General features: G+C 35.7%; 116 protein-coding genes and 1 other annotated feature (1 of these 117 running past the window's edge). Of the genes, 26 read left to right on the top strand and 90 right to left on the bottom strand.

Features of this window, described 5'->3' with window-relative positions; translation table 11 throughout:
* A partial coding sequence (locus AZF04_RS20835) for an IS3 family transposase (protein ID WP_153017308.1) occupies nucleotides 1–114 on the top strand: 114 nt, incomplete at its 5' end.
* A gap of 257 nt (nucleotides 115–371) precedes the next feature.
* Here the strand turns inward: AZF04_RS20835 and AZF04_RS19135 are convergent.
* From AZF04_RS19135 to AZF04_RS19175, 9 genes are all read right to left on the bottom strand, one after another.
* Entirely contained in the window at nucleotides 372–1,304 is a 933-nt protein-coding gene (locus AZF04_RS19135) for an SPL family radical SAM protein (protein ID WP_412459229.1), read from the bottom strand.
* 179 nt (nucleotides 1,305–1,483) lie between these two features.
* The gene (gene clpP / locus AZF04_RS19140; RefSeq protein WP_061950160.1) at nucleotides 1,484–2,074 is read right to left on the bottom strand and encodes an ATP-dependent Clp endopeptidase proteolytic subunit ClpP; all 591 of its coding nucleotides are present in this window, start codon (nucleotides 2,072–2,074) and stop codon (nucleotides 1,484–1,486) included.
* 18 nt (nucleotides 2,075–2,092) lie between these two features.
* Nucleotides 2,093–2,827, bottom strand: a complete 735-nt coding sequence (locus AZF04_RS19145; RefSeq protein ID WP_061950161.1) for an RNA polymerase sigma factor — start codon at nucleotides 2,825–2,827, stop codon at nucleotides 2,093–2,095.
* 116 nt (nucleotides 2,828–2,943) lie between these two features.
* Entirely contained in the window at nucleotides 2,944–3,204 is a 261-nt protein-coding gene (locus AZF04_RS19150; protein WP_061950162.1) for a metal-sensitive transcriptional regulator, read from the bottom strand.
* A gap of 131 nt (nucleotides 3,205–3,335) precedes the next feature.
* The gene (locus tag AZF04_RS19155) at nucleotides 3,336–4,670 is read right to left on the bottom strand and encodes a M48 family metallopeptidase (RefSeq protein ID WP_061950163.1); all 1,335 of its coding nucleotides are present in this window, start codon (nucleotides 4,668–4,670) and stop codon (nucleotides 3,336–3,338) included.
* A 442-nt stretch (nucleotides 4,671–5,112) separates the two neighbouring features.
* Nucleotides 5,113–5,850 carry a twin-arginine translocase subunit TatC gene (gene tatC, locus AZF04_RS19160; protein ID WP_061950282.1) on the bottom strand — a complete coding sequence of 246 codons (738 nt, stop codon included), beginning with the start codon at nucleotides 5,848–5,850 and terminating at the stop codon, nucleotides 5,113–5,115.
* A gap of 42 nt (nucleotides 5,851–5,892) precedes the next feature.
* Nucleotides 5,893–6,093, bottom strand: a complete 201-nt coding sequence (tatA, locus tag AZF04_RS19165; RefSeq protein WP_061950164.1) for a twin-arginine translocase TatA/TatE family subunit — start codon at nucleotides 6,091–6,093, stop codon at nucleotides 5,893–5,895.
* A 19-nt stretch (nucleotides 6,094–6,112) separates the two neighbouring features.
* A complete protein-coding gene (locus tag AZF04_RS19170; RefSeq protein ID WP_061950165.1) occupies nucleotides 6,113–7,828 on the bottom strand; it encodes a GMC family oxidoreductase in 1,716 nt (571 codons plus the stop codon).
* 19 nt (nucleotides 7,829–7,847) lie between these two features.
* Complete coding sequence (locus tag AZF04_RS19175) at nucleotides 7,848–8,621, bottom strand: gluconate 2-dehydrogenase subunit 3 family protein (protein WP_061950166.1); 774 nt, start codon at nucleotides 8,619–8,621, stop codon at nucleotides 7,848–7,850.
* A gap of 209 nt (nucleotides 8,622–8,830) precedes the next feature.
* Here AZF04_RS19175 and AZF04_RS19180 point away from each other — a divergent pair, with 209 nt between their 5' ends.
* Nucleotides 8,831–10,201: a hypothetical protein gene (locus AZF04_RS19180; protein ID WP_061950167.1), complete on the top strand. Its 1,371-nt coding sequence runs from the start codon at nucleotides 8,831–8,833 to the stop codon at nucleotides 10,199–10,201.
* 73 nt (nucleotides 10,202–10,274) lie between these two features.
* Here AZF04_RS19180 and AZF04_RS19185 read toward each other — a convergent pair whose 3' ends face one another.
* The 3 genes from AZF04_RS19185 to htpX all read right to left on the bottom strand — a co-directional run bounded on the left by AZF04_RS19185 (nucleotide 10,275) and on the right by htpX (nucleotide 13,590).
* Entirely contained in the window at nucleotides 10,275–10,634 is a 360-nt protein-coding gene (locus tag AZF04_RS19185) for a Na-translocating system protein MpsC family protein (RefSeq protein ID WP_061950283.1), read from the bottom strand.
* A gap of 52 nt (nucleotides 10,635–10,686) precedes the next feature.
* On the bottom strand, nucleotides 10,687–11,946 hold the full coding sequence (locus tag AZF04_RS19190) for an L-lactate MFS transporter (protein WP_061950168.1): 1,260 nt from the start codon (nucleotides 11,944–11,946) through the stop codon (nucleotides 10,687–10,689).
* A 738-nt stretch (nucleotides 11,947–12,684) separates the two neighbouring features.
* Nucleotides 12,685–13,590 (bottom strand): protease HtpX, encoded by a 906-nt coding sequence (gene htpX, locus AZF04_RS19195; RefSeq protein ID WP_061950169.1) that lies wholly within the window; start codon nucleotides 13,588–13,590, stop codon nucleotides 12,685–12,687.
* A 166-nt stretch (nucleotides 13,591–13,756) separates the two neighbouring features.
* Here htpX and AZF04_RS19200 point away from each other — a divergent pair, with 166 nt between their 5' ends.
* Nucleotides 13,757–14,629 (top strand): putative RNA methyltransferase, encoded by an 873-nt coding sequence (locus AZF04_RS19200; RefSeq protein ID WP_061950170.1) that lies wholly within the window; start codon nucleotides 13,757–13,759, stop codon nucleotides 14,627–14,629.
* Nucleotides 14,630–14,763: 134 nt separating this feature from the next.
* Nucleotides 14,764–15,228, top strand: coding sequence for a hypothetical protein (locus AZF04_RS19205; protein WP_061950171.1), 465 nt, complete (start codon nucleotides 14,764–14,766; stop codon nucleotides 15,226–15,228).
* 18 nt (nucleotides 15,229–15,246) lie between these two features.
* Here the strand turns inward: AZF04_RS19205 and AZF04_RS19210 are convergent, their stop codons facing one another.
* The 3 genes from AZF04_RS19210 to AZF04_RS19220 form a co-directional block, all read right to left on the bottom strand.
* A complete protein-coding gene (locus tag AZF04_RS19210) occupies nucleotides 15,247–15,789 on the bottom strand; it encodes a GrpB family protein (protein WP_061950172.1) in 543 nt (180 codons plus the stop codon).
* Between the two features lie 33 nt (nucleotides 15,790–15,822).
* The gene (locus AZF04_RS19215; protein WP_061950173.1) at nucleotides 15,823–16,716 is read right to left on the bottom strand and encodes a helix-turn-helix domain-containing protein; all 894 of its coding nucleotides are present in this window, start codon (nucleotides 16,714–16,716) and stop codon (nucleotides 15,823–15,825) included.
* Nucleotides 16,717–16,881: 165 nt separating this feature from the next.
* The gene (locus AZF04_RS19220) at nucleotides 16,882–17,367 is read right to left on the bottom strand and encodes a GNAT family N-acetyltransferase (RefSeq protein ID WP_268753436.1); all 486 of its coding nucleotides are present in this window, start codon (nucleotides 17,365–17,367) and stop codon (nucleotides 16,882–16,884) included.
* 533 nt (nucleotides 17,368–17,900) lie between these two features.
* Between AZF04_RS19220 and AZF04_RS19225 the strand changes: the two genes are divergently transcribed.
* Genes AZF04_RS19225 through AZF04_RS19235 form a run of 3 tightly spaced genes read left to right on the top strand, consistent with a single transcriptional unit; the run spans nucleotide 17,901 to nucleotide 19,031 of the window.
* Complete coding sequence (locus AZF04_RS19225) at nucleotides 17,901–18,266, top strand: hypothetical protein (protein ID WP_061950175.1); 366 nt, start codon at nucleotides 17,901–17,903, stop codon at nucleotides 18,264–18,266.
* Nucleotides 18,267–18,288: 22 nt separating this feature from the next.
* Nucleotides 18,289–18,786, top strand: coding sequence for an RNA polymerase sigma factor (locus tag AZF04_RS19230; RefSeq protein WP_061950284.1), 498 nt, complete (start codon nucleotides 18,289–18,291; stop codon nucleotides 18,784–18,786).
* Nucleotides 18,786–19,031: a hypothetical protein gene (locus AZF04_RS19235; RefSeq protein ID WP_061950176.1), complete on the top strand. Its 246-nt coding sequence runs from the start codon at nucleotides 18,786–18,788 to the stop codon at nucleotides 19,029–19,031. The genes AZF04_RS19230 and AZF04_RS19235 overlap by 1 nt, the downstream gene beginning before the upstream one ends.
* Here AZF04_RS19235 and AZF04_RS19240 read toward each other — a convergent pair.
* The 5 genes from AZF04_RS19240 to AZF04_RS19260 form a co-directional block, all read right to left on the bottom strand.
* Nucleotides 19,028–19,357, bottom strand: coding sequence for a hypothetical protein (locus AZF04_RS19240; RefSeq protein WP_153017309.1), 330 nt, complete (start codon nucleotides 19,355–19,357; stop codon nucleotides 19,028–19,030). The two genes, AZF04_RS19235 and AZF04_RS19240, sit on opposite strands and share 4 nt — an antisense overlap.
* Before the next feature lie 425 nt (nucleotides 19,358–19,782).
* Nucleotides 19,783–20,325, bottom strand: a complete 543-nt coding sequence (locus AZF04_RS19245; protein ID WP_061950178.1) for an NADPH-dependent FMN reductase — start codon at nucleotides 20,323–20,325, stop codon at nucleotides 19,783–19,785.
* A 782-nt stretch (nucleotides 20,326–21,107) separates the two neighbouring features.
* Nucleotides 21,108–22,775 carry an ABC1 kinase family protein gene (locus AZF04_RS19250; protein WP_061950179.1) on the bottom strand — a complete coding sequence of 556 codons (1,668 nt, stop codon included), beginning with the start codon at nucleotides 22,773–22,775 and terminating at the stop codon, nucleotides 21,108–21,110.
* 56 nt (nucleotides 22,776–22,831) lie between these two features.
* A complete protein-coding gene (locus AZF04_RS19255) occupies nucleotides 22,832–23,161 on the bottom strand; it encodes a phasin family protein (RefSeq protein WP_061950285.1) in 330 nt (109 codons plus the stop codon).
* Nucleotides 23,162–23,317: 156 nt separating this feature from the next.
* Entirely contained in the window at nucleotides 23,318–24,073 is a 756-nt protein-coding gene (locus AZF04_RS19260; protein ID WP_061950180.1) for a MerR family transcriptional regulator, read from the bottom strand.
* A gap of 148 nt (nucleotides 24,074–24,221) precedes the next feature.
* Between AZF04_RS19260 and AZF04_RS19265 the strand changes: the two genes are divergently transcribed.
* The 3 genes from AZF04_RS19265 (at nucleotide 24,222) to ileS (ending at nucleotide 30,229) form a co-directional block, all read left to right on the top strand.
* Nucleotides 24,222–25,205: a sodium:calcium antiporter gene (locus tag AZF04_RS19265; protein WP_061950181.1), complete on the top strand. Its 984-nt coding sequence runs from the start codon at nucleotides 24,222–24,224 to the stop codon at nucleotides 25,203–25,205.
* 143 nt (nucleotides 25,206–25,348) lie between these two features.
* Nucleotides 25,349–26,344, top strand: a complete 996-nt coding sequence (locus AZF04_RS19270; RefSeq protein ID WP_061950182.1) for a Gfo/Idh/MocA family protein — start codon at nucleotides 25,349–25,351, stop codon at nucleotides 26,342–26,344.
* An 813-nt stretch (nucleotides 26,345–27,157) separates the two neighbouring features.
* Entirely contained in the window at nucleotides 27,158–30,229 is a 3,072-nt protein-coding gene (gene ileS, locus AZF04_RS19275; RefSeq protein WP_061950183.1) for an isoleucine--tRNA ligase, read from the top strand.
* Between the two features lie 89 nt (nucleotides 30,230–30,318).
* Here the strand turns inward: ileS and AZF04_RS19280 are convergent, their stop codons facing one another.
* From AZF04_RS19280 to AZF04_RS19295, 4 genes are read right to left on the bottom strand one after another with little or no spacing between them, the layout of a single operon-like run.
* Nucleotides 30,319–31,752, bottom strand: coding sequence for a four-carbon acid sugar kinase family protein (locus AZF04_RS19280; RefSeq protein WP_061950184.1), 1,434 nt, complete (start codon nucleotides 31,750–31,752; stop codon nucleotides 30,319–30,321).
* Nucleotides 31,753–31,757: 5 nt separating this feature from the next.
* Complete coding sequence (gene garR / locus AZF04_RS19285) at nucleotides 31,758–32,654, bottom strand: 2-hydroxy-3-oxopropionate reductase (protein WP_061950185.1); 897 nt, start codon at nucleotides 32,652–32,654, stop codon at nucleotides 31,758–31,760.
* Nucleotides 32,655–32,688: 34 nt separating this feature from the next.
* Nucleotides 32,689–34,056, bottom strand: a complete 1,368-nt coding sequence (locus AZF04_RS19290) for a GntP family permease (RefSeq protein WP_061950186.1) — start codon at nucleotides 34,054–34,056, stop codon at nucleotides 32,689–32,691.
* Nucleotides 34,057–34,087: 31 nt separating this feature from the next.
* Nucleotides 34,088–34,933, bottom strand: coding sequence for a MurR/RpiR family transcriptional regulator (locus AZF04_RS19295; protein ID WP_061950187.1), 846 nt, complete (start codon nucleotides 34,931–34,933; stop codon nucleotides 34,088–34,090).
* A 150-nt stretch (nucleotides 34,934–35,083) separates the two neighbouring features.
* Between AZF04_RS19295 and AZF04_RS19300 the strand changes: the two genes are divergently transcribed.
* Together AZF04_RS19300 and AZF04_RS21855 are read left to right on the top strand one after the other, a co-directional pair.
* On the top strand, nucleotides 35,084–35,923 hold the full coding sequence (locus AZF04_RS19300; RefSeq protein WP_061950188.1) for a class II fructose-bisphosphate aldolase: 840 nt from the start codon (nucleotides 35,084–35,086) through the stop codon (nucleotides 35,921–35,923).
* Between the two features lie 274 nt (nucleotides 35,924–36,197).
* The gene (locus AZF04_RS21855) at nucleotides 36,198–36,329 is read left to right on the top strand and encodes a hypothetical protein (RefSeq protein ID WP_268753437.1); all 132 of its coding nucleotides are present in this window, start codon (nucleotides 36,198–36,200) and stop codon (nucleotides 36,327–36,329) included.
* Nucleotides 36,330–36,404: 75 nt separating this feature from the next.
* Here the strand turns inward: AZF04_RS21855 and AZF04_RS19305 are convergent, their stop codons facing one another.
* The 27 genes from AZF04_RS19305 to AZF04_RS21325 all read right to left on the bottom strand — a co-directional run bounded on the left by AZF04_RS19305 (nucleotide 36,405) and on the right by AZF04_RS21325 (nucleotide 62,808).
* Nucleotides 36,405–36,941 carry a membrane lipoprotein lipid attachment site-containing protein gene (locus AZF04_RS19305; RefSeq protein WP_061950189.1) on the bottom strand — a complete coding sequence of 179 codons (537 nt, stop codon included), beginning with the start codon at nucleotides 36,939–36,941 and terminating at the stop codon, nucleotides 36,405–36,407.
* A gap of 201 nt (nucleotides 36,942–37,142) precedes the next feature.
* Complete coding sequence (locus AZF04_RS19310) at nucleotides 37,143–37,562, bottom strand: DUF5082 family protein (RefSeq protein WP_061950190.1); 420 nt, start codon at nucleotides 37,560–37,562, stop codon at nucleotides 37,143–37,145.
* Nucleotides 37,563–38,311: 749 nt separating this feature from the next.
* Entirely contained in the window at nucleotides 38,312–38,800 is a 489-nt protein-coding gene (locus tag AZF04_RS19315; protein ID WP_061950191.1) for a hypothetical protein, read from the bottom strand.
* 155 nt (nucleotides 38,801–38,955) lie between these two features.
* Nucleotides 38,956–39,585, bottom strand: a complete 630-nt coding sequence (locus tag AZF04_RS19320; protein ID WP_061950192.1) for a hypothetical protein — start codon at nucleotides 39,583–39,585, stop codon at nucleotides 38,956–38,958.
* 20 nt (nucleotides 39,586–39,605) lie between these two features.
* Nucleotides 39,606–40,052, bottom strand: a complete 447-nt coding sequence (locus tag AZF04_RS19325) for a hypothetical protein (RefSeq protein WP_061950193.1) — start codon at nucleotides 40,050–40,052, stop codon at nucleotides 39,606–39,608.
* A 16-nt stretch (nucleotides 40,053–40,068) separates the two neighbouring features.
* Nucleotides 40,069–40,527: a hypothetical protein gene (locus tag AZF04_RS19330; RefSeq protein WP_061950194.1), complete on the bottom strand. Its 459-nt coding sequence runs from the start codon at nucleotides 40,525–40,527 to the stop codon at nucleotides 40,069–40,071.
* Between the two features lie 24 nt (nucleotides 40,528–40,551).
* Nucleotides 40,552–40,971, bottom strand: a complete 420-nt coding sequence (locus AZF04_RS19335) for a DUF5082 family protein (protein WP_061950195.1) — start codon at nucleotides 40,969–40,971, stop codon at nucleotides 40,552–40,554.
* Between the two features lie 25 nt (nucleotides 40,972–40,996).
* On the bottom strand, nucleotides 40,997–42,415 hold the full coding sequence (locus AZF04_RS19340) for a T7SS effector LXG polymorphic toxin (RefSeq protein WP_061950196.1): 1,419 nt from the start codon (nucleotides 42,413–42,415) through the stop codon (nucleotides 40,997–40,999).
* Between the two features lie 4 nt (nucleotides 42,416–42,419).
* Nucleotides 42,420–42,731, bottom strand: coding sequence for a hypothetical protein (locus AZF04_RS19345; protein ID WP_061950197.1), 312 nt, complete (start codon nucleotides 42,729–42,731; stop codon nucleotides 42,420–42,422).
* Nucleotides 42,721–43,848, bottom strand: coding sequence for a hypothetical protein (locus tag AZF04_RS19350; protein ID WP_061950198.1), 1,128 nt, complete (start codon nucleotides 43,846–43,848; stop codon nucleotides 42,721–42,723). The genes AZF04_RS19345 and AZF04_RS19350 overlap by 11 nt, the downstream gene beginning before the upstream one ends.
* Nucleotides 43,835–48,343 carry a type VII secretion protein EssC gene (gene essC, locus AZF04_RS19355; RefSeq protein WP_061950199.1) on the bottom strand — a complete coding sequence of 1,503 codons (4,509 nt, stop codon included), beginning with the start codon at nucleotides 48,341–48,343 and terminating at the stop codon, nucleotides 43,835–43,837. Before essC ends, AZF04_RS19350 begins: the two co-directional genes overlap by 14 nt.
* Before the next feature lie 42 nt (nucleotides 48,344–48,385).
* Nucleotides 48,386–49,705, bottom strand: a complete 1,320-nt coding sequence (essB, locus tag AZF04_RS19360) for a type VII secretion protein EssB (RefSeq protein WP_061950200.1) — start codon at nucleotides 49,703–49,705, stop codon at nucleotides 48,386–48,388.
* A gap of 45 nt (nucleotides 49,706–49,750) precedes the next feature.
* Nucleotides 49,751–50,005, bottom strand: coding sequence for an EsaB/YukD family protein (locus tag AZF04_RS19365; RefSeq protein WP_061950201.1), 255 nt, complete (start codon nucleotides 50,003–50,005; stop codon nucleotides 49,751–49,753).
* A 10-nt stretch (nucleotides 50,006–50,015) separates the two neighbouring features.
* On the bottom strand, nucleotides 50,016–50,522 hold the full coding sequence (gene essA / locus AZF04_RS19370; protein WP_061950202.1) for a type VII secretion protein EssA: 507 nt from the start codon (nucleotides 50,520–50,522) through the stop codon (nucleotides 50,016–50,018).
* A complete protein-coding gene (gene esaA, locus AZF04_RS19375) occupies nucleotides 50,497–54,042 on the bottom strand; it encodes a type VII secretion protein EsaA (RefSeq protein ID WP_061950203.1) in 3,546 nt (1,181 codons plus the stop codon). The genes essA and esaA overlap by 26 nt, the downstream gene beginning before the upstream one ends.
* A gap of 190 nt (nucleotides 54,043–54,232) precedes the next feature.
* Nucleotides 54,233–54,526 (bottom strand): WXG100 family type VII secretion target, encoded by a 294-nt coding sequence (locus tag AZF04_RS19380; RefSeq protein WP_045483517.1) that lies wholly within the window; start codon nucleotides 54,524–54,526, stop codon nucleotides 54,233–54,235.
* Nucleotides 54,527–54,946: 420 nt separating this feature from the next.
* Nucleotides 54,947–55,324, bottom strand: a complete 378-nt coding sequence (locus tag AZF04_RS19385) for a hypothetical protein (protein WP_061950204.1) — start codon at nucleotides 55,322–55,324, stop codon at nucleotides 54,947–54,949.
* A gap of 393 nt (nucleotides 55,325–55,717) precedes the next feature.
* Nucleotides 55,718–56,515, bottom strand: a complete 798-nt coding sequence (locus tag AZF04_RS19390; protein ID WP_061950205.1) for an alpha/beta hydrolase — start codon at nucleotides 56,513–56,515, stop codon at nucleotides 55,718–55,720.
* A gap of 186 nt (nucleotides 56,516–56,701) precedes the next feature.
* Entirely contained in the window at nucleotides 56,702–57,307 is a 606-nt protein-coding gene (locus tag AZF04_RS19395) for a TetR/AcrR family transcriptional regulator (RefSeq protein ID WP_061950206.1), read from the bottom strand.
* 69 nt (nucleotides 57,308–57,376) lie between these two features.
* Nucleotides 57,377–57,520 (bottom strand): hypothetical protein, encoded by a 144-nt coding sequence (locus tag AZF04_RS21320; RefSeq protein ID WP_156479535.1) that lies wholly within the window; start codon nucleotides 57,518–57,520, stop codon nucleotides 57,377–57,379.
* Nucleotides 57,521–57,985: 465 nt separating this feature from the next.
* Nucleotides 57,986–58,531: a T6SS immunity protein Tdi1 domain-containing protein gene (locus tag AZF04_RS19400; RefSeq protein ID WP_061950207.1), complete on the bottom strand. Its 546-nt coding sequence runs from the start codon at nucleotides 58,529–58,531 to the stop codon at nucleotides 57,986–57,988.
* A gap of 19 nt (nucleotides 58,532–58,550) precedes the next feature.
* A complete protein-coding gene (locus AZF04_RS21700) occupies nucleotides 58,551–60,401 on the bottom strand; it encodes a polymorphic toxin type 15 domain-containing protein (RefSeq protein ID WP_235600038.1) in 1,851 nt (616 codons plus the stop codon).
* Nucleotides 60,402–60,731: a hypothetical protein gene (locus tag AZF04_RS19410; RefSeq protein WP_045483549.1), complete on the bottom strand. Its 330-nt coding sequence runs from the start codon at nucleotides 60,729–60,731 to the stop codon at nucleotides 60,402–60,404.
* A complete protein-coding gene (locus AZF04_RS19415) occupies nucleotides 60,728–61,435 on the bottom strand; it encodes a DUF5081 family protein (RefSeq protein ID WP_061950208.1) in 708 nt (235 codons plus the stop codon). The genes AZF04_RS19410 and AZF04_RS19415 overlap by 4 nt, the downstream gene beginning before the upstream one ends.
* A complete protein-coding gene (locus AZF04_RS19420) occupies nucleotides 61,429–61,734 on the bottom strand; it encodes a WXG100 family type VII secretion target (RefSeq protein ID WP_061950209.1) in 306 nt (101 codons plus the stop codon). The genes AZF04_RS19415 and AZF04_RS19420 overlap by 7 nt, the downstream gene beginning before the upstream one ends.
* Nucleotides 61,735–61,749: 15 nt before the next feature.
* Entirely contained in the window at nucleotides 61,750–62,100 is a 351-nt protein-coding gene (locus AZF04_RS19425) for a hypothetical protein (protein ID WP_061950210.1), read from the bottom strand.
* A 342-nt stretch (nucleotides 62,101–62,442) separates the two neighbouring features.
* Nucleotides 62,443–62,808, bottom strand: a complete 366-nt coding sequence (locus AZF04_RS21325) for a hypothetical protein (RefSeq protein WP_061950211.1) — start codon at nucleotides 62,806–62,808, stop codon at nucleotides 62,443–62,445.
* Nucleotides 62,809–62,991: 183 nt separating this feature from the next.
* Between AZF04_RS21325 and AZF04_RS19435 the strand changes: the two genes are divergently transcribed.
* Nucleotides 62,992–64,236 carry a CNNM domain-containing protein gene (locus AZF04_RS19435; protein WP_327020403.1) on the top strand — a complete coding sequence of 415 codons (1,245 nt, stop codon included), beginning with the start codon at nucleotides 62,992–62,994 and terminating at the stop codon, nucleotides 64,234–64,236.
* Nucleotides 64,237–64,289: 53 nt separating this feature from the next.
* Here AZF04_RS19435 and AZF04_RS21330 read toward each other — a convergent pair whose 3' ends face one another.
* Together AZF04_RS21330 and AZF04_RS19440 are read right to left on the bottom strand one after the other, a co-directional pair.
* Nucleotides 64,290–64,454, bottom strand: coding sequence for a hypothetical protein (locus AZF04_RS21330; RefSeq protein ID WP_156479537.1), 165 nt, complete (start codon nucleotides 64,452–64,454; stop codon nucleotides 64,290–64,292).
* Between the two features lie 116 nt (nucleotides 64,455–64,570).
* Nucleotides 64,571–68,623: an endo-1,4-beta-xylanase gene (locus tag AZF04_RS19440; protein WP_061950212.1), complete on the bottom strand. Its 4,053-nt coding sequence runs from the start codon at nucleotides 68,621–68,623 to the stop codon at nucleotides 64,571–64,573.
* Nucleotides 68,624–68,903: 280 nt separating this feature from the next.
* Here AZF04_RS19440 and speG point away from each other — a divergent pair, with 280 nt between their 5' ends.
* Nucleotides 68,904–69,431, top strand: coding sequence for a spermidine N1-acetyltransferase (gene speG, locus AZF04_RS19445; protein ID WP_061950213.1), 528 nt, complete (start codon nucleotides 68,904–68,906; stop codon nucleotides 69,429–69,431).
* A gap of 552 nt (nucleotides 69,432–69,983) precedes the next feature.
* On the opposite strand, the gene AZF04_RS19455 is transcribed toward speG, so the two are convergent.
* The gene (locus AZF04_RS19455; RefSeq protein WP_061950215.1) at nucleotides 69,984–70,280 is read right to left on the bottom strand and encodes a YfzA family protein; all 297 of its coding nucleotides are present in this window, start codon (nucleotides 70,278–70,280) and stop codon (nucleotides 69,984–69,986) included.
* A 92-nt stretch (nucleotides 70,281–70,372) separates the two neighbouring features.
* Between AZF04_RS19455 and AZF04_RS19460 the strand changes: the two genes are divergently transcribed.
* Together AZF04_RS19460 and AZF04_RS19465 are read left to right on the top strand one after the other, a co-directional pair.
* Nucleotides 70,373–70,753 (top strand): hypothetical protein, encoded by a 381-nt coding sequence (locus AZF04_RS19460; RefSeq protein WP_061950216.1) that lies wholly within the window; start codon nucleotides 70,373–70,375, stop codon nucleotides 70,751–70,753.
* Between the two features lie 123 nt (nucleotides 70,754–70,876).
* Nucleotides 70,877–71,815, top strand: a complete 939-nt coding sequence (locus tag AZF04_RS19465) for a ring-cleaving dioxygenase (protein WP_061950217.1) — start codon at nucleotides 70,877–70,879, stop codon at nucleotides 71,813–71,815.
* A gap of 193 nt (nucleotides 71,816–72,008) precedes the next feature.
* Here AZF04_RS19465 and AZF04_RS19470 read toward each other — a convergent pair whose 3' ends face one another.
* From AZF04_RS19470 to AZF04_RS19495, 6 genes are all read right to left on the bottom strand, one after another.
* Nucleotides 72,009–72,620, bottom strand: a complete 612-nt coding sequence (locus tag AZF04_RS19470) for a DUF998 domain-containing protein (RefSeq protein ID WP_061950218.1) — start codon at nucleotides 72,618–72,620, stop codon at nucleotides 72,009–72,011.
* 514 nt (nucleotides 72,621–73,134) lie between these two features.
* Nucleotides 73,135–73,758, bottom strand: a complete 624-nt coding sequence (locus AZF04_RS19475; protein ID WP_061950219.1) for an NUDIX hydrolase — start codon at nucleotides 73,756–73,758, stop codon at nucleotides 73,135–73,137.
* 466 nt (nucleotides 73,759–74,224) lie between these two features.
* Nucleotides 74,225–75,133 carry an NAD(P)/FAD-dependent oxidoreductase gene (locus AZF04_RS19480; RefSeq protein ID WP_061950220.1) on the bottom strand — a complete coding sequence of 303 codons (909 nt, stop codon included), beginning with the start codon at nucleotides 75,131–75,133 and terminating at the stop codon, nucleotides 74,225–74,227.
* 125 nt (nucleotides 75,134–75,258) lie between these two features.
* Nucleotides 75,259–75,681 (bottom strand): RrF2 family transcriptional regulator, encoded by a 423-nt coding sequence (locus tag AZF04_RS19485; RefSeq protein ID WP_061950221.1) that lies wholly within the window; start codon nucleotides 75,679–75,681, stop codon nucleotides 75,259–75,261.
* Between the two features lie 211 nt (nucleotides 75,682–75,892).
* A complete protein-coding gene (locus tag AZF04_RS19490) occupies nucleotides 75,893–76,288 on the bottom strand; it encodes a RidA family protein (RefSeq protein WP_061950222.1) in 396 nt (131 codons plus the stop codon).
* A 354-nt stretch (nucleotides 76,289–76,642) separates the two neighbouring features.
* Nucleotides 76,643–77,014 (bottom strand): iron chaperone, encoded by a 372-nt coding sequence (locus tag AZF04_RS19495; protein WP_061950223.1) that lies wholly within the window; start codon nucleotides 77,012–77,014, stop codon nucleotides 76,643–76,645.
* A gap of 266 nt (nucleotides 77,015–77,280) precedes the next feature.
* Nucleotides 77,281–77,530: a binding site (T-box leader), on the top strand.
* Between the two features lie 48 nt (nucleotides 77,531–77,578).
* Here AZF04_RS19495 and AZF04_RS19500 point away from each other — a divergent pair.
* Nucleotides 77,579–78,574: a tryptophan--tRNA ligase gene (locus AZF04_RS19500; RefSeq protein ID WP_061950224.1), complete on the top strand. Its 996-nt coding sequence runs from the start codon at nucleotides 77,579–77,581 to the stop codon at nucleotides 78,572–78,574.
* Nucleotides 78,575–78,622: 48 nt separating this feature from the next.
* On the opposite strand, the gene AZF04_RS19505 is transcribed toward AZF04_RS19500, so the two are convergent.
* The 7 genes from AZF04_RS19505 to AZF04_RS19535 all read right to left on the bottom strand — a co-directional run bounded on the left by AZF04_RS19505 (nucleotide 78,623) and on the right by AZF04_RS19535 (nucleotide 85,148).
* A complete protein-coding gene (locus tag AZF04_RS19505) occupies nucleotides 78,623–79,111 on the bottom strand; it encodes a DinB family protein (protein ID WP_061950225.1) in 489 nt (162 codons plus the stop codon).
* 584 nt (nucleotides 79,112–79,695) lie between these two features.
* Nucleotides 79,696–80,640, bottom strand: a complete 945-nt coding sequence (locus AZF04_RS19510; RefSeq protein ID WP_061950226.1) for a helix-turn-helix transcriptional regulator — start codon at nucleotides 80,638–80,640, stop codon at nucleotides 79,696–79,698.
* An 88-nt stretch (nucleotides 80,641–80,728) separates the two neighbouring features.
* Nucleotides 80,729–81,553, bottom strand: coding sequence for a GNAT family N-acetyltransferase (locus AZF04_RS19515; RefSeq protein ID WP_061950227.1), 825 nt, complete (start codon nucleotides 81,551–81,553; stop codon nucleotides 80,729–80,731).
* A 16-nt stretch (nucleotides 81,554–81,569) separates the two neighbouring features.
* Nucleotides 81,570–81,800, bottom strand: coding sequence for a hypothetical protein (locus AZF04_RS19520; protein WP_061950228.1), 231 nt, complete (start codon nucleotides 81,798–81,800; stop codon nucleotides 81,570–81,572).
* 195 nt (nucleotides 81,801–81,995) lie between these two features.
* The gene (locus AZF04_RS19525) at nucleotides 81,996–83,858 is read right to left on the bottom strand and encodes a serine hydrolase domain-containing protein (RefSeq protein WP_061950229.1); all 1,863 of its coding nucleotides are present in this window, start codon (nucleotides 83,856–83,858) and stop codon (nucleotides 81,996–81,998) included.
* Nucleotides 83,859–83,898: 40 nt separating this feature from the next.
* On the bottom strand, nucleotides 83,899–84,081 hold the full coding sequence (locus AZF04_RS19530) for a hypothetical protein (protein WP_061950230.1): 183 nt from the start codon (nucleotides 84,079–84,081) through the stop codon (nucleotides 83,899–83,901).
* Nucleotides 84,082–84,101: 20 nt separating this feature from the next.
* Complete coding sequence (locus tag AZF04_RS19535) at nucleotides 84,102–85,148, bottom strand: DUF1835 domain-containing protein (RefSeq protein ID WP_061950231.1); 1,047 nt, start codon at nucleotides 85,146–85,148, stop codon at nucleotides 84,102–84,104.
* A gap of 397 nt (nucleotides 85,149–85,545) precedes the next feature.
* On the opposite strand from AZF04_RS19535, the gene AZF04_RS19540 reads away from it, so the two are divergent.
* From AZF04_RS19540 to cydS, 3 genes are read left to right on the top strand one after another with little or no spacing between them, the layout of a single operon-like run.
* The gene (locus AZF04_RS19540) at nucleotides 85,546–86,886 is read left to right on the top strand and encodes a cytochrome ubiquinol oxidase subunit I (protein WP_061950232.1); all 1,341 of its coding nucleotides are present in this window, start codon (nucleotides 85,546–85,548) and stop codon (nucleotides 86,884–86,886) included.
* Nucleotides 86,883–87,899, top strand: a complete 1,017-nt coding sequence (locus AZF04_RS19545; RefSeq protein WP_045483617.1) for a cytochrome d ubiquinol oxidase subunit II — start codon at nucleotides 86,883–86,885, stop codon at nucleotides 87,897–87,899. Before AZF04_RS19540 ends, AZF04_RS19545 begins: the two co-directional genes overlap by 4 nt.
* A gap of 6 nt (nucleotides 87,900–87,905) precedes the next feature.
* The gene (gene cydS, locus AZF04_RS22135) at nucleotides 87,906–88,004 is read left to right on the top strand and encodes a cytochrome bd oxidase small subunit CydS (protein WP_412459232.1); all 99 of its coding nucleotides are present in this window, start codon (nucleotides 87,906–87,908) and stop codon (nucleotides 88,002–88,004) included.
* A gap of 73 nt (nucleotides 88,005–88,077) precedes the next feature.
* On the opposite strand, the gene cydC is transcribed toward cydS, so the two are convergent.
* The 14 genes from cydC to AZF04_RS19610 all read right to left on the bottom strand — a co-directional run bounded on the left by cydC (nucleotide 88,078) and on the right by AZF04_RS19610 (nucleotide 98,894).
* On the bottom strand, nucleotides 88,078–89,796 hold the full coding sequence (gene cydC / locus AZF04_RS19550; RefSeq protein WP_061950233.1) for a thiol reductant ABC exporter subunit CydC: 1,719 nt from the start codon (nucleotides 89,794–89,796) through the stop codon (nucleotides 88,078–88,080).
* Nucleotides 89,783–91,516: a thiol reductant ABC exporter subunit CydD gene (gene cydD, locus AZF04_RS19555; protein WP_061950234.1), complete on the bottom strand. Its 1,734-nt coding sequence runs from the start codon at nucleotides 91,514–91,516 to the stop codon at nucleotides 89,783–89,785. Before cydD ends, cydC begins: the two co-directional genes overlap by 14 nt.
* Before the next feature lie 357 nt (nucleotides 91,517–91,873).
* On the bottom strand, nucleotides 91,874–92,023 hold the full coding sequence (locus tag AZF04_RS21335) for a hypothetical protein (protein ID WP_156479548.1): 150 nt from the start codon (nucleotides 92,021–92,023) through the stop codon (nucleotides 91,874–91,876).
* 209 nt (nucleotides 92,024–92,232) lie between these two features.
* A complete protein-coding gene (locus AZF04_RS19560) occupies nucleotides 92,233–92,730 on the bottom strand; it encodes a L,D-transpeptidase family protein (protein WP_061950235.1) in 498 nt (165 codons plus the stop codon).
* Between the two features lie 163 nt (nucleotides 92,731–92,893).
* Complete coding sequence (locus tag AZF04_RS19565; RefSeq protein WP_061950236.1) at nucleotides 92,894–93,244, bottom strand: DUF2200 domain-containing protein; 351 nt, start codon at nucleotides 93,242–93,244, stop codon at nucleotides 92,894–92,896.
* A gap of 108 nt (nucleotides 93,245–93,352) precedes the next feature.
* Nucleotides 93,353–94,150, bottom strand: a complete 798-nt coding sequence (locus AZF04_RS19570) for a pentapeptide repeat-containing protein (RefSeq protein ID WP_061950237.1) — start codon at nucleotides 94,148–94,150, stop codon at nucleotides 93,353–93,355.
* A 20-nt stretch (nucleotides 94,151–94,170) separates the two neighbouring features.
* The gene (locus tag AZF04_RS19575; RefSeq protein WP_061950238.1) at nucleotides 94,171–94,713 is read right to left on the bottom strand and encodes an HAD-IIIA family hydrolase; all 543 of its coding nucleotides are present in this window, start codon (nucleotides 94,711–94,713) and stop codon (nucleotides 94,171–94,173) included.
* 30 nt (nucleotides 94,714–94,743) lie between these two features.
* Complete coding sequence (gene aac(6') / locus AZF04_RS19580; RefSeq protein ID WP_061950239.1) at nucleotides 94,744–95,178, bottom strand: aminoglycoside 6'-N-acetyltransferase; 435 nt, start codon at nucleotides 95,176–95,178, stop codon at nucleotides 94,744–94,746.
* Between the two features lie 35 nt (nucleotides 95,179–95,213).
* Complete coding sequence (locus AZF04_RS19585) at nucleotides 95,214–95,783, bottom strand: DUF6434 domain-containing protein (protein WP_061950240.1); 570 nt, start codon at nucleotides 95,781–95,783, stop codon at nucleotides 95,214–95,216.
* A 181-nt stretch (nucleotides 95,784–95,964) separates the two neighbouring features.
* Entirely contained in the window at nucleotides 95,965–96,414 is a 450-nt protein-coding gene (locus AZF04_RS19590; protein ID WP_061950241.1) for a GNAT family N-acetyltransferase, read from the bottom strand.
* A gap of 160 nt (nucleotides 96,415–96,574) precedes the next feature.
* Nucleotides 96,575–96,802 (bottom strand): hypothetical protein, encoded by a 228-nt coding sequence (locus AZF04_RS19595; protein ID WP_061950242.1) that lies wholly within the window; start codon nucleotides 96,800–96,802, stop codon nucleotides 96,575–96,577.
* 879 nt (nucleotides 96,803–97,681) lie between these two features.
* The gene (locus tag AZF04_RS19600; protein WP_061950243.1) at nucleotides 97,682–98,080 is read right to left on the bottom strand and encodes a hypothetical protein; all 399 of its coding nucleotides are present in this window, start codon (nucleotides 98,078–98,080) and stop codon (nucleotides 97,682–97,684) included.
* Nucleotides 98,081–98,287 carry a helix-turn-helix transcriptional regulator gene (locus AZF04_RS19605; RefSeq protein ID WP_061950244.1) on the bottom strand — a complete coding sequence of 69 codons (207 nt, stop codon included), beginning with the start codon at nucleotides 98,285–98,287 and terminating at the stop codon, nucleotides 98,081–98,083.
* 130 nt (nucleotides 98,288–98,417) lie between these two features.
* Nucleotides 98,418–98,894: a DinB family protein gene (locus tag AZF04_RS19610; protein WP_061950245.1), complete on the bottom strand. Its 477-nt coding sequence runs from the start codon at nucleotides 98,892–98,894 to the stop codon at nucleotides 98,418–98,420.
* Nucleotides 98,895–99,003: 109 nt separating this feature from the next.
* Between AZF04_RS19610 and AZF04_RS19615 the strand changes: the two genes are divergently transcribed.
* A complete protein-coding gene (locus AZF04_RS19615) occupies nucleotides 99,004–99,702 on the top strand; it encodes an ArsR/SmtB family transcription factor (RefSeq protein ID WP_061950288.1) in 699 nt (232 codons plus the stop codon).
* Between the two features lie 27 nt (nucleotides 99,703–99,729).
* Here AZF04_RS19615 and AZF04_RS19620 read toward each other — a convergent pair whose 3' ends face one another.
* From AZF04_RS19620 to AZF04_RS19650, 6 genes are all read right to left on the bottom strand, one after another.
* On the bottom strand, nucleotides 99,730–100,236 hold the full coding sequence (locus tag AZF04_RS19620) for a GNAT family N-acetyltransferase (protein WP_061950246.1): 507 nt from the start codon (nucleotides 100,234–100,236) through the stop codon (nucleotides 99,730–99,732).
* Nucleotides 100,237–100,260: 24 nt separating this feature from the next.
* Complete coding sequence (locus tag AZF04_RS19625; protein ID WP_061950247.1) at nucleotides 100,261–101,235, bottom strand: HD domain-containing protein; 975 nt, start codon at nucleotides 101,233–101,235, stop codon at nucleotides 100,261–100,263.
* A 264-nt stretch (nucleotides 101,236–101,499) separates the two neighbouring features.
* Nucleotides 101,500–103,197 carry a methyl-accepting chemotaxis protein gene (locus AZF04_RS19630; protein ID WP_061950248.1) on the bottom strand — a complete coding sequence of 566 codons (1,698 nt, stop codon included), beginning with the start codon at nucleotides 103,195–103,197 and terminating at the stop codon, nucleotides 101,500–101,502.
* A 517-nt stretch (nucleotides 103,198–103,714) separates the two neighbouring features.
* Complete coding sequence (locus AZF04_RS19640) at nucleotides 103,715–106,054, bottom strand: alpha-L-arabinofuranosidase C-terminal domain-containing protein (protein WP_061950250.1); 2,340 nt, start codon at nucleotides 106,052–106,054, stop codon at nucleotides 103,715–103,717.
* Nucleotides 106,055–106,077: 23 nt separating this feature from the next.
* Nucleotides 106,078–106,965 carry a family 43 glycosylhydrolase gene (locus tag AZF04_RS19645; RefSeq protein WP_061950251.1) on the bottom strand — a complete coding sequence of 296 codons (888 nt, stop codon included), beginning with the start codon at nucleotides 106,963–106,965 and terminating at the stop codon, nucleotides 106,078–106,080.
* Between the two features lie 11 nt (nucleotides 106,966–106,976).
* On the bottom strand, nucleotides 106,977–107,885 hold the full coding sequence (locus AZF04_RS19650; protein ID WP_061950252.1) for a glycoside hydrolase family 43 protein: 909 nt from the start codon (nucleotides 107,883–107,885) through the stop codon (nucleotides 106,977–106,979).
* A gap of 512 nt (nucleotides 107,886–108,397) precedes the next feature.
* Between AZF04_RS19650 and AZF04_RS19655 the strand changes: the two genes are divergently transcribed.
* Entirely contained in the window at nucleotides 108,398–109,336 is a 939-nt protein-coding gene (locus AZF04_RS19655) for a phosphotransferase enzyme family protein (protein WP_061950253.1), read from the top strand.
* A 248-nt stretch (nucleotides 109,337–109,584) separates the two neighbouring features.
* Here AZF04_RS19655 and AZF04_RS19660 read toward each other — a convergent pair whose 3' ends face one another.
* Together AZF04_RS19660 and AZF04_RS19665 are read right to left on the bottom strand one after the other, a co-directional pair.
* The gene (locus AZF04_RS19660) at nucleotides 109,585–111,093 is read right to left on the bottom strand and encodes an extracellular solute-binding protein (RefSeq protein WP_061950254.1); all 1,509 of its coding nucleotides are present in this window, start codon (nucleotides 111,091–111,093) and stop codon (nucleotides 109,585–109,587) included.
* A 320-nt stretch (nucleotides 111,094–111,413) separates the two neighbouring features.
* On the bottom strand, nucleotides 111,414–112,127 hold the full coding sequence (locus tag AZF04_RS19665) for an IucA/IucC family C-terminal-domain containing protein (protein WP_061950255.1): 714 nt from the start codon (nucleotides 112,125–112,127) through the stop codon (nucleotides 111,414–111,416).
* A 339-nt stretch (nucleotides 112,128–112,466) separates the two neighbouring features.
* On the opposite strand from AZF04_RS19665, the gene AZF04_RS19670 reads away from it, so the two are divergent.
* The 4 genes from AZF04_RS19670 to AZF04_RS20850 all read left to right on the top strand — a co-directional run bounded on the left by AZF04_RS19670 (nucleotide 112,467) and on the right by AZF04_RS20850 (nucleotide 114,567).
* Complete coding sequence (locus tag AZF04_RS19670; protein WP_061950256.1) at nucleotides 112,467–112,901, top strand: Rrf2 family transcriptional regulator; 435 nt, start codon at nucleotides 112,467–112,469, stop codon at nucleotides 112,899–112,901.
* Nucleotides 112,902–113,420 carry a ribonuclease FAU-1 family protein gene (locus AZF04_RS19675; protein WP_061950257.1) on the top strand — a complete coding sequence of 173 codons (519 nt, stop codon included), beginning with the start codon at nucleotides 112,902–112,904 and terminating at the stop codon, nucleotides 113,418–113,420. It abuts the gene before it with no gap.
* A 55-nt stretch (nucleotides 113,421–113,475) separates the two neighbouring features.
* The gene (locus AZF04_RS19680; protein WP_061950258.1) at nucleotides 113,476–113,655 is read left to right on the top strand and encodes a hypothetical protein; all 180 of its coding nucleotides are present in this window, start codon (nucleotides 113,476–113,478) and stop codon (nucleotides 113,653–113,655) included.
* Between the two features lie 96 nt (nucleotides 113,656–113,751).
* Nucleotides 113,752–114,567: a helix-turn-helix transcriptional regulator gene (locus AZF04_RS20850; protein WP_061950259.1), complete on the top strand. Its 816-nt coding sequence runs from the start codon at nucleotides 113,752–113,754 to the stop codon at nucleotides 114,565–114,567.
* Here the strand turns inward: AZF04_RS20850 and AZF04_RS19690 are convergent.
* Nucleotides 114,522–115,343 carry the 3' portion of an MFS transporter gene (locus AZF04_RS19690; protein WP_061950260.1) on the bottom strand. 399 nt of this gene lie beyond the right edge of the window, so only the last 822 of its 1,221 coding nucleotides appear in the window; its start codon lies off the right edge, out of view — the gene reads right to left on this strand; it ends in the stop codon at nucleotides 114,522–114,524. The genes AZF04_RS20850 and AZF04_RS19690 overlap by 46 nt on opposite strands.

Raw genomic sequence — 115,343 nt, forward strand, 5'->3', positions numbered from 1 at the left:
TTTAAACAGGAACTAAAAGAATACATGGATTACTATAATAACCAACGTATTAAGACCAAACTAAAAGGCAAGAGTCCTATACAGTACCGAACTCTTGCCCAACAGTTTTCTTAAACATAAGCTGTCTAACTTTTGGGGTTCACTTCAGTCCGGTGGGGTGGCGCCGAACTAACTTTTTTTTAAAAAGTGGATTTCGGCATGGCCACTATTTCCCACTGGAGTCTCCGTGCCTTGTGTTCGCTAGCTTACGTCTTTCCTTTCATCTCCACTTTTCAAAAAAACCTCCATTATCAACAGTAAGGAGGGTTCATGGTTCGTTCTGATGTTTGTATCCATTACACAACAATTCAATTTTCGCAATAGGATTTTCTTTAAAAGCAACTTCTGTCACAGCCTACATTAAAAACCTTCTTTACTAATATAAATGCATCGGGAGAATAAGCGGTTCTCATTTTCTCATAAACCTGCAAATGAACATGATTTCCATACCATAACTCTCTCTCTTTCTCTTCATATAGCTCGCTTATTTTTAACCTTTCCGTTCTCTTTCCACCACTTCCATCTCCACTGAAAAAATCATCTAGTACAATACGATTCACTAGCTGAGATAAACGAAAAGGGAATTGTTCGCTAAATGGGAGAATCGGGGCAACCGCAACCTGAACAGGAATACCATTTTCCCTTAGCTGTTCAACAGCTTTCATTCTTGCCTGAATAGGCGGAGATTGGGGCATAAACCTTTTTCGTACCGAATCTAAATCTGTTTCAATAGACATACTGACCCTAACTTTATCCTTCAACGTTACTAAAAAATCGATATCCCTTACCACTAATGGACTTCTAGTTTGCAGTAATAGAAAGTCTGGAGGCTGTTTCGCCATTACCTCTAATAGACTTCTTGTTATGTTCTCTTTATACTCTAAAGGCTGATAAGGGTCCGTACTTGATGACATAAAAATAGTAATACTTTGGTCTTTATCTCTAAGCTTAAGGAGCTCTTTTTCTAATAGATTAGCCGCAGTTACTTTTTTGTCTACCCATCTTCCCCATTCTTCACCTCTAAACAAGCCTACAGGACTTTGCCTGACATAACAGAACGAGCATGCAAATTGACAGCCAATATAAGGATTTAAAGTATGCGAATAACGAGACAAAAATCCAGAAGCCGGTGTTAGTATTTTCTTTGGAAAGCTTTCATTTATATTAACGAATTCTTTCATTTCATCACCTTCTTTTTCCCCATCGTATAATGAATCCCTAGTGATAACAACATTTCGCAAACAAGAGGCTGAAACAATAAGCATGAATGAAGAGCTCCACACATGTTAGGTGTACGGCTGTTCGTTCTCCCAAAACACTCCTCTTTCATAAAGAGTTCAACAGAACCCTCCTTCTTTCCAAAAGAAGGAGGGTTCATTATTCGTTATATGAGATAATTTGAAAACAGGCTTTCTTCAATTACAAATTATCTATTCCTCGCAAATTATGCCGATTTATTTTGAATAATGGAATCAACAATCCCATAATCTAACGCTTCATCTGCACTCAAAAAGAAATCGCGATCACTATCTTTTATAATTCTTTCGTAATTTTGACCTGTCCGTTCCGCTATAATATGATTTATTTTCATCTTGTTTCGTAATATTCGCTTAGCCGAAATTTCAATATCTGTCGCCTGACCCTGAGCTCCACCACTCGGTTGATGTATCATGACCTCTGAGTTAGGAAGAGCAAATCGTTTCCCTTTTTGCCCAGCTATCAAAAGGAGCGCTCCCATAGATGCAGCAAGCCCTGTACAAATAGTCTGGACATTAGGTTTTATGAACTGCATCGTATCAAAAATCGCCATTCCTGCAGTGACCGACCCACCTGGGCTATTGATATATAAAGAAATATCTTTCTCTTCATCATCAGCTGCTAAAAAAAGAAGCTGGGCTACGATACTATTACCTACTTGGTCATCTATTTCTGAGCCTAAAAAGATAATTCGATCCTTTAATAATCTCGAGTATATGTCATACCCTCTTTCACCCATCTTCGTCTGTTCAATTACATGAGGAATAAAGTGACTCATATCCAACTCTCCATTTCTCTAAGCTATTTTTAAAAATTTGAAGTGAGACTCCTCTTTTAACTGACACTCATTACGGTTTATTCTAAGTTTGCTCAGTTGCTTCGCACGAACTAAAGGTAAATAATCTTCTTCTGCCGCTAGCATGATAAGCGATTCGATATCTTGGTTTCGCATAAGCTCTATAAATGTACTTACTCTTAAAGCTTGATTACCATCTAACTTGTCATCGTTATTAAAGCGATGCTTTTTAAGTCTCTCACGAGCGCGATATAATGCAGACTTTATGGCTCCTTCAGTCGTTTTTAAATATGAGGCTATTTCAGTACTTTTAAACTGATAAACGTCTATTAATAAAATAAGTAATTGTTGTCGACTCGTAAGATGGCTGACCAAAACAGTCAGTGCTACTTCAAGCTCACTGAAATACTCTTTCTCTTCCTGCTTCAACAAATCTTGGTCTATTGGAACAGTTGAGATTTTTGAATTTTTCCTCCACCTATCAACCCACATGCTATTGGCAATTTTCTTCAAGTAAGAAGTATTAATAGCTTTGGTTGAATCTAGAATAATCCCAGCCTTAAGAAAGGTTTCCTGTGCTAATTCCTCCGCTTCCCACTTCTCACCTACTAAATGCAAGCAATAATGATAAATTTGTGGATAATAAGCTCTGTATGTTTCTTCAAAGCCCATTAGGAAACTCTTTCTTCTCCTTTCTTTTGATTGGTTGGTGCCCTTGATGGAAAGTATTTGCATAGTAACCCTCCTTATAAGCTTTCATGTATATAAACGAATTATATGGTCTCAAAGATACGGTTCAAAAAAAAATAACTGCGGTAATCACACACACAGTTTCGTTTTTACTATTCTCACTAGCGACTTTTAACAAGGAGTTGAATCGCTTCCTCAATCAAATCTTCTTGTTTTGTGGTTGAATCCGTATGCTCTAGTAAGCTATTTTCTAAATTTTTCGCTACAATATAGGCTTTAGCTACATCAAGTGCAGAAGAAGCTGCTGTTAATTGAGTGATCACTGCTTTACAGCTTTTTTCATCCTCCATCATTCTCAATACTCCTCTTAATTGTCCTTCTACTCTCTTCAGCCTATTCATCATCTCTTTAGAATACTCCATTCAACCACACCACCTAATTGTTTTATTAAAGTGTACTACAAAAAAAAGCAGTCATAAAAGCTTAATGGCTTTGCAAAACATGAAAAAGCTAGAGAACAAGAATGTACTCGTATCTCTAGCCTAATATTTATTTATTGCCCATTTTGTAAGGCTTCATATAGTTCCTCTTCTGTTTCTACTTCCATCCAACTAAACGCGCTATCTCCATCCAAATCAGTTAGTGATGGATCAGCACCATATTCTAATAATAGTAAAGACGTATCATACTCATAAAAATAGACGGCTAATACTAGTGGGCTCGTTTCATAATCATTAACTATGTTAGGGTTCGCTCCTGCCTCTAATAAAATCTCCGTTATTTCATAATTGTACACAGAATGATGAAGGGCTGTATATCCATCTTCATCTTGCTCATTTACATCAACGCCAGCTTCAATTAATTGATTTACTTCATCTATATCAAGGTCATTTACGGCTATCATTAACTCTGACATGCCATCGTTAGTTAAGTTCCAACTATTGTAGTCATCCTCTAGTCCAAAATCTAATCCCCAATCCATGCCAACGTCGTCTTCATACCAATCCAAAAGTAACCTCTCATAAAAGGCACCTCCGAATTGTAGACTTCCGAAGAACAGGAGATACGTAACAATCATGCTTAGTACAATTATTAGCACGCCGCCAAACACTTTACCAGGTCTTTCTTTATAGATTGGTTGCTCTAATTCCCCCATAAATACGTTCACAGATTGGATGCGCTTTGGCAGATTAGGGTGTGAGGAGAAAATTTCACTAAGCCAAACGGCCCCGTGAGATTCGCTCGAAATTTGCTCCATATAGGCTCTTTCATTGACATCTTGATACACTTTTTTTCCAACACTTAATATCGTCAAGGCCCGTTTTGCTGCAATACCATTATTCGTAAAATAGGCTGCCTCTCGATCGCATGTATACTCACACGAGCGACTGTAAGCTTGACTTAGAAAAGGAAAAATTTTAGCTGGTGTAATCAAAACGTTTTTCCAAACATGGCGACGCTTCACATGAGACAGCTCATGGGCAATGATGAAATCCAACTCTTCTTTTCCTTGTTCACTTTTAAGGTCAAACACCTCAGAATAAAGAACGACCATATTACGACCCCAAAATCTTGTAGCAAAGGCATTTAAGGCTCCCTCTGACTCTATTACAAAAATATCTGGAACTTTCTCTAGCTTCATTTTAGTTGCTATTTCAACTACACGTTCATATACTTCAGGAAATTGCCCTTCCGTCACTCTGACACCATTTCCACGAATGGATCCAAGCATCATTACATTCATAATAAACACAACTGCAAAAATAAGGACAAGGATTCCGATACCTACAATCGATAAAGCGGCTAAAATATAAATAATAATACTAACTATTAGAGACAATACGAAGTAAACCGTCTCTCTCGATGATGCAATATTCTCTTGTTTCAATACGTTCTTCCTCCACAAATTTAATAAACTCTATAACGTTTAAATTATATGAGAAAGTGAACACATATAAAAGAAAAAAATACAAAATTTAACGTTTATTATAAGAAAGAACTAATTTCTTTATTTAAAATTTGCAAAAGATAGATAAAAGTTGAAAAAGAAAAGTACCTCTTCCGACTAAAATAGGGCAACTACTTTTAAGCTTAATATGGTATGTAATGAATTTATACACAATAAAAAACAGGCCCTTCCTTCTTTTGAAAAATTCTCTTTGAGAATACTTATTCTAGCGGACAGAAGACAAGAAGACTTCTGTCTGATTATGTGCCGAAACTATTTTAATTTGCCGATTCATTCATTTTTTCCTTAAACCAGAAAAAGGTGCTGTCTCCTTATCAGACAGCACCTTTTAAGTAGGTTCCGTTGTTGACCATTCATTCACTTACTCCCATTCAACTTTGAGCAATTCCTTTTGTTTTTTCTTGTACATTACTTTTGATAATAATACACCGAGCTCATATAGCATCATGAGAGGAATTAATACTATGATTTGGGATATAAAGTCTGGTGGTGTGATCATCGCCGATATTACAGCCATAAGAATGTATCCATATTTCCTTATCTCTTTTAATTTTGAAGGGGTTACGAATCCAATGGCCGTTAAAAACATTAATAATAAGGGAACTTCAAATAAAAATCCTAATGGTATGGTCGTCATCATGAGAAAAGAAAAATACTCTTTTGCTGTAATCATGACATCAAAATTTTGTACACCTAAGCTCATCAAAAAGTGATAAACAGTCGGGAATATAACAAAAATGCCAAATGTTAAACCAAGAATGAAGCTCAAAAATATACTTGGAATAAAGGTTAAAGCCATCTTCCCTTCCTGCTCGGTTAAGGCAGGCCTTGCAAATTTCCAAACTTGATAACCAATAAAGGGAGCTGAAAGACCTAAGCTAAGACTTCCAGCAATACCTGTATAAAATCGAATAACATCTAATGGCCCGAGCATGACAAGCTTATGTTCATTTGTTAATAATGGAATGACTTTATTTATATACAATAAAACTCCTATAAAACAAACGACAAAAAAGACGACGGAGTAAATAACTGATTTGCGAAGATCGGTTAAGTGTTCTACTAACGTTTGTTCGGATGAAAGCTGTTCACTCTGCATGTTCTCATTCCTTTTTTGATTCATGCCTCATAAGAAATTTTTTTATTTCTTGCCCTCTTCTGAACTTTTCTCTTTTTCGGAAGCTGTCTCATCAGACATGATATTATTAGCTGACTTTTTGAACTCTGATAACGTTTGTCCAAAAGCGGCCCCTATTTCAGGCAACTTTTTTGGACCAAAAATGATTAAAGTAATCACTAATATTATAATCAATCCCGGAATTCCAATATTGGGTATACCCATATTTAACCCTCCTTTTGAATTAAACTAGACTGCCACCATCTTTTAAGTATCTTAGCATTCCTTCTACCGCTCTATAAGCTAAGGCTCCTACCGTCCCTGTTGGATTATATCCACTATTATGAGGAAAGGATGATGCACCTACGACAAACACATTATCATGGTCCCACATTTGTGAGTAATTATTAACAGCAGATGTATTTGGGTCATCGCCCATAATGACACCGCCTGTATTATGAGTTGTCTGATATGGAACAATATCATAATTTTCTAAATTACTTCTCTCACTTACTTCTGTAGCACCCATTTCGAGAAGGATTTCTTCTATTTTTTCTCCTATATAGCTGTGAAGATTCCGGTCTTGGTCTGAAAAATTATAAGTCATTCTTAGAAGTGGATATCCGTAAGCATCCTTATAGGTCGGATCTAAATCTAAATAATTACTCTTTACAGGCATAGAAGCTCCCTGAGCAACACAGCTGATAGACTTTGTATAATACTTAATCGACTGTGCTTTAAATTCACTTCCCCAGGTCGGGGTTCCTGGTGGGACATTATTCGATGCGATAGGTCTTGCACCTGTTTGTGTAATCGCAATGTTTCCACCATGAATGAAATCTAAATCTACATGATCAAAATTATCGCCATTAAAATCATCAATACATGCTCCTAAAGCTCCAGCTCCCATAAAAATATTAAATTGATCTTCTTCAAAAAACCCTGTTACACCTGGTAAAATTTGATAGCAGTAATTTTTCCCAATTACCCCTTCACCTGTAGATGGGTTATAAGGTTTACCTAAATTAGAATTTAATAATAAGCGAGTATTGGTCATAACATAGCCGGTTACGACAACTATATCAGCTGGTTGGATAAATTCCTCTTGAGTTTTTGTGTCAATAAACCTTACCCCTACCGCTTTACCATCTTCCTGGAGAATTTCTACCACATTTGCAAAGTTGCGTAATTCGAAATTCCCTGTTTCTTTCGCAAACGGAATAACCGCTACAGTCGGATCTCCCTTTGCTCCATATTCGCAGCCAAACCTTTCACAGAATCCGCAATATTGACAGGCAGCTAATGTAGCTCCGTATTGATTCTCGTATGTTTGGCTCATATTAGCTGATGGAACATGATAGGGGTTATATCCTAATTGATCGGTCGCATCCTTAAACTTTAACGTAATAGGTGTATCCTTCATTGGTGGATTCGGATATTCCTGAGAACGAGGTCCTCCTAAGGGATTTTCTTCACCACTAATTCCAGAGGCTTTTTCAAACTCATAAAAATACGGTTCTAATTCTTCGTATGTGATTCCCCAATCCTGAATAGATAAGCCTAGCTCATCTACTTTTTCCTGACCGTACTTTTCAATCGTTTTCGAACGAATTTCGAAATCATATGGTAAAAATCGAAAGGTCTGTCCATTCCAATGAACTCCTGCACCACCTGATCCCTCTCCTAGAAGAAAGGAACCCATTTGTCTCATTGGAAGTGCTCGTTCATCATCGTCATGGCGAAATGTAACCGTTTCCTTTGATAAATCTTGCATTAGTTCATATCGAATCCCATATCTTAACTCGTCGTGAACAACATAGTAATCCTTTAAACTACGACCCTTTCCTCTTTCTAAACCAATAACCTCAATGCCCTCTTTTGCCAATTCTGCCGCAATAATAGAGCCAGTCCATCCCATTCCAACAATAATTGCATCCTTTTTTGGTAATGTCGTTGCCATATTTGTAGCCTCCTAATCTTTAATGATGGTCGGTATAAGAACGTAAACTTGATGGTTCTATCTCGATAAATTCCTCTGACTCAATTTGACCTAAATAACTCATCTGATGGCCAGGGAAGCTTTTCATTTTCCAGCCCTCCATGTTCTTATTACCACCATAGGCTGGATCTGCATAAACTCCTTCTAAAGTCGCTGATCTTAATAATCGAAAGAATACATTCGATGTGACTCCATGCATCTCTATTTCACCACTAGCTAATTGAGTAAGTATTTCATTCTGCTGCTCTTCCTCTAATTCAACAAAAGCGGTATCAAATAGACTCATACTAGTCCTTTCGATAGCTGAAATACCCTCATCGAATACTTCATGCCTTTTTAAAGCCGTTTGATACCCTTGATACTGCGTGCCCGGAAAAAATGGACCTTGCATGTACTCTCTTGCATTATGTCCCCAGGATCCTGCTAGCTGATGGTCGATAAAAAAGGGTACACCTAAACTGATAGCCCCGGGTCCATTATCATCCTCTGGAAAAATTCTTTCACAGGCGGCTTCTAAAATGGCAAACCGTTCTAGATTAGAAAAGTAGAGTGGAGCTTGTTGAAAGTCTATCGATTCTCCCATTTGTTCTCCGCCTGTTTCTGGAGAAACAAGCTCTCCACCATTTCTCGTATTGGAGCCAATTAAGCCTCCTACAATTCCCCCTCCTACAAGACCCCCTGCAACTAAACCAGAGTTTCTTATAAAACGACGCCTAGACATTGTTTTTTGTTTATCTTGCTCTGTCAAAATCATTCACATCCTTGTAATAGTTTCAAAATTAAAAAGTGTTATCCTCAATTTCCCCTCAAATGGCAATTTTATGTAGATAAAAAGTTAACTTTATTTTCCATTTCGAATTCAATAGCTTTCAGAAACAAGAATGGCTTGATTCGAACTACACTCCCCTACCTTTAAGAATCAGGCCATTTATGTTATATTTACAAAAAAGGAGGTCTTTTTATATGAAGAAGGCTGGTTGGATACTACAGGTAAAGAAGGACGAGATATCGTTACAAGAAAAAGAAATATTTCTTTATCAACAAAGTAAAGTGGTCACTGCTGTGGGATCTGATCAAAATAAATATTTATTATTCTTTTATAAAAATCGTTTTCTAAACATCATACCCTCGACCTCAGCAAAGAAGAGTACCTTTCTTTACGAAATAAAAAAGCACGGAAAACGAGTTCCCGCCCTTTATCCACTATTAACAAAATGGCTGCCTGCTCATACAAAAATCAAATCTCTTCCCGCTCAGCCCTTTATCCAGAAAATAAAAGACCATTATTCGCTAGAAGAAGCTATTTTAGTTATAAGCCAATTAGACTGTTGGTTAGATGCATCCTTATTAAAACAACTCATACATGACACGTTTCTTCAATTACGTAGAGGCGGGAAATTACAGGCTGCTTATCGGTTAGGCATGCTACTAGATGCTAGATCCTTTCAAAAGGATTGGGTCCATTCACTCATCAGTCAACCTGATTATAAGAATGCTGCCCAGATTTACCAAAAACCCCTTGAAAGCCTGTACAACGATGATCCCATTTTTGTAGAGCAAAAAAGTTACCTCTTACTTTCAAAATACGATTCTCTTCTTTTTAAATTATATGAAGAACAGCATCGTACGAATGATTCCATTCTTTTACACACCATTCTTTTTTTAGAAAATCCAACAAACCCTAAAGATTTACTTCAAGCTTTAACCAAACACTTAAACAAGATGGAAATCGTCATGATTTTATTAACGATTAAAAAAAGAATACCGACTTCCTCCACCCTTCATTCTGAGCTTCTTCGTTACTTGTTACAGCTAGGAGAAGAAAAGCAAGCTCTCAAGCTTTACTTCGCTAGTCAATTGGAATTAGATCTCATAGAAAAAGAAAAACTGCTCGCTATTCTTGAAGAAACGGATCATCCAAAATATGACTTATTATTAGTTGAGCCAGATAAGCTATCATATTTGATATCGGGGTCACCACGTAAATTCCAAGCTATCGTTGAGAAATATTTACCATCCTATTTAAATAAATATAGCTTAGAGGATATCCATGATTGGCTTGGGAAGCTTTCTATAAAAGAGCCTTTACCAATAAAAAATAACATTGCTAAAATGATTGAGTGGTCAGATAATCCAGAGAAGCAATTAGATTTAGGTCACCTATCTTATCAATTGAAGCTCTACGATAAAGCGGTAGAGTGCTTTAGCTGGGAAGTAGAATTGAACCCTGAAAATAAGGAGCCTTTAAGTTGGTTAATGAAGTCCTATCAGCATTTAGGAAAAAAAGAAGAGGCTAAGTGGTGTAATAAATTATTATTAGAACAACGAAGTTAAAAAGTTTTTTTCTTACAACCTAAAAAAGGCTGTCCATTCAAGTCACTATATGACCTGAGCGACAGCCTCATTTTTAGGATGAAAACTTCTTCTCAATATCCTCATCAAATACAAAAATCGACATTCCAAAATCTCTTTCAATATCAATATCTACAAATAAATGTAAAAACCTGCACTGCAATAGTCTCTCCATCTCTAAAGGAGGATTTTTTCGATACATTCCCTTAACCATTTCTGTCCTAGCAGCCCTTAGCATTTGTTTCCCCTCATCAGCTGTCGCAATAAATTTCTCAACAGGTGAAAGGTTTCCCTCCATTTCACATATCGCCCAATTCTTTGTAAAGGTCGTCTTAATTTGACTTGGCCCTTTTCCCATATGCTTTTTTCGATGAGATTTTACTAAGTTACTAAATTCAGCTTCATACCTTTTTATCATTTTTAGATTCGCTCCCCTCAACCTTTGAAAGCGAATCAACATTCTCTGCTTAGCTAGCTAATTTTTCTTTCACTTTGACCGCTTCCTTTATACTCTTTATATCTATTCTTATCATAAGAGAAACGATTAAAGCAACTACAAACAGTCCACCAAAAATGTACAAAGTCCCTGCATAGCTATTAGTTGCTTCTTTCACCCATGAAGCAATACTTGGTCCAACAAGACCAGCAGCGGCCCACGCAGTTAATATATATCCATGAATAGCACCGAGCTGCTTCGTTCCAAAGATATCACCAATATATGCTGGCACGGATGAAAAACCGCCACCATAACAGGTCATAATTAAAAATAATACCAACTGAAAAACAAGGACAGAACTAATATTGGGTAATAAGAAGAAGGCAACCATTTGAATAACAAAAAAAGTAGAGTATACAAGCGGTCTTCCTAAATAATCTGAAATCGTTGCCCAGCCAATACGTCCAAGACCATTAAAAACACCCATGAGTCCTACCATTGTTGCAGCCACCGCAACGGATACCCCTAAAAGCTCTTGTGCCATCGGAGAAGCAATAGAGAGAATGGCAATTCCACAAGTGATATTAATAAAGAGCATTGACCATAGAAACCAAAATCGTTTCGTCTTAATTGCTTGATTAGCGGTTAATTGAGCCAAATCAGCTTTCACAGAACGTTTTCCTTCTTGAAAGCCTTCCATATAACCGACAGGTGGTTTTTCTAAGTATAATGAAGAGGTAATCATAATGCAGAAGTAAGCTCCTCCTAATATAAAGAAGGTAGATGGTATTCCGACTGCATCAATCATAAAAGCGATAACAGGACTAGCGACCATAGAAGCGAACCCAAATCCCATAATGGCTAAACCAGTCGCTAGACCTCTACGATCTGGAAACCATTTGACTAAAGTTGAAACAGGTGTGATATAACCAACCCCTAATCCAATTCCACCTAGCACCCCATAGCATACATACAATAACCAAAGTGATTCAATAGAAGTGGCAAAGCCTGCTCCTAGCATTCCGATCCCAAAAAAACTGGCAGCTACCAACCCTGATATTCTAGGTCCATATTTTTCAACAAAATGACCCATAAAAGCGGCCGATAACCCTAGAAAAAGAATGGCAATACTAAAGGTGAGCGAAACAGCACTCAATTCCCATCCATAAGTTTCTATTAAAGGATTTGTATACACACTCCAAGCATAAACAGAACCGATTGAAATATGAATTCCAACAGCGGATAAAGCAATAAGCCAACGATTTTTAAGCTTTTTCTCTCTTATATCCATCTCCAAACTCCTCCTTTTTTATTGAGATCAATCATATAAAAAAATCGCCACACTTTATTAAAACGAATAGGCAAAATAATGCACATACGCTCTAATGAAGCACGACGATTAGATTAAGCAGGATACGCTACTTAACGACCAATTTTTATCGTAATTTTTTATTAGATTAAGTCTAAACAGGTTCGCTATCTAAATCTTAATCTTATGTTTCCTTACTTACATTTTAAGCTTTAAAAAAAGTGGTTTCAATGGCTTTCACCCTATGTTCATGTAAAAGACATCTATCACTCCCTCATAATAAAACACTTACAATTCTTGCCTCAATGTACGCTTAAAAAGTTCCTCTACTAATGAATTCATGATATTTTTATGTCTTTTTATATGGATTGTTCTCAATTTTGTGCTTTTTTTATGCAAAAAAGACTGAGAGGAAATGCAAGCGGAGAAATCTAAAAGATTTAGGTTTCTTGCTTCCCTAACAAACCCCGCTAGAGTCCATCTTGCACAAAGAATCTATCCGTTCAACAGAAAGAGTCAGGGACAATACCCCATGAATGAATGATTCCACCATTTTAGGTCCCCGCCTGTTCACTTCCACAAGCACACTTTTCCATTTAATCATTCAAAAAAACCCTCCATTTTTCACAGTAAGGAGGGTTTATGGTTCGTTCTTGATGTTTGCATCCATTACACATCATTTCAAATATTGCTATATGAGATGATATAAAAACAGGTACTTTACATTTGCTCTAAACGGGAAATTCTATCATCAATATCTGGGTGTGTGGAGAAAAGACTTCCTCGTTTCTTACTACTAATTTTCATCGTTTGAACAGCAGAGTCATCACTGCGGTCATTTTTCATGGAAGCTCGTTCTATATGTACCTTTAATGAACGAAGGGCGTGAGCCATTTTATCTCTACCAGCTAAATCGGCACCGCCACGGTCTGCATGAAACTCTCTATGTCGAGAGTATGCATTGACGACAAGGCTTCCTAAAATGGATAATAAAATATCAAAGATAATTAAGGTAGCAAAATGAACAATAAAACGATATTGATCAGGTACCGCTCTTGAAGCAACGGTTGCAATAATTCTGGATATAAACACGACAAATGTGTTAATAACCCCTTGCAGTAGCGTCATTGTTACCATATCACCATTTGCGATATGAGCCACTTCATGAGCAATAACACCCTCTACAGCATCATTATCCATTTCGTTTATTAAGCCCGCAGAAACAGCTACTAATGAGCGTTTTTTAGTTGGGCCTGTCGCAAAAGCATTCACTTCTGGCGAATGATAAATCCCCACTTCAGGCATATGCGTTAAACCAGCAGCTCGAGATAAGCGGTGAACCTTTTCGACAATATCACGTTCTATAGCAGATAATGATTCATCAGGATTTAAGATTTTTACCTTCATCATTTTCTTTGCTACCCATCTAGACATAGCAAGGGAAATAAAGGCACCTGTAAAACCTACAAGAATAGAAAATATACCGATGGCTAAAAAGTTAATACCTTGTTCAGTTGAAAAACTTAAGTCCAAAGGTGTTAAAGTAGTAATAGCCGTCCAAACGACTAAAATCGTAACCATCACGGCAACGTTTGTCACTAAAAACATTAAAATACGCTTTCCCATACAAATCCTCCTGTGATAATAATAATTATTATTTTAACACGAAATATCTATTAGGAAGTATCCAATTTACAAAAACATAATTTCACATGAAGTACATTCGCCTATTCTAGTAAGTCTCTCTATGATAAACTTCAAATACAGAATTTGTTTCATAAGAGGTGGTCTCATGACAAAAAGCAAAAAAATACGCAGTGCTGAAGCTGTTAAAAAAATACAATCGATGTTCTCTTGTCCTTATTGTTCTACTTCAATGACTGTAGTAAATCTACAAAGTTTAGTGTGCCAAAATCGCCATACCTTTGATTTTGCCAAACAAGGATACCTTAATTTACTTCGAGCAAGTCCAAACAACCAATATAATCAAAAGTTATTTCTAGCGCGCAAAGAAATGATTATAGAAGGGCAATTGTTTGCGGAATTGCATAAAAAAATTTCTGAAATCATTACTAACTATTTTCAAAGAGAAAACCATATAACGATGCTTGATCTTGGATGTGGTGAAGGCTCTCATCTAGAAATGATCGCCAAGCAAATGATTCAAAATGTAACGGGTATAGGTATGGACATTTCAAAGGAAGGAATTTTACAGGCTTCCAAAAGCTATGATGATTATACTTGGATTGTGGGGGACCTTACTCACTCACCGTTTTCTAATCATAACTTAGATGTTGTTTTAAATATTCTGTCACCATCCAATTATCTAGAATTTTCAAGGTTGCTAAAGTCAGAAGGGCTTCTTATAAAGGTCATACCACGAAACCTCTATTTAATAGAATTGAGACAATTTTTTTATAACGATGAGGACACAAATACCTATGATAACCAAAAAACAACCAAACGATTTTCTGAGCATTTTAATCATTACGAAACGTTCACGATTACATATGAAAAAGAATTAAAACCTGAATCTTTTTCAAATTTAGTTGAAATGACACCACTGACCTGGTCTGTATCAGAAACAAAAATAGCACAATTTCTTCAGGATCCTCCCCCAAAGATAACGGTCGATTTTGATGTGTTAGTTGGCTATAATCATTAACACTGATCTTATACGATCCATTTTTTTGCTGATTTAGCCACTTCTCTTTTCCTCTTTCCTTAGAGAAAAAGGTAGAGCAGTACCTATCAAAGCATAGAACGAGTTCTTTATCATAAAAAGGAGATTTAAATAAAATGAAAACAATGAGCAGTGGACCTTGGATCATTGAGGTTAACCTTGAAAAAAACAAAGAATGGTATGATGAAAATCCTACTATTAGCTGTACTTGTGATTATTGTGCTAATTATAAATTAGCTTGTGATACATTTCCTTCCTCTGTAAAGAATTTTTTTAATACGCTAGGGATTGACCCTCAAAAGGAAGGAGAAGTTTCGCATTATGTTGAAAACGAGGATGGAACTCATCTTTACAGTGTGTTCTATCATTTTTATGGGGCGATCATAAAAGGACCCAAAAAGGAAGGAACTTACCACAAACTCCCGCATTCATCATTTGGGAAGAATGAAAGTATTGACATTGGACTTCATACCGACTTAGAATTAGTCCCTTCATCTATGACTGAACCGGTTATTCAATTAGAAATTGCAGAAATATTGATTCCTTGGCTGTTAAAAAAAGAAGAGGATGTAAACTCCTAGGAGCTACTTCCTCTTTTTTTATAACACATGTTTTAAGCTTTTAGTATTTTTCTTCGACCATAAATGTGCTTGTTCAGCAATGCTCTTTACCATTTGTTGTTTTTTACTTTGATAGTCATCATGACTGTGAGGGTACCGTTTTAGTAAACTCCATTTCAGTTGTCCATATTCCTTTGCCACATCTGCATGTTCAAGTAGATAATGCTTAAAATTCAGATGAGTGACAATTTGTGGGTGACCCTCTTCGAAAATATGAACATGATGGGTTCGATTATTTCCACCCTTTTCGAAGTATCTCCTTCCTTTAATACCGTTCTCTCCTTTCGTTTCATATCCTAAATCATTCATCTCACTATGATGATTTGCAACACATTCAATTTTTGAAACAATTATTAATATGTCAATAATCGGCTTAGCGCAACCAACCGTTGCAATCGATGTACTACCAATATGATGAATGTCTATACAATCTTCTTTAAATATATCTTTCAGTTTTACTTCTTCTAATAAGAATAGAACCTTCCATTCTTCACTCCACGGCTGAATATTTGTTTTTCTCATCTCAACCTTCCTTTCAAGCACATTCTCATCTACTTAAAGTGTATCTGATTCAAAAGTTAAGTTGACTGGTTCTTCATTCATATCAGTTGTATAATCCATATTGGTCGTGGGAACGGTTAAGTCTACTTCCTCAAATTTAAGATTATCGATCCAAATATGGCCCCGACCTGCTAACAATGCCCCAAAAGAAATAGAGCTGCTTTCCGCGGATACATCTAAAATGATTTCATAATAATTCCAATCCGTATCTTCTGTTACAGAACGATTATTCATATTATCAAATTGAAGTACATCTCCAAATCGGCTATCAACCCTCATCCAAAAAGCCGCTGAGCCTTCTAAATCCTTGGTTTTTAAAAAGCCTGATAGCTTTACTCTTTTATTTAAAAATCGCTCTGCTTTAAATTGTTGCATAAGCGTTCCAAATTCATCTGCTGTATGCGACTCTTCCTTTTTTGATTTTAAATAACCTGAACTTCTGCCTTTATGAAAGGTTTGATGATCGATTCCAATTTCATATAAATTTGTGTTGGTTCCACTTAAAATCCACCCTTTTAAATCTTCAGACTTCATTTTTACGTCCTCCTTATGATAGACAATTTTTGAAATAATTTTTCTATACTTTCCTGGGGGAAGGTGATACATCCTTTGGAAAGCCCTCGTAAAAGCTTCCTGTGATTCAAAACCATAATAAAATGCGATATCTATTATTTTTTCTTCTGAAAATAATAGCATTTTGGCTGCATTGGTTAATCTTCTACTTCGAATATAGTCCATTATGCTTTCGCCGATTATACCCTGAAAAATACGATGAAAATGATATTTTGAGTATCCAACATGTTTTGCGATTATATCTACCGTCAATTCTTTTTCTAAATTGCCTTCTATAAATGTAATACTCTCATTTATAGCTTTTTCGTATTTCATACTCTCACTCTCCCCCTCAAAACCATCATACTAAAATGCCTTTGTCTATTTTTGATTTACTTTGCTTTTTTATAAAGAATCATTTCCAAACAAAAAAACCAACAACACTATGCTACAAGTGCTTGGTTTTTGAATGGTTTATCCAATATATATTCAGGGTGTTGATTACATCCTCGATGATCTTCTTTCTAATAAAATGGTATCTCGCCATTTGCCATCTAGCTGAGCAATTTTCTCTCTTCTCCCGACAACACGAAACCCATTGGAGCGATGAATATGTAAGCTTGCTTTATTTTCAGGAAAAATATTTGCTTGCAGAGTCCAGATTCCGTTCTTTTCACTTTCTTTCACTAAATGCTCTAATAATTTTTTCCCTAATCCTTTTCCACCATGCTTTAAAGCCACATAAATGCTTACTTCTGCTACACCTTTATAGACCTCTCGATTAGATACGGGACTAAGAGCCGCCCAGCCTAGAACCTCCAAATCATGAACAATCATAAAACGGCAAAACGTCAGATGACTTTTATTCCATTCTTCCCATATCGGTGCTTTAAGTTGGAAGGATGCATTTCTTGTTTGTAAGCCTTCTTCATAAATAGCGTGAATATCGTTCCAATTCTCCTCATCAAACCTATCAATTCTTAACACATCCACCCCTCCATCCACTTTTATAGATAATTAAATATTCAAAATATAACATAGAAAGTGTCAATTCTCAATGAAGATTTTTATTTATCTAATTGAATCAATTTCATCATTCCTATCTTATAATGAAAACCTAGCGATTAGGTGTTTGATTTTCACTATAGGTAGTTGCTTTCCCAAGGGCTTGTTTTCAGCTAACTCCGACTACGCAGAGCTTCGTCAGAGTGGATCTTTAAACGGCGCTGATCCTTTGGGAGTCACTACCTACCGTTACAATCAAGTACATTTTTATAATGAATGTTTGGTTTTATTCACTTAAACCCATTCATCATTTTTATCTTTTAATGAAAACCGAACGATTAGGTTTTTGAAATTCACTTTAGGTAGATGCTTTCCCAAGGGTTTGTCGTCAGCTAACTCCGCTCCGACTACGAAGTACATCGTCACATACGTAATCATTTATTTAAATTTTTATGAACCTTTTGCTTCTGTTATTTGTATAGTTAGTAAAAAGTAAAAGAAAAGGGGATGTTTTAATGGGTTTCGGATGGATTTTATCTTTAATAGTCGTTTTTATATGGATTGTGGTTATCTTATTAATTGCCATTCCAATGGATCGTAAATATATCGTAAGAACTAATGGGAAAATTGATTATAAAAAAACTACGATCTTTTTACGTTGGAATGTTTTTGATACATTAACTCTTGTTTTGGCTATCTATACGATTATTTGTGTTCAAACACTAAATTTACTAGTTTCTTTTGGCCAGAACGCAGAAAATTCATTTGTTCAGTTCTTTACCAATCAATCACAAGCCTTTGTTATTGTCACCATTGCATACTTGTTCTTTAGGCTTACTAATACATTAAAATCTGTTCAAGCAAGATGGGAACACGAGTAAAATGAAAAGTAATGAAGAGTATATGCTAGATTATATTAACGGAAATAAAGATGCTCTAGAAAAGTTATATGAACAATTGCAAAAGCCACTTTACAGCTTTTTATTTCGTTATACGCGTGATGAGCAACTGAGTATGGATATTGTTCAAGATACATTTGAACAGCTTCAGAAGAAGAAAAACTATTTTGATTCAACTAAAGGTCGGGTACAATCCTATTTATTTCAGATAGCTTATCGCTTAATGCTTAACAAATTAAATAGACGTAAAAAATGGCAATCCATTTTACCCTACCTTACTCCAATGACACCATTATTTACTAATGATGATCAGATGACCATACAGGAAGCTTTACTAAAATTACCAGAAAAACAAAGAGCTGTCATTATCCTTGCTTATTATCATGATTTAAATCAAGAAGACATCTCTTCTATTCTTTCTATCCCAAAAGGAACTGTGAAATCACGCCTTCACACCGCAATATTACGTTTAAAAGAACTACTTAAGGAGGATTACTTATAATGAAGGATTTTATCAATCAAGAGCCAAAAATAAAGAAGAGGTTAGATGAAGATACATTTGAAATCCCAGATTTTTATATGAAGTCGAATGTTCCCAAAACCAATCAACTTTTACAACTTCTCGCTTCACCAACAAAAAATCCTCTTGAGTTGTTTGTTCGGCCTTCAAGAAGCTTTGTAACCGTTCAATTAATACCTGTTTTAATAGGTTTTATAATGACATTAGCTCCTTTCATTTGGATTTAAAACATCAATCCAAACGCCAAAACGACTACCACAAATAGAATTGTAAGAAGATTGATTGTAACAAGAGCGATACTAATAACAGCCACTTTCACATTTCTCATCTCTTTAAAGCTAAGCAAGCTTAAAAGAAAGGAAGGAATAGCAGCAGATAAAATGATGTAGAGTGGATGAAAAGACATTATTTGCTCTGTCCATCCTCGCATATTTCTATCAAAACTGACTGCATATAAGAATAGAAGAACAAGTGCTGTTATTATAACTGAAAATATAGTAATTTTTATTTGTTTCATATGAATCAGATCATTTATAGACTTAGACATTCTCACATCTTCCCCCTAAAAATAATGCGACAACAAAATGATTATCATACTATATTCTCATTCTTTTGCTTTAATCCTCTTTATTCAAAAAAAGCTCTACAAAAAAGTTTTTGTAGAGCTTTCACTATTCTATTCTAGTTGAATCAATTTCATCATTCATATCTTATAATGAAAACCTACTGATTAGGTTTTTGATTTCCACTTTAGGTAGATGCTTTCCCAAGGCTTGTCTTCAGCTAACTCCGACTACGCAGGGCTTCGTCAGAGTGGATCTTCAAACTGCGCTCATCCTTTGGGAGTCACTACCTATCGTTTCAATCAAAGAGTTAATAAACAAAGATTCAGATTCAATACATTTTTATAATAATTTTTCGGTTTTATTCACTTATAGAGCCATTATGAAAAATTCACCCAGTTAAATAAATGTTTAATTAATTGTGTTTTTCTACCCATTTTTTAAATAATGGTATGACTTTATCTAGGTATGCAAGCGTAGCCTCATCATTTATGTAGCCTTCTTCATCAACCTTCGACTGTATCCCAGCAATTTGAACATCATGGCCTTGGAATACAGGAGATAGGACACCCTTAGCAAATAAAATATCTCTTAAATGCAATTGTGCTCTTGCCGTTCCTAGCTGACTAGGAGAGACACCCATCATCCATGATGGTTTCCCTATCATTACGCGATCAACTCTTGATAACCAATCAATCGCATTTCCTAGAACACCTGGAATCGTTCCATTGTATTCTGGAGTAACCCAAATAACTGCCTTCGCTTCTTTTACCTGCTTCTTAAAATGATCGACCTCTTTTATCTGATCGTTTTCCTGGTCTGGATTATAGAAAGGAAGCTTTTTTATATCCAATATGTCTATTTCCAACTCTTTCTGATAACGGTCTTGTAGTAGCTTAGCAAGCTTTAAGTTATATGACTCTTGACGTATACTTCCAACAATAACAGCTATTTTCAAACCTCATCAACTCCATTCTATTTTAACCATTATTTTACCACTATTACGACGATTAAAGTACTAATCCATACGTTAAAAGTATTCTAATTTCCTCATAAATCAAATGTGGACCCTATGAGGCGATTTAATTTCTAATTCTCTTAAAAATCTTGTATATTACTAGAATCCCTAAAGTTATCAAAGAAATTCCAAATAAAAAGGCAACAATTAGTCCGCCAAAGAACAAGAAACTTTCTATATAACTGAATTCCTCCTCAAAAACATATGATTTTATATTTAATACAGGTGAATCTATTTCATCATTCCTATCTTTTAAAGAAAACGGAACGATTAGGATTTGATTTTCACTTTAGGTAGATGCTTTCCCAAGGCTTGTCTTCAGCTAACTCCGACTACGCAGGGCTTCGTCAAAGTGGATCTTCAGACTGCGCTGCTCCTTTGGGAGTCACTACCTACCGTTTCAATCAAAGAGTGAATTCACAAACATGTGTCTTTTAATGAAAACCTAATGATTAGGTTTTTGATTTTCACTTTAGGTAGATGCTTTCCCAAGGCTTGTCTTCAGCTAACTCCGACTACGCAGGGCTTCGTCAGAGTGGATCTTCAAACGGCTCTCATATAAAATTCTCATTTCCCTCTCCCTTTAGAACTGCATAAATAACCCATAAAACGAGAACTTAATTTATATCAAATTTTTCATTCGTATTTTTTAGAAATAGCTAAGCCTCTTATTAATAGGTTTTTAATAAAAAAGCACCTCCGTGAGCAAAACGGAAATGCTTTTAAAATCTCCCTGACTTTATAATTGAATAGAGTAACCAGATAAACATAAAAACAGCTATGATAAAGCCAATTTCTATAGCTGGCACATCCCATAGGAGCGATTCTTGATTAATAATCGCCGAGCCAATAATTAAACCAACCATAATAATACTAAAGGCTAATAACACGATACTAAAAGATAATCGGTTACTAATTTGATCAAGCTTTCTTAGAAAAATATCTACTCTTGGTACATCAACCTCAATAGGTATCTTCCCTTTATTTAAAATTTTACCTAACTCCCTCATTTGCTTAGGAGCATCAACAAAGATGTCCCAAAAATCAGTGATTTGCTCAATGGCTCCTTTGGCAAGCTGATCAGGACGATATTTATCAAATACAAGCTTACGTCCAAACGGCTCTGCTATATTCATAATACTAACCTCCGGATCTAATTTCTCAACTAGACCTTCCATTGTTAGTAAGGATTTTCCTACCAAAGTTAAATCTGACGGAATATGTATAGAATGATGCTGAGCTATTGAGAATAAGTCATTAACCGCTTCACCTAAACTAATATGACTTAAAGGAACATCGAGATATTTATCCTTTAGTAATTCAATATCCGCTTTTAATAATTCCATATCAACATTTTCTGGCACTGCCCCCATTCGAATAATCGCACGAACGACTCCATCGCTATTCTGTCGCATCATAGCAATAATTAACGAAGCAAAATTAGATTTCATTTGCGAAGATAGCTTCCCAACCATACCAAAATCCATGTATACAATTTTATCATCGTTTGTTACAGCTACATTGCCGGGGTGGGGGTCTCCATGAAAAAAGCCTGCTACTAACATTTGATGAAGCATGCTTTCAATAATTCTTTCAGCCAGCTTTTCTGTGTCAAAGCCTTTTTGTTTTAGATGCTTCACTTCATTCATTTTAATCCCATCCACATATTCCATCGTTAATACCTTTTTTGTGGAATAATCCCAAATCACATTAGGAATTTGAATAGTTTGATCGTTTTTGAATTGCTTCGCTATTCTTTCGGCGTTTCTTCCTTCTTTGTAATAATCTAATTCAGCTAATAGCGCCTTTGAAAACTCATCCAATACATCACTCATATGGTAGGTAGCTGCCCATTGTAAGCGTGCTTCGGCTAAGCGAGCTAGCTCTTGTAATATTTCCAAATCCGTTCTCATATCTTGTTCAATATTGGGCCTTTGAATTTTAACCGCTACTCTTTCACCTGTTTTTAATCTTGCTCTATGGACTTGCCCAATAGAGGCTGAACCGAGTGGAATCTCATCAAAGTCATCGAAGATTTCCGAAATCTCATGTACACCAAGCTCTTTCGCTATAATTTCTTTCACTTCTGAAAAAGAGAACGGAGAAACATGATCCTGTAATTTTTCTAATTCAGAAATAATCTCCTGTGAGAACAAATCAGGTCTAGTACTGGAAATTTGTCCTAGTTTAATAAAAGTTGGACCTAAATCTTCTAAAAATAGACGAATTCTTTCCCCTGTTGTTTTAGTGTGTATATCTTTAGGATTTTTTGTAAATAGTCGTTTAGGCAAAGAGATGATTTCGTGAAGACCCAGTTCCTTGATAAAGTATCCAAATCCATTTCGAGAGAAGGCTACAGCAATTTCTCGATAACGATGGAAATGTCGCATTCTCTTTTGAAATATAAAAAGCCCTCCTCTCTTAATGAACTTAGGTAAGTGTATTTCTACTCTATTTCTTTTTTCGCTCTGTCTTCTTTTAAAGCTTTTAATTCATATTCAAGAACTGTTATTCGTTGCTCCAATTTTTTGTAATCATCCATACTTACTAAGTTGAAATCCTGCATCATCTTTCTGACTCTTTCTGCAATCATATCATCTACTTTTTCTTGTCTTTCAGTCCCTTTTTCGATCATTTCATTTATAAATTGCTTCGATTCTTGTCGAGTCATTTCACCCTTTTTTACTAATTCATCTACCATCTTCTCCGCTTGCTCTTTACTAGCTGCAGCTAAGCCGAATCCTAGAGCCATTCCTTTTTTTATTGCTTCTTTCAAGATCATCATCTCTCCTTTCTTCTTTAATGAATTCTTCTTTTTACTATCATGAGGTTTTCCGATTTTACTAGCTATATACTTCATACATACCCTTAATGACCTTTATTCATTCCCTCTTTTTTATAATCCTTTTATAAAATTCATTCTGAAAAATCTTTATGCGTACTGTTTTATAGCTTCGGATAAAAATCCAACAACTTCATTCCCTGCGCGTTCATTGTAATACTTGGTAAAGCGCTGATCGCTTACATAGAGATCGGCTAATCCTTTATGAGCATCTGATGAATAATCTGACCATGTATACATTAGCCACTTCTTATGATACTCAAAAACATTTTTTGCCTCAGTTGATTCGATGTCTTTAGATTCTGCTAATTTTTCTAATTCTAAAAATAGCTTGCTCTCTAATTCTTGCATTTCTTTAAAGTCTTGCTTACTTAGTTTCATCCATTTTTGATTGGATGCCTCTACCTCTTTTTTTCCATATTGGTCCCGAATTTCTTTACCAAAATTTTCTTCATTCTCTGCTATCTTTTTTCTTTTAAATGCTTCAAATTTCTCTTCTATACTCATATGAATCTCTCCTTTATTCGATTTCAATGTTCTTTCTACCGTATCAATTAAATCATCTAGCTGTTTCCTTTTACTTTGTAATTGTTTATAGTGCATATGAAGAGCAGCCTCTATATCAAACTTTGGAGAAGAAATAATTCCTTTTATATCTTCTAACTTCATTTCTAATTCCCGATAAAATAAAATTTGTTGTAGCTTTGCTAACTCTCCTTCTCTATATATTCGATAACCAGATGAATTGACTCGAGCAGGCTTTAGTAAGCCAATCTCATCATAGTAGCGAAGCGTCCTTTTACTTATTCCTGATATTTTTGCAACTTGATTAATACTATATTCCATCCTTTTACCTCCTCTTGATTTCATCTTAAAGGGTCACGTTACGTTAAGGTCAATCATTTTATTTTTATTACTTCCATTAGTCAAACATTAAATACGCTCTACAAGGTTACACTACTGTTATTCCTAAATGAGGAGGGATTTTTCACTTATGGTTTTTGTTCTTTTTATCATCTCTGTCATTATTACCGTATATACGGCAACTAAAATTAGTCAATATGCAGATGCAATTAGTCGCTTATCCGGCTTTGGAACTTTGTTAATTGGTACGTTTCTTTTAGCAAGTGCCACCTCCCTACCAGAGGTCACTACAAGTGTTACGGCCGTTTTCCTAGACAACCCAGATATGGCTGTAGGAAATGTAATGGGTAGTAATTTATTTAATTTAGCTGTACTTGCTTGTTTTGATATGATTTATAGACGTAGGAGAATGTTAACGAACGTCCATAAGCAGCAGCGATACACCGCTTTATTTGGTATTATTATGACCCTCATCATCTCAATTGCACTATTTTATACCATTGAGATTCCATTTATTAAAGTTGGAATAGAATCTGTATTGCTTATTCTTCTATATTTATTAAGTATTTGGGTCATTAAAAAAGCGACTAACATAGGAAAGAAGAAAGTAGATGAAGAGATAAAGGAAACAAGTAAAAAAGAAGAAAAATATACTCTAAAAGGAGCTATAATTGGTTTTATTATATGCGCCTTTGTCATTTTATTAGCAGGTGTGCTTTTAACCTATGCAGGAGACCAAATTGCCATTATAACTGGTATAGGTTCTAGCTTTGTAGGAAGCTTTCTTATTGCCACAAGCACTTCTCTTCCCGAGGTCGTGACTGTCTATACAGCTATAAAATTAAACAATAATAATCTGGCAGCCGCTTCAATTCTTGGCAGTAATCTTTTCAATCTCCTCATTTTGTGTTTATGTGATTTCTTATATCCTGGTTCGATCCTGCAAGCGGCATCGACGGTACATATTACAAGCTCATTATTCCTTTTATTAAGTAGCATCTTAGTTGGATTCGGTGTTTATGCCGTAAATCGTAAACGTTTCTATACATGGCCTTCTTTAATAGTCGTCATCGTTTATGCTTTGGCTATGATTTTATTATACTTAAACGGCTAAGCTTATAATCAGCAGTACCTCCATTTATTGAATTAGTTGGGAATGTAAACACCAAAAGTTTATGATTTATTTAAAGGGAATTTTGAAATCATAGCGAATAACTCAAATAGGTCAATATTCTTTAAATGGAGGAGATGTTTAGGATGACAGAAAAAATCAAATGGGGAATTCTCAGTACTGGTTCTATCGCTAATCAATTTACTGAAGATTTACCCTTTACTTCGAATGGAATCGCTTACGCAGTGGGTTCTAGAACGATTGAAAGTGCAAAGGAATTTGCTAAGAAGCACTCGATAGAAAGAGCCTATGGTAGTTATGATGAATTAGTTAATGATCCTGAAATAGACGCTATTTATGTAGGTACACCCCATCCATATCATAAGGAGAACGTTTTGACCTGCCTACGAGCTGGCAAAGCTGTTTTATGTGAGAAGCCTTTTACTATCAATGCAAATGAATTAGAAGAGCTCATTACTTATGCAAGAGAACATAAATTATTTCTAATGGAAGCAATGTGGACTAGATTTTTGCCTCCTATTCAGCAAGTTCGTGAGTGGATTAAAAATGGCGATATTGGTGAAGTCAGCATGGTAACAGCGAACTTTGGATTTCATATTAATTGGGACCCACAAAATCGACTATTAAACCTTGAATTAGGTGGAGGAGCATTATTAGACACCGGAATTTATCCGATCTCTTTTGCCAGTATGATTCTTGGGTCAGAGCCTGAGAGCATTCATAGCACAGCTAGGATTGGAGAAACAGGTGTTGATGAACAATTCTCTGTTCTTTTATCCTATCCTTCAGGAAAAAGCGCTACATTAAATGGAGCAGTCCAATTGAATTTAAATAACGAAGCCTATATTTATGGATCCAAAGGCTATATTCATGTTCCGAACTTCTTATTTGCTAGAGAGTCTTCTCTACATGTTACTGGTGAAGATGTCGTAAAATTTGAGGATCAACGTGAGTGCAGAGGCTATGCTTTTGAAGCCGAAGAAGTTGGTCGTAACCTCCTCTCAGGAAAATTAGAGAGCGATATTATTAGTTTAGATGAATCGTTAGCTATTATGAAAATATTAGACTCTCTCCGTTCTCAATGGGGATTAAGCTATCCTTCTGAAAAACAATTAACTTAGTAGAAATTAATTCATTTTATTTTAAATAAATGGAACGAGGATGAGACAATACTCATGAACGAATGTTGCCTCACATGTTAAGTGTCCGGCTGTTCGCTTCCCAAAGAAACTTCGCGTCCGGTGGAGTGCTACCGAATGAACTTTTTTTAAAAGTGGATTTCGGTATGGCCACTTATTCCCACTGGAGTCTCCGTGCCTTTTGTCCGTTAGCTTACGCCTTTCATAAGGAACCTAAAAAACCCTCCTTGTTTCCCAGTAAGGAGGGTTCATGGTTCGTGCTTAATGCTTGCATCCATTAAACATCATTTCCATTTTCTCTCATTTGGTGATTTTAAAACAGGTTTTGTACCGGCCTCTTTTTGACTTTATCCACAAGAGAATTATTAATGGCTATTAAAAGCTCAGAGATGAATGAATTATTTTCATAGAAGATAACTTGTCTTTCCTACAACCCAACCTTATTTGACATTACTACGCTAACTCTTTATACTTGTAATAATTTTAATAATAAATTTGATGACGAGAACGAGTACGATTACATTCTTTTCTACAGAGAGTTGACAGGTTCGCTGAAAGTCAACGTTAAGAAATTTTCTGAAAATCCTCTCCGAGAAGTAAAGCCCAAGTTTTGGTAAGCTTTGCCGGTTTCCTACCGATATGAAGGACGCGTATGTTGGTACGTAGTGATGATGACAAGCATGTAAACCACTACTTCTGTATGGTTTTTTCTAATGTCTACTATTGAGTGATAACCCCTCGATCCTGCGACCTGGATGGAGGGGTTTTAATTTTGTAAAGAAGGTGATGACGATAATGAGTGAAACCGCACATGTTCGTGAGCAACGCGTACGCAAGCGTTGGGAATCGAACAACACATTCAAACAATCTATTGAAAAAAGAGAAGGAAAACAAACCTACGTATTCTATGAAGGACCACCTACTGCAAATGGCTTGCCACATGCTGGCCATGCGTTAGGACGTACAATGAAGGACTTTGTTGCTCGCTATAAAACAATGTCTGGATATCAGGTACTTCGTAAAGCTGGTTGGGATACCCATGGTTTACCAGTTGAATTAGAAGTCCAGAAGCAGCTTAACCTAAAAGGAAAAGATGATATAAAGGCTTATGGCATTGAAGCGTTTATCGAAAAATGCAAAGAAAGCGTCTTTACGTATGAGCGTGAATGGCGTCACTTTACGGAAGCCCTTGGTTATTGGGTTGATATGGATGACCCTTACGTTACGTTGCAAAACCCATATATTGAATCCGTTTGGAACATTCTTTCGACCATTCATCGTAAGGATATGCTTTACAAAGGCCACCGCGTTGTTCCGTATTGTCCAAACTGTGAAACATCCTTGAGCTCACACGAAGTTGCCCAAGGGTATAAAGATGTAACAGATTTATCAGCTACGGCAAAGTTTTTAATGGAAGGTACGGAAAATGAATACCTGCTTGGTTGGACAACAACCCCTTGGACTTTACCATCAAACGTTGCTATTGCTGTTAATCCAGATATGACTTATGTAAAAGTAGAAAAAGACGAGGAAGTGTATGTTGTTGCGGAAGCACTAGCGGAGAAATTACTTGGTGAGTCTCCTAAAATTGTTGCTAAGCTAAAAGGCTCTGAGCTTGTTGGTTCAAAATACGACCCTCCATTTGATTATCTCCATTTAAATAGAGGACATGAAGTCATTGGTGCTTCATTCGTTACAGATTCAAGTGGTACAGGTCTTGTTCACATGGCTCCAGCTCACGGTGATGATGATTATCAAGCCATTCGTGAAAGTGGCCTTGATTTTGTAAATGTCGTAGATTCAAAAGGCCGTTATACAGAAGAAATCGGTCCACTTGCTGGTCGCTTCGTAAAAGATTGCGATGTTGATATTGTTAAGATGCTTGCCCACAATGGCCGCTTATTTTCAAAAGAGCGTTACGAGCATAGCTATCCACATTGCTGGCGCTGTGACAGCCCACTTCTTTATTACGCAATGGAAGGCTGGTTCATTGAAACAACGAAAGTGAAATACCAGTTAATTGCCAATAACCAAGAAGTCGATTGGCACCCAAGTCATATGCGCGAAGGTCGATTTGGTAAGTTTCTTGAAAATGTTGTGGACTGGAACATTGGTCGAAACCGATTCTGGGGAACACCATTAAATGTATGGGAATGTGACTCTTGTGACAAACAAGAATCACCTGCTTCAATCGCCGAATTACGTGAGCGTGCCGATCAAGAATTAGGAGAAGACATTGAGCTTCATAAGCCGTTTGTTGATGGAATTACCTTTACCTGTGAATGTGGTGGTAAGATGCATCGTACAAGTGAAGTGATTGATGTTTGGTTTGATAGTGGGTCGATGCCGTTTGCTCAATACCACTACCCATTTGAAAATAAAGAACTTATGAACAAACAATTCCCAGCAGATGTTGTCATTGAAGGGGTCGACCAAACGCGCGGCTGGTTCTACAGCTTACTTGCCGTTTCTACTTTGTTCACTGGAAAAGCACCTTATAAGCGTGTTCTTTCTCTTGGCCATATCTTAGATGAAAACGGTCAGAAAATGTCTAAGAGTAAAGGAAATGCTCTTAACCCCGTTGAGCTCATTGAAGAGTTTGGCGCAGATAGCTTACGCTGGGCATTACTTGCTGATAGTGCCCCTTGGAACAACAAACGTTTTTCCAAAAAGACGGTTAGCCAAACAAAGTCAAAAGTGATAGATACCCTTGCAAATGTGCATTCTTTCTATAAAATGTACGCTGAAATTGATCGGTTCAATCCAAAAACGGTTGAGAATGGCACAGCAACAAAGCTAGATGAATGGATTCTTTCCCGCTTAAACACAGTGATTGCCGAGGTGACAAAAAGCTTAGATGCCTATGATGTTACTAAGGGGGCTAGAACTATTGCATCGTTCTTAGATGAAATTAGTAACTGGTACATCCGTCGTTCCCGTGCACGCTTCTGGGCAAATGGAATGGATGCTGACAAACGCGCTGCCTATCATACGCTCTATGAGGTGCTCACGAAAACAACGCAATTAATGGCTCCATTCGCGCCATTTTTATCAGACGAAGTCTATACTGATTTAGCAGGAAACAGCGTTCATCTAAGCGACTATCCGACAGCTAATACTTCACTTGTGAATGCAGAACTTGAGCACGAAATGGATGCGGTTCGCCAAGTGGTGGAATTGACTCGTTCCATTCGTAACCAAACAAGCTTGAAAACGAAGCAACCTCTTGCACAATTAGCTGTCGTACCATTAAAGCAGTCAGCTAATCTTGAAGCGTACAGAGCAATTATTGCAGAAGAAACAAACGTCAAAACGATTTTGCTTGATGCCAATCAACATCAATACGTATCACAGCAAGTGAAATTAAATTTCCCTGTAGCTGGACCAAAACTCGGGAAATCTGTTGGTCTCGTTCAAAAAATGATCACTCAATTTGGCGACACGCAAACTCAGCAATTTCTTGATGCAGGGAAAATGATACTAAATCTTGAAAATGATCAAATCGTTGAATTAGAAAAAGAAGATATCATACTTGAGAATAATCCACTCCCAGGCTTTGAATTTGCTGAAGGCGATGACTACCTAGTTGTTCTGGACACAAATGTTACGACCGAGCTTAAAGAAGAAGGTTTTGTTCGTGAATTCATTCGTGCCGTTCAAGTTTATCGAAAAGAGCTCGACCTCCCAGTTGAAAAACGTGTACATTTAACCATAAATGCTACAGAGCATGTTCAAGATATTCTAACTCGCTTTGAAAGCTTTATGAAAAATCATGTTCTAATTGACAGCCTTTCATTTGCAAAAACAGATGAAATGAAATACTTCAATGTTGAAGGAGAAGGCGTTTATTTAAATATTCATATGTAATATGAAGCTAAAAAAAGGTTACAAAACAAAAATCTCCGCCATCCCATTATTGGATTGACGGAGTTTTTTTAAAGCTAGAAAGCCTCGTGTTATTTTCCTTCTAGCACTTCTATTACTTCTTTTAATGTTTCTTTTGATCCAACATTTCCTGGAAAAATGACATATGGACCATAAGGAAATTTGCTTTCTGGACCTGTTTTCCAAACTGGGATCCCTGGTTTAACCTGACCAGCCACTTCAGCTCTTTTAACAGATAGCCCTTCAGTACCGATACTACTCGAAGTTATACCACCTTTAGCAACAATATAGCTAGGCTGAACCTTCAAATCATGGACGATGCTCGTTACCGCATCCGAAATTTTGACGGACAGCTTAAGCTCCTCTTCCTTCATATTATCACCTAAGTCTAATCGTTCACGACGCGTATAGTAGACCACTGATTGACCCGATTGAATCGCTTTTTCACAGGCTAATCGTACACGCTCCGTTTCTTTTTTAAATTCTTCATCATCTTTTACTAAATGAACATCGAATTCAATAGCTTCCACTAAGCCACTTTCTAATAATGCTTCTAATTGCTCCGTCGTTTTCTTAACGTGAGACCCTACTGCAATAAGACCACCATTTTCTTCATCTTCAGATATAACCATATCTTCTCGAGTTAAAAGAGGCTTATCTGAAATGCCTCCGAGTACTTTCGTTAAAGATGCAGCACTTCGACAAATAAAATGCTTACCCTCTTTCATTGCTTGTAAGAAAGCTATTGCAAAGACCTCAACATCTTCATATCCAAAGGCGTTGACCACAATTTTTTGAAAATCCTTAGCCGCTACTAATTGGTCTTTGATTTTAGCAATACGTTGATTTCTTAAATCATCTAAGGTTATATAAATCGTATTTTCTTTTTTATAACGACTTTCCGTTTTCTCTTCAATCCATTCACCAAGATGGGAAGCATTGAACCCAAAAGTACGGTCCTTTGCAAATTCTGTTTCTCCTGCTGGAATGAGGGTTTCTCCATCTTGAACATAATGAATATTGTTAATAGTTAATCTTCCACCTTCTTTAAAGAAAGGAATAATAACCTCTCCATCAAAAGTGACATTAGATTCTGATTCAATGGTATTCTTAATTGTTTCAGTTTCCAACGGATAATGTCCTCTTAACGTAGAGTCACCTCTACTAATCATTACGTAAGGAATTCCCTCTTCTACTGATACCTCTTGAACTCTATTGGCAATTTGTTGATGGCACTTCTCCGTTTCGTCTTTTGTGAACCCTCTGGAATTTGTTAGTATGAAAAAGATTCGATTATTCTCACGAAACCCTGCTTCAATTGAGCTTTTTTCCCAGTTAGTATACACAGAAACTCCATGAACCGTCTGAATTCCTGTTGGGTCATCATCTAGAACGACAATCTTATATGGCGAATGGGCTAATTCCTCTTCTAAAGATGCAGTGATCGTTGCTCTATCCACTTCTAGAATCGTATTCTTGACCTTTTGCATATTGAGCGTCTTCATTAGATTTATCCCTCTCTCCCAACTTTTACCTTAGCTAAATTCTCATAATGTAAAACAATACCTGCATGGTCTAAAGCTGCTTTTCCGTCTGCTTTTAAAGAATGGAAAGTTTCTAATAATTGACTAGATAACGGTAATGGTACATCTAGCTCATGAGCTGTGTTCATAACATTAGTTAAATCTTTTAAATTAATATCAATACGGCCACCCGCTTTAAAATTACGGTCTAGCATCATTGGTAATTTAGCATCCATTACCGTACTTCCTGCTAGTCCTCCACGAATAGCTTGATACATTTTTTCAACATCAATTCCAGCTTTTGTCGCAAGAGTTACCGCTTCAGATACAGCTGCTATGTTAAGATTAACAATGATTTGATTAGCTAACTTTGCAGTCGTACCACATCCTGAATCTCCAACTAAAACAATATCGGTACCCATTGCTTCTAGTACTGGTTTTGTTTCATTGAAGATAGATTCTTCTCCACCAACCATAATTGCTAGGGTTCCATCGATTGCTTTCGGTTCTCCTCCACTTACAGGAGCATCAAGGAAATGAACACCCTTTAACGAAGCTTCCTGTGCCATTGATTTAGAATCAACTGGTGATACTGAGCTCATATCAATGATGATAAGACCTTCTTTTGCTCCCTCCATGACTCCGTTTACTCCAAAAACAGCTGCACGCACATGCTCTCCTTTTGGAAGCATGGTGATAATCACATCGCTATTTTCTGCTACCTCTTTAGCCGACGCAGCTGGCTTTGCTCCTTCTTTTGTAATGACTTCGACGGCCTCTTTATTTAAGTCAAAGCCTGTTACAGTAAATTGATTCTTAATAAGGTTCTTTGCCATTGGCAAACCCATTATTCCTAGTCCTATAAATCCTACCTTTTTTTTCATTAATCTCTCCACCTTTTTATTTATCTAAAAAATATTATAGACCTGGTAAAAATGCTGACATAGTACTTAAAATATAGACCACAGCTAATGCCGTTAAACCAGCAATGAATCCACCTATACTCCAAACACGTAGTGTCTCCGAGACTGATAAGCGACCAAATTTAGAGACAACCCAGAAGCCTGAATCATTTGGTAGTGATAATCCAATTCCTCCCGCACAAATAGCTAGACCTAATAAAACTGGAGATACTCCCAAATCAGCAGCCATTGGTCCAAAAATAGTTGCGGTTGTTACAAGTGCTACTGTTGCACTACCTAATGAAGCTCGCAGAATTTGCGCAAATACAAATCCTAATAATAACGCTGGCATATTCAACCCTTGCATTAGGCTAATTAACAAATCACCAATGCCTGTTTCTTGAACTACCTTACCAAATGCTCCACCAGCCCCTGTAATTAATAAAATCATTCCAGAAGCTTCAAAAGCTTGCTTTATAACCGTTGAACTATCTTCTTTAATGTAAGGTTTAAGAATGAAAATAGCAGCGATAACACTAATAAGCAAAGCAATATTTTTATCACCAATTATCGCAAAAATAGTTGGAATAATTGATTCCTGATTATCTCTGAATACTACATTGTTCATGACCGTATTTGATAAAATAAGGACAATTGGTAAGGCAAGAGTCGCATAAGCAAGCCAAGTAGGAATTTCTCTTTTGTTTTCCGTATCTTTTGCTTCTTCTATTTCTTCTTTTGCATCGTCTAAACGGTTGCCATTAGGAATTCTCTTTCCAATAAAAGTTCCATATAAAACTCCACCAACTAATGTAGCAAATATAGCTACAAATAACCCATATAGGAAAAACACACCAATATCTACCATCATCTGATCCGCTACTACAAGTGGTCCTGGAGTAGGAATAATTAAACTATGCGAAACAATAAGTCCGATAGCCAAAATGGTAACAAAGGTAGCTAAAGAAATTTTTGTTTTTAGTGACAAACTAAACACTAGTTTATTCAATATGATAAAGGCAGCATCAAAAAATACCGGAATAGCTACAGTTGTTGATGTTGCCGCTAATGCATAGGGTGATTTTTGGACACCAAAAGCTCTTAACATAGAGCTTGCAATTTTTTCTATTGCCCCAGAAGCTGCTAAGAATTGACCAAAGATAATACCTAATCCAATCAATATCCCTACACCTGTAAGGGTTCCCCCAAAACCATCCGCTATGACTCCCGGAATATTACGGGCAGGAATTTCAGATACTAACCCAATTCCTATAGCTGTAAGTAATAAGGCGATAAATGCATCCCATTTAAATTTAATAATGAGAATAAAAAGAACAATAAGAGCCAGTATAAAACCAACAATTAACCAATTTCCTGTTAGCATAAGCTAATCACCTCTTTGATGTTTATCTAAACTATTTTTTCATGCGAGTTACCGCTAATCGAGAGCGGTTAATATTATTTTTTCCTGTACTTCCTGATTTACTAGCAACACGCGTATATAGCGTATCCATAATGGCTAATTGAATTAATCGAGAAACCATAGCATCGGCCTGTCGTTTTGTTTCGTGAGCTTGCGTTACAATTAGACAATCTGCTACCTGTGCAAGTGTAGCTTTTTGACTAGACGTAATGACAATGACAAAAGCTCCATTATTTTTAGCCATTTCACAAACATTAATCGTATCTATCGTCTCACCAGAGTGAGAGATACCAATCACTACATCATGGTCATTCATATGACTTGCATAAATAGCCTGATAATGGGGATCCTTCACAGATAGGGTCATTCCCCCTAGTCGCATAAATTTATGAGCCCCATCTTCAGCAACTGTTCCAGATAAACCTTGCCCAAAAAAATAAAGTCTTTTTGATTTTATTATTTGCTCGATAGCCAACTCTATACTTTCAATGTTCATTTGCTCTTTCGTTAATGAAACTGCTTGGTAAAATTGCTCACCAAACTTATGAAAGACAGCATCTGCTTTATCATCAGAAACGATGTCTATCGCTTCAGGAGAAGGCGGTTTCATTTCGGCTAGCTCCTGTGCTAAAGCGACTTTTAATTCCTGATAACTGTTATAGCCAAGCTTCTTATATAAGCGAACAACACTCGGCTCACTTACCTCACTTAGAATCGCAAGTTCATTCATTGATAGAAGAAATGGCTTATCGTGTTCCTGTAATTGTGAAATGATTTTATGCTCGGTCATTGTAAGCGATTTCTTTTTGTTCATAATTCGCTCTTGAAAACTATGCATGTTGGGTACCCTCCATTCACTGTAGTAATATTACTACAAAAATAACACGTGTACAAGATGTTTTTTCTCGATTCAACTTGATTATCGTCGTATTCAGTAATATTATTGTTCTGTATTGTAATTTTACTACAGAAATAAAGGAGTTTTGTAATGTATACTACAACGAAAGCTTTACTTGATTTTGCCCAAACTCAAAACAGCGCTATCGCTGCTTTTAATTGCTATAATGCTGAAACTACACAGGCTGCTATAAATGCGGCTCAAGAAACAGAACAACCAGTTATTATCGCCTATGGTGAAAGATACCAGGAATACATGAATCTTGAAGCCTTTGCAGCATTTACACAAGCTTTAGCGAAACAAAAGTCTGTAAATATTAGCCTTCACCTAGATCATAGCTATGAATTCGAAACCATTAAACGAGCAATTGATGCAGGTTTTTCTTCTGTTATGTACGATGGTTCTACACACTCTCTCGAAGATAATGTTCGTCATACTAAGGAAATTGTCGATTATGCCCATAAACATGGAGTTTTTGTAGAGGCTGAAATTGGTTCTATGAAAAAAGGTGCTTTTTCAGACGAAGAAGAAGGAGATGGTCGCCTAACGGATCCGGATGAAGCAGCTCTCTTTGTTAAAGAAACAGGAGTAGACTTTCTAGCAGCTTCTATTGGAACTGTACATGGTATGTATGAAGGAGAACCAGAAATTCGACTTGATTTATTAGAGGAGATTAAAGAAAAATGTAGCGTCCCTCTTGTGTTACACGGCGGTTCCGGTACACCGGAAAATCAGGTTCTTCAGGCTATCGATCGGGGAATTCGAAAAATTAACGTTAATACCGAAATCTCTTTAACAGCAGCAGGTGCCATCGCCTATCAATTAAATAAAAATGCCAATAGCCACCTAAGTACGATTATGGAGTATGCTCAATCGACTATGACTGAGCACATGAAGGAAATCATTACACTTTATAAAAACAGTAAATAAAACGGAAAAGAGCCATTTCAGAAGGCACTTCAGCCTATCGACAAAGAGTTTCGCAACAGCGAAATCGTCGATAGGCTTTTTTATATTTAACCATTCTTATGAGAAGCTCTTCTAGCTCGATTTCCCAATGCAGCACACGCTCTCCAAAAGGAGGTTGAACTAACCCTTCACTCAGGTATATTTCAACCTGTCTTTTCCTCCAGCAGAAATCGCCACTCAGCATATTACTTTTACTCTAAAAATAGACCTTTATTGAATAAAAAGGGGAGCTTAAATGAACGAAAAGGAGAGAAGGGAGAGCCTATCCGACCGTAAGGGGCTGCCATCAATGAATAACGAACGGCAAAAGAGAAAGCTCTATTCGACTGTAATCGGCCGCTCAAAGCAAAATACATTAAACAGGTAAAAACGCCTTTGAGAGTAACTTTTCTCAAAAGCGTTTTCCTATTGTTTGAAGTCCTTTTTTTAAAGACTAGTTTGTTTATGGAGTTTCATAATCGAAGTTATCTAATTCCATCACAACGTTCTCATCAGTTAGTGTATTAAATATAGCCTGCTGCTCTTCATTTAATGGTAACAAAACTGGAACAGCGGAGTGGTCTTCAATTACTCCTATAATCTGCTCTTCTATATGAACGAGTTCATTATCCATAATCATGTCACCATCCGTACTTCCGAGCGTTAAATTTAAAGATATATCTTTTAACGGTTGACCGGTCTGATTAATCGCTAGCATTAAAAGCTGAACATTACCTTCTTCAAAGGTTATCAAATCAACTACCTGCAAACCAAAATCATTAGGATAGCCCCAATCAGGATTTTCCTTTAACAACCGTTCAATTTCTTGGTAGGTTTCATTATTTTCTACCGTGACGCCAGAATCCTTATCCACTTGGGTTACTTGTAATTGTAGCTCTTTCTCTTCTTGCTCTTCTGTATTATTTCCCTCAAAGCCCACTGAAAAACTACAAGCACTCAGCATAAACACTGCCGTTAAAATCACAATCCATTTTTTCATTCCATTCACTCCAACACTTTTATTTATGTACTGATATTAATTGATATCTTGAGTCATTCTCGTTTGACTTTATCAAAGTAATATCATTACACAGAAAAGCGGAATGGGAATACCATTCCACTTTTTATACACTCTTCAGTTAATTTCACTACTAGCAGGCACGAGTTATATTCTTTTAAATAGGGAAAAATTGTTTAACATTCAATTTAATAAGTTAGTAATTTTCGTTGATAACCAATTAATGCTCGCTTTAATGTTCCCTATTAAGCCTTCGGTGCTATAAATTTCATTTTGTAATCTCATTCTTTCATTATTCAGTTCATCGAGATTATCATCAACCTTATTGACGTATTCCCTAAGGCTACTCATATAAATATTTGAACTCATATTGATACGTGACTGGATAAATAAAGTCCCTTTCCAATCATCATATGTTTCATTAGACACCTGTCTAAAATGATTTCGGTGTTCCTGAACGTCTCTTTTAAATTGGGCAAAATCCTCAATAATGATATCTAATTTTGCAATTTTATTATTTAATACCGCCACTTCATTCGTGCAAGCCCTTAGCTCCTGCTGCTTACTACTTCGGTCGGATCTTAGTGATTGCAATTCAGACAATTTACATTCACCTCATTATAAGCAATTTCTTTAATAACTTTACCTTCAATCAATAAAAGCAAAACAACTTTAATCTCAAACATGACGTTTGCTAAATTTTACTAGCTTTACTTGTTTATACCCTCTTTAGTCATTATTTAAGCTAACATTATTTCAATAATCCGTTAATAGGTCTTTTCTCCGCGTTCTAGACGTTCTACAAACTTAACGACATCATTTAGGACATTAGTTTGATTTAACCTTCTCCATAAAAAGGACTAAATGTACTGAATTAAAGGAAAGTCTTCATAAAATGATTAAATCTGTAGAAATAAACGCTTTGACTACTTATAGAGAGAAATAAATTCACTTCATCAGACCTACAACTATCCGTTTAGTAAATGAATCCAAATCATTCATATCTTATAATGAAAACAGAACGATTAGGTTTTTGATTTCCACTTTAGGTAGATGCTTTCCCAAGGGCTTGTTTTCAGCTAACTCTGACTACGCCGAGCTTCGTCAGAGTGGATCTTCACACTGCGCTCATCCTTTGGGAGTCACTACCTACCGTTACAATCATCGAGTGGATTCACAAAATTCCAAAACATATTTTATAAGTAACGTTCGGTTTTATTCACTTATAGAGCAATGATGAAATTCACTCAATTGAAAAAAATTACTACACTTTTTCCTTCTAAAGCTCATTAATTTATATATATTTTGGTAAGGAGTAAAAATAGTATACTCTTTATTTCTAATTTCTCCTTTTAAATATACTTAGACTTATTACTTTTTTGAAAAACGGGTGCTTCACGAAACATATAGCGAAAATGCATGATTACGACTACTAAGCTAGCTAAAAATAAAATATCGCCTACTATCATAAAAAAAAGATTACTTACGAAAGACGGTAATACATTCGCATTGATAGTGATAAAATTTTGCCAGTACTCAAATTGAGTTAGCTGAAAAATCATAAATGCAGCCCCTAGCATATATAATAAAATCAATCCAACTATATAAATAATCTTAGAATGATTGATAGCATCAAAATCAACCATTGTATCGATTAATATACTTTTATAACCTTTGGACTTCATTTTTCTACCGTACACAATAACACCGTTAAATATATTCGGTAAGATAACCATTAGTAAAATAAAGATGGATAAAAATCCGAGTGGGAAGTTATAAAGATTAACACCATTTCCGATGATGCTAATAATAATGATTGGAATTACATACTTTGCCTTCATTTAGTAACCCCTTTTAAAAATGGATTGAAAACTATTCTAGAGCACCATGTAAATATGGCTTTGATCATGAGCAAAAGAACCCATGTTCCTACACAGATTCTCGGATTTTTGTATCCAGATATACTCAATAGAATACTTTAGAGATGAACCCTTCATTAGTCAGCAGATTCATAATTGAAATTGTCAAATTGCATAACAACATTTTCTTGACTAAGGGTATTTAATAAATCTATCTGTTCTTGTGATGTTATAGGTAAAGCTACTGGAATCGCAGTATTATTTGGAATTGCTCCTATCATTTCTTCATCTAATAAGACTTCAAAGTTATCCCAAACCATATCTCCTTCCGTATTACCTAAACTATAAGAGAACGACACATTTTTAATGGATTCGCCTAATCGATTAAATCCCAAAAATATCATTTGTTGGTTACCCTCAGGATCCTGAATCATGGTCATAGATGTCATCGAAAAATCATTTTCAGTTCCAGCATCTGGGTTTTGCTCAACAAAATCATTTAGCTCTTGAAAGAGTTCATTATTTTCTGTCGTAACCCCTGCCTCTTCGTCAGCTTGAGATAATTTTAATTCAATTGGTTCTTTTCCATTATCGGTCGTATTATCAGCTTCATTATTTGTATCTTCTTCTGTTCCATTATTCGTTTCTTCTACTTCATTATTAATATCTTCGGGTTCTTCCTCGTTTCCATCATCAACATCGACTGAAAAGTTACATGCTGATAGAAACAGTAAACTTAACAGCATAAAAATGATAATCTTTTTCATGGTAAATCTCTCCTTACTTTTTATCTCTTCTCTATTAAGAATTTATACAGTATTTGATCTAAGGATCCTCTCTGTACTTTACCCTCTGCAAATTGATTTACTTTATAAAATCCAACTAGCCCTATAAAAAAGGTAAGAGGAATCATAAATAAAATACAGCAGTAACGACTTAGATCGATAAGTTTTTGTAATTTGGAATCTTTAATTTCCAAATGTTTAATTTCACGAAGAAATGATAAACAAAAAAACCAATTTATGAGATAGAAAATAAGAATGATAGAAAAGCCTATACTAAGACCAATCATTAAATTCCGATTGGCCTCCTCACTGGTACTGGAAAGAAAAACAGCACCTAAAATCGAACCTAAGCCCGCTATAAAAAAAACAATTGGTATAATAACACTTAAACGAAAGCTCTTTCTAGTTGAAGTTTTCAAAAGTGACATTGCTTGATCGTCATCAGACATTTTATACCCACCTTTACTAATTGTTATCTACTTTAATTATTTGGATATCTTCAATTTTACCTAATAATTCGGTTGTTTGATAAACCCTTTTTTCTGATTCTAATCCTTGTGTCGGAACCTTCACATGGACAATAAAACCTTCATTATGATGAAGCTCACCTAAAAATTCAGGTGGAAATTTAAAATCCATTTTTGGAAAAGTGACTTCACTATTTTCCCTCAAAGATATTTGCATACTCCCCTGTAAAGCAGTAATGGTAGAATGAGAGTTATTAACAAAAACGCCTACTAGCATCATTGTTTTATCTATTGGCTCATATAGGCCTCTTAAGACCACATAATTAATAGAATGGTCTTTTAAAGGTAGGTTGTTTTGATCAAAGTATAATTGCACATCTTCTATTTCTTTTAAAACCTCTTCATTTTCAATTTGCTGTTCATGTGCTTTAGCTGGTTTAATTTTTATTTTTTCCATCTCTAACACCACCTTATAGTTAGGTTAATTTAGTAAATTACTTATTTTTGTTGATAACCAATTCATTCCTGATTTAATCGTGCCCATTAAACCTTCCGTACTGTATATTTGATTCTGTAATCTCATTCTTTCATTATTTAATTCGTCTAAATTATCGTCCACTTTATTAATATAATCTCTTAACGTTGTAAACTCTAGATTAGCCCTCATGTTTTGTTGAGACATATTAAATAACCTTCCTTGCCATTGATCATAATTTTCATTCGCAAGTTGCCTAAATTTGTTACGATGATCCTGCATATCACTTTTAAATTGGGCAAAATCTTGAATAATAACATCTAGTTGAGCTATTTTTCCGTTTAAAACAGCAATTTCATTCGTACAAGCATTAAGCTCTTGTTGCTTACTATTATAATCATTTCTTAAAGATTGTAACTCTGACATAATAGATTCACCTCAGTCCTTCGTATTAAAAAGGCCACTTCAAGGATATGGATGGGACTTGAAGGTCTATTTTAACACCTGCAATTAGTGCAACATCAATTTTATATCTATCTGAATTCAATTGAAAATAATCATTCTCATAGGCGGTAGTACTTGAAAATTCCACTTCTGCTCCCGCTTGTTTTCCAACACTCACACTGCCGTCTAACCCTAGCAGCGAGCGCTTCTCTTTCGTACCATCATTAGTATTCTCGTAAGAGCCTTTAGGATCACTTAGGCCAAACAAACTAAAGCCGCCGCTTGCCTCTGCTTTCCATAAAACTCCCTTTGCACCGACTTGCAGTTTATAGTCGCCATTTTCATCAGGTGGCTTAACCACAAAATTAGCATTACCTGATAGAAATTCTGCATTCCCAGCAACATTTCCGTTAAAATTTTCTGTACCTATAATGACATTTCCGTCTATCTTTGCCACATTTCCATGCGCATTTAAATCAACACCATCTTTACCAATTTCAGAATGAGCGCCAACTTGAAGAACACTTCCAGATGCACTAGCTACTGCATACTCTGTCGCTTGCGCATAGCCATTTAGTTCAAAAACAGAAGCACTTCCTTCGTGTCTTGTATTTCCATCTTTTACAACGGTTGAACTTTCATAATTCAAAAAGGCATGGTCGTAGGATCCGAAATATTCTCCATTTATCCCTCCTACCCACTGGTCTTCATAAAAGCTATTTTTACTTGTATCTACAGAGAATGGATCATCCTCTAGCTTCGCTGCAAAAGCTCCTGTATTTTCGTCGGAATACCATTTTTCATTCGTTATTTTACCTATTTTATCATAAGCTAGGCCACCCTCGCCTCTATAAACCGTTTGTAAATCTTTTAATTGTTGTTCTAAGGATTCAACACGGCTTTCTACGTTTCTCAAGTCATTCTTTGCCCGAGTATCAGCTGCTTCTAAATCATCTTTATGGCCTTTTATCTCATCTTCCGAATCTCGATAGGCGGATGTAACAGCAAAATTAGGGAGTGACGTGGTAGCAATAAATTCTGATGCACGGCTCATTAAAAAGGCTGAACGTCCCTGCAACTCATAGAAATCTCCTTTTGATTGCTCTATCTTCTCGACTACACGGTCTAAGGTCGTGGAATCAACAATTCCAGATCCCATACTTTCGTACTCTAAAAAAGTAGATTCCATTTTTTCAATCGCTTGTTGAATTTCTTCAGCAACATTAATCATTTTTTGTGTGAGGTTTAAATGAACAATATTAACATATTCTCTAAAGGAATCACCCGTTTTTCCTCTTAAGCTATTCGTATTCGCTAGTACAGTAGATGATTTAAATTGCTCGTAGGTTGCTTCCGAGATCGCTTCCTTATATTCAGACACTTTACTTTTTAATTCCCTAATTTCTTCATTAACCAAGCGCTGCATATCTCTAAAATGCCCCCCCGCTTCCACTTCCAAATCCAGTGTTATTTGCAATCGTAGAATCTGCATTTACCCACTCTTCTTTTAATCGCTTCATTTCTTGATAGTCTTTTGTAGATAGCTGTACATATTCATCTACACATTGTTTATATTGTTCAATAATAGATTCCAACGTATCCATTGAGCTAAGTAAGGTTTTTTTCTTAATTGCTGCCACATCAATGACATTTCCTGATTCTATTGCTGAGGTAGTGCTCTGAAAAGCGTCCGCCTCTTTATCATAATTCATTGGATCAATAAATATTTCTTTAGACGACATACCTATTCTCCTCCTTATAATAATTTAAATACCCTTCTCTAATTTTATAATCTCTTTCTTTTAGGAATGATAGAATTTGATGATGCTCAAGGGTGGTCATTACTTGCATCCAATCAAAAATATCCACCTTATTCATGTAGAAGGTTCCAGCCATTAAAACAAATTCCTTTTGGTTATTAACGATTAAATGCTGTAGCTTCTTGTTTATTTTTACTTTTGCTTTTTCAACCGATTCCTCTGTTATACATGAATACACATCATGTTTATACTCTTTTATAGGGCTCTTAAAGTAATTTAGAGATACATCCATTGGGTCCACATTTACTTCGTGACTACCTTCAAATAAAATCTCCCCAATCATTGATAGTACAGCGTGTTCAGCTGTTAAATCAGTTTCTGTTGGTGACCTCTCAAATTTAATACTTCCCATTTGATAGTTACCTTTAGAAGCTTTATTTAAGACAACATCCTTCTGAAAAGCCCACTGCACTTGCTCAAATAGTTTGCCAATATCTTTATTTTCATGAGTAGGAATCGTCAGCTGCTCAAGAACTTCTCTTTCCCCATCACCGTGAACAAACAAAAACATACTATTAGGAAAACATAAAGTTTCTCGCATTAAACGTACTTTCTCTTCATCTACTTCTAGCAAGTCGTTAGAAAACTCCTTAAAGTTGAAGTTTTTGTTAGCATCTGTAAATTCCAACATCTTCATCCGGCCACGAAACTCTAAATGCTTGTAATTTTCTTTAAACCGAGTAATAGTCATTTCTTTTTCAGTCATTAATTTGTTTACATCGATATCAGATGTAAGAATTTCGTCTATCACATTCTGTATCTCTTCCTTGTACTTACTAGAATCTGTTTCCCAAAAAAAACTAGAAGTATTTGTTGTCACATCACAATCAATTTGAAAATCGTATTTTGTTTTAACCTGTGATTTTATATAGTTAAAAAACACCTTAACAGCCGCGGAGCCGATTATGACCTCTTTCTCTCCGACTGAAAGTCTATTCGATGAAAAGCCAGCATCAACCGATATTGAAACAAAAACTTTATCTTTAATCGTTGATTCATTTAAACATACTAGCAAATCATTCACATTAAACACGTTCATAAACTTCGCCTCCTTTTTTGGCTGTTTTAATTTTGGTTTGCATGTTGTTGACAATATAATAGGCTTCAAATTGTTCAAGGTTTTTCTCAGATAAGACACGGTTGGAAACACTGTATAAATTTTGATTTTTCAGCTCTGTAAACAATATCGTCGAACCTGAGTCTCTTAAGAATTTAGATAAGTCGTCATATCCTTCAAAGGATGCGATCGCACCTGCAAAAACAACGCCAATTTTATATTCCTTTGCTTGTCGTAGAATGGTTATAAAATCCTCTTCTACTGTTCGACTCAATGTGTTCTTAAGGATTGAATAATCAGTAATCAGAATCACTACAGAGTTCATTTGCGCAAATAAATTTTGGATGTCATCATTTGATGCATTATTTTTTCTCAATTCACTAACAGCGGCTTTTCTACTAGTAAACCAAGAATTAATGTTGTCAAAGATTTGTTCAAAGTAGTCCTTACCAACTCCATAATTGCAATTAGCACTTGAATAATGAGAATAGTTATATTGTTCATTATCAATGAGGATTACCTCAGTATCAGCTTGCGCTATATAGGAATCGATTAGATTTTCAATGGTATCTTTCATTTTCATTTCGTTGTCAGCTATTACTTTTAATGGTGCTTCTTTTTGTAGATTAATAGCGACAGGTTGCACATCTACCATCTCTACTGCAATGGATACTTCTTTTCTAGAGACAATTTCTTGAGTTTTTTCCCATTCCATAAACGTATTAAAATCAAGTACTTCAGGTACCATTGGAATAGGCTCTGGTTTTTTACCCTTCCAGTTATCATCCATTTCCTTAGCTAGATTTCTAATAGAATCAATAATTTCTAGTGATTCCTCACCTTTTTCAGGTAAAATTGTTTGGAACAAGGCCGGATCTTCTAGCTTAATTAACCCTCTTCCTGGAATCTCTTCCGCCTCTATATCCGTTTTTCCAATGATAGAGCGAGCTTCTGATGCTTCAATTAAATACAATGGTATTTGTGTTTTAATATTAGATAACAAAGGCATTCTCATTGAATTCTGTCTTCCTGAGCTGATGACTAGATGTAATCCTACACTAGCCCCTTCTCTAGCAACTTGAGTAATCACTCTCTCAAATTCCTCGACATAATCCATATCACGAACGGATTCATAGTTATCAATGACAATACATATATTAGGTACAGTCTTTCCACTTGCTCTTTCATACATCGAAATATTCGCCACGCCAAAGGAGCTTAGCAGTTGCTTTCTTTCTTTCATATTGCTAGAAAGTAGTCTTACAAATTTCTCAACCTTTTCTGTTTCATCCACTAAAATCGTATCCGCTACATGGGGGACATCTTTTAATGGCAACAAACCATTAGTACCAAAATCTAATAAAAATACATGTAAATGCTCTGGGTTATGCTTTTTGGCTAAACCTAATACAACCGTTTGAAGGAATGTTGATTTTCCATATCCAGGACTAGAGTATACGGCCATATGTCCATCCTTACTTAAATCAACCGTTAAAGGTGTTTGTGATTGCATTTCAGGCTGATCGACCAAACCAATCGTTGCTCTTAAAGGCTTTTTAGGCTCCTGCCATGCATCAAGATAATCAATATCCTCAATATCAGTTGGACAAATTTTTTCAGGAAGCGGTGGTAGCCAAGGTCTTTCTAGCGGTTCTATTTGATGTTCCACTGTATAAGTAGCAATGTGGTCTATGACTGCATCAAGCTCAGTTGGCACCTTTTCGACCTGTTCTTTATGGTCCAGTCCACTTAAGTCTTGTGTTAGAATTTCATATTGTCCTAAATCGTTAATTGCATAAATGGTTGTATCTACATAATCTTGAACTTCTCTGTCAGGTATATAATCCGCTCCACTCCAAGCACTTTGAAACAATTCATATATTTCATTATTACCTACCTGCAAATAGGCTCGACCAGGCAACGTTATTTCAGCAGCATCCGGTGTTTTTAAAATTTCATTAGAATCACTTGAATTCTGAACTTTTAAAGCTAGCTTGAATTTCGAGTTTGACCAAATTTGGTCATCCACTACTCCACTTGGCTTCTGTGTTGCTAAAATTAAATGGATTCCTAATGATCGTCCTATTCGAGCTGTTGATACAAGCTCCTTCATAAAGTCAGGCTGTTCCGCTTTTAATTCAGCAAATTCATCTGAAATGAGGAAAAGGTGAGGCATTGGTTTACTTACCTTTCCTTGCTTAAAGAGCTTTTGATATTGATTAATATGGTTGACATCATATTCACCAAACAGCCTTTGTCGCTTCTGTAATTCAGCCTTGATAGAAGCAAGTGCTCTCATCGATTGAGCTTTATCTAAGTTCGTTATGGTTCCTAACAAATGTGGCATATTCTTAAATAAGTTTGCCATTCCTCCACCCTTGTAATCGATTAACAAGAAAGCAACCTCATACGGGTGAAAATTAACAGCTAAAGATAAAATATATGACTGAATAATTTCCGATTTACCAGAACCTGTCGTACCTGCAACAAGACCATGCGGTCCATGTGCTTTCTCATGTAGATTTAATTGTACTAAATCTTCCTTCCCTCTTAATCCTAATGGGACTGCTAAGCTTTTATAAGTCTCGTTCACATTCCAACGCCTTGATACTTCTAAATCCTCTACTCTTTCCACTCCATATAGCTCTAAAAAAGTAACTTTTTCTGGAATAGAGTTTTTTAGGTTTTGGAGGTGGTTAATAGGTGACAAAGCACGAGAGACAAGCTCTTTATCAAAGTCTTTTGGAAAATGGTCTGGTTTAAACGATTTATTAACTAGCTCACTATCCTCTAAAATAATCTTTCCTTCTTTCGCATCACGAATGTCTATAACCGTTCGTACATGCTCAGGCAACGCTCTTAGTACATCTTGAACAAAAATAAGCGAGACACCATATTCACTTGGATCCTCATTAAAGAATTCCATAATGGTATGGTCTAAAATAAGCTTCTCATCTGTAATCAATACAACAAAATGAGGGGTAAAGTATAACTTTTCCTTACTCTGTCCCTTTTCATCAACTGCTTGTTTTCGTTCTTTCATAATTTGATATAGCGAATATAATACTTGATCTCTTGAGCGTTCGTGATAAACAAAACCACGCACATTGACATCACGCATACTAGCATGAGGTAGCCATCTCATCCAATCCCACTGATTTTTCTCTTCCTCGGGGAAAATCGTAATGAATTGAAGGTCATGATAGCTATGGAATAAAGATAGCTGCATAACTAACAGCTGTAGCTGCTCCAAAACTAGGCTTCTATGACCGATATAACCAACTGGCCCCATATTTAATGAAGTGACAACTGGAACATTTGATACTTTTTTATATTTTTCTAATAGCTCCCTAGCCATATCTATCAGTTCATCTTTTTCTTGACTAAACTCCTCGTCTCGGAAATCGATTTTAAAGCTTGTATCTACTTCCCCTATACCGGCGCGGAAATTTAAGAAATCATGATGATACATTGTTTTTTCATAAATTCTTTCTTGAACATTCACAGCCATATCCTTAACCTGTATAACATCAGGATAGTGGTACTGTAATGAATGCCGTTGCTCCTCTGTCACAAGAAAAAGCTCTTTTTTCTTCCGCTGTAAATATTCCTTATAGGTGACATCTCTTTCCTTCATATCAGCTTTGTACTTTTTTACGCTTTTCACATAAGAAGTTACCGAAAATATAATGGTTGAGATCGTTACAGCAAGCATCGCGATAATAAATATCCCTCTTGGCTGTACTAAGGAAATCACTACCATTGCTGCAATCATAACTAATGGCGGTACTATCGTTCTTGCTAGCTGCTCACTCGGCTTACCTGGTTTATTGGATGGCTTTGCAATCGTTCGATCCTCTTCTGGCTCTCTATAAATAATGCGAGGAGAACGATGATAATCTGGATATTCTCCATCGTATTTTTTCTCGACATAGACCATCTCAACTAATTTCGATTGAACGTTTTTTAAGGTGACAATCTCAATCCAGCCTTCACCGAGAGTCATCAAAACTCCATCAACAAACAACTGATCTCCTATTTTCAGATCGGCTTTTTCATCGATTAGCAAACTATTGTGAAACACATTTCCAGCTTCAACTTGCAGTTGGAAATGATTATCATCGATTTGAGCTATAACTAAGTCTGCGTTCCAGCCTTTAATAGCTATATCATTAAAAGCCTCAGGACCAAGACTTACAGTAGAGTATCTCGTCAAATCTAATATTCTAGTTGAGTCCGTATTCAACAAATAAATGTTCATTTCATCATTAGAAATTTGTAAGGAAAAGGATTCGACAATTTCTTCTTTTTCATAGAAAAGGGAGCTTCCATCCCAGTTCATCGTTAGCTCTCTGTCTAATTCTAAAAAAGTCAAAGAGTTAGACCATGTATTTCCAATTGTAATTAAACGCTCTAGAGATAAATGGCATTTATGTATTTGATTTTTATAATGAATGATTAGTAATTTCATAGCCATCTACACGATCCTCTCTTATCCAATCTATAGGTTGAACGGGATTTAATCATCCTCTTCATTTGCATTTTCATCATCTTCTGGTTCTGATTGCTGGTCTTGGTTCTCATTACTAGCTGGGTCATCTTCTGGAGCTGCCTCTGAATCATTCATTACATCAATCGATTCTGTATCCTCGATTGGTTGATTAAGCTGACCTTCCTCATTCGGCTCTAGCTCATAATCTTCTATATACCGATTTAATTCTGTCTGCAGTTGATTCAATTCTTCATCTCGCTCTGAACCAGTCATGTTAGGATTATTTCTTACTTGTTCTATTTTTTTGATAAGACCATATATAATCAACTGAGGATCATCTAAATACTTAGCCGTTTCTAACGACTCCTCGAATTCCCCTCTACCGTTATAAATCCAATATAGAAGATAGTGTCGATCACTTCTTAAGCTAATATTATTTAAGATCGATGCTCTTTCTTGCTCAGATAAACTTTCAACATTAATATAGGAATGAGCTAGGATATACCTTGAATGATTGGGGAATTTTCCAGGATCCTCTCCGCTCAAAGTAGAAATGACCTCTCCGTAATCAGAAGCTAAATAAGCCCCATGAGCATCAAGTAACTTATTTTGAAAAGGATGATTTAATAGGCCATAGTACATTAAAGGAGCAGCCAGAAGAACTGAGAGTACAATCATTGATATGGAAAGAGTTTTATACAGTCGAAATTTCTTAATTGGAACGAGCATAGTGGTTTCATTCGATTTCTTTTGTTCTTTTTCATAGCTATTTATTAAGAAACCTTTTAATTCAGCAAGAGTCGTAAATTGACTAACAGATTTCTCAAATTCCGTTTCCCAATTATTCTCTAGCGAGCCGTGATAGAGCTCATCAAAGCTAAATTTCTTTGAAAAAAGAGCAATAATATAACATTTATATTGCTTTAAAAACACTTCCTCATCCATTTCAATAGGGGGCACTAAATTACGAATACCTCGATGTACAACATTTGGAAGTAAATTATCATCAAAAACAAGGTTATCAGGATGAATAAAAAACGTAACTCTACTCGAAAGATAAGATTCTAGTTTACCCATGTTACTTAATAGCCTAAGCTTCTCGTTGCGCTCTAACTTCACAATTTTTTCCCATGTTTTTTTACCTTTAACATCATATGAGAATAAAAAAGCATCTTCGTCTTCTTTAATACTCATTGGGACAAATAAATCAGAAGGGTTTATCGAGATATCTAACTGCCTTATATCTCTTACACTCGTTTGTGACTTAGGCATTTTTAATTCCCAATAATCATCATCCATTGCATACTTATAAGTAAGATTGTCAAATTCTATCGTTTTATCGTTCATCTCTAATTGCTCCTTCATCACTTAAACAGCTATTATCTGTTACATTTATAAAACGACGAGAACATCTCCATCTGTTACGGGGTAATCTTTTAGATGGTCATCATCAGTTATTAATAAATTCTTGGTTACAACCTTAATTGAGCATTTCGAGTTGCTATTCTCAATATTTAGCGTATCAGTTACATTTAATATTAATTGCTTAACCGTTAGTTGAGTAGGAATTCTAAGGTCATAAACCTTTCCACCTTCTACTCTTTGGCTAAAATCAATGGTTACATTAATATGAGTATTGTTTACCATCTTTTAACTCCTAATCTAGCATTCTTCTCATCATTAAATAAAGACCAGCGCCTAAAAAACAAGCTACTGCTGATAATGCTATTAAAATAACATTACTCGACATCGAGCCTCCCTCTTCTTCTTCTTGGGAGCTTCTAGATGCAACTGCCGTATATTCTTCTGAAAATAGAGATTCTCTTACCTGTTGGATAGCTAAATTATGCTCTGGCTTTTCTTCAGTAAATAAGGACTGCTGCAATTTAAGTAATTGATCTTCATTTTCTTCCATTTTACGGTCAATTTGTTGCTCTGTTTCTTCCTTAAACAAAGAAGGAAAACGTCTTTCTAACTCTGTTTGTATATATTCCGTTCCTTTATCTCTATCTCTGTTTACTCGGTCGATTTGCCATTGGAGACTACCTCGTTGATTAGACTCATCATTTTCATTACTATCCTCTGCTGATACTGCCATTGGCAGCATCAGCAAAATGATAGTGATTCCAAGCATTAATTTAACTGGCTTCAGCTCGGTTTTCATTACCTAAATCTTCCTCTCTCTTTGAACGAATCAGAACAAAAAGGTTCGTAAAAACTCCTATTACAATTAATACAATGAGTATTAAACTAGCAGCAAATAAACTAGCTGTTCCTTGTACCATATCCGAAAGCAACGATTCTACATACTGTAGAGGTGAGAAACGCTCAATAGCAGAAAGTCCTCTTACACCTACACCTAATGCATCTGTAAAGAATAAGTACATACTCAGTACAACTAATAGAATAAACATACCTATCATCTTCATTTGTCTTAGTAAATAAGTAGAAAGAAGTAGCATGCTTGTAACAAGTAAAACCATCACCATCGTTAATTGCAGCATATTCAAATCACTAATTGGTAAGTAATAGCTTGATACGATTCCTATAACTATACCTTCAAGAATACCTATTCCAGCCGTAATGAGAGTTATAGGTGTATTTCGACCCACTATCGATTTTTCAGCTGCAAACTGGTCGGCACTTAACCTTTTTTGATGAATGGTTGAAATCACATAAGCCGTAAACAGTACAACTATCGAACAAATTAGGACTAAGAAATATGGAGTAAAGGCATTACTAGATGTAATCGTTCCTTGATTACTCGTTCTGACAGGATTAGAAAGAAAATCATATAAATTTTCATTCTGTCTGTCACCAATCCGACTATTATCAAACACATTAGCAAAATTATCGGCAAAAGCTTGATCTTCAAACAACTTGTTTGTTAAATCAATCGACAATGTTTCAGCTTCAGTAACAATGCTTTCACCACTCTGTTGAATACTGTCAGCTTGCTCATCGATCGTTTCAAATGTTTGATAAACTGTTTCAGCCGAATTGAGATTACTTTGCGCCTGATCAGCTAATGATTGACTAGACATCATTAATGGTTGGAACTCACTTCCTAAATTCAGCATAGCTGCTTGTTCCTCGTCCGCGCTTGCTTGAATATCACCCTGTGCTTCTAACAGCTGAACCGTTTCTTCTCTCCACCTTGCTACATCCTCTAAGGTTTGATTTAAGCTCTCATTTAGTACAGAGGCTTGTTGAGAAGTAGCGGCAATTTTTTCTGCCAGCTGATCCATTCCATCATTTGCTTGAACAATTTGCTGACGATATTGGTCAATTTGTTGTTCAAAGGCTGTTAACGGTCTTGCAATTTCCTCCGTTATGCTTGCCACGATTTGATTCGTAATATAATCGGTTAATAATCCAGAAATTTCTTTAACATTAAAAAGGTTATATAAAGAATCTTCTCTTTGCTCACCTATTTGTTTTAATGTTCTCTCTTCCAAAAACCCTAGTAATCTATGATGGCTCATGTTTAAACCAAAATAGCTTTCATACGAGGAAAGAAGCTGTTGATAGGAGCTAATCGTATTAGCCACTGTATTAATTAATGTTCTTGTCGTATTATCTAAGTTTTCAATAGGAGAAAGAATTTCATGAGATATCTGATTATTAATGACGACAACTCGCTCTGGTTCTGGCTCTTCTTCCTCTTCCTCCTGTTCGTCTTCCTCTTCTTCTCTTGGAGGTAATTCGGAGTTGTTATCATCTGAGTCACCTTCTCCATTTCCAGGCTTACCTGGACTTGGATTCTGACCATTTTCACCTTCTGAACCATTTTCGCCATCTTCATTAGGATCAGAACCATTCTCATCTTCATCGACAACATCTTCTACAGGGTTACCATTCTCTGGTTCAGTGCCATTATCGGCTTCATTTTCATTTTCTGGCTCTTGATTATCTTCTGGATCTTCTGATTGTTCAGCAGTCGTATTGGATACTAATAGTGGTGTAACTCCTTGATATGCATATTCATCAGGCTCATCGACATTTGTCAAATCTTCCTGCTTTAAGTTCCAACCCCATTTGATAGGCTTATATATATCATCAAGCTCTTGATCGTTCTTTAATCTCAATGTGACATTAACGGTCATTTTTCCTTTTTCATTCGTTGGCAGTAAAATTTCATTATTGCGTAAATAAGTAAACGTATAATTACCTTCATCATGGCCCGGTAATTGAATACCTAAATAACGAAGTTCATATTTATCAGGAATATTTAAAGTGAAAATCTGACCGTCTTTTTCATTTTTCGGTAATCTGACTGTATCACTAACGCTCAATCCATTACCTCTTAAATGATTAACTAAACGATTGATTTCTTCTCCAAGCACAGGGTCGCCATTTTCAGGACGAATATACTCAAACTCACTGTTATACTTTTCTGTTACCGCAATAACATTCAGGATTTCTCTCACTGTTCTTTCAGGGAGACCATAGCCTGTGAAATCATCAGGATTTAAAGAAGGGAGCTGTTTAATTTGTTCATTAATTCTTCCTCTTACCGTTTGATCTGGATTTTCAAACAAAGAATTAATACTTAATTGCTCATCATTTTCAAATGCATCCTCCAAAATAGCCGTTAGTCTATTACGAATATTACCACTTAAGCTATCAGGCTCTTCTGGATTTAATATATTTTGTACTCTACTTTGCATTTGCTCTACCTGCTGCAAAGACGAGCGTAAGTGATTTCTTAAATCAACCGCATGACTTACAATATTTCGTTCTTGATTAGCGGTGCTTAAAAAAGCTACACTGTTTCTTTGATTATTAGCTTGCATCCCTTGGAACTGTTCATTTATTTGACTGTTAGCCGTTTGTAAATTTTGCAGCTGGCGCTCAACGTCACCCGAGACCAGCCCTTGATAAAATTGATTAAATGAATCTTGAAATGAATAAATATTTGTATTATTGCTTTCTTTCAGTTGTGATGCGTCTTCTAAGCTAGATAAATAGTTTTGGTCAAGCTCTGTGTTTTCAACTAGCTGATTTTCGTAGGATTCCATCAATTCTTCGAATCCACCAAAGCTATCTTTTGATAATTGAGTATTGTCCTTTATATAACCAAATTGATCTGTATAGCCTGCTAATGGCTGATAAATGCTTTCATTGTATGTATTCGTGTATACAGATTGTTGAGCTATAATTTCAGAGATATTATCTTGAGCATCCTGTAAATTACCAATGACACTCGCAAAGTATACGTCAATAATTCGACGATTAAAGTCATTTAGAATATTACTAGCTGTTTTCTCAGCCTCTTCTTTCACTCTGACATTCTCAGAAGCATTTATTTTATATTCAAGTATTACTTGTTCAGGATTTTCAGAATCAATAGATAAAGCTTTATCTGAAAAATCATTAGGAATGACAACCATCATATCGTATGTATTGTTCTGGATTCCGCTTTCTGCGACTCCACGACTTACTACATACCAATCATGATTATTATTACGATTTATACTTTGTACAAAGGCTTCACCAAAAGCCAACGGAGTGCCGTTAAACTCAGCTCCTTGATCCTCATTAACTAGAGCTACAGACATCGTTTGTACTTCAGCTGGCTCTGCAGTATCCGTCTCTTGATTTAAAGCAAGATAAGATAAACCAGATGCTAGCGCAATAATTAACACTAAGAAAACTAACCATCTTTTATCAAATGTTTTCATTTTTCCTTCAACCCCTGCTAATTCAATCTTAAAATAACATTTATGAGCAAAGCTATAACCAATACCGAAATGATGGTAATACTTACAGTCATTAAGCGAGCTACATAACATTTGTCATGTAGCTCAACTTCGACATTCATTCACGATTACTAACTAGTTTAGATAACGTGGCTATGTCTATACCTTTTACTTATCTTAAACCAAAATTACGCGATAACGCTTCATCTTGTTGAGCAACCGCTTCTGCTGTTTTCGTTAACTGGTTCTCAATTTCGAGCATTAGTTGTGAGAAATCTCTAACCTTAGGCTCTAATTCTCTGAACTGGTCGTCAAAGCGTTCAAAAGCGCGACCTTCCCACTCGCCTCTTAGTTCATTTTGAAGATTTGTTAAATCTCTAAGAATTTGGTCAATTTGCTGAGAGCTTTGACCATATCTTTTTGCTTTCGATTGCAGTTGTTCAGGGGTCATTCTAATTTGTGACATGAAATCATCTCCTCAAAAATATAATTTTAGACACCTTTTAGCAGGAATTTGATTGAATCAATTGTTCCTTCATCTACAAATGCTAAGGGAACAGGTAAAAAAATGTCAACGTACAATGGAATATTTTCCAATAATTGATAATTAAGCCCTAAATATTGAGATAATTTCCATCAAAAAACGTTGTTAGTCGGGAAAATCAAACAGGGTTGTTCGGTTCTTTTTACCTAGATACTATTAATCAACCAGAAACCTATCAAAATGATATCCATTCCATTCGTTTAAAACTTTTTGCTTTACATTATTTAGTAAATTTTGTGAAGCTGTTAATTTGATACCCTATTAAAAACCAAATAAAACCAAAATTTTGTATTTTTTTCTGTCTTTTTTTGAAAATATTTTAACTTTCCGAAAAATTGCTTTCTAGCCTTGAGATTCTTGGACTATTGAAAACCATCCCTTACCACCAAAAACTATCGTACAGACTATTAGCGCTAACGCTAAAACTAATAGAATGGGTTGACTCGTAAAACTGCCTGCAAATAGGAAAATAAACGAAACAAAGAATAATAAAATAGCCATCATATTTGTTTTTACTTCAATCGTCTGACCATCCGTTACACTTTTTTCTGGACTGCCAAAAAACCATTGATTTACTTTAACCTTCATTTCCTTACTTTTAGCATCTACTTGGTAAACTTCGTTATTTTTTAATTTAGTCACAAGCTGCCCATCTACTTTTAAATCTATTTTTGAGCCCATCCCAATCATGCCTGTTCTTCTTTTTATTGTAACCGCCATAAATCCTCCCTCATTTCATCTTTTTTATTTATTATTATTTCCTCATTCAACCGTTAAGCATTTCGTCTCTTGTTATAATTTTACAAACACATAGTGTTTACTCTAAAAATAATTGAAAATTATGTCAAACCTTTATACGTATATTTCTATAAATTGAATAGGAAGTCCTAAGGGGATGGAGCGAAAATTTCAATATAAAGTACAGTGTTCCTATATTATAATTAGTAAAATCGAACCTTTTTTTCCGTCTTAAGAATCAGCATCCTTTACGCTTTTAAATATAGATTCTATAATAAGACAAAAAAAGAGCCTTTTGAACAAAACCAATGTTCATAGACTCTTTTCCTTCTATTAAAGTTTTTCAAGGTCTTCATTTACAAAATTCATGACAATTTACGAATTCTCCAATACAGGTGTCATTGCCCACTGCAATCCTTTTTCTATATATTCATTCCAAAAATCCCAATTGTGATCACCTTTCGTTTCATGATAGGTGACATCTATATTTTTATTTTTTAGATACTCATAGAACATATGATTCACATCTAGTAAAAAATCTTCTGTACCGCAGGCGATAAATAATTGTGGAATGACACATTCGTTATTCATTAAATGCTCAACAATTGCTTCAGGGTCTTTATCACTTCCTAACAGCTGAGTGAGATCTCCAAACACCCTTCTATAATAGCCATACTTCGCTATTCCATTATCAAAATCCTTATCGATGTTATGTATTTTGTATGTGATTAAAGCAGAGGACAGTGCTATGATCCGTCCAAAGGTATCATGATATTTTAGTCCATTACGAATCGCACCATACCCTCCCATTGACAATCCCCCAATGAAGGTATCCTCTCTATTCGAAGATAAAGGAAACAGCTGCCGCGTATAATTCACAAGCTCTTTCCCTACATATTGCGCATACATGACTTCCATTTCTTCATCATCTAAATAAAAGTGGTTTTCACCCGCCGGCATAAATACCGCTATATTGTATTTATAGGCTAATTCCCTAATTCTACTATTACTAAGCCAATCAGTATAACCACCATGGTAACCATGAAGTAGGTAAAGAGATTTAAGTGGTAGGGTATTCGTTTTACCATCCGCTGGTTCCAGTGGAATAATCGCTTGGAAGGGAACCTCTCTATTCATCGCTTTCGAAAAAAAGTTTACAGTAATTAAAGCCATATCGATCACCTCGTAAATCATTCTAATAGATTTTTATTAAATAAATGAATTGGGTGAAGCATCATAACAAGAACAAGCTGTAAATACTATCTTAATAAAGATTCGTCATTATTATCACTTAACCTGCTTTTCATTCAAAATAAAAAGACCATAAACGATTATCATGATCTTCCAAAACGCAACTATTCACTTATGCAATCCTTTTTTTAATAAAACCATTTCTTTTGAAAATTCCTTTATTGCTTTTTCAATCGAAAGATCGAGCGAATACTTTTCAATGACACTCCTAATTAATACAGAGCCTAAAATTTTGATAATATATTTATATTCATCTTCATTTTCCATATTTAAATTTCGTTTGTTTATCATCTGATTCAGTTCATTCATCTGTTTATCGGTATCATACCAATGGAAACTACGTTCGAATTCATGCTCAATTCGATGATCCATATTTAAAAATATATTTTTCATAAAATGAAGATTTTGGTCCTGTTCAGTGATTAAATACTCAAACAAATCTGATATGGTTTTAAAAATATCTCCTTCATTCTTTTGAATGAGTTCTACCATCCGTTCTCTATTTTCTTGTATTTTTATATTGAGAAGATAAAAAAAAGCATCACTCTTATCCTCAAAATATTGGTAAAAGCTTCCTCTCGGAATTTGAGCAGCATTTACAATATTTGAAATAGAGGCTTTTGCTAAAGGCACTCTAGAAAATTCCTCTTTAGCAGCATGAATTAATTTATCTTGTTTATCATCTGGTAAGTTAAAAAACGTAACTTTAGGCAAATAGGTTCTCTCCTTAAATAGCTACCTTCGAATTCCAAATCTTCAATACCTAATAATCAAAGTTATTCTTTATCTTCTTATAGTATGTAACAATTTGACAGCGCTCTCATACGAAACTTGGTTCTCGATTAAATATAGTGGTTTTTTACAAATCGATGCATCTACTCCTTGTGCTTGAAGAAGCTTAACGATCTCACTTATTTGCTTTACCAAAATCAGACCACTCCTTTTCATGACACTCTGTCATCTTATATTCTTATAATAAATGACACAATGTCATCAGTCAATTGTTGTGACAACATGTCATAAATTTTACATATTATTTCTAAATCGCTTTAAATCTCTCAATCTAAGTTTATGTAAATAACCAAGCATTCAACTTTTCTATGACATTATTCTGTCACCCTACTTTTATAGTAACCATTTAAAAGAAGATTGAAACTCCTTATTTCTAAATCTTTATGAACATTTCTATGCGTTCTCCCCATAATCCTTCCTTAATCTTACAATTCTTATTGGAAAGTTTTTTCTTAGCTCTTATGAAAAAGCACCTATAGTCTATAAGACAATAGATGCTTAATTATCAATAAAGTTGTCAACTTTCCAAAATCAAAAACACCTGTTGCCTAATGAGACAATCAAGTGCTTATAGTTAATGTTGTAACATACTCCCTAATATTACTGAACTGGTCCCATAAATTCAGTAATAATAAGAATATGTTCCTTCAGTTTGACTTTTTTTAGATTCTCTACTTTTTCTGCTCCACCTAAACCTAATAGAGGGGTGTATCCAAAACACTCGTCATAGTTAGGGGCACTGTATTTACTAATCGCTTCTGGATAAGGCTGCCACATTAATTCATCGTTCATAAAGTCATTATCTTTTAAGTCATCAAAAAAGAATTCAAAACCGGAAGAAACAACATTAACATAACCTTTCCTAAAGTTTAATAAATTTACATACTTATCTTTTTCCATTACTATAATATCACCCATTGAGGTTGTAAAAATAGGAATTGCCTGCTCATACCTTAGATAACTTATCTCTAAAATATCTAAATAATCGTCTGGATTTATAATTTTTAAAAAGTCATTTGCGAAAGTACCAAATCCATATTTTTTCCATGTTTCTATTAATTCTTCAGGAAGTTTATCTTTATATTTTAAAATAACATCTTCATCAACTGTTTCATGTTTTTTAAAATCGCTTAATATAGTGTCCAATTATCATACCTTCCTTTCATTAGTGAGTTAATTTTACATTTAAATAAGTATTCTTTAACTGATCAGGTGACATATTCTTCGCAATTTCCCTAATTTGCTCATCAACAACATCAATTCTATATTTCCATTGTGAGCCTATCGAAGAATTTACTCTTTTATCACCCATACCTCCAATAATGTCTGCTCTTCCTCCAGCTATTTGATCTGGATTATGAAGTGCTGCTTTTGTTTCCAGCCATTCTGAAGCTTTCTTTGTCGCATCTGCTCTGGAAAGTCCTTGTTTTCGCAGTTCAGCAATTTTATCTTTAAGAGCTTCTTGTCTAGCCATTTTTTGAGCTGCATTTCCTTCTATTGCTCTACCTTCAGCAATATATCTGTCCCTATTTTTCAAATACTCGTCAACCGTTAATTCATTCATACCTTTTTCTTGGTCTTTTAATTGTCTTGTAAACTCTTTAGAATCATGTTTATCTTTTCTTTTAAAATTAATTTCAACTTCTTTTATTCTTGGTATATCATCCAAATGATTTACATTACCCCTACCCTTACCAAGCGAAGCTCCTTCAACTGGGGCTGAGCTTCCTGATGGGCTGGTGAGACTTTGCTTTGGTGGTAGTTTGGCATTTAGAAAGTCATCTGCTGCCGTAACTGGTTTGACGTTTCGACTTGTAGTGACTTGAACACTTCCCATGTCCGTTGCAAATGACGGGGATAAAATTAAATCCTTCAATCTATAGTAATTCACTTTTCCAGTGGTCAGCTTGGAATCAACGCCTCTTCCAAAGGCAAGAATGTCATCTATGACCTTGTTGTGGGCTAGTATCGCTTGCTCATTTAGAACCTTTTTAGCGCTGTTTAGTCGTGCGGTTGTTTGAGCAGACGCTGTACGAACCATCTCATCGACTCGTTTAACGGCTTGTTGAGTTACCCCTTTGGTTTGATTGACGATTGATTTTGTTTGATTGGTTATTGATTGAATTGGCGTCGAGTTAATGAGCTTTGTACCCGTTCGAGTCGTCCCACTAAATCGTTTTAGAGCAGCTCCTGCTGGGATGATATCAATTGGGGCAAGCAGGCCTCGAAGCCAGCGTTCTCCTGTGTCAAGCTCTCGTTGTGATATCAAATCTTTCCCTACAATAGCGTTTGTTAATTCATAACTACCATATATTGCACCTAAAGTCAATCCAGCTGGAGGGCAAATTAGCGCTACACCGACAATGACAACTAATGCCCCTATACTAACCCAAAACTCCTTCGTAAGTTGAGTATCCTTAATCGAGGTATATTCAAAAGCGTTCATATTAACAGCTGCTAGTTGATAGTCTTCATAAGCTAATTCTTGGTCAGGATTTAATTCCTGCCACTGTTCAAATTCTAATCTCATCTGATCGCTATAAAAGTTGTCACCCGTAAATAGGTCACTTAATGTCACTTCTTCTTTTTCTCGCTCGAAATTCTCCGTCATTCCATAGCCATAGTGAAGTGTTTCGACAACGGTTGCATTGATTCGATTTGTCGTACTGTAGTTAGAAATCGAGGAATCTCGCATCTTTGCTACAAATTCATCAAAATCCTTATGAAACGGCTGGTCGATCGTTTGATCAACGATTCCGCCCACTCTCTTAGTGAAGTTCTCCAAAACTCTAAAATCCTCAAATAAAGCATCATAATCATGATCACGATTCGTATGATAAAAGGAGATGACTCCATCTGAATCGTATTTTGAAATATTCCTTGCTGCTTTGTCTAAATTTTTAGAGAGACTTTTCAGCTCGTCGATCATTCCTTTTCCCCATACACCTAAACCTATAAGGTTACGAATTCCTTTTCTTGCTTTATCCCAATCATCTTCTCGATATTTAACATCCAATTATATCAACCCCATTGCCTCAAATATTTGTTTAGCAATGGCTTCATCAGTCTCAATCATCGTATTTAAGGTGTCTATTACAAGAGTAGAGGCTCGAACATAATTATCATATAAGTCATTAAATTTTTCATTAGCATCTACATATGCGGTAGCCATTGCACCTTCTGCTCTTCCTGCTTCATAAAACTTTGTGCTTGCTAGCTTCTCTATTGAAGGCCGTGTATTTGTTTCTAATTCACTAATAATATCCAACAATTGATTATAAATCGATGTGATTTCGTCCGGTTTAATCGTAATTCCACTCGTTGCACCACTTCCAGAAACAATCATACTACTGTACCCTCCTTGTAAGGAAAATCTAACTCATCAAATAATATCTTCAAAAACCAATATTGACTCGCGTGATAATATTCTTTTTGAACCGTATCAACCATCATTAGCTTTTCATCCTTCTCAAAAATAAGCCACTGCTGATAATACTCTGGGTTTGTGGCCTCCTTTTTTGATTCATTTAATTGAAACCTTTCAAAATTAATGGACTGATCGCTCGGTTGAAAGGATTGAATGCTCTTTTTCTCTTCAGATGTTAGCTCCTTCTTAAGGAAACCCTTTTCTGACTCATCTGGTTCTCTTAAAATTAAAGGTAATTTATCAGAAAGCATTTTTAAAATAATAGGCTTTGCGACAACATGTAACTTATAAGCCTTCTGCTCTTCCATTTCTGCTAAGATGATTAACTCTTCCGCCTTTTCATCTCGAAAGGCAAACATTAAATGATTGATTCTCACAAACTTTTTACTAGAATAATATTCTTTTAAAACGGAAATAATCACTGCCCCATTTTTGGTTAATTTACCTTCCGTTGATAAAATTCCTTTTCCTATTAACCTGTGATGAGCCTCTTCAAAAATAGCGCTTCCTTTGAGCTGATAGGTTTGCTTATCTGGAATGCCAAATAAAGTATTCCCTTTAAAGGCTGCGGCCATTAGGTATAGCTCGGGTACGTTAAATGTATCATTAGAAGTCGTTACCATAGATTTTTCACTTCTCTTACTGTCGCATCATTTTGGAAGTCATTCTTATGCTTCTCGATATTATTTAATGCTTTCGTTTGTAGAGCAGCTGTTTCTTTTAAATCTTGATGATATTGGATAATAATTTCTAAATACGTTACAAAGCTATCTCTCGCACTACCTTTCCATGAAGACGATTGGACATAAGATAAAAGAGTTTTGCTTTGATTATAGGTCGTATCGATAGATGATTTTAATTTAGTCGCTGCCGCCTTTGCCTCTTGTACTCGGTGATCATGGATTATGACATCTTTAGACATTCGATCACTCCTTCTTTATTTGTTCTTTTCAGCTTCTCTTATCGCGAGATTTTTATAGTGAAGGTATCGATTATATGCTCGATTCTCAGCGATTGTTAAATCACTTCTTTTATTTTTTTCCCGTTGAATATATTGAGAGGCCTTCGCCTCCAATGATTCCTTTGCTTGATAAAATTCCTTTGAAGGAAGCTTCTGAATAGATAAAAATGGCATGGAACTTAAATAAGAGGAATAATCATTCTCTGCTTCAGTTATTCTTCGGTCCAATTCGGACTTTGAATTTTGTAATCGCCGATACAGCTCTAAATAATCATCTCTTTTAATTTCTGTGTCTGTTTTAAACCAATTCGAAAAAAAACTAATCATCTTGCTCTCCTTTCTTCACTTCCGACATCCTTATTTTCATTTCTACTTCCAACAGCCAACAAATTATAAGTTTACAAATTATACATTAAATACCATAATAGTACCTAATTCTCTACTACCATTCAATAAGAATCTAAGATTGTGAATATACACACAAGTCTTTTATACTTGTTTTAAATAGACCTACAATACTTTACTGGTTCATTTTTAGCTTTTATGTCTAAAAGTGTAGTTTTTAACTATTCTCCATGTGTTTTTACTAAGTAAAATGGATTCATTCGTAAAATGTTTAATTACGATTATCTTTTAGTAAGAGGTTTAAATACTTTATTAAGAAAAAACTTATCTAAAAAAGAGCTTTCTATGTTTTAAAAATAGGATATTAGGGTATGGGTATTTACTACTACTAAAATAATAGGTGATGCGTATGTTAACGGCTGCGGAAATATACTTAATTGAAAGAGATTTAGACTTTTTAATGAAAATGAGAGAAGAACTGACTTCTTCTACCTTTGCTTTTTCACCCATATTAGACCAACAGATAAGTGAGCTGTATTCTGTTCTATTGAATAACAAGCCTTTTAATGTAGGATAAGAAGTTTGTTTGATGAGATTGATTTTTACAACCTCATACTCTCTGCCCATTGCTTTTGCGATGCTTTTTGTCGTGCCTCTTAAAAAAAGTATTCGTGTACCTAGTTTCTTCATTATTTAATACCCCTTTTATTGATGAATAATCTTCCAATTTTTAAGTAAAATAATAAATGCCTTCAGATTTTCTATCATTCATATTACTTGCAATCCCTTTTTCGTTAGTTAACTATAGAGATAACATGTACAAATACAGTGTTCATCGAAATTTTGATGACCGATTATATTGGAGGAACTACCTTGATTTTTATTGCTATTATTTTACTCTTTATTGCCTCTAGCTTTTTTTCTGGTAGTGAAACAGCTCTTACAGCAGCGAATAAAATAAAGATTCAAACGAAGGCAGATGCTGGAGACAAAAAATCGCAAAATTTACTAAAGCTTGTCAAAAATTCAGATGAATTTATTGCCGGCATTTTAATCGCTAATAATGTCCCGAATATTGTCCTGCCTTCTTTAGTGACGATTGTTGCTTTAGAATATGGGTTTAATGTCGGGATTGCTACGGGAATTTTAACGGTTGCGATTATTATATTTGCAGAGGTTTTACCTAAATCAATAGCGGCTGCTTTCCCAGACCGAATGGCTTATATTGTATATCCTCTAACAAAGTTCATTCTTACTGTACTAAAGCCATTAACATATATGTTAAATGCTTTGACTCATTTAGTGATTAAGGTTTTAGGGAAAAATGCCGTTAAACAAGCTACTTTTTCCAAAGAGGAAATGCGTTTAATGGTAGACATTGGTCATGTAGAGGGTACTTTTGAAAATGATGAAATGTATCGACTTAAAGGAATGTTAGATTTCCAGCATTTGAATGTTGCGGACGTATTAAAAACACCCCGAGTTGATGTGACAGGCCTATCAGCAAATACCTCCTTTGAAGAAGCACGTGAGATTTTGTTAAGCAGCCAGTATACGAGGTACCCTATTTTTGAGGATGATATGGATCATATCATTGGTGTTTTTCATTCGAAATTTTTTGTTTCATGGTCAAGAGAGCCTCATAAGCAAGTCAAGGAATTTTCTGATTTAGCTCCCTTATATGTATACGAGTCTCAGCTTGTTAAGCATGTTTTCCAAACCATGACTCAGGAGAAAAAGCATCTTGCGATTGTTCTTGATGAATACGGAGGAACAAAGGGTATTATTACGCATGAGGACCTCATCGAAGTAATGATTGGACAAGATATTGAGGATGAGACAGATATTGATGATGTATTAATTGAGTCTCAATCTGAAAATGATCTCATTTGCGATGGGAAAATTCCCCTACATCGATTAAATACCGTTTTTAACACAAAAATTCCGACTGAGGAAGATAATTTAGCAGCCTTTCTTCTTATGCAATTCGGTTATTTACCGAAGGAAGGGGAATTCATTGAATTTGATTCCTTACATTTTGAAATTCTCGAGCTTGAGGATAAAAAAATGAATCGTATTAAAATTACAAAGATGAATGGACAGCCCTTAGAGATATAAAAAGTTGGAAAAGCTTTTAAGATTAAAAGGATACGATAATAAACATCCTATTATCAAGCCATATAATAAGACCATCTCATTTCATGATCATTGATTGTAGAAGCTGAAAATTTAGTATCTAATGGAATTTCCTTTGTATAAACCCTCCTATACAAATCCTGACTCCATTCACTCGGCTTAGGAAAGGTCGCCAAGCAGCACTTATCATAATCTCTCATTTCTCTTACCTCCCAAAAAGATATCAAAAACAGGCCAATCTTTTGACCTGTTTTTTGATTTTTTTAATAGCTAGTCCATGCGTTTCTCCAGATAGACATTCCTTTCTACTCTCACATTATTCTATATTTGCTTTTCTTCTAGACCAGTAGTACATACTGAAACCAGCAACGAGGATAACTAATCCAAGTAATACATACTGATAGACATTTGTTGCAGTCGAAGGTAGTCTTTCGCCCGATTTTCCTTGTTTATAATCTGAATCAGAGCCTCCCGTTCCTCCTGATCCTCCTGGTCCTTCTGGTCCTTCTGGTCCTTCTGGTCCTTCTGGTCCTTCTGGCCCTTCTGGTCCTTCTGGTCCTTCTGGCCCTTCTGGTCCCTCTGGTCCTTCTGGTCCTTCTGGCCCTTCTGGTCCTTCTGGTCCTTCTGGTCCTTCTGGTCCCTCTGGTCCTTCTGGTCCCTCTGGTCCTTCTGGTCCTTCTCGTAATCCCTCAAATACACCATAGACACTAAAATGGTTAACCTCTGTTTCCACTTCAGTTTCTGAGACTATGGTTGTCTCAAATGGCGTCACTTCGAGCTCTTCATCTATATACCATATAGCGACCTTTTCAATATCGGAAGCACTTACTTTAAAAGAAAGAGTAATGTGCTCTTCTCCAAATTCTTTAATATCATCACCTTCAGACGTTACAATTGAAAAATGGTACACTCCACTTACCGCTTTTGCACCTTCCATTTGATAATCGTCTGATACATCTTCTCCAAAGCTAAAAATGACGTATTCCGCTTCTGTTAACAATATTTTAACTGGAACAACGGCCTTAGCTTCTCCGTTCGATATCTTTATTTTTGCTTGGCTACTTAAGCTGCTTAGTAATTCCTTTGTAAATTTAAATGAGTTAGCTATCTCACTTACTTCATACACATTCTCTCTATCCGTTGTAACTAAATCATCCATCGTCACTTCTTTTACAGAATCATTTGGTACCTCAGGTTCTGGTTCTGGAGTAACGGTTTCCTCACCCACTAAAGTTAATACACCAAATACAGAAGGATCTTGAAACCCTTGCCCGCTCAAATCATTCCAAGCAGCGACACTTTGACGCGAACCATTTTGCGCATCATTAATCTGTAAATCAAATCCGATTTTCGTATCATGAGTTGGTGTTATTTCATTAAAAGGAATCTTCAATTCAACAGTATATCCGTTTCCTACTACATGAGTTGCTGACTCAAATCCTTCCGAGATGCCTACTGGGTTAAATGAGGTCTCGTTTTCAAAATTTACACGATACTGTCCATGACCTTCTTGATAAAAGGTAGATTTCGAGTTGTTTTCATCTAGGAATACCTCAACAGAGTCCTGCTCCCATGGATTTTCACTCGACTGATCGAGCTGAGAATCACTTACTTGAATTAATACATATAAATACTCCTCATCCCATAAAACTCGCCCAACACCATTAGCGCCATTCCAAGCGGTTTGATACTGATTAATTTGAAGCTCTGGAGCACTACTCCAAACTTCATCTATTTCACCATCTATTTCTGGAGTTCCATAAAAAGCTTGACCGTGACGTGCGTCTGAATCATCTACTTCATGCTCCTCTATAAATTTCTCTGGGTCAATCACCGCGTAATAAGCTGGCTTTGCTTTCATATTTCGATCAAATAATAAAGGGTTTCTCTCAGCTCGCCAGCTCGTTGCATCATTTAATCCCCAAAAAGTTACTCGCGAAATATGCTCTGCATGCTCTTTATACATTTTAAATAATTGGGCATATAAATACCCCTGTGCATTTGCTTCCTGTTCTGTTAATACTCCGTCATCACCGGCTGTTATATCAAGCTCTGTAACGCCTACTTCTACACCGAGAGAGATGAATTTTTCTAATGAACGCCTAACATTCTCAGGATTTGTATTTAAGTTATAATGACCTTGCATTCCAACTCCATCAATAAGAAGTTCTCCATCGTTCTCCGATGCATAATTTTCATTTATTTCTTTTACCATTTGATAAATAGCTTCTGCTTTATTTTGATTATCATCATTATAATCATTGTAATATAGTTTAATATCCCAGCCATTTTCATCAATGACTTCTTTTGCTGCTCTAAAAGCCTGCTCAACAAAATCTTCTCCTATCGAATGATACCATTCCGATTTTCGAAGCGAAGCTTTCCAATCAGATGGGTTTGGCGGACCATCCATCATTGCCTCATTCACGACATCCCAAGAAATAACACTTTCCCCAAAATGCTCTACGGTTGTCTGCACATGAGTACGTAGATTGTTTAATGCCTCTTCTCGCTCCAAAAGATTTCCATCATCATCCGTATGAAGCCATTCTGCTGACTGTTGATGCCATACTAGGACATGACCATGAATTTTGTAATCATTTTCAAGAGCGGTTGCGACTAACTCGTCCTCTGCTGTAAAATCGAATTCCCGATTTTCGTTATAGGCATACCCTGGTTTCATCGCATTTTCTGCTGTTACTAAATTATGATGCTTTTGAAGAAGCTCTCCTCTAACACCGACAAAATCGGTCATTGATACAGCATTTCCAATTAAGAAATAATCCTTGTAAACATCCTTAATAGGTATCAATTCATCTTCAATTTCAATCGGTTCAGCATCCGTTTTTTCAAAGGTAATATCATCAATATAATAAGAAGCTGTAGCATTATTTGATTCTATATAAATGGAGAGATGACCGTTCCCCATGCTCGTATATCGATAAGTTCCTTCTAACTTTACCCATCCATCCCCTTTACTGACCGTTTTCCCTTGAATATTGTTATAGCTTGCTCCATCTCCGTCGCCTACCTGTGTAGACAGCTGTAATTGTGCGGAATCAGGAGATAATAATTGAACCATTGCTGATATTTGGTACTCTGAACCCGCTTCTACAAATGGCGTAATATCTAGAGATGGACCGTGCCAATTGTTTGCTCGGTCTTCTACCTTTAAGGAATAAGTACCATCTTCTGTATAATTGGCCTCATCTGTCACAGTCAACGTTTCTGTTCCAGCTCTTCCTTCAAATCCACTTAATTCACCATCTTCAAAGGTAATAGTCGTAAACTCTTCTGCAGGTGGCCAAGGTTCTTCAACCTCTTCCTCTTCGTCTACTTTACCTTCCTCGATAATTAAAATATCGCCAATATAAAAAGGTACTTCAGCTCCTGCCCCATTTGTTTGAATACGAAGAGCTCTATCTACTTCTGTATTAACCGTATATTGTCCACTTAAAATAAATGGCTCACCTGCCTGTAGTTCACTAGAAACATACAAGCCTTCATAGCTATCAATATTTTGTAGCAAAGCATTCGCTCCGTCTGGAACGTCTTCTCCGTCATCTACAAAGCCAGTTATAATAATGCTATATTTGTAACTGTCTTCCATATTAACTGCACTAAAAGGAATATCTATACCATGCCAATCATTAGTCCGGTCTTTAACATACACAGCATGACCATCATCATTTCCATCAAAATGGAGGTCAGATACCGCTTCTAGAGTACTACCTGCTTGTGTAGCGATTCCTATTCCACTTGAGAACGTTTCATGATAGGCAACTTTCTCCTCTGTCACAGTTTCTTCTTCGCTCTGTGATTCTACTTTTTCTGTAATCCGTATAGAACCCACATAGAATGACACTTGTTCTCCTAGTTGATTGGTTTGAATTCGAAATTGCGAATCTTCTTCAGCTACCGTATATTCACCACTTAATAAAAAGCTTTCTCCTGCCATTATAGGAGAATTCGTAATCAAAGGATAATTACCAGAAGGTATTTGCAAGTAGGCTTCTGCTCCTTCATCAAAGCTTTCATCCTCTCCTACATAACCTAGAACATCAATAAGATAAGTTTTGCCATTCTCCATATCGACAGTGCTAAACTCTACGTCGATTCCGTCATAATCATGAGTTCTTCCATTAATATAAACAGCTTTTCCATTTTCATTTCCTTCAAAATCAACCATAGACATTTCCAATAAAGCATCTCCAGCTTGCTTAGCAACACCCATTCCATCCTCAAATGTCTCATGATACACCGTTTTGTCAGTAGTCTCTGCTCCTGCTACTAAAGTAATCCAGCTTGACGGTGTAATCAAAAGTACGACAAGAAGTAACAACATTACCTTTTTTAACTTCCTATTCATTTGCGGCATTCCCCCATAAAAAAATGATTTTTGAAGCGCTTACAAAATTAATGAAGAATGGTAACCCTCCTTTCTTCTCTATTATCTCAGTCAATAGTGAAACATGAATGGTAGAAAATAAAGTTTATACTTTAGAAAGTAAACTTTTTTATGGGTTTGTCGAAATTTTTTGTAATAGCTTTTAGTAAACACAGAATTCAAGTTAACTAAATTTGACTAAGAATCGGTTTCTATTCAAAATATAAAATAAAGAGCAATTGGATGAAAGGAGTAATGATTAATGGAAGCATCAGGAGAATTTATTAAATTGAGACCTCTTGAACGAGAGGATTTAAAATATGTACACACCTTAAATAATGATGCAAAGGTAATGTCTTATTGGTTTGAAGAACCATACGAAGCTTTTGTTGAATTAGAAGACTTGTTTGATAAACATATACACAAGCAAAATGAACGTAGATTTATTATAGAAGCAGAGAAGGATATTATTGGTCTTGTTGAGCTTGTTGAAATTGACTATATCCATCGAAGAGCTGAGTTCCAAATCATCATTGACCCAGCTTATCAGGGCAAAGGCTATTCATACCCCGCCACTAAACTTGCCATGAGCTATGCTTTTCAAATACTAAATCTTCATAAGCTTTATTTACTTGTAGACAAAGAAAATGAAAGAGCCATTCATATTTATAAAAAAGCAGGCTTTCATATTGAAGGAGAATTAAAAGATGAATTCTTCGTTCAAGGCACTTATCGAAACGCATTACGAATGTGTAAATTCCAAAAGGACTTCATTCAGCATGAAGAATAATCTTCTTAGGAAAAAGAGTGTGAAGCATTACGTATAAATGAAGAATTCCACATATGTTAGGTGTCCAGTTATCCGCTCCCGTAAGGCAATTCTCGTCCAGTGGAAGTGGGTAGCTGCTGAACTAATTATTTTTAAAGATGATTACGGTCGTTTTCTTGGTCCTGCTTCTGGTAGGGGGGAATAACACTTTTCATTTCGAACTATTAAATGCTGTAGCTGTCATTTCCGGCTAAATGACAGCTTCTATTTGAATTCTTTTTGTCGAATTTTCTTTATTTGGATGAATAGAGCTTTTCCTTTTGACCGTTTTCATGATGCGGCTCTCTTTTTAGGTGAATAGAGCCTTTCCTTTTGACTGTTTTCCTTGTATCGTTCGTCTTTCGGGTGAATAGAGCTTTTCCTTTTGACTCTTTTCCTGGGATCGCTCGCCTTTCGGGTGAATAGAGCTTTTCCTTTTGACTCTTTTCCTTGCTCAGCACTACTTTCCGTCCAATAGAGCTTTTCCTTATGAATGCTTTATGTCTTTTTTTACGCTTCTACCCACAATCTGTTTCACTTTTCTTTTCTTGCTTTATAATCCTTTACGGCACTATTAATAGCATACGGTAAAAGGATAATGGTAAAAATCACCGTCACAACGTTAAGCTGTGGCAAAGTATAGAGGTTAAACCATTCTTCGAAAAAGGTCGTTTGCGCCAATGTTCCTAGAATAGTCCCTTTCAGTTCTCTTAGGTTAGGTGACCAATCAGCAAACTCTATGATAATGAAAAAGATTTGTAATATCGCAAAAGCCCAAATACTAAGTACCCAGCCCTGTATCTTCTTTCTTTTCTTTTTTTCTGCTGCCATACGTAATCTCTCCTTACTCTACTAGTAAAATATTAATATACAAAAATACCTACTTTATGTGATAATTGCTAAGAAGAAAGCGAGGATGCTTAATGAACATAAAACCGATATTTGTAATCTATCTCTCTTTTATTGTAGCAACAATTGCCACTATTGTAATCATTGTTATGGATATCGACCACGTGTGGGTCTCTTATTATTTCATTTTTTATGCCATTTTTTCTCTATCATTTTTTCTCTATTTTCTCGTTACATCGCTTTTTCGCTTTAGAAAGAAATCCTCTACTATAAAACGAAAAATACTTACTACCTTTATTCTTTATTTTATCTCCTTCTCTATCGTAGGGATTATTCATACTTATTTCTTTAAAGAACCAGGTTCAACCTATTGGACAAGCTTATCATTGGCTTTAGGTTTAGCTCTCGGTATGTCGCTATTTTCAGTATCATATTTTAAAGAAAAAGAAGAATAACATTTTCTTTTTCAGCACAAAAGGCTTATTACTAGCATATCATCCTTTTTTTTGGTTAACTTTAGAGAAGGAAGTACATTCTTTTTAATAAGTATGAAGATTCCAACGAGGAGGTCTTATTACATGCACTCTATTTCTGGACACCATCATATATCAATGGTCACAAAAGACGCGAATCAAAATAATCACTTTTATAAGAACATACTTGGCTTAAGACGAGTAAAAATGACGGTAAATCAAGACGAACCCTCCATGTATCATTTATTTTATGGAGATCGAACGGGAAGTCCTGGTACGGAACTCACTTTTTTTGAAATACCTCCAGTTGGTCGTACACATAGAGGGACAAATGCTATTACTAGGATAGGCTTACTTGTTCCTTCTGAAAGCAGCCTACTTTTTTGGAAAAACCGTTTTGAAGAATTGGGAGTTCTGCATGAGGATATCACAACATATGGAAATCGTCCTGCACTTCCTTTTGAAGACCATGAAGGATTAAGAATGGTTTTACTATCTTCCAATGGAGTAAAATTAGATTTTTGGCAAAATTGGGAGCGCTCTGAAGTACCTGTGGAGCATCAAATTCAAGGTATGGGCTCGATTGAAATTACGGTGAAAAGACTGGAAAAAATCGCTAATACCCTAACACAAATCTTTAAGTTTAAAGAGGTTCATCGTTCTGAAAATGAAGCGATTTTCCAATCCATTGAAGGAGAAGCATTTGGTGAAATCGTAGTGAAGGAGCAGGATGGCTTAAATGAAAAACCAGGCCGCGGTAGCATTCATCACCTAGCGATTAGAGCAAAAGACGATGAAGAGCTTTTATTTTGGGAACAGCAAGTTAAAGCAAGAGGCTTTCAAACCTCAGGGATTGTCGATCGTTATTACTTTAAAAGTCTTTATTTCAGAGAATCGAATGGCATCTTATTTGAAATTGCCACAGATGGTCCCGGCTTTACCGTCGATAGTGATATAGAGACATTAGGTGAATCATTAGACTTACCACCATTCTTAGAGGAAAAGCGACAAGAAATTGAGAATAACCTTACTCCCATTAAATAACCAGGAAAGGCGCTCAGGACTCTAGCTCTATCACTAGAATCTCAGAGCGTCTTCTTTTATGAGCTTTGCTGACCAAAAGGGCGACGCACTTTACCGTTCGATAGAACGCTCCCTTTTGACTCTTACCCAACTGGTCAGCTCTTTTCCGTCCAATATAGCTTTACTTTTCCTTTTCGTACAAGAAGCACTTTCGTTAAGCCTTTGATAATTTTATAGATAAAATGAAGCCCCATATAAAGAGAATGAAGTAAAAAAGTCTCTGCAATAAGCCTAATGGCATGTAAATAAAGATTCCTAACAGGATTAGTAAAGTAACTACAAATAAAGTTATACAGCAAAAATACGTCCAATACTTACCTCTTGCTAAACTCTTACCGTACAACCACATACCAGGGAAAATGGTAATCATTCCAATAACAACAAAAATAGAATGCCAAAATAAATCAATATTTGCAGGGTAGATGCCTGAGAAAATATTCCCTATCCCTATCAAGAGGATAAACAGAGTAGCCAGTGTATTTCTCCAATTAATCTCTAAGTATTGAGCTAAATAAAGGACACCTATGATAAAAGTAATGCCATTTATGATAAAGAGAATATTCATCCACTCTGCATAAGGAGAACAAATTTCGAAAGATACGGATGGATAGGTATTTTCTCCACAGGCTGTTACCCCTAAATCACTCATTGCTTGATTTAGATAGGAATAAGGAACGGTAGAGGTCCAAATAAAAAGTGGCTCAATGACAAAATATAAACAAGTTAAGAGCCAGCTAGTGATTCCGACTACTTTTGGTATTCTCATAGAATAACCTCCCTTTCTTACATTTTTATTGTAAAAGAAAAACGAATTTTCATTAATAGGCTGAGGACGGTATTTATCTCCTTCTTAAGTCTTATTTAACATGATGGCCTTAAGCTATTCCGTCACCTTCCTCCTAACGAGATTAGGTGATTCCTCTATTAAAGTATTCACGATTTTCATAGGAGATGTATTCTGTCCTCTCCACATAGCTTTTCGCTTTCTTTTAACTACATAAATCAATTTCATCACTCATACCTTTTAAAACCGACCATTTAGGTTTTGATTTTCACTTTAAGTAGATGCTTTCCCAAGGGCTTGTCTTCAGAGTGGATCTTCAAACGGCGCTCATCCTTTGGGAGTCACTACCTACCTTTACAATCAAGAAGTCAATTCACTCACATAAAAGAAAAGACTTTAAAGAAATAAATCTTTAAAGCCGTCATCACTATACGATACCCTCATCTTACCCTTTATAACTTCAAATTCATAATATCAACTCGTTTTACGATAGTATCTATAAGATCTTTTTCATTTCATCTATTACTCTAGCTATGTAGTCATCACTATGAGGTAGGAAATCCTGCTTCTGTACAGAACGCAGAGTCTCTACCATTTCTAAATGCTCGTTTAATATTTCCCCTGCTACCATAATCATCTCAATTTCTTCCATCCATAATTGGATAAATTGATTGATTTCTACTTTAAATACACCCGAAACTTCTTCTACCTGAAATTGATAGGCTGGCAGTGACTGATGAGGTATGAAATAAATAAATACATGAGCAAATTCCCTATCAATTAAGTTAGGTTGTATCATTTCATCTTTTATTTTTCCAATATATTTTAAATCATCAAGCGTCAACGCAATCCCTAGCTCCTCCTGCACTTCCCGAACTCCATCAGAAATCGTTTCATTTTCCATGATATGCCCAGCAGCTGTTATATCGAATACAGAAGGATAATCCTTTTTTTGTTGAGATCTTAATTGAAAATGAATATAGCACTTTCCGTTCTCTTTACTTATAAACCAGCAATGAAAGGTCTCATGCCACAACCCTTTTTGATGAATTTCTTCTCTCGTTTTCACTCCTAAATATGTTTCATTGCTATCAAAATAATGAAGATATTCGGTTTCCATACGAGGCCTCTTTCTAAAATAACGACGATTATCTCTGCTATGTGTAGCAACATTTACTCTTATGTTTTCAAATATGCTACGGAATTCCTAACTTCTTTCATACCCATTATACCAAGATATGGTAGATCGATAAAGAATCAAGGAGAAGTACCATTCTGAAGGTGCAGGAACAGCTAACAGATCATCACCAAAACAGCCCGGGACAAAACCTGATTTATAATCATCGTATGAAGAAATTTGAAATGATGTGTAATGGATGCAACCACAAGTACGGACCATGAACCCTTCTTCTTTTCATAAGAAGGAGGGCTCTGTTGAACGGGTAGATTCCCTATGAAAAATTAGTTCAGCAGCACCTCACCGGACGAAAGCGCCTTGGGGAAGCGAACAGCCGCATTTAACATGTGTGGATTCATTCATGAGTATGGTTCCAGCATTAAAAAATCAACGTTTTTGCTTATTTCCCCTAAAAATCTTCATTTACTAGCTCTGCTACTACTGCCAGAGCAGATTTACTACCTGTACTAGCTGCAATAATTAATTGTGCTGAGAACATATTGGCACTGTCACCCGCTATAAATAGGCCTTCTACATTTGTTCTACCAAAATCAGCTACTTCTAATTGACCATCTGACATTAAAGGAACACCAAGCTTTTCTGCTATATTCGTAGCTTGCACAAGATCGGTTGTAACAAAGCCTCCTTCTCTATTTATTTCAACTCCATTTTTAAAAATGACTTTCTCTAAATATCCATTATCTCCTACTAATTTTCCTATTTCTTGTTCATATAATTGGATTCCTTTTTTAGCTAATGTTTCCTTTTCTTCCTTATCAAATAACTGCTTTCCGTTCGTACAAACCACTACATCCTGACTCCAATTGTAAATCAATTTAATATAATGATGGATATGATCGCTCTCAGATATAACGACCAACTTCTTATCTCTTAATTCCCAGCCATCACAAAACGGACAACTGAACAGAGACGTTCCATAAAGAGCTTGAATTCCATCAATAGTCGGTAGCCTATCCTTCAAACCGGTAGCTAAAATTAATTTTCGAGAATGATAATGCTGTCCTTCTTCTGTTTCAACGACAAATAGATGATTTTCCTTCATGACCTTTTTAATTCTCACTTCCCTTAGCTGTACGGAAGGATATTTACTTATATCGGTTTTGGCTATGCTTCTAAATTCCTTAGGGCTAATTCCATCTCTTGTAATAAAGCCATGCGATTCTTGTACGACCGCATTTCTAGGTTGATTATCATCAAATAGTAACACCTTTTTCCTCGCTCTTCCTAAAACAAGAGCTGCATTTAAACCAGCTGGACCTCCACCGATAATCACACAATCTAATACTGCTTTTTCCATCTCTATTACCTCCATTAAAGATTCATAATGTCTATAATTAGTGTAAAAAAACTCTTTTCAGATGTTTTGCTCAATAATAAATGGTTAGCAAAGGACTAAGGCTAAGCAACGAAAAGCTACAGTCCTTATTTCTTGTCCTCTTTCGCTGCTTCAACCACTTCCGATATTTTTCGATTTTTTAGTTCATTCTTCATTTTCCCTTCACTTTCTAGCATAACCTTCTGAATATAACAGCCTTTATGAAACGTTAAAGGCTCGTGGTCTAAACTAGAACAGCTAAACAAGGTGGTCGTACCTTCTATAGCTTGAATCACATCTAAAAAAGAAATGTCTTCTGCTTGTTTAATTAAACGATATCCTCCATTCACTCCTGGTGTAGATTCAATTAAACCCGCTTTTACGAGCTTCGTTAATATTTTCGAAAGATAGGTAGGAGAAACCTTCTGTTCTTGAGCAAGATACTCCACTCCAACCGCTTTTCCACCCGGTACTAGAGCTAAATGGACCATCGTATGAAGAGCATAATTGGTTGCTTTTGAATATTTCATTCATAACACCTCTTATAAAACTATTATAGACCTTTTATATCTACAATAGAATATACCTTTTCTATTCAAAGATCAAGTCTAAGAATTTAATTAATCAAGCGTTTAATTAACAATGGTTAGCCCCTTCATTAATTAAGCCATTACTACAAATGATCTATCCACCAGCTTGAGCATCTAATTCTGGTCGAAATTCCCATTATTTTTACACTGCTTATGATTTGATTTCTTGACATGCCCACGCATCTATTTCTACTTTAAAAGCAGGCGCTGCCAAAGCTACTACGTATATCATCGTTGTGCATGGTAGGTGTCCATCCAAAAAATCAGTCACTACTTTCCTTCTTTTATCGATATCAAAATCACCAACTAAGTAAAAAACGAGCTTTGTTAAATCTTTTACTTCCATCTGAGCAGCTTCCAGGTTTTTTTTCACATTAAGCAATGCTAGCTCCAATTGCTCTAAAGGAGAATCAGGAATGGTTCCATCTAAATCCATTCCTAGTTGACCAGATAAATTTAACCATCTATTGTGTCCCGACACCTCCATTTGATGCACATAGGCGGCAACAGGCTGATGAATATTATCAGGGTTTCGTGATATTTTCATTTTACAACATCCTTCTCTTTTATTAATTCTCTCTAATCATATATCTAATGCAAAACATTGATCTACTTGAATGAATTTTCATTCATATCTGTTAATGGAAACCGATCGATTAGGTTTTGGTTTTCACTTTAGGTAGATGCTTTCCCAAGGGCTTGTTGTCAGAGTGGATCTTAAAACGGCGCTCATCCTTTTGGAGTTACTACCTACCGTTACAATCAACGAGTGAATTCGCAAACATTCAGTACATTTTTATCGTTACCTTATAAAGCAATGATGAAATAGACTCCTAAATAAAAATTAATTTCAGGCATAGCCTGCTTCTAAATCATCTCATATAGCGAAACAACCTAACCTTTATTTTCTCCAAAAGGACGTGCAATCTGCTTTATCCATGATATTAAAAGCAATGATTTCTTGGAGCAAGGAGTAATGAACTTCATCCGTCCATTTAATACGGATTAATTCCTTCGTATGGTCGTATCCCACTTTTTCTATTTGATCGAGAAATTGATTCATACCTACATTTTCAGGGGCTACAGCTATATGCTTTTTTGAAACACTAAAGCCAATAATAAACGTGCCATGGTCCGTATACATGGGTTGATTCCATTTTATTTCGGGATCTAGGTGAGGAAACTCCTCCTTTACCCACGTTAAAATTTCCTCCATTCTTTGTTTATGCTCCGGGTTGTCAATCTTCTCTAAAAAATCATGAAAGGTACTCATGGTCATCTCTCCTTCTTTATAACTTGGATAAATATCGGTTTTAATCCAGCGATAAAATCACTATCTGTTGGCTTCGATTTCTATCATTTATCCATTTAGCTCATAAAACTTTGTTCACCGATTATATTCTCACTCATATTTTTAACTATACCTCTATATCTCAAGTAATTCTAGATGATGTTTTGAACGTTTTTTATTAGCATCAATGGTTAAGTTATTTAGCTATTGACCATCCTAATACTATGCTCTAAAATGTAGCTAATATCATGAAAGCAATGATGAAGAGGAGTAAACAATTGTAATGTTATAGAGAGCTGATGGTTGGTGTGAATCAGTACAGGATATTGTTGAATGGGCTTCTGAGCTTCTAGATTGAACCTTGTAGTAGGTCTAGCGGAAGGTCTTACCGATAAAAAAGACAAAGTATTGGAAAAGCTTTTTTCCTGTACGGATAAAGCGCGTTTATATACCAATATAAACGAATGAAGGTGGCACCACGGGTTACTCGTCCTTTTTTTGGATGAGTAGCCTTTTTTGTATGTATTTAAATAAGGAGGTATAGTAATGAGAAAAACGATACTAACTGGGATTAAGCCAACTGGGCAAATTCATCTTGGAAATTACATTGGCGCCATTAAGCCTGCACTTGCTCTAGCTAAAGACAAAGAATATCAGCCCTTATACTTTATTGCTGATTATCATGCCATTACTAAAGGCTATGATGTGAGTAAATTCAAAGAGCTTACTTATGGAGTAGCTGCCACATGGCTAGCTCTAGGGTTAGAGCCTCAAGAAGTCATCTTTTATAAACAATCCGATATACCCGAAATTTTCGAATTAACGTGGATTCTTAGTTGTATGGCACCTAAAGGACTAATGAATAGAGCCCACGCTTATAAATCAATAGTAGACGATAATATCACTTCCAATAAAGACTCGGACAGTGGTGTTAATATGGGATTATACAATTATCCCATTTTGATGGCATCGGATATCCTTTTGTTCAAGTCGGATATTGTTCCTGTAGGAAAGGATCAAATTCAGCATATTGAAATTGCTAGAGATATCGCTCTGTCCTTCAACCATCATTTTGGAGAAACCTTTACATTACCAGAATATCGTATACAAAAGGAAACAGCTGTTTTACCAGGTTTGGATGGAAGGAAAATGAGTAAAAGCTACGGAAATACGATACCACTGTTTGAAGAACCTAAAAAGCTTAGAAAGCTTATTAATAAAATAGTAACCGACTCACTCCCGCCTGAAGCTCCAAAGGACCCTGACACATCTTCTATATTTCAGTTATATCAAGAATTTGCTTCTCCAGAAGACACCTTGCGAATGAGAAAGCAATTTGCTGAGGGCATTGGTTGGGGCGATGCGAAGAACGAGGTGTATAAAGTCATGAATCAATTTCTTGAAGAACCTCGCGAAAGATATGTTGAATTAACGTCTTCTCCTCAAAAGCTCGATAAGCTATTAAAAGAAGGAGCAGAGCAAGCAAGAGAAATAAGTAAAGCTAATCTACAGAACATAAAAGAACAGATAGGCTTTTTATAAAAAAATCCCCCCTATTAGAATAAATTTCTGTCTAATAGGGGGAAATCATTATACATAAAGGTCATTCATACTCACATCATAGTCAAGTTGCTTTAAGTAATTAAAAAATTGACCTCTGTGATGGAAAATATGCGAAACATCCTCTATCAGCCAATGTGCTTGTACTTGTCCTTCCTCTAAGTAAAAGGGTTTTGTTTTTTTACTTAGGAAATCCACTTCGGATAGTGATAGCATATAGGTTTTATATAATTGAAAACCCTTATTCATTGCCTCAATCATTTGGTCGACATTTTCTAAACGTTCATAAGCTAGCTCTAAGCGTTGAATCTCTTCATGACTTTTTTCTTTCCATATTTCTAAATCGACTTCTGGAATAGCAATAATGTGATTGGCTAGTTCTTTTAAACTTCTCATCTTCTCATTTGGCTTGTAATTCCAATCTTTATCCTCAACTTTTCTGAGCAGCCCTTCCATTGACTTTATTCCTCGTCCCATTTCTTCTAATAGCGTTTCCCTTAATAAATCAGTCGAATTCATTTTATCCCTTCCTTTCTTTTTTACTATAACCATTAATGATGACAAGTTTTGTCACTATTATTTCATTTATTATTTGAATCAATTTCATCATGCATGTTCTTAAATGAAAACCCATCGGTTAGGTTTTTGATTTTCTCTTTAGGTAGATGCTTTCCCAAGGGCTTGTCTTCAGCTAACTCTGACTACGCAAGGCTTCGTCAGAGTGGATTTTCAGACTGCGCTCATTCTTTGGGAGTCCCTACCTACCGTTTCAATCAAGAAGTGATTATTTTGCAAACATTCAAGACATTTTTATAATAAATGGTTGGTTTTATTCACTTAAACCCACTTCTTCATTTCTTTCTTTTAATGAAAACCGACCATTTAGGTTTTTGATTTTCACTTTAGGTAGATGCTTCCCCAAGGGCTTGTCTTCAGCTAACTCTGACTAGGCTGGGCTTCGCCAGAGTGGATTTTCAAACGGCGCTTTTCCTTTAGGAGTCACTACCTACCGTTTCAATCAGCGAGCGATTTCGCAAACATTCAGGACATTTTTTTAATAATTGGTCGGTTTTATTCACTTATAAAGCAATGATGAAATTCACTCATTTGTAGTATTTTTGTAATTGTAATAGCTTATCCTTAAAGTAAGTAACGGCTTCTTGTGGTTCTTTGATAAAAGCTTCATTTCCAAGATTCCAAATAAGGTCAGCAAAAAATCTCCACTCTGATTTCGGAATGAATGTTTCTATGAATCCTTCCCCTTCTTTATTCACTATAACCATTTTGGCTAAATCTATATCCGAAATCGCTCTTCTTACTCCTTCTTTTGATAAAACAACGGAAAAAGGCACGGGATTTTTCATAGTAGCTTCTGATAGCTGTATCCATTCCAAAACGGATGAATAAGGTAAATGAATCGCTGGTGTCTCAGCCGGCTCAGCAGAATGAATACGATCCGCTCTGAATAAACGAAATTGTTTTCGTAAAAAACAGTAAGCCGGGCAGTACCAAAAGCCATTATGGCTATATAAACCAACTGGTTGAATAACTCTTTTCTCCTCCCCAGCTCGTCCTTCATAGTGAATCATTAAAGTAGATTGCTCAACAGCAGCATTTAGTAACATTTCAAGATAGGTTGTCCTTTGCATTCGGTGAGGGCTCCAAAATACTATACGGTCCTTCATCGCATCCACTCGTTCTTTCGCTTCTTGAGGCAGGTTTTGATACATTTTCTTTAATACATAATCCACTTCAGTTTCATATGGTAAGGCAGCATAATATTTCAAAGACTCATAAGCAAAATAAAGGAGTACAGCTTCTGACTCCTTTAGAAATACCGGTGGTAGCATTCGCTCATTTAAAAAATAATAGCCTCCATCTGCCCCTGTTTCAGAGTAAAGTGGCACCCCCATTGAACTTAGCTCTTCCAAATCACGTAATATCGTACGATAGGAAACACCAAATTCAAGTGCTAACTCTTTTGCCGTAAACTTTCTTCTTTTACTTACCGTCATCATTATTTCTATTAATCGTTGTGTTTTCCTCATGACGCTTACTTCCCTCATGAAATGATTTTAAACTCTCTTTTAAGGATCTAAAGTCATACCATTCCTCTATTCTAAATCATCGTATTCTTTACTCTACCATTTTTTTCATTTGAAATTGTCTCTTTTCATTGATTAATTCAAGTTTTTCAAAAGCTGCCTGACTTTCTCTATTTATGATGACATTATGTAAGAAAACTCGCTCGATTCCACAATCATTTTGGAACTGAGATAAAATCGTTGAAAGATTTCGAAAATAATCCTTTTCAATCAAGTTAAGTTGCAGAATCGATACACTGTTTTGATACTTAGTAAATGTTAGATGGCCTACTCTTTTTGCATGAATATACACTTCTACATTCATAGCTTCTTCATCACGTAACCGACTCTGCCAGGGAGTAAGAAATGACTGCCAATCTATAGACTCCGCTGTCTCTTTTCTCTGCATTTCTAGCTCTTCATCACCAGATGTAATGGGGTTCATGGCCGGTAGCTCAGCCACTATTAATTCATTCTTTATCAAAAAGCCATTATTTTGATAGAGTTGCAAAGCCTTCTTATTTTCTGACAAAACCTCTAATACTATTTCCGCACAATCATTTCTTTTAGCGATATTATAGGCATAGCTTAGCATCTGATTGGCTATTCCTTCCCCTCTGAATTTAGGAATAACAGACATGCCACCAATCCATAATTGCTTCACATTTTGAAAGATTTCGATTCCGATTAAAATAACTCCTGCTATCTCGTTGCCTTTAGTATAAATACTTGATAATGTCCATGATAGCTTTTGTTTCTCGATTCGATTCATGAGCTGCTCATTAGACATTTTAATAGAGACTAAATAATCAGAAAAGCCTTCATTCCACGCAGCGGTTACCCGTTTAGAATCAACGTCAGAAATAGATTTAAACACTTTTTATTCCCCATTTCTAATATGGACGATTATTAAAGAAATAAGATACCGATTCATTGACTCTAATTTCTTTTCCTTGAAGTATTTTTGAATGCGCCTCCCAAGTGACAACAGGAGACAAAACGAGCATCGTACGTGCTATTTTATCTGCCTGTTGTTTTAATTCCTCTAAATTATCTGCTTCTAATAATCTCGAATCAATTAAATCGTCGACCCCATTAAAAAACAAAACATTAGCCTTTACCATACTAGCCACCTCCATCACAGAATTTAAGGTTCCTCTCTTTTATAGTATTAAAAAATACTGAACAAATTCTGTAACTTAAGGAATGAAATAACATATTTTTTTCAAAAGGTGGTGATATTTTTATCTAAAAAAGGTTGATGGTTTCTTTGACTAAGTTCTTAATCTATTATTATTTGATTTTATTTTTTTATCTCCTTATTGGTAAAAAGACCAAGTCATTAATAAAAGTAGAAACATAATAGCCATAACTATAGAAATCAAGGATCTGAATTTTTGCCCCTTTGTTAATGTATTTCTTACTGCATAAATACTAAGTAAAATGATCGATAGGGTGATTAATCCAGTAAATAGATAATTGATAATAAAATGAACCTTTATATCACTATAAGAGCGACTAAAATTACTCAGCATTCTTATAATTAATACGATTGTATTTACTAACATTCCAAAACCAGATAGCTGGATAAAGGTACTCCATTTAACTGTTTTAAAAACCTTTTCCCTACGTATTTTGCTAACTATCCACCTTACAATTAGAACAAAAGGAGATAGTAGAAAATAAACCGAACAAATCACAAACAGAACAGCCTGAATATAAAGAGATGCTTTGCTTTGCGGTAACGGTAAATAATCACTGATTGGTGCAGAGATTTTCGATACATGACCATTCTCAACATGGAAATAAATCTCTTTCATAGTATGATAGAAAGGTGCTCCGGTTACCATCTCATATAGATAGGGTTGTGTTTGCACATAAGTTGCATTCATCCCAGCTAGACTTACATTTATTTCATTGTCATTCAAGCTTGTTACCTTTAACGGAATTAGATAATAATACAAGTTTATAAAACTGTTATGCGTCCTGCGTCCAGACAAATAAGTACCCTCTACAGAAGATGCCTCGAAACCCTCATTGCTGTCTATTGAATGGTCCATTTCGGTTACTAACGCTTCTATAAGTCCTATCGATACATCTATTTCTCCAGCCTGATTAGTCAAAATGACAATTGAAAATTGCTGCTCTGGTACGAGGTGAAAGTTAGCTGAAAAGGCATCGGTGTTTCCACCATGACCAAGACCACGATAGTTACCTTTATATTCCCATAAACCATGGGCATTGATAGCAAAGCCTTCCACAGGAGAATAGCTTGTTGTTAAAAAAGTATTAAGAGTTTCTATATCCTTAAAAAGAGTTAGAGCTTCTTCCTGATTCGTCAAAGCGGAAGCAAGCTTCGCTAAATCCATCGCTGAACCACTGAGGGCACCTGCTGGATATAATGACATGAAAAAAGGCTGATATTCTTGAAACTGTCCAGGCCCTGTCTGGACATAACCCTTTGCCATTTCTTCATGATTGACTACATTGTATTCTGTAGTATCCATACCTAATGGTTCAAATATATGGTCTTTCACATATTCATCAAAGGACTGTCCACTTAAAAGTTCAACGATATAACCCGCAAGTGCTGTTGAATAATTAGAATAAGCGACTACTTCACCTGGTGGATATACTTGATTTGGTTCGGTTTTAATTAACCCTTCTTTTAAACTGACAATTTCAGTAGGATCAGAATAGCCTAAATCAAACAAATATTCTTCAAAGCCAGCTGTATGATGCATGAGATGATACATGGTAATAGGTTCGGAATAGCTAAGCTTTGTTAAAAATGAGTCAGGCAGATAGGTTGATATATCTTCATTTAAATCGATTTTTCCTTCTTCAACCAACTGCATGACAGCAATCCATGTGACCACTTTACTAACCGATCCCCACTCCATCAAGGTCGTGTCAGGATCGACTTCCTTACCATTATCCATATCAGCCAAGCCATAGCCTTTTGAAAAGACAACCTCCCCATTTTTTAAAAGGATAACACTAGCTCCTGTTAAGGTTTCTCCTATATACTCATCCACATATTCATTAATAAATATGTCTAAATCTTCAAATGAAACTCCAGATGGAGTAGTATCATCCAGAGTTTCTGCTAAAACTAGTGGGGTAGAAAAAATACTTAAAAATAATAGTACCGCGGTTAATATCGTGATTGTATATTTCATAAAAAGACCCCTTTTACTCCATAATCTATATGAACTGTGTTTATAACTGATTGGCTTTTTGTTGATAGAAGTAATCTGCTTTTTTAGACGCTAAAAACAAACAAATCCAACTACCGATTATCGCAAATAAAAATAAATCACTTTTTAATAAAGCCATAAGAAGGGAAATGAGAGCTAACGAAATAGCAGGTACGAAGTATTTTATTACTTTCCAATTCTTCATGTTTTCACCTCCTACCACCTTTAATAATCAGCATATTCCTTTTTTCTAACACTATAATAACGCCAAGCTTTAGGAACTCCTTTTATCTCAAGCATACCTTGAAATAGGAGCATTCTCATTCTGTATTCAAAATATAAGTCACCTATATCCTGTTCGATACAGCCTAATAGTTCACCAATTATTCTTGAAGCTTTAATAAAATCCTTTTCCTTTTGCTCATTATGCAAATGGGAAATGACAGCCAGAATATCATCATCATAATAATTTTCGGCGACATGTTGAATACGTTGCTTTGACCAGATTCTTAGAACTTCTGTTTTTGTCGCTAAATATTCCCAGTTGTCTTCGTATACCTTTTTCTCTTCTGCCGATAAAGCAGGAGAATTTTTGTGTAAATCATATATTATACTTAGACTCTCAGGTAGCATCTCACCAATATGTAAAGGAACATGCGTATCACCTGGTTGTATTTCCTGATAATCTTTAGTGGCATGTATACATTGAATTTCATTTGAATGATTTTTCAACGTATAAAGGATGTATAATAGAGCCGTTTGCTCATGAGCGTTATCACCTACCCAGATAACGATCTTAGCTTTTGTTTCTATCGATTTTATTTCATCTATTTTTTTAATAAATGTTTCCTGATAATCTTCTAATTGCTCATTCTCGAGATTAATATGATTCACTATCCAATCTGACCGATGTTGAATCCCTTCATTCTCATGTAGATTCCAAATAGGACCTATCGAAAAACGTTCATCAAAACTAATAACCGCTTCTCTTTCTAGTAAATTCTGATTTTTCAACATTTGTGCGATACTCCCAGCTTGAGTACCACCAAACACAATGTGCACAGCATCCTTATCGTAATCATATGATTTCAAGTTTGTGGATGTTTTATATTTTAGAAAATCTTTATAAATTTTTAGTAAATCTCCGGATAATTGTTTTTCTGATAGTTGATTGTCTTCTAACATTTTTATTCTAATTAAAATCTGAAAAAGGATCGTCTTCGTTTCAGAATCTTCAGTATTTGTAATTAATGATTTTAAATTCTCTATCATAAAATAACCCCCCTCCCTAATACATATTATCATAGAGTAAATTTAATTAAATCTAAATTTTTCCAACTCTATAAAGTAACTCCTCGAACATGTAAATGACACAGTAAAAAACAAAAATAGAAACGTTTTAAAGGAACAAAATGTGGGAATCGAATCAAGATGACTAATATAAAACAGTAGATTGTAAAATATTACATATTGAATGAAATATTTAACATCCTTTTATCCTTAGGGATGTTTTCTTATTGGTGTATTATGCCTTAACAAAAATGACAATAAGTTGTGACTATCTTATGAATTTGCTGTATTCCTCGTCTTTTTTAACCAAAAAATAATACTATTATAGTAGTATATATTGATATTTTACACCTTTAAATAGAGAAGGAGGTTTTAATATATGTTATTCGACGACCCTGTCTTTATGAGTCGAATGCTGACTCTACTAACGTTATCATTTCATATTTTCTATGCCACTATTGGAGTCGGCCTCCCACTTATGATTATGATATTTCAATGGGTAGGGATCAGAAAGAATGACCCTCATTACCTACTGATGGCTAGACGCTGGGCAAGAGGTTTTGTAGTGACCGTTGCTGTCGGTGTCGTAACCGGAACAGCAATAGGATTACAATTATCCTTACTTTGGCCAAGCTTTATGGAACTAGCCGGTCATATTATTGCATTGCCACTATTTATGGAAGTATTCGCTTTTTTCTTTGAAGCGATTTTTCTAGGTATTTATTTATATACTTGGGACAGGTTCGACAATCCTAAGAAGCATTTATTACTATTAATTCCTGTTGCTATAGGTGGAGCGATGTCTGCCTATTTTATTACAGTCGTTAATTCGTTTATGAATTCACCAGGTGGATTTGAGCTTGTAAATGGCGAGCTTGTAAATGTTAATCCAATTGCTGCTATGTTTACTGTTTCTATGCCAACTAAGGTTGCCCATGTTTTAGCAACAGGCTATATGACCGTTGCTTTTGTATTAGCGGCAATAGCAGCCTTTCGTTTATTGCAGGGCGCGAACAAAAATTATCATAAAAAATCTTTGAATTTGTTAATGAAGATTGGTTTTATCTTTGCGATTGCCTCAGCTATTATCGGAGATTTTTCTGGTAAATATTTAGCCGAATATCAGCCTGAGAAATTAGCGGCAGCAGAATGGCATTTTGAAACATCAGATAATGCTCCTTTAGTTTTATGGGGTGTGCTTGATGAAAACAATGAACCACGATATGCGATTGAGATTCCTTTAGCACTAAGTATTCTTGCCCATGGTTCACCTTCGGCTGAGGTGATTGGTTTAGAGGAATTTCCTGAAGAGCATCAGCCGCCTTTAGTCATTCATTACTTCTTCGATACGATGGTTACAATAGGCATGTTCATGCTTGGGCTTTCCTTTATTTATTGGATTGCTCAGTGGAGAGGCTGGAGCTTTGTCCAACAAAGATGGTATCGCTGGCTAATTGTATTAGGAGGTCCTTTATCCTTCCTAGCCATTCAGGCTGGATGGTGGTTGGCCGAGGTTGGTCGTCAGCCTTGGATTCTAAGAGGCATTATGACGATTGATGAAGCAGCTACTACAAGTGACCATGTTGGGATTATGTTTATCTTATTTACGCTCCTCTATCTTATTTTAGGAATTGGGACCGTTGTAGTATTAAGAAAAATGTTTAAAAACAACCCTCCTGAAATTGAATCAAACGAGATGTCAGGAAGTGATTCGAAATGAGTCTAGAAATTATCGGTATTTCAGTGCTATGGCTCTTCTTATTCGGTTATGTCATTATCGGGTCGATCGATTATGGTGCTGGCTTCTTTAATGCTTATAGCTTGCTCACAGGAAAGCAGCATATTGTATCAAAAATTATTCAGAGGTATTTATCTCCTGTATGGGAGGTAACCAATGTATTCTTTGTCTTTTTCTTCGTGGGAATGGTAGGCTTTTTCCCAGAAACAGCCTTCTATTTCGGAACGATTTTATTGATTCCTGGTAGTATTGCGTTAATATTACTGGCGATTCGAGGCTCCTATTATGCATTTGAAGCATATGGGACAAAGGGGCACCGAGGCTATGCCTTCATGTATGGTGCTTCTGGTATTCTTATACCCGCCTCCTTATCGATTGTTCTGACCATCGCAACAGGTGGTTTTGTAACGATTCAAAATGGTGAACCAACGTTAGACTATCTCAGCTTATTTTTAAGTCCATTAACCTGGGCAATTGTTATACTAAGTATTATTGCTGTCCTTTATATTTCAGCTGTATTTCTTACTTGGTATTCACATAAAACAGGTGATGAGGGAGCAACAGCTTTGATGAGAAAATACTCTCTTATTTGGGCCGTCCCGTTAATCATTGCCGCTTCGGGAATTATCATTGAACTGCAGCATCATAATGAAGTTCACTTTAATCAACTTATGGGACTTTGGTGGTTGTTTGCCGTTTCATTCTTAATGTGGATAGGGACCGTTTATTTTATCTGGAAAAAAAGAAAATACGGAGTCGCTCTCAGCCTGTTAATTGGTCAATTTGCTTTTGCCTTTTTTGGATACGGAATTTCCCATTATCCATACTTATTGTATCCTCATTTAACCATTTTTGATGGATTTACAAACGAGGCGATGGCCATTGCATTAATTGTTGCCTTTATTTTAGGAATGCTTCTTCTGATTCCGTCCCTTTATTTATTGTTAAGACTGTTTTTATTCGACGGTCAATATATAAAAGGTAAGAGGGAGTGATTATAGATGTTCAATAATTTCCTTATTTTTATTGCCCCTTTTCTAGTCCTCATTGCAGCTATTGGAGCCGCATTTTTCGTTGCTTTGAAGGATAAACACGAATAATATAAGAACGACAAAAAGAGCTTGTAACTCTCGCATTGCGAAAGTCTAACACAAGCTCTTTTTTTCTAAATTCCTATCCTAACACTACTTCTCTTTCTATCTTTTTCATCTCTTTAAAGTAGCTATCTCGATTCATGAGCTCATCATAAGTACCAACTTCTACCACTTTCCCATGATCCATCACTATAATCTGATCCATCTTCTCTAAGCCGTTCAAACGATGGCTTACTAAAATGAGAGTTGCGCTCTCTGCCTCTTTAAAGACATGTTGGAGCACTTGCTGCTCAGTTACTGCATCTAATGATGAGGTTGGCTCATCCAGTAGCCATAGTTTCGATTTTCTTAGGAATAGACGAGCTAATGCTAACCGCTGCTTTTCACCGCCAGAGAGATTACTTCCTTTTTCCTGAACAATATGATCTAAACTTAGATGAGCTAGCTGAGCGTGCTTTAATGCTTCATAAAGCTGTTTTTCATCTATTGATTCATTCTGTACTAGTAAATTATCTCGGATTGTCCCATAAAAGAAATGGTTGGATTGTAGAGAGATGTTACTAGCTTGCCAAATATCTTCCTCTTTTAAGCTTTCTAATCGATATCCATCCCATTTAATTTCTCCAATTCCGATTTCATATAATTTTAATATCAAATGTAAAATCGTCGTTTTACCAGAGCCACTAGCTCCTACTATAGCTGTTTTAGAACCTTTTGGCAGAGCAAAGCTCACTTCATTAAGAGACGGACGTAATGCTTGTTCGTATTGAAAAGTAACATCATGAAATGAAAGACTAGGAGCGTCCTTTACCTCTAGATCTGTCTTTAATTTCTTCTGCTGCTGTTTCTGCTCTCTCCAAATATTTTGCAATCGATTAAAGGCTTGCTCACTTTCATGAAGATAATTTGGAAATAAAGAAAGTGGACCTGTTTGTTCAAATAAAGTTAATGAAATCATAAATAACAGAGCAATCAATACCCCTTCGATTTGTCCAGTACTCATTTGATGAGCCGCAAAGCCTAATACCACCACGGAAACAAGTAGTGAGAGAAAGCTGACTATTGATTCATTCCAGACTAGGCTAAGGTTCGACTTTTCCTTTGCCTTCTCATATTTCTTCACCGATTTCTCAAGCTGTTTTTCTCGATTAGCCGCTTGCTGATGAATTTTAAGGTCACGATAGCCATATAAAAATTCTGTAAAATGAGAGGAAAGCTGACCCCGTTTTTGCCTAACCTGCTGATCGACCTTTCTTTGTATAATGGTAAATATAGATGGTACTACAACCGTTAAAAAAATCATACCAACTACGATAATCAGAGCTGTTCCAACTGAAAATATTGTCGTAAATAAAATGGTTGCAATTGTTACACTTGCAATTACAACAGGTGGATAAAATACTCTCAAAAAATAATTTTGCAAAGATTCTACATCTCCAACAATGCGAGACAATAAATCTCCACTTCTGTATTTTTGTAAAATCGTCGTCGCTAAAGGTTCGATTTTTTCATAAATATAAATCCGCAAGTTACTGAGCATCGTAAATGTACCACGGTGTGAATAATACCTTTCACCATAGCGACTAATAGCCGAAGTAATACCTAGAAGTTTCACGATAGCCACAATGACCATAAGTGTATAAAGTGGTGGTACAAGTGCGGCCTGTGATATGAGATAACCGCTAGCTGAAAATAATCCAATGGCTGTAATACCAGCAATAAATCCGAATAATATCGATAAAAAGATATCTCTTTTTTCTATTAGCATGATTTTCATAACCGTTCTAAGAGCCTTCATTTCCGCCACCTCCTTCCTGGATAGTCACCATTTTACGATATAGAGGTTCACTAGCTAATAATTCATTATGCGTACCTATAGCTTGTATTCCACCACGATTAAGTAAAATAATTTTATGAGCTGAGCGGATTGTATGAAGTCGATGAGCAACCGTAATGATAGTCGCTGATTTCGCTAGCTTTAGCATTGAATTTTGAAGAAGCTTCTCTGTTTTTACATCTAGACCTGTTGTAGGCTCATCAAATAAAACAAGCTGTGGTTGCTTCAAAAATGCTCTTGCCATAATGACCCTTTGCTTCTCTCCACCTGATAGCCCACGACCTCCTTCTCCAATAGGTGTTTGTAAGCCCTGGGGTAAAGACTGTACCCACTCTAACAACCCCGCTTCTTTTATAGCCGTCCACATTTCTGTTTCTGAGGCTTTCTCCACATGACCTAAGGCAATATTTTCTAAAAGAGTCCCTGAGAATAAATAAGCATCTTGTGCAATATAACTAAGCTTCGAATACCATGATGCTTCTTTAACGTTTTTTTGCTTTATACTATCCATCTCATATTCGCCAGCTTGTATCGGAAAAATTCCCGCTATCACGTTCAACAAAGTGCTCTTTCCTGCCCCGGTAGGTCCAATAATAGCTACTCTCTCATACCGGTTAATAGTAAGGGATATCTCAACCGACTGAAACTGACCTTCTCCATAGCCAAACTGAATTTTAGAAAGGGTTAATGCCGGAGGAACATTATCGTTTAACTCCACTTCCCCCCATTTAGTTGGTTCATTTTCTTCAGCTAATAGCTCTTCGATATTTTGAGCGGCTCCACTACTTTGCTTGCCAGTATGAAAGGCTGAGCCAAGCTCTTTTAATTTCGTGAAAAATTCAGGAGCTAAAATTAACATTAGAAATCCGGTAAAAAAGTTTGTATCCTGGACAATAATCATTCTTAAAGCAATCTCTAAAGCAATTAGTCCAACACTCAGCATTGAGATGAACTCAAGAGCTAACGAATTGGTAAAAGCGACCTTCAAGACTTCCATGGTAGCATCTCTAAAAGAAAGACTACTTTTTTCAATTTTTTGCTTCTGTTCTTTGGATTTCCCAAATAATTTTAAAGTTGGTAAGCCTTGCAAAGTATCTAAAAAGGTACCCGAAAAAGCCGCCATTTGAGAAAGCTGTTCTTTAGACTTTTCCCCTGTCTTTATTCCAATAATCACCATAAAAATAGGAATAAAAGGAGCCGTTACTACTATAATGGCTGCTGTTGCCCAATGCTCGAATAGGATGACTACAAATATCATCAAAGGCACAATAACCGACTGAATCGCCTGTGGGATGTATTGACTATAATAACCGTCCAGCTCATCGACTCCATCCATGAAATGGCTCGTTTTTTGCCCTGATTGACCTTGTTTGGAGGCAAAAGCAGAGCGACTTGTAAAGAATCGTAGCAGCTTTAGACGTACATCCGTCTTTATTTTTCCTGCCATCGCAATCCCAATTTTCTTTATATAAGCACGGAATAACGTCCTTGTTAGCAAAGCTAATACTAAAAGGGCAAATATATGTAACAAATTTGAATAATGGACTTGTTGTAAAAAGACAGCATCAATAATGGTAACAATCAAATAGGCTTGAGCCACAATCGACAATCCTAATACAAAGGAGAAAATGACCATAAATATTAAATAGCTTTTATAAGGTTTCATCCATTCCTTTAACATGCGTCTCCACCTCCTGTTCTCTTATTGTAAGCTTCATAAAAGAATATTACTAATCAGAAGGAAGCCAAAACCAACATGTTAATATTTTTGTAACAAATTACTCCTATCCTAAGATTAAGATATACTCATTTACCCCAAAACGAGAGCACCTTGAAATTCTAGCGTCCATCATTTAAAAAGCTTCCCAAAGACAGTATTTGATTTTTAATAACCCTATGATTCCCCAATTCTTAATGATTTAACGTTGTAAGGCTCTTTTTATAGAGCAATTTATAGAGAGATAGATACTTTTAAATTTAATCTAAAAAAGACTTACTGTTATTCAGTAAGCTTCATAATTTAGTCTTTTACGATGTATTAATGATGAATAGAGCTACCTCTTTTGACGGTTTCAATGCTGAGGCTGTCATTTTGTGCTAAATGACAGCTTCCTTTTGACCGTTTTTCAGGTGCGGCTCCCTTTTTGGGTGAATAGAGCCCTTCCTTTTCACCGTTTTGCTTATTCAACGCGCTTTTCCGTCCAATAGAGCTATCCTTTTTTCTGTCTGTGCTCACATTCATCAGATGGGTTCGCAGCACTGTCTTTTTTATTAATCTCACTCAAAACAAATAAGCCTGCCGACCTTCTCACTACTGCGAGACTTTATCTACAGGCTGAAGGCTTACTATTTTTCCGTAAGCTTCTAGCTATTAACACAATCACTCTTAGTCATTCATTATGGTTCAATGACTACTCTTGTTCCAATAGGCACTATTGATGCTAGCTCCACTACATCTTCATTAAACATTCTGACACAGCCCTTTGAAGCATATGTTCCGATAGAGGAGGGATTATTGGTTCCATGAATTCCGTAATGATTCCTTGAAATAGACATCCACATTGCACCGAAGGGACCACCTGGATTTGGTGCTTTATTAATAATCACAAACTCACCTAGTGGAGTTTCTGTTAACATTCTTCCAACTGCAATAGGATAGGTTTTAACAATAGCTTGGTCTCTATATAAGGTTAAAACTCGATCAGATAGCTTAATATAAATCTCATATGGAATTTGGCTTGGATCAGGAATCCCCGGAATATAAATACGTTGACCTACCATTATAAAGTTAGGATTAGCCAATTGGTTCGCCTGTATAATAGAACTTAAGGGTACTCTATAATCGAGAGAAATTGAACCCAACGTTTCACCCGCCATTACGGTATGGTAATACATCCTATCACCTCTCACTTTTTACTCATTCATCATTGTATGATGTTCGCCTAAAAAATGTGATAGGAGTTAGGTTAGTAGAAGCGATTTAGCCTCCCAGTTATATGATTAAAGGCTTAGCTTAATCCCAAAAAAGGCCATCTCTGAGCTAAATCTCATTTATCCTTTATGTACGCAGAATTTTCTCCATTTTTTTCCCTCTTGCCAATTCATCAATTAGCTTATCTAAATAACGAATTTCCTGCATAATTGTTTCTTTAATATCCTCTACTCGAACTCCGCAAACCACTCCTTTTATCAGCTCTCTTGCAGGATTTAATTGCGGTGCTTCACTGAAAAAATGTTCAAAATCGGTACCTTTTTCTATTTGTTCCTCAAGTCCTTCCTGATTGTACCCTGTTAACCACGTAATAATATGGTCGAATTCAGCTTTCGTTCTTCCCTTTTTCTCTGCCTTTGCTACATAATGTGGATAGACACTTGCAAAGCTCGTCGTATAAATTCTATGCTTAGTCATCACGAATTCCTCCGTTTTTTATTTTCTACATATTGCTAATCCTACTTTTCGTTATTTATTATGAACCAAAATGCCTGCATCATGAATAGCTTAACGGTACAATAAAAATTAAGAGCACCAGTGCTGCGGTCTGTCTAAATACTCTGGTAGGATAGTATGCTGATTTCCTTGTGCTGAATTTATTTGTGATTGTGTTAAGAAAAGAGCACCCGATAAATTAGCTCCACTCAAGTTAGTATCTCTTAAATCGGCTCCAATAAAGTCAGCATAGCTCATTTGTGCACCACTAAAATTAGCCGCTATGAGTAGTTTCCCTCTAAAGTCATAGCCTTCAAAATTCTTTTTGTTAAAGCTTTTACCAAAAAATGAAGATATTTTTATACTTTTTGTTTTGTGATTCTCTCGATATAAAAGACTGGTTTCCATTAATAACGGATTAATTTTTTCACGATGCTTACTAACATTCAACTCCATAATATCTTTAGGATCATGATTGACTAATGTAGCCGTTTCCTTCAATACCTTTTGAAGCTTATCATGTATTTCATAATTTTCATTAAGAGTCAGAGCTTGTTCTAGGTACATAAGCATTTCATGCATTTGCTGCACCTTTGTAAAAACAGTAAACATCTCATCCTTTATATCGGTGTCTCTTCTCCAATCTAACCCTTTATAAAGGTTTTGGGTAACGTGCTGTCCTGCTCCAAAACACTCATACGAGACACAGCCTCGAAACCCCTTTTTTCTTAATTGATTATGAATACCACAACGATTATTCTCCTGTAAATGAGTACACTGCTGTCCTTCCTTTTTATCTAACGGAAAATCTGTTGACTTTGAATAAGGTAATGCTACACAGCATAATCCTATACATTGAAGACAATCAGATTTTAACGAATCTTTCATTTATACCACTTCCAAATAGATTATTTCTGAGATAGTAACCAATTGACTGCCTCATTGAAATCGTTTGCTACTAAATCTGGATGCACTTGATTCCAACGGCCAAAAAATTGCTTCTGATGATATTTCTTATAAGCTTCCTCACCATTACCTGTTTTCACTAAAATTTTAAAACAGCCAACCTCATCTGCAGCGATTAAATCAGTCCACCTATCTCCAATGACTACACAATTCTTTAAATCAAGCTGATACTCTTTTGCCGCCATTTTTAACATGGATGGTTTTCTGCATAGGCAATTTTCAAAATGCTGGTGAGGACATAGATAGATGTTGTCAAAGCCAAAGCCCGTTAGCTCCTCTTCAAAGCTTTTTAAACGAACTTCCCCTTTTGAAATTCCAGGCTGATTCGTAAAAGCGAAGAGGAGTACACCCGACTTTTTTAATGTAGCAATAGAGTTTAATACATAAGGGAACAATTTGAAATCTCTTGGATAAGTAACCTGTTCATTTCCACCGATCGTACCATCTCTATCAATAAAAATAGCTTCAATCTGCACATTGATCAACTCCTTATCCTCTTTACTGCGAAAAGTCACCTATAGCCTTTTCTTAAAACAGATGACTCGATTTACTTCTTCAAATCCTAATTTAAGATGCATCGCCAGGCTCTGCTTATTGTGTAATTCGCAATCACTCGCAAACTCCACACAGCCTTTCTGCTTCGCCCACTCCTCACAAGCATGTACTAAATTCTTTGCCACTTTCTGTTTCCGAAATGCCTCTTTTACGAATAAACCTTCTAAATATCCTACAGGGGTTGTATCTGTTCCTTCCACATAATCAAATCGTAACTGGCATTGTGCAAATCCAATCACTTCTACCCCTTGATAAGCTAACAAAATGATGGCGTCAGACTGAGAGATGAGCTCCTCCATTTCTTTTATAAAGTCACCTAAAGATTGACCTGGCCAAAGTGATTGAGCAAGACGAGCCGCTTCCTTCGCTTCTGACATCGTTGCTTCTTTTATCATAAGGGATCCTCCACTTTTCATCTCATATTAAAGATTCATATCTCTTTCCTACTAATATATTTATTACTACCTGGTCGAACTTTTACTTCCTTCCATGCTTTTATAGCATCCTCTCTTTTAAGAGATTGATTGTAAGGATCGTCAAAAAAATCTCGAATAAACTGATTATATTCAAACTGTGAACCGATTTCTGTTTTATAATTCGGTTCTTTTTTTCGAGCTTCTTCTTCATGCCAAGCAACTATTACATCTTGATAGGTTTTTTGTGGATGATTTTTAAAGAATTTCTGGATAAACGTTGAAAAATGAAAATTAGGAATATGCACTTTAAAAAACGCTCTTACTGTTTGGCTACATCGGTGATTATCACCTATGACGGTTTCAAGACTTAATTGCTCAGTCGTAGTCTTTTTGCTAACCATTCTTTTCTGTGGCTTTTGAATTTCTCCTGTGGTTAGATACCATTCTATTCGATTGGTTAATTCCTCCTTTGAGCCCGAAGCACTTGCACCAATACTTCTACAAAATTCTTGCAACTCCTTTTTTAGCCAATAGTATTGTTTAAACGGTTCTAACTCTATATTCCGATTCAAATTAGGTCTCAAAAGAAAACACCTCTACCTTTTTTTACCTAATTATAGAACGTATATTCGCTTTTGTATATGGGAATTTGAATATTAGTCATTCTTCGAGAAGCTTTCGTTATGAGACTTAATAAATAAGAAGCTTACAAGAGATGACTTTCTAGATGATGCCGGCTGGGTTATAGAAAAAATGTAAGTCAATTTAATTAGGTAGATTTTTCACTAATAACACAGAATCTGTTAAAGTCCTAAATCCATTTTTTTGATAAAATAAATAAGCTGGAACAGTCTTTTCGGTTGTTAATAAAATATGTTGGATCTCTTCTTCTTTTAGCACATCTTCCATTAAAGAAAGAAAAATAGAACCGATACCTTGTTTTTGATGCTTTCTTGAAATAAAGAATTCCTTAATAAAATATTCTTTACCTTCCCACCAGTTAAAAGTAAGCCCTAGTGAACAGCCGATTAGTTCGTCATCTTCACCGTACAACGCTAAAGATAAAGAGTTTTTATTCGTAGATATGTCTTTCATATACCTATCTACCTTTTGATCATTTTCCCATTTATCAAACCAAGGCTCATTCGAGAAAACATCGATAAATTGTTTCTTCATTTCTTCATAATCTTTATTTAATAATTTCCTTACTTTCATTTAGAAAATCTCCTTATTTATTATTAAGTGAAGAAGAAGCATTAATTGAATGAACTATAGTACTTACAGCAATGTTAGTAGCCATTTCACTTGTTGTTCTTTCAACAATTAATATATGTAATAGACAACAAATCTTAATAAATAATAATACTTTTATTTCTTACGTTTTTTTAATTCTATAATTAACGATTTGTTCTGATATAAAGAAAATGGCTAATCCAACCAGTAAAATAGTTAGTGAACTATTGATTAAAGGTTTTTTTTGTATAATCTCAAAAAGTCCATTTATCAATAAAGTGATTGCCCAGAAAATGAATGTACTTTGAAAAGCTATATTAACACTAGATTTATTTACTTTATTACTGTTTTTAAAAAATAGTTTAAGCATATGAAATCCTCCCTATAACTATTGAATATAGCAACTGAATCCATTTCATCATGCTTATCTTATAATGAAAACGGAACGATTAGGTTTGATTTTCACTTTAGGTAGATGCTTTCCCAAGGGCTTGTTCTCAGCTAACTCTGACTACGCTGAGCTTCGTCAGAGTGGATCTTCAAACTGCGCTTTTCCTTTGGGAGTCACTACCTACCGTTACAATCATCTGTGAATTCACAAACATTCAGTACTTCTTTTAATGAAAACGAAGCGATTAGGGTTTGATTTTCACTTTAGGTAGATGCTTTCCCTAGGGTTGTCTTCAGCTAACTCTGACTACGCGAGCTTCGTCAGAGCGGATCTTCAGACTGCGCTGATCCTTCGGGAGTCACTACCTACCGTTACAATCAAAAAGTAAATTCACAAGCATTCAAGACATATTTATAATGAATGGTCGTTTTATTCACTTAACCCCACTTCACCATTTCACCATTCCCATCTTTTAATGAAAACCGAACGATTTGGTTTTTGATTTTCACTTTAGGTAGATGCTTTCCCAAGGGCTTGTCTTCAGCTAACTCTGAATACGCTGAGCTTCGTCAGATTGGATCGATCTTCAAACGGTGCTTATCCTTTGGGAGTCACTACCTTACGTTACAATCAACGTGTGAATTCACAAATATAGAGCAATATGAAATTCACTCAACTAATAAATGAAGTATGTTATCTTTTAACTCTCACAATTTCCCCTTAGCATGTACAAATTTTCACTCTTCCTTAGCCACATGGATAAAATATAAAAAATACTATCTCCTAAATTGGTAAATATTCTACCTAACCATAATATGATGAAATTTTTGTTTTTTAACACTCCATTCCACTCCAGATTTATCTATATTTTTTAGATACAAAAAATTCTGTAATAGGCATTGTAATAAGCGCTAAACCGATGACTACAACAAGAGGGATATTTTGAATATCATTAAGTGCTACAACCCTTTCAGATACTGCCAGTACGATTACCATTAATGATAGTAGTAAAAAGTAGCTAATTTTTGAGCTCAAGAAGGTAATATGCTTTTCTAATTCATCCTTCTTTCCTTCCTCTTTCCCTTCTAAATCTCCCCAGGTTAATGATTGGAAAAGAAATGCTATTCCTAAAAATAGAAAAAAGATGGTGGAAGCATTAATTAGATTTTTCGCTAGCCATTCATAAAGTCCATAGCCGCCAACGGCAAAAATAACGATTAAAGAACAAATGATACTTATTTTTTTAGCTATATTCATTTACCTCTCTCCTTCATAGTCAAAAATAAATAATTGGTTCATTGGAACATCTAGCACATATGAAAGGGTAAAGGCTAGTTGCAAACTAGGGTCATACTTATGATTTTCAATAGCGTTAATGGTTTGTCGTGTTACTTTACACTTCTTTGCTAAAGCCTCTTGAGAAAAACCTTTAAGCTTCCTCTGCTCTCGTATCATATTATTCATTTTCTTCCCCTTAATATGTAAAGAATGTTTTACATAACTATCTAAACATAAAACCACAATTATGTAAAGAATGTTTTACATAATCGTGGTTTAAAAACGGTCTGTTACATGTATATGTTTATTTTGTTCTTTAATCCCAAATATTTGGCCTAGGAATTTTCATTAATCTCATATAATCTAATATTTGTCCTGTATGAACAGATTCGTGATACCCAATTCTTAATAACATATCCTCTAATATACGAACATAGCCAGCTTCTTCACGGTGAATTTTTGTATACTTCAACTCATCCTCAGATAAATTTTCGATATAAGATAAAAAATCCTTTCTCCATGGAGAGATAAAGTTTAATTCATCCTCAACCGAAATAAATTTCTTAGTATCAAAGGGATTATGTATATTCTCTATATCCTTCGATCCACCTGCTAATAAAATTTTATGATATAGAAATTCACTCTCCACTACATGTCTAATCATCTCTGCACAAGACATGGCCTCTGAATCTGGCCTCCAATCTAAATCCCCTTGCGGAATCGAATGCCAAACCTTAATGCTTCTTCTTCTAATTTCTTTAAAATTCAATAGTATTAATTCATTTTGACTCATTCCGTACAACTCCTTAAATATATTAAAAAAATATGGTATCGTTAGTCTAGCACAAGAAAACTTCGACCATAATCGAAGTATGAAAAAACGATAGGAGAAGTGAATGAAGATGAGTCATTATCCTGATATCTCTTCAGCAGCTAAGCTGATAGCCGATCCTTCTCGAGCGGTAATCCTTCAATCACTAATGAGTGTGGATGGGCTTCCTGCAAGTGAATTGGCACATAAAGCAGGTATTTCAGTACAAACAGCAAGTAGTCATCTAAGTAAGTTAATAGAAGGAAACCTGTTAACGGTTGAACGCCATGGAAGACACAAATACTACCGATTAGCAAACTCTAGGGTGGCTGAGATTATCGAGAGCTTAAGCATCATAGCTCCGGAACCTAAAGTTCATTCCTTCAACAGCTATAACACTGTACACAAGCTAAAGAAAGCACGTAGTTGTTATGATCACCTTGCTGGCCTTTTAGGAGTGAGTATAACCGAAGCCTTCATTAATAATAGATATTTAGAAGACCATCCTAATGAAAAAGAATACAAAGTCACTGAAGCTGGAGTTCTATTTTTTAACGGTTGGGGAATCGATGTTGAGCATCTGCGTACCTTAAACAGGTATTTCGCTAAGAAATGTTTAGATTGGAGCGAAAGAAAGTATCACCTAGCAGGTTCTTTAGGAAATGAAGTAATGAAGTACATGATAAAAGCTCTGTGGATAGAAAAGAAATCCAATCGGGAAATCTCCATCACAGAGCTAGGTATTAAAAAACTAAAAACTGAACTTGGAGTTATAATATCTGAAGAGTAAACTCTTCAGGTTCAAAGCAATCTAGCCTTATGAGCTCTCTATATTAAGCACCATCAGCTCTTCATCATAATATTCTTGATTTATTTTTAAGGCTTTTTTATCAAATCCATATGTTTCAAACCCAAATGATTGATACAGTTTTTTTGCTGGCTCATTAACAGACACGACTGTTAAATGAAGTTGTTCGATTCCGTCTAATTGCTTTGAGGTCTGTATCGCTTCTTTTATTAAACACTTCGCCACCCCTTTTTGACGTTTCTCTTCCGAAACATACATCGCTAAAATATGTATCCGATGCTTCATTTTAATTAACTTCACCTTTTGAAGAGTCACGACCCCGCAAAGCTGGCCCGCGTCAAACGCACCAAGGGTTATCATGTTGGGCTGGGATAATTTTTCTTCGTATTCTTCTAAGGCAAGGTCTTGCTCCTCTTCATAGCTAGAAGCAAATGCTTCTGAATAGAGCTTTAAGCCCTCTAGCCTTAGGCTTCTATAGGAACTTGCGTCAATCCTTTCTAGCTGTCTAACCTTCATCGTAATCTCCTTTTGACTGTCATTTTAAAATAATATCTTCACGCGCATTCCTTGTGTGGCCTTTTGGAAAGCTTCCTGATTTAAAGTCCTAATATATTGAGATAGATTTGAGGATGGTACCAATTGATTATTGTTCAAAATAGAAGGATCAATTAAGCGAAGTTTTGTTTTTCGCTCAATATCGTAATCATCTCGGTCCTCTTTCACCTTAATATTTGTATTCAATTGGTTTAGTAGCATTACTAATTCAGGGTCCTTAGAGGCTTTTATTTTATTCAAGACCTGTTCATCATCTAATAGAAAATCATGATAATTAAGAATTTGTTTCTCTAGGGCACACCTTAATATTTTTGCTAGCTGGTCGTATCCGTAAATATTTAAAGGATCCATAAAGAACCCTATTACTTCTTTATAGTAGGTTTCTACAAACCATTCAGCTGTTTTAATGCTTTGTAAATAGATTTTTCCATTAATAACAGCCAAGTCATTTAAAAATTGATTGATCTCTTTTAAGGTAATAAATCCGTATGCAAACATATCGCGAAGGGTATAGTCAATTCGATCGGCACATAACTCGGGTGCAGGTTGTTCTAGTAAAGTCCATTTCGAATCATCATAAAGAATGTCTTTATCATTATAGCCATGCCTAGCTAAAATATGAGGTATCTCAGAATTTTCAATAACTGACTGAAAGATTTCCTCATGATAATCTTCTTTTGTATAATCCAAAACATAATCAATCACATGAGAAAAGGCAGTATGAGATACATCATGCAATAGGCCGGCTATTTGCTCTTCTAATGAGCCTCCTAGCCTTCTTATTAATAACATCACTCCAATGGAATGGTCATAACGAGTGACATTCCATTTTTCATTAACTAAATAGCTTGCTCCCCCTTGGTGGATAGACATCAGCCTTTTAATCGCTTTACTTTCAATTAATTCTCGTAGCACTTCTTCCACTTTATATTCACCATATAACGGGTCAAATACAATGATAACATCACCCTCTTTTTTATTCCCTCACGACTTCTATGTTATCATTTGAAAAAAATCTTCACTAGACATCGCTTTCGGGATCAAAATCTCCTAACTGTAAATTGAATAAGAAAGGTCACAGTCCGAGAAGAAAATTAAGAAAACCGCAAAAATATACTTAACCAGCGTCTTTGACAAACGGGCAAGGTATGTGGATTCATTTCCTCAGTCTTTCTAGTGTTTCCCCAATCGAAAAAGGGAAGACCTATACCTTTTAGTTGTTTTTTATAGTTTAAATTTACTCACAGAGTTTTGTAATTCTTCTGCGATATTTGATAAATAAGTTGTTGCACTCGCAACTTCCTCCATAGAAGCACCCTGCTCTTGCGCTGCTGCTGCAACTTGTTGTGAATGACTAGCTGCATCGGTAGCTAAATTTGATGCAATTTCTATCTTAGTTACCATATCGACTATATTTTCTTTCACATATACAAATGATTGTGATACCTCATCTATTTGAGTAGAAACTTCATTTACAGCACCAGTAATTTGAGAGAACTCTATTCCTGCACGGTCCACTAACCCCATGCCCCCATCTACTGCTAAATCTACGTCATCAAATGTTTGAATAGATAAATCAATTTGACTGTTAATACGTTCTGTAAGTTCTTTAATATGGATTGCCGACTCTTGAGATTTTTCAGCTAGTTTTCGTACTTCAGAGGCAACAACAGCAAATCCTTTGCCTTGTTCTCCAGCTCGCGCCGCCTCTATTGATGCATTTAAAGCTAACAAACTAGTTTGCTCTGCAACTTCAGTAACCAATAAAATCATCCTACTAATCTCTGTTGATTGATTACCCAATTGTTCAATAACCATTGAAACTTCACCTGTTCTAGCTTTAATTAGTTTCATTTGTGATAAACTATCTTTTACGATCTCTAGTCCATTCTCTGCTTTTTCATTCGTTGCTTTAGAATTTTGATCTACGTTATTTACAAGTTCTTGTATAGATTGTACTCTATGCTTTATATTCTCAGCAGAACTTGTAGCCTCATGAGTCTGTCTCATCTGAATCTCCGAGCCGGCCGCCACTTCTTGAATTACCTGTGTAATTTCTTCTGCAGCTTGGTTTGTTTGTTCTGCGCCTACTGATAATTGGTTAGAAGAAGAAGCTATTTGTTCTGATTTCATCACAACATCCTTTACGAGCGTACTGAGGTTAAGCCTCATTTGCTCATAATGCTTAGATAATTGACCAATTTCATCGTTAACAGAATCTTGAAGTGAAACAGTAAAAATACCTTGACCTGCATTTTCTAATGCATTGCCCACTTTATTTAATCGCCTTTTTAATCGAGCTGTAAAGCCAATAACAAAAAGTGTAGCGAGTACAATACCTGATATAACAATAATGAGCAAACTGATTAGTATTGACGAAGTTGTTTGTTCTACTAATTTTTGTGAAACTCCTGTATACCACATTCCTACAATTACTTCATCTTTGTTTTTAATTGGTTGGTAAGCAGTTTGAGTCATCACTCCTGCCACATTTGCCTCACCATAATAGGTGTCACCATCTTTAAGTACAGCTTGTACAACTTCATTTGATGCACGAGTTGAAACAGCCCTTTCCCCATCCACTTTGACATTTGTCGCAATTCTAGTATCATCTTGGAAAATAGTTACTGTTCCTCCGGTCATTTCTGCAATCTGATCAACTAATTCAAAGTTATTGTTCAGAACCGTTTCTCCTTTATAAAGCATTCCATCGGTAACTTGCCAATCTCCCGGAATTTCTTTATCGATTGCATAGAAAGATAACAAAAGATCTGATTGAGCCTTCTCTAAAGCCATTTCTTTAATACCATCCGTAACCAAATGATAAACTACTACACCCAATACACTTCCAAAAACAATTAACAGCGATAATACTAAGACATTTATTTTAAATGAAAGTCCCAAATTCTTTAACATTTTCATATTTCTCTTCTCCTCAAGTTCATTAGATGTTTTTTTCTAACAATATATCGGATAGAAATAAAAATAATTAACTATGAACGATAAAAGACAATCAGGAAGTGATGCTGGAAAACTCATGGTTGTTCCCTAGCAGAAAAAGGGAGACAACCGATTCCAATATTCCGGAGGGAAATGGGAAACCAACGATATGAAAAACCTTGAATATTTGCATAAATAAACAATTGGAGGGTGTGGAAGATTTACAAATGTGTGGTGGATTATTAATGGATTTAGAAGAACTTAAAATGATGTGTAATGGATGCAAGATTAAGAACGAACACAAGGCATGGGACTCCAGTGGAAGGAATTGGCCATGCCAGTATCTATTTTTAAAAAAGGTTAGTTCGGCAGCATCTCACCGGACGCGAAGTGTCTTGGGGAAGCGGACAGCCGGGCACATAAAATGGGTAGAATCATTCATTTATGTGTATTGTCCCTGCCCCCTAGACCTAGATCTTTTTCTAAAGTAGTTATGTTTTTATTGAAATCTAAACACGGTGATCGATTGTTTTGGAAATTCATATTCATAGAAAGAATTAGATGCTTCAAAATCCTTTTGTTTAGGTGAAATTTTATCTGGCGCTTCAAAGCTATTAACATCCGTTAACTCATAGCCGGAAAGCTCATATACGGTCCCCTTCAGCTTATCCTTTGCATAATCTTGTAAATCGATGGTCGTTAAAACGGCTTCATCTTTCACATTAACCACCTTAATTATCACTTCGTTAGTCAATGAATCGATGCTCGCAGAATAATATAAAGGCTTTATGTTTGGAAGTTTATCTACTGTTTCATTAATCACTTCATCATCAATATAGGTCGTTATTTTCCTACCTTTTATTTCTAGGTCGAGTGAGTATTCTTGGTCGTTTTTCACGGTAAATAATGATTGTGTTAAAACAGAACCTCTTCCATTAACCATGGAGGAAATGACCGAATCTTGATTTTGCCAGCCGCCTATCTCCCAAAACAATTTCTGATTATCCTTTTCTCCAAACATCACCTTAAATCCTCTGGTTCCCTCTAATTTCCTTGCTTTAAAAGATAAACGGTAATGTTTAGAATGGAGTTCACCTAGCAAAAGCTCTATTCCATTCTCAACTAAAGCATTGGGGCATTCCTTGACTTCGCCTGTTTCTAAATTAGTTAAAGTGATTTTATAATATTCCGCTTTACTTTGCTCACCGATTAACTTTATTTGCCCTCCTATTGTAGGAATGGAAGGAGGCTCGCTGGCACTTAATCCAGTCGACTCTGTTTTTAACGTATAATCGCCCTGATGATGCATGAATAGCTTTTGCACATAATAGTTGGCTGTGCCGAACACTTGATGGTTATTAAAATAAATAAGATTAGGTTCCCAATTAATATAGTCAACATTACATAGCATTGGCGCATAACAGGCTAAGCCTACTGCATGAGCATTTTTTTCTAACCCCGTCATAAAAGCTGCTTCAGCTATTGCATTATAATAAGTATTTCCCCACGATGCATATTCTCCTAAAAAGACCTTTGGTTCATCCCTTTTAAAGTCGTCATAGCGGTGATAATGAGCCAAAAACCACTCCGGGGATTGATAATAATGTTCATCAACTAGATCGGATTGATTTTTCTTTGCCGAATCCCAGCCTCTGTCATATTCTCCACCTGCCGCAAAAGGACCGCTTGAATTAATAAGCTTTATATCTGGGTGCTTTTCTTTTATGGCTCTGTGGAAGTATTCATAGCGTTCAAAAAATGGTTCACCTACTTCTTCATTACCAATCCCTAAATATTCAAGACCAAATGGCTCAGGGTGTCCTAACTCACTTCTTATTTTTCCCCATGTCGTAGAAACATTCCCATTGGCAAATTCAATTAAATCAAGGGCATCATCAATCCAAGGCTGCAAATTCTCTAATGGAACGATTCGATGGTGATGAGGATCATACCCCGCAGGTAGAACGGGTATAGGTTTTGCACCAATATCTTCACAGAATAAAAAATACTCATAATAGCCTAACCCAAGTGTTTGGTTATATTTCCAGTTATTTCGGCGAGAAGGTCTTTTTTCAGTATCACCGATCGTATTTTTCCAACGATACATGGAATCTCGAGCACGTTCATCAAGGCTTCCATCGTGTACAAGGCATCCACCAGGAAAACGCATGAATTTTGGCTTTAGGTCGGCTAGTATTTGGGCAATATCACTTCTTAACCCATTTTCTCTATCCATGAAGGTCTTCGCAGGGAATAAAGATACCATGTCCATATAAATTGTTCCTGTTTGATTAGTCGTTAAAATAAGTCGTGCACTTTGGTCATCGCTCTTGCATTGAAGGGTAAGAGAATACTTTTTCCACTCTGAAGAATGTAAAGACAATTCTTCTGAAGCATGAAGAACCCCCTCTTTACTTTCTAAAGAAATAGTCAGCGTTTTCTTTTCTGCCTGGTCAACTCTAGCAAAAAAAGAAAAGTGATAGAATTCATCTTTTTTTAGTGGAATACCTGAATTAAATCCTGTATTTAGTATTCCTGCACCATCTCCAACTTTTTTCGTCTTTAAGGTGAGATAGTTTGGGTTATTTTCATGCAGAGGGAAGCTATCTTCCACACTTATAGTAACCTCAGCTTCTCCTCTTTCAACCTTCTCCCAGGCAGTTAATGCATGATAATCGCTTCTGTCAATGGGGTCAAATTCGAAGGAACGATTTTGTACTAATTCAGCATAAAGCCCGCCGTCAGCGGCATGATTCAAATCCTCAAAGAAAAGACCGTATAAATCACCCAATGGTTCCTTTTTATCCTTTGAAAATACCTTTATTGATTTTTCAGTCAAGCCACTCACCTACCTATGTTCTCTTAGTTTATTTGTTGGTCGACATTTACTTCAGGCTTTCCATTAATACATTCAATCTTACTTATACAAGTTTCACGTAGCTTTGATGTATCTGGGTCGATTAAACGGTGGTAAACTAAATACCAATCTCCGTTATACTCAGTCATTGATGCATGCCCCGTGCCAAAATATTTCTCTGAAGGCCTTGTTACTCTATTATCTTCAGGCATAGTATAAGGGCCAAAAATCGAGTCGCTTATGGCATAACAAATTTGGTAGCGAGGATCACGAGTATCATAATTACTCCAGGTTAATAAGTATTTTCCATCAATTTTTTGCAAATGAGGCCCTTCGTTATATATACCAATATTAAATTGGCTTGGATCACTTTCTCTTTGCTCATAAAGCTGTTTCGATAATAAAACCGGCTCACCTTTAAATGTAATCATGTCCTCTTCAAGTGCGACGATCCAGCACTTTCCTTGACCCCATAATAAATAGGGCTGATGATCGCTATCAATAAAAAGATCGGCATCAATACTTTGACAATCATATTGCTGTTCCTTTATTAATGGTTCACCTAGGATGTCTTTAAATGGACCTAAAGGAGAATCAGCTACCGCAACTCCAATTTGAGCCTCCGCTGTAAAATACATATAATATTTTCCATTAAATTTATTCACTCCTGGTGCCCAAGCTCTTGTGCTAGCCCAGCTGACATCCTTTAAATCTAATGCTAAGTAAGGCCCTTCCCAATTGATTAAGTCTTTACTATGAAATACATGAAACTTTTCATAAATCCAGCCATCACTATCCTTTGTTGGATATAAGTAATAATCCTCTCCATCCTTTAAAATAAAGGGATCGGCCCACTCGCCTTGAATAATTGGCTGTTCTACATTTTTTGTCATACTTTCCACTCCTAATTACTGAATTGAATTTTTAGCTGCTTATATTCTTGCTCTGTAATGGGCAAAACACTTCCATGCCGAGGCTTGAACGGAAAGGATAAAGGTGATAGCATTTTCCATTTCCCTGAGTTTAGGTCAGTTGTTTCTAATGGAAGATATCCTCTTAATCCGTATTCGTCTATAAATAAATACCACTTTTCTTCTATATTCGATTTAAAAACGATTGGCCCTTCTCCACGCTCCATAAACTCTTGTTCTATATTTTCATTAAGAAGAGTAAAACTGCTATCAAAGAACGCAGAGCCTTTCTCCTGAATGACATTTTTCCCTTTACTAAAACGGAAAATTTCCTCATTATGCTCAATCACCGTTGTGTCTATAATCGAATAATCGTAATCTATTAAAACTTCAGGATTTGAAAAATGAACAAAATCTCTTGTTCTAACAGATAAAATTTGATGATAGTCTGTTTCTTCTTTCGTTAACATAGAAGCCCAAAATATAATATATTCATCTATATTTTTATCGTAAAAAACCTCCGGTGCCCAGGTACATCCCGCATCTGGTGGAGCAATTTCAACCATTCGCTGCTGAGACCAATTGACCAAATCACTAGACTCCCAGATCATGATACTACGGCTACCTTGTTTCACTGCTCTTTCCCAATCTCCATTTCCATGAATCTTAAGGTCTGTAGCGATCAGATAAAATCGCTCACCATCAACAGAACGAATAATAAAAGGATCCCTTACGCCTTTCTCACCCAAATGTGAAGTGAGTATAGGCTTTCCGCCATTTAATTCTTCCCACTCTAGAGGATTGTTTCCTTTACTTAAAGCAAAATAAATTTGTTCCCCGTTTGGATAAGGCTCACCTTTAAAATAAGCAAACAAATAACCTGCTAAATGTTTCTCTGTCATATTAAAAAACCTCTCCGATTTCTAGACTGCCTCACGCTCAGCGCTTTTTTTTAAAAAAGATAAATTCACTCTAATTCTCAGCATAGCGAAAAATAACGATGAAAAACATAAGTTTTTTTCCTATGTCCTTGACATTTCTTCCAGTCTTTTTTTCCATACGCAATAACAAAGTAAAATATGGCCCAAAATAAATATGGAATTTTATGTTATTATTATAATACATTTGAGTGAATTTCATCATTGCTCTATAAACGAATAAAACCGAACGTTTCTTATAAAATATGTTTTAAACTTGTAAATTAACTTCATGATTGAAACGGCAGGTATCAGCGAAGTCTGAAGATCCACTCTGACGAAGCTCTGCGTAGTCGGAGTTAGCTGAAGACAAGCCCTTGGGAAAGCATCTACCTATAGTGAAAATCAAAAACCTAATCGTTCCGATTTCATTAAAAAATATGAATGATGAAATTGATTCATTTACCTATCTTTTTTTTAAAAGGAGAATCACAATTATGAAGCAAGGCGTTCTAGAGAAGCTTAATAAAATATATCCAATAAAATTTATCAAAGTTGATGCTGTTACAAATGAAATGTATCGATGCGAGACAAAACAAGGAATTTACTTCGCTAGAATGACTAACTATAAAACGTACGATGAGCAACTAGACGAGGTCACTTATACGAACTTTCTGTATAATGAAGGGCTAGGTGTAACCCCCATCATACCTTCTAGTAGAGGCAAGTTAGTTGAAAAGATTACTCTGGGCGAGGACTTACTGACCGTTCTTTTTAAAAAAGCTCCAGGTGAACATTTACCAAGAAGCCAATGGAATGCAACTGTATTGAAAGAGGTAGGTCGTCAAATTGGGATACTACATCGTTTATCTATAAAATATGAAAGCATGAAAACTGTGACATCTATCAATGATTGGTATAAGAATGAGGAATATGCTTTTCTTAAATATATCCCTAAAGAAGAAAGCACGATTAGAGATGTCGCTCATGAGATTTTGTCTACTATAAAAAGCCTCCCACAAAACGATTCAACCTATGGCCTTTTACACGGAGATCTATGCTTAGAGAATATATTAATGGACCATAACTCGAAAATAACGATGATCGATTTTCAAGATTGTGAGAAGAATTATTATCTATTTGATTTAGCCGTTCCTATTTATAGCGCGATCGAGTATTCATTTGTAGGAAATGGGAATATTGTAGACTATCAACATTCCATTACTAAAGCGATTATAGAAGGGTATCGGGAGGAACATGAACTATCTGCAGAGATGCTAGAAAAACTTCCTCTCTTTATAAAGTTAAAGGAAATATTTGAATATAGTCTCATGCATATGTATGGGGATAAAGACAAGATAACCGAAGAGCAAATACGAATTATGAACCATTTTAGAATAAGAATTGAACATAATCATTCACTTTTGTCGATTTAATAAGCTTTCATCACTTACTCATGTTAAATAAAAAGAAATACTAGAACATTGCCTTTTAACTTAAAGAAGGATGCGTCGTTAAGCGTTTCCTCATTTAAACATTAAGTCACCTGAACGACCTTTTCATTTGAGTAAAGCTTCATGCTAACTATTCCAAATAACACTTACCAAATAAAAGACATGCAACTTTAGGATTTAATCTAAAAAGCTGCATGTCTAAAATTTAAATGATTGAGCTATCTATTTAGTTATTGTTGATAGGCTTCATTATATTCAGCAATTACCTTGTCGCCGCCCTCATTTTTCCATCTTTCTACTTCTGCATCAAAGCCAGATTCATCAATTTGACCAATTATAAAATTATATGTGGCATCTTCTATAATCCCGTCTAATCTTCCACCATCCCTTAAATACGTGTCAGAAGTTAGCGTAAACGTCGGATCCTCAATCAAATACTGATCATTGTCGATGTAAAGCTCTTCAGCCTTAGCTCTAGGCTCGTAGCTATAAAATCCTTCATAGCGGTCATTCGTTGCAGCCTCACCTATTTCAAAGGATGAATATGGTTTAACTTCTATGTCATGCAGATTCTCATACTCTTCTGTTACAGAAGCTTTACCATCAATCACTTCATAGTGCTCTCCTTCTTCTCCCCAAATAATTAAATTTGCTCCTTCAGGTGTCATTAAATAATCAAAAAATGATAAAACCTTTTTTAATTCGTCTTCTGTTTCAATAGCTGATTTTGGAAATAATACAAGACTACCAAATCCAGGATTTGAGAAGACGCCGTATTCTCCATTTGGCCCCTCTATATAATTATGAACATCGAATTCTACATCAGGATTTAAATTTTTAGCATCATTGTACATACTCTGAACGTCACCCATTGTACCAACATAAACCCCACCCGTTCCATTGACCATCATGCCCACCTGGTCATTTTTACTAGTCACTGGAAAGTCTTGATTAACATATCCGTTACTATGAATCTTTCTCAAATACTCTAGTGTTTCTTTATATTCTGGAAACATAAACTCTGGTAGCAATTCCCCATCTTTTTCTCCCCACTTATTTGGAGTACCAAACCAAGACGATACGGTCTTAAATGAACCACCAGTTAATGTAGTTCGATCCACTAATCCCAACGTATCATTACTACCCGTTCCATTAGGGTCTTCTTCTGTAAACGCTCTAATCATTTCATATAATTCATCTGTATTGGTAGGAGCTGATAGGCCTAAATTATCAGCCCAATCTTTACGATAAATGATTCCTGCCCTTGACCTAGGTCTTCCCATGTATATGGAATAAAGTTTATCATCAACTAATTGATTAGCTAAAATATCTTCGTTAAGTTTACTCAAGTTTTCAAACTCATCTAAATAAGGTCCAATTTCCCAAAACTGATCATCTTGGATAGCATCTTTAAATTGGACAAATGTTCCTTGCCCTATAGGTAAAACATGTGGAAGTGTGTCAGTTGCAAAAGCCGTATTGACTCGCTCATCATAAGTGGAGGCTGGTATCCAAGAAATCGTTAAATCAACACCTGTTGCCTTCTCCATTTCTTTTTCGATTCTGTCATTTGGAACCTCAGCTGTGTGCAACGGAACCATAACAGTTATCTCGTATCGCTCATCACCTTCGCCAGTATTATTTTCCGAGCTTACATCCCCTGAGCTGTTACAAGCACTTAAAACAAGAAACATCAAAAATAAAAAAGATAATTGTACAACCAACTTTTTATCCTTCATCTTTTCTCCCCCTTAAATACTTTAATGTAAAAATACTTATAAGCCTTTCAAATACATTTTGTAAACGCATACATTTTTTTGTGTGCTTTTGATGCTTGGTTAGAATAGTATCATTTATAAAACCGTTTAATAATTGTCTATTATGCTCTTTTTATACCTTATGTTGATTAAAGGAGCACATATCTTTTAAAAAGGAATCATTTTGAATACAAAAAAGAACTATCCCTCAAGCTTCTAGGAGAAGGACAATTCTTTCCTTTCAAATATGGATTGTTTTTAAGCAATTAAACGTTGTTAATATGAGTATCGATTATGTAAAACTATTTCTTTAGCGGACAAATTAAACAATAATCCATCTCTTTTTCGCCTTCTATTTGATAATAGAGGCAGCAGGTTTTTCTTACACATTGAGAGCCGTTTATCACTTCACTTTCTCCCTTTAGATATGGAGATAAAGGATTATCAGAAAGTCCAAACAATGTACCACTAGCATTCTTTAAATAGGAAAAATCCTCTAGATATTTTTCTTTTTCCTGCTCGGTCTTAGCAGCATCTATTAGCTTTTCATAAATAGAATTAATTCGAATAGCTGCGTTTTCCCATAATATCTTTGCGGGAACTCTTTTCTTAGAAACAGCTTGAATGAGTGGGGTCAAATGCTCTGAAAGAAACTGCTGAAGAACTTGGTTACGCCAAATTTCTCTTTGCTCCTGTGAACGCTCAATCCAAATGCAGCCCTCTGATAAACAAACCTTCTTAGAATCATTAAATACACAATTAGAGAGCGGTGCAATCAAAGCTCTATTAGAAGATCCCGTGCACATGAGTAATGGTCCCATCATTACTCGCGAGTAATACTTAATGAACATAGAAGCGGCTACTCTTTGATTGGGAGCTTTAATTTTTTCCATATAATCATTTAAAAAAACATCGCATTCTTCAGGCTCTAATAAGGAGGCCATATTCGTTCCAATCGTCTCTGGTTGAAGTGGCTCTATTCCATAAGGTGACAAATCCTCTATTGTAATAGTCATGTATTTACTCCTTTTCTTCTAAACCGGCTATTCTTAATAAAATGCTTTAATATATTTCTTTTCAAAAATTGTGATAATGATAATTATTATCATAACATTAAATCGTTCTATCTTTAAAGCCCTTTCTACTATTCGTGCTTTTTTTCAGCTATTTTTCTGAGTAGTTGTTTAGAGAAAGCGGAATAAACTACGTTCAGCTTTGTTAATGTATCACTTATTTACTTCCCTCCTTGCATCTTAATTTCAGGTTATATTTCCAGTGGTTGTTTGTTATAATATACTTGTAACCATAATAATTACACGGTTGTTATTCAGTCATATTTGAAAGGCGGTTAGAAAATGTCCATTAGTAGCCGATTCTCTGTCGGAATTCATATTCTTTCACTTCTAGAACTTAATAAAGATGAAGTCACATCCTCAGCATTTTTAGCTGCAAGTGTGAACACCAACCCTGCCGTTATTAGGAAACTGATTGGGATGCTGAAAAAAGCGGATTTAATAGAAGTACACCCTGGAATTGCAGGAGCGAAGTTAAAAAGAAATTTGGCTGATATTAGTTTGTTTGATGTTTATAAAGCTGTAAATGTTGTACAAGAGAAAGAACTATTTAGTATTCATGAAAACCCAAACCCTAATTGCTCCGTAGGTAGAAACATTCAAGGAACAGTTGAACAAATTTTTACTGCAGCACAATTTGCGATGGAGAAGGTTTTAAAAAACGTTACATTAGAGGACGTTGTAAAGGAAATATCCGCTAAAGAGGCATCCAACTAAATGAAGAATGAGGTCATGTTAGAAAGAAGTATTAAATATAATGGAAAAACAGTCACTTTAGCCTGCCGACCATTGTTTGTCGCTTATCATCAGAGTGCAATTTTATTCCATGCTATTACTATACCTTTTGAAATGAAGAAAGAGGATTTTCTCTTAAAAATTCCCAAAGGTAGCTATACGATTGCATTTTATTGGAAATCAAAGCCCTACAATATATATCTTTTCAAAGATTATAATCACCAGCTTTTAGGCTTTTATATTAATATAGTAAAAAACACTTCTATCGATCATCAAAGTGTCACTTTCCAAGATTTAATTATGGATATCGCGGTCATGCCTAACGGAGAATATACCATTTTGGATGAAGAAGAGCTTCCTTGTTCTTTAGATGAATATGAGAATGGTACAGTGAAGCAGGCCTTGCTTGAGCTTCAAAGCTCATTACCTTCTTTAATCAATAAAATCAAATTCGAAGCTAGTACGTTCAAAGACTCTATTGAAAAGCTTCATGATCCATAATGGGGTAGTCGTTTTTTTGTGTTAAACGAATTCACATAATAGGAGATGGTTCCGAATGAGAATGAGATCTTTCTTAATGAAGCTATCCTTTCTTTTAGCAGGATTATCTCTAGTATTTCTTTCTATTGTTCTAGGATATGGTTTAGTCGGCTTTATTTCAGCCTTTATATTTGTCATTTTAGCTGCGTTATTTAGCAAACCTCCGAAAGGCGAACCTAATAATGGTAATAATTAGAAAATATTCCCTTTATGCTGAATAAATTTGTTGCCACGAAGCTAGCACTGTTCTTTTTACCAATGTTATACTATTTCATAAAAAAGGACTTTTCTGATGAGCAATCTATTATACTCTACTAACCAAGGGTTAATTTTATACAAAACGATATTTGAGCAAGAGAGTGTCAAACGCTCTGATGATTGCTATAAGCTGATTTTCTCTATAGGTGGTTCAACGAAATATCAATTACCAAACCAAGACATAGAGCTACAACAAAACCAATTGTTATTATTAAATCCTAACTACAATCATAAGCAATTATATGTAGAGGGGCCAAAATTTGTTATTGAATTAAACCCTCAATACTTGCAGCCATACACTCAGCAAAATGACCTGGACCTGCATTTTGCTCAAACACCTATGCAAATCACACCTGTAACAAATTGGGTAGCCTTCATTACCGATTATATTAAAATGGTAGAAGGTGAAGATGATCCTTCATTAGCGTTTTTTTTAGATAATAGCTTTACTCAGCTTACCGTACTTCTTATGAAGATGAGTATTCATTCTCATAACCATGACATTTTTACTGACCATCACCAGACTCATTATCCTCAGCTGTACAAAGTGATACAAGCTTTAAAAGAAAGCTATTCTTCCAATTGGAATTTAGATGATATGGCAAACCTAGCAGAGATGGATAAATATCATTTCTCACATTTATTTAAAGAGATGATCGGTATTTCACCTTATTCATGGCTACAGCTTTTCCGCATACAACGCAGTCTTGAAATGCTCAAATATAGTAACCAAACGATACTAATGATCGCTTTAGCATGTGGCTTTTCATCTATTTCTATTTATAATCGCTTCTTTAAAAAGGTTTACGGAATGACACCTACCTTTTTCCGAAATTCATTGAATAAATAAAGCATACAGAAAATGACCATAGCACTGCCACAAACTACAAATAACGTTTCAATAGTCAAATAGCTAGATAGAAAACCAAATAAAGCTAGTGATAGTATATTTGAAAAATAAAGAATGACCGCATTTACACTAAAACCTCTTCCTAGCATGGCTTCTGGAACATATTTTTGTAATAAGAAAATTCGTGCTAAACCAGAAACGGGCAGTCCCATAGCAGCTACAACAATCCCAACTAGTACAAAAGGAACCTCCGGTAATACTCCTATTACTAATATCCCTAACCCCCAAATCATGGAACCTATTATATAAATTCGTATGGTCATTTGTTTTGCGATAAAAGGGATGAGAATATTCACTAAAATCACAACAAACCCAAACACTCCTAACGAAAAACTATACCATTCCTCACCATTACTAGTGTTTTGGTTGAGTAAAAGAAGTAACCCTACCTGCCATACCCAGGTATGGAAAAATACGATAATGGCTGTGATACATAACAGTGGGCGAATAACTCCGTGCGAATAGCTCCATTTTAAAAATTCAAAAATAGCGATAAAGATACCCTTCAAGCTTCTTTTTTGCTTTTGTTTCGTTTCTTCTTTTAAAGATAATCGTGTTAACAGTAAAGCACTGAACAAAAAGGTTAATGCATCCATTGAAAAAAAGTGGATGACTCCAATTGTCTGAATGAATACTACACTGAAAATCGGACCTAACACGGTAATACCTCTTGTCACCGTATCGAGCAAGCTATTCATTATGACTCGTTCCTGTTC

It is taken from the genome of Alkalihalobacillus trypoxylicola, from assembly GCF_001590785.1.
GTDB classification, from domain to species: Bacteria; Bacillota; Bacilli; order Bacillales; family Bacillaceae_D; genus Alkalihalobacillus; species Alkalihalobacillus trypoxylicola.

Bases quoted from the DNA above. Each gene is read 5' to 3' on its own strand.
- AZF04_RS19135 (WP_412459229.1), bottom strand. From the start codon at position 1,304: ATGCTTATTGTTTCAGCCTCTTGTTTGCGAAATGTTGTTATCACTAGG.
- clpP (WP_061950160.1), bottom strand. From the start codon at position 2,074: ATGAGTCACTTTATTCCTCATGTAATTGAACAGACGAAGATGGGTGAA.
- AZF04_RS19145 (WP_061950161.1), bottom strand. From the start codon at position 2,827: ATGCAAATACTTTCCATCAAGGGCACCAACCAATCAAAAGAAAGGAGA.
- AZF04_RS19150 (WP_061950162.1), bottom strand. From the start codon at position 3,204: ATGGAGTATTCTAAAGAGATGATGAATAGGCTGAAGAGAGTAGAAGGA.
- tatC (WP_061950282.1), bottom strand. From the start codon at position 5,850: ATGCAGAGTGAACAGCTTTCATCCGAACAAACGTTAGTAGAACACTTA.
- tatA (WP_061950164.1), bottom strand. From the start codon at position 6,093: ATGGGTATACCCAATATTGGAATTCCGGGATTGATTATAATATTAGTG.
- AZF04_RS19170 (WP_061950165.1), bottom strand. From the start codon at position 7,828: ATGGCAACGACATTACCAAAAAAGGATGCAATTATTGTTGGAATGGGA.
- AZF04_RS19175 (WP_061950166.1), bottom strand. From the start codon at position 8,621: ATGATTTTGACAGAGCAAGATAAACAAAAAACAATGTCTAGGCGTCGT.
- AZF04_RS19180 (WP_061950167.1), top strand. From the start codon at position 8,831: ATGAAGAAGGCTGGTTGGATACTACAGGTAAAGAAGGACGAGATATCG.
- AZF04_RS19190 (WP_061950168.1), bottom strand. From the start codon at position 11,946: ATGGATATAAGAGAGAAAAAGCTTAAAAATCGTTGGCTTATTGCTTTA.
- htpX (WP_061950169.1), bottom strand. From the start codon at position 13,590: ATGGGAAAGCGTATTTTAATGTTTTTAGTGACAAACGTTGCCGTGATG.
- AZF04_RS19200 (WP_061950170.1), top strand. From the start codon at position 13,757: ATGACAAAAAGCAAAAAAATACGCAGTGCTGAAGCTGTTAAAAAAATA.
- AZF04_RS19205 (WP_061950171.1), top strand. From the start codon at position 14,764: ATGAAAACAATGAGCAGTGGACCTTGGATCATTGAGGTTAACCTTGAA.
- AZF04_RS19210 (WP_061950172.1), bottom strand. From the start codon at position 15,789: ATGAGAAAAACAAATATTCAGCCGTGGAGTGAAGAATGGAAGGTTCTA.
- AZF04_RS19215 (WP_061950173.1), bottom strand. From the start codon at position 16,716: ATGAAATACGAAAAAGCTATAAATGAGAGTATTACATTTATAGAAGGC.
- AZF04_RS19225 (WP_061950175.1), top strand. From the start codon at position 17,901: ATGGGTTTCGGATGGATTTTATCTTTAATAGTCGTTTTTATATGGATT.
- AZF04_RS19230 (WP_061950284.1), top strand. From the start codon at position 18,289: ATGCTAGATTATATTAACGGAAATAAAGATGCTCTAGAAAAGTTATAT.
- AZF04_RS19235 (WP_061950176.1), top strand. From the start codon at position 18,786: ATGAAGGATTTTATCAATCAAGAGCCAAAAATAAAGAAGAGGTTAGAT.
- AZF04_RS19250 (WP_061950179.1), bottom strand. From the start codon at position 22,775: ATGCGACATTTCCATCGTTATCGAGAAATTGCTGTAGCCTTCTCTCGA.
- AZF04_RS19260 (WP_061950180.1), bottom strand. From the start codon at position 24,073: ATGGAATATAGTATTAATCAAGTTGCAAAAATATCAGGAATAAGTAAA.
- AZF04_RS19265 (WP_061950181.1), top strand. From the start codon at position 24,222: ATGGTTTTTGTTCTTTTTATCATCTCTGTCATTATTACCGTATATACG.
- AZF04_RS19270 (WP_061950182.1), top strand. From the start codon at position 25,349: ATGACAGAAAAAATCAAATGGGGAATTCTCAGTACTGGTTCTATCGCT.
- ileS (WP_061950183.1), top strand. From the start codon at position 27,158: ATGAGTGAAACCGCACATGTTCGTGAGCAACGCGTACGCAAGCGTTGG.
- AZF04_RS19280 (WP_061950184.1), bottom strand. From the start codon at position 31,752: ATGAAGACGCTCAATATGCAAAAGGTCAAGAATACGATTCTAGAAGTG.
- garR (WP_061950185.1), bottom strand. From the start codon at position 32,654: ATGAAAAAAAAGGTAGGATTTATAGGACTAGGAATAATGGGTTTGCCA.
- AZF04_RS19290 (WP_061950186.1), bottom strand. From the start codon at position 34,056: ATGCTAACAGGAAATTGGTTAATTGTTGGTTTTATACTGGCTCTTATT.
- AZF04_RS19295 (WP_061950187.1), bottom strand. From the start codon at position 34,933: ATGCATAGTTTTCAAGAGCGAATTATGAACAAAAAGAAATCGCTTACA.
- AZF04_RS19300 (WP_061950188.1), top strand. From the start codon at position 35,084: ATGTATACTACAACGAAAGCTTTACTTGATTTTGCCCAAACTCAAAAC.
- AZF04_RS21855 (WP_268753437.1), top strand. From the start codon at position 36,198: ATGAACGAAAAGGAGAGAAGGGAGAGCCTATCCGACCGTAAGGGGCTG.
- AZF04_RS19305 (WP_061950189.1), bottom strand. From the start codon at position 36,941: ATGAAAAAATGGATTGTGATTTTAACGGCAGTGTTTATGCTGAGTGCT.
- AZF04_RS19315 (WP_061950191.1), bottom strand. From the start codon at position 38,800: ATGAAGGCAAAGTATGTAATTCCAATCATTATTATTAGCATCATCGGA.
- AZF04_RS19320 (WP_061950192.1), bottom strand. From the start codon at position 39,585: ATGAAAAAGATTATCATTTTTATGCTGTTAAGTTTACTGTTTCTATCA.
- AZF04_RS19325 (WP_061950193.1), bottom strand. From the start codon at position 40,052: ATGTCTGATGACGATCAAGCAATGTCACTTTTGAAAACTTCAACTAGA.
- AZF04_RS19330 (WP_061950194.1), bottom strand. From the start codon at position 40,527: ATGGAAAAAATAAAAATTAAACCAGCTAAAGCACATGAACAGCAAATT.
- AZF04_RS19335 (WP_061950195.1), bottom strand. From the start codon at position 40,971: ATGTCAGAGTTACAATCTTTAAGAAATGATTATAATAGTAAGCAACAA.
- AZF04_RS19340 (WP_061950196.1), bottom strand. From the start codon at position 42,415: ATGCAGCGCTTGGTTAATGAAGAAATTAGGGAATTAAAAAGTAAAGTG.
- AZF04_RS19345 (WP_061950197.1), bottom strand. From the start codon at position 42,731: ATGTCGTCTAAAGAAATATTTATTGATCCAATGAATTATGATAAAGAG.
- AZF04_RS19350 (WP_061950198.1), bottom strand. From the start codon at position 43,848: ATGAACGTGTTTAATGTGAATGATTTGCTAGTATGTTTAAATGAATCA.
- essC (WP_061950199.1), bottom strand. From the start codon at position 48,343: ATGGCTATGAAATTACTAATCATTCATTATAAAAATCAAATACATAAA.
- essB (WP_061950200.1), bottom strand. From the start codon at position 49,705: ATGAACGATAAAACGATAGAATTTGACAATCTTACTTATAAGTATGCA.
- AZF04_RS19365 (WP_061950201.1), bottom strand. From the start codon at position 50,005: ATGGTAAACAATACTCATATTAATGTAACCATTGATTTTAGCCAAAGA.
- essA (WP_061950202.1), bottom strand. From the start codon at position 50,522: ATGAAAACCGAGCTGAAGCCAGTTAAATTAATGCTTGGAATCACTATC.
- esaA (WP_061950203.1), bottom strand. From the start codon at position 54,042: ATGAAAACATTTGATAAAAGATGGTTAGTTTTCTTAGTGTTAATTATT.
- AZF04_RS19380 (WP_045483517.1), bottom strand. From the start codon at position 54,526: ATGTCACAAATTAGAATGACCCCTGAACAACTGCAATCGAAAGCAAAA.
- AZF04_RS19385 (WP_061950204.1), bottom strand. From the start codon at position 55,324: ATGGCGGTTACAATAAAAAGAAGAACAGGCATGATTGGGATGGGCTCA.
- AZF04_RS19390 (WP_061950205.1), bottom strand. From the start codon at position 56,515: ATGGCTTTAATTACTGTAAACTTTTTTTCGAAAGCGATGAATAGAGAG.
- AZF04_RS19410 (WP_045483549.1), bottom strand. From the start codon at position 60,731: ATGATTGTTTCTGGAAGTGGTGCAACGAGTGGAATTACGATTAAACCG.
- AZF04_RS19415 (WP_061950208.1), bottom strand. From the start codon at position 61,435: ATGGTAACGACTTCTAATGATACATTTAACGTACCCGAGCTATACCTA.
- AZF04_RS19420 (WP_061950209.1), bottom strand. From the start codon at position 61,734: ATGTCTAAAGATGTCATAATCCATGATCACCGAGTACAAGAGGCAAAG.
- AZF04_RS19425 (WP_061950210.1), bottom strand. From the start codon at position 62,100: ATGATTAGTTTTTTTTCGAATTGGTTTAAAACAGACACAGAAATTAAA.
- AZF04_RS21325 (WP_061950211.1), bottom strand. From the start codon at position 62,808: ATGAAGAAACTAGGTACACGAATACTTTTTTTAAGAGGCACGACAAAA.
- AZF04_RS21330 (WP_156479537.1), bottom strand. From the start codon at position 64,454: ATGAGAGATTATGATAAGTGCTGCTTGGCGACCTTTCCTAAGCCGAGT.
- AZF04_RS19440 (WP_061950212.1), bottom strand. From the start codon at position 68,623: ATGAATAGGAAGTTAAAAAAGGTAATGTTGTTACTTCTTGTCGTACTT.
- speG (WP_061950213.1), top strand. From the start codon at position 68,904: ATGGAAGCATCAGGAGAATTTATTAAATTGAGACCTCTTGAACGAGAG.
- AZF04_RS19455 (WP_061950215.1), bottom strand. From the start codon at position 70,280: ATGGCAGCAGAAAAAAAGAAAAGAAAGAAGATACAGGGCTGGGTACTT.
- AZF04_RS19460 (WP_061950216.1), top strand. From the start codon at position 70,373: ATGAACATAAAACCGATATTTGTAATCTATCTCTCTTTTATTGTAGCA.
- AZF04_RS19465 (WP_061950217.1), top strand. From the start codon at position 70,877: ATGCACTCTATTTCTGGACACCATCATATATCAATGGTCACAAAAGAC.
- AZF04_RS19470 (WP_061950218.1), bottom strand. From the start codon at position 72,620: ATGAGAATACCAAAAGTAGTCGGAATCACTAGCTGGCTCTTAACTTGT.
- AZF04_RS19475 (WP_061950219.1), bottom strand. From the start codon at position 73,758: ATGGAAACCGAATATCTTCATTATTTTGATAGCAATGAAACATATTTA.
- AZF04_RS19480 (WP_061950220.1), bottom strand. From the start codon at position 75,133: ATGGAAAAAGCAGTATTAGATTGTGTGATTATCGGTGGAGGTCCAGCT.
- AZF04_RS19485 (WP_061950221.1), bottom strand. From the start codon at position 75,681: ATGAAATATTCAAAAGCAACCAATTATGCTCTTCATACGATGGTCCAT.
- AZF04_RS19490 (WP_061950222.1), bottom strand. From the start codon at position 76,288: ATGAAAATATCACGAAACCCTGATAATATTCATCAGCCTGTTGCCGCC.
- AZF04_RS19495 (WP_061950223.1), bottom strand. From the start codon at position 77,014: ATGAGTACCTTTCATGATTTTTTAGAGAAGATTGACAACCCGGAGCAT.
- AZF04_RS19500 (WP_061950224.1), top strand. From the start codon at position 77,579: ATGAGAAAAACGATACTAACTGGGATTAAGCCAACTGGGCAAATTCAT.
- AZF04_RS19505 (WP_061950225.1), bottom strand. From the start codon at position 79,111: ATGAATTCGACTGATTTATTAAGGGAAACGCTATTAGAAGAAATGGGA.
- AZF04_RS19510 (WP_061950226.1), bottom strand. From the start codon at position 80,640: ATGAGGAAAACACAACGATTAATAGAAATAATGATGACGGTAAGTAAA.
- AZF04_RS19520 (WP_061950228.1), bottom strand. From the start codon at position 81,800: ATGGTAAAGGCTAATGTTTTGTTTTTTAATGGGGTCGACGATTTAATT.
- AZF04_RS19525 (WP_061950229.1), bottom strand. From the start codon at position 83,858: ATGAAATATACAATCACGATATTAACCGCGGTACTATTATTTTTAAGT.
- AZF04_RS19530 (WP_061950230.1), bottom strand. From the start codon at position 84,081: ATGAAGAATTGGAAAGTAATAAAATACTTCGTACCTGCTATTTCGTTA.
- AZF04_RS19535 (WP_061950231.1), bottom strand. From the start codon at position 85,148: ATGATAGAGAATTTAAAATCATTAATTACAAATACTGAAGATTCTGAA.
- AZF04_RS19540 (WP_061950232.1), top strand. From the start codon at position 85,546: ATGTTATTCGACGACCCTGTCTTTATGAGTCGAATGCTGACTCTACTA.
- AZF04_RS19545 (WP_045483617.1), top strand. From the start codon at position 86,883: ATGAGTCTAGAAATTATCGGTATTTCAGTGCTATGGCTCTTCTTATTC.
- cydS (WP_412459232.1), top strand. From the start codon at position 87,906: ATGTTCAATAATTTCCTTATTTTTATTGCCCCTTTTCTAGTCCTCATT.
- cydC (WP_061950233.1), bottom strand. From the start codon at position 89,796: ATGAAGGCTCTTAGAACGGTTATGAAAATCATGCTAATAGAAAAAAGA.
- cydD (WP_061950234.1), bottom strand. From the start codon at position 91,516: ATGTTAAAGGAATGGATGAAACCTTATAAAAGCTATTTAATATTTATG.
- AZF04_RS19560 (WP_061950235.1), bottom strand. From the start codon at position 92,730: ATGTATTACCATACCGTAATGGCGGGTGAAACGTTGGGTTCAATTTCT.
- AZF04_RS19565 (WP_061950236.1), bottom strand. From the start codon at position 93,244: ATGACTAAGCATAGAATTTATACGACGAGCTTTGCAAGTGTCTATCCA.
- AZF04_RS19570 (WP_061950237.1), bottom strand. From the start codon at position 94,150: ATGAAAGATTCGTTAAAATCTGATTGTCTTCAATGTATAGGATTATGC.
- AZF04_RS19590 (WP_061950241.1), bottom strand. From the start codon at position 96,414: ATGAAAGTAAGGAAATTATTAAATAAAGATTATGAAGAAATGAAGAAA.
- AZF04_RS19595 (WP_061950242.1), bottom strand. From the start codon at position 96,802: ATGCTTAAACTATTTTTTAAAAACAGTAATAAAGTAAATAAATCTAGT.
- AZF04_RS19600 (WP_061950243.1), bottom strand. From the start codon at position 98,080: ATGAATATAGCTAAAAAAATAAGTATCATTTGTTCTTTAATCGTTATT.
- AZF04_RS19605 (WP_061950244.1), bottom strand. From the start codon at position 98,287: ATGAATAATATGATACGAGAGCAGAGGAAGCTTAAAGGTTTTTCTCAA.
- AZF04_RS19610 (WP_061950245.1), bottom strand. From the start codon at position 98,894: ATGAGTCAAAATGAATTAATACTATTGAATTTTAAAGAAATTAGAAGA.
- AZF04_RS19615 (WP_061950288.1), top strand. From the start codon at position 99,004: ATGAGTCATTATCCTGATATCTCTTCAGCAGCTAAGCTGATAGCCGAT.
- AZF04_RS19620 (WP_061950246.1), bottom strand. From the start codon at position 100,236: ATGAAGGTTAGACAGCTAGAAAGGATTGACGCAAGTTCCTATAGAAGC.
- AZF04_RS19630 (WP_061950248.1), bottom strand. From the start codon at position 103,197: ATGAAAATGTTAAAGAATTTGGGACTTTCATTTAAAATAAATGTCTTA.
- AZF04_RS19645 (WP_061950251.1), bottom strand. From the start codon at position 106,965: ATGACAAAAAATGTAGAACAGCCAATTATTCAAGGCGAGTGGGCCGAT.
- AZF04_RS19650 (WP_061950252.1), bottom strand. From the start codon at position 107,885: ATGACAGAGAAACATTTAGCAGGTTATTTGTTTGCTTATTTTAAAGGT.
- AZF04_RS19655 (WP_061950253.1), top strand. From the start codon at position 108,398: ATGAAGCAAGGCGTTCTAGAGAAGCTTAATAAAATATATCCAATAAAA.
- AZF04_RS19660 (WP_061950254.1), bottom strand. From the start codon at position 111,093: ATGAAGGATAAAAAGTTGGTTGTACAATTATCTTTTTTATTTTTGATG.
- AZF04_RS19665 (WP_061950255.1), bottom strand. From the start codon at position 112,127: ATGACTATTACAATAGAGGATTTGTCACCTTATGGAATAGAGCCACTT.
- AZF04_RS19670 (WP_061950256.1), top strand. From the start codon at position 112,467: ATGTCCATTAGTAGCCGATTCTCTGTCGGAATTCATATTCTTTCACTT.
- AZF04_RS19675 (WP_061950257.1), top strand. From the start codon at position 112,902: ATGAAGAATGAGGTCATGTTAGAAAGAAGTATTAAATATAATGGAAAA.
- AZF04_RS19680 (WP_061950258.1), top strand. From the start codon at position 113,476: ATGAGAATGAGATCTTTCTTAATGAAGCTATCCTTTCTTTTAGCAGGA.
- AZF04_RS20850 (WP_061950259.1), top strand. From the start codon at position 113,752: ATGAGCAATCTATTATACTCTACTAACCAAGGGTTAATTTTATACAAA.